Consider the following 107,055-nt stretch of genomic DNA (forward strand, 5'->3'; position numbering starts at 1 on the left):
CCGCCCACCCGCACCACCCACGCACCACCAGCACCACCGAAGGGAACCCCATGCGCATCGGCATCGACGTCGGCGGCACGAACACGGACGCGGTCCTCATGGACGGCAGCACGGTCGCCGCGGCGGTGAAGCGCTCGACGAGCGCGGACGTCACGTCCGGCATCGTCGCCGCGCTCGCCGGCCTGCAGGAGCAGCGGGCGTTCACGTCCGAGGACATCGACGGCGTGATGATCGGCACCACGCACTTCATCAACGCCCTCGTCGAGGCGCGGGGACTGGCCCCGACCGCGGCGGTCCGGCTCGGGCTGCCGGCCACCGCGTCGTTGCCGCCGTTCACGGACTGGCCCGAGCACCTGGTCGGCGCGGTCGGCGCACGACCGTTCCTGGCGCACGGCGGCCACGAGTTCGACGGTCGGACGATCTCGGAGCTCGACCCGGACGAACTCCGGCGGCACGCGGCGGCGATCGGTGCCGCCGGGATCCGGTCGGTGGCGATCTCGTCGGTGTTCTCGCCGATCAACGACGAGTTCGAGCAGCGCGCGCAGGAGATCATGGCCGCCGAGCTCGGTCCGGACGTGGCGTTCTCGCTGTCGAGCGAGATCGGCCGCATCGGACTGCTCGAGCGCGAGAACGCCACGATCATCAACGCCGCCCTGCGCGAACTCGCCGAGCGCATCGTCGACGGCCTCGCCGCGTCGGTGACCGGCAGCGGCATCGACGCCCCGCTGTTCCTCAGCCAGAACGACGGCACCCTGATGGACGTCGAGTACGCCCGTCGCTACCCGGTGGCGACCTTCGCGTCCGGCCCGACGAACTCCATGCGCGGCGCCGCGGTGCTGTCCGGGTTCGACACATGCGCGGTCGTCGACGTCGGTGGGACGACGAGCGACGTCGGGGTCCTGACCGCGGGGTTCCCGCGCGAGGCCACGGGCGAGGTCGCGGTCGCGGGGGTCCGGACGAACTTCCGCATGCCGGACGTCCTGTCCATCGGCATCGGCGGCGGGTCCCGCATCCGCGAGGACGGCGCCCTCGTCGGCCCGGACTCGGTCGGCTACCGGCTCGCCGAGGAGGCGCTCGTGTTCGGCGGGACGACCCTGACCGCGACCGACGTCGCCGTCCGTGGCGGCCGCGGCGTGATCGGTGACGCCTCGCTCGTCGCCGGGGTGTCCGACGCCGTGGCGCAGCGCGCGCTCGGGGTGATCGCCGCCCGCGTCGCCGACGTCGTCGAGCGGATGCGGACCTCCTCGGCGCCCCTGCCGGTCGTCGCGGTCGGCGGCGGCTCGGTGCTGCTGCCCGACGAGCTCGAGGGCCTCGGCGTGGTGCACCGGCCCGAGCACTTCTCGGTCGCGAACGCGATCGGCGCCGCGATCGCACAGGTGAGCGGCGAGATCGACAAGGTCTACGCCATCAGCGAGGGCAAGCGGGCGAGTGTCGTCGACGACGCCCGTCAGGAGGCCGTGGACCGGGCGATCGCGGCCGGTGCGGACCCGTCCACGGTCGACATCGTCGACTTCGACGAGGTCCCGATCCCGTACCTGCCGGGCAACGCGACACGGATCCGCGCCAAGGCCGTCGGCGACCTCGCACTCGGGGCGCTCGTCCGATGAGCGCGATCGACACCACGCCCGTCGCTCCGCTCACCGTGATCGGCGAGGACTGCTCGGCGCTCGCCCGCGGCGCCGCGATCCTCGGCACGGGCGGTGGTGGTGACCCCTACATCGGCCGCCTGCTCGCGGAGGCCGCGGTCCGGCAGCACGGGCCGGTCCCGGTGGTGCAGATCGAGGACCTGCCCGACGACGCGGTCGTGCTCGCCGTCGCGATGATCGGCGCGCCGACGGTCATGGTCGAGAAGCTGCCGTCCGCCACGCAGTTCGCCGAGGCGGTGCGCAGCCTCGCCGCCTACCGCGGCGTGACGCCCACGCACCTGGCCTGCATCGAGGTCGGCGGGGTGAACTCGACGACGCCGATCGTCGCCGCCGCGGAGCTCGGTCTCCCCCTCGTCGACGGCGACGGCATGGGTCGTGCGTTCCCCGAGGTCCAGATGGTCCTGCCGACGCTGTCGGGCATCAGCGCGACGCCGATGTCCCTGTCCGACGAGAAGGGCAACACCGCGGTGTTCGACACGATCGACAACCGCTGGGCGGAACGGCTGGCCCGCACCGCCACGGTCGAGATGGGCTGCTCGGCGATCACGTCGCAGTACGCGATGTCCGGCGCGGAGATGAAGGAGTCGTACGTCCGCGGCAGCCTGTCGCTGTGCGTCCGGCTCGGCGAGGCCCTCGTCGACGCGCGTGCCGCGAACGAGGACCCGGTCGCCGCGGTCGCCGACGTCCTCGGCGGCCAGGTCGTGTTCGCCGGCAAGGTCACCGACGTCGAGCGGAAGACCGTCACCGGGTTCGCGCGCGGTACGGCCCACATCGCCGGGATGGCGGACGACACCGGACGGGAGGCCGTGCTCCGGTTCCAGAACGAGCACCTGTTCGTCGAGGTGGACGGCCGCGCCCGCGCCACGACACCGGACCTCGTCATCACGCTCGACGCCGAGACGGGGGAGCCGATCACGACCGAGGGGCTCCGCTTCGGCGCCCGGGTCCGCATCGTCACCGCGCCGGCGGACCCGCGCTGGCACAGCCCCGCAGCGCTCGAACTCGCCGGTCCGCGGTACTTCGGGTACGACCTCGACGCGGTGCGCTTCGACGGCACGACGAGCCCGGGGGTGCGCGCGTGAGCTGGCAGCTCGGCATCGAGGACCTCCCGGACCTCGCCCGCGGCGCCGCGCTCCTCGGCACGGGCGGCGGCGGGGACCCGACCATCGGGATGCTGCTCGTCCGCGCCGCGATGCAGGAGCACGGCCCGGTCACGATCCTCGACCCGGACGAGCTCGACGACGACGCCTTCGTGATCCCCACCGCGCAGATGGGCGCCCCGACGGTCGTGCTCGAACGCATCCCGGCCGGCCCGGAACCCCTCGGCGCCCTGCGGCGACTCGAGGCGCACCTGGGACGCACCGCGACCGCCACGATGCCCATCGAGTGCGGGGGCATCAACTCGATGATCCCCCTCCTCGTCGGCGCGACCGGGGGCCTCCCGGTCGTCGACGCCGACGGCATGGGGCGCGCGTTCCCCGAGCTCCAGATGGAGACGTTCTCGGTGTACGGCGTGCCCGGATCGCCGCTCGCGATCAGTGACGAGCGCGGCCACGGTGTCGTGATCGAGACCGGGCACGACAACCGGCAGATGGAGTGGCTCGCGCGCGGCGTCACGATCCGGCTCGGCGGCGTCGCCTACATCGCCGAGTACGCCATGACCGGCCGGCAGGTGCGCGACACCGCGGTCCCGCGGACCCTGTCGCTCGCGCTCGCCGTCGGCCGGGCCGTCCGGCACGCACGGGAGGCTCATCGCGACCCCGTCACGGAACTCGCCGCCGCGTTCTCCCGCACCATCTACACGCACCTGCGCGAGCTGCACGAGGGCAAGGTCGTCGACGTCGAGCGGCGCACGGTCGAGGGGTTCGCGCGTGGACGGGCGACGATCAGTGGCGCGGCCGGCGACGTCGAGATCGTGTTCCAGAACGAGAACCTCGTCGCCCGTCGCGGTGACGAGCTCCTCGCCGTCGTCCCCGATCTCATCTGCGTGCTCGACGCCGAGACCGCGGAACCGATCACCACCGAACGGCTCCGGTACGGGCAGCGGGTCCGCGTCGTCGGCGTGTCGACGCCCGCGCTCATGCGCACGCCCGAGGCGCTGGCCGTGTTCGGGCCGGCCTGCTTCGGGCTCGACGACGCGTTCACGCCCGTCGAGGTGCTCCATCCACAGGGGGCCGTCGGGGACGTGCGTCCACCGATGTGCTCGGCGGCGGGGGCGGACGCGGCGCCCGATGGGAGCATGGAGCCATGGACGGAGGCGACGGGCACGGTCAGCGCGTGACGCGCCTCCAGGCCGGCGACGTGCCCGCGTTCGGGCGTGGTGCCGCCCTGCTCGGCTGCGGTGGCGGCGGTCGCGTCGACCACACCGTCAGCGCCATCCGGCGCGTCGGCCCCGGCTTCGGGGTCCCCGTGTTGTCGCTGGACGACCCCCGACTCGAACGGGTCGCAGCGGTGGGCCTCGTCGGCTCGACGACCGTGCTCGAGGAGAAGATGCCGAGCGGCCGCGAGCTCCCGGACGCGCTCGCCGCCGTCGAACGCTGGACGGGCGACCGTGCCGACGCGGTCCTCCCGGCCCAGATCGGCGGCGTGACCGGGCCGGCGGCCGCGCTCACCGCGCACCTGGTGGGGCGGCCGCTCGTCGACGCCGACCTCGTCGGCCGGGCGACCCCCCGCCTCGACCAGCTCACGTTGTTCGCCGCCGGAGCACTGCCGGTCACCGCGGCCGCAGCCACGAGCAGCGGCCTCCGGATCGTCGTCGACGCGCCGAGTCCCGGCGACCTCGAGACCGTCTGGCGTGAGGCCGTGTCCCACAGCGGTGGCTGGGCCGCGTTCGCGATCGGGCCGGTGCCCATCGCCGCGCTGCGTGCACGAGCCGTTGCGGGGAGCGTCACACGTGCCCTGCGGACGGGGCGGGCGCTCGCCGCTGCCGCGGACCCCGAGGCCCTGGCGCGGGCGGTCGGCGGGCGGGTCGTCGCCCTCGGCCGCGTCGTCGACGTCGACCGCGCGGGTGACGCCATGGCGTTCGTGCACAGCACCACCGCGATCGTGGACACCCGCACGGGTGCGGTCGCCCGGATCGAGGCCGGGAGCGAGTACGTGCACTGCCTCGTCGACGGCGAGCCCGTCGCGAGCACCCCGAGCCTCATCGTCGTGGTCGACGCCCGGTCGCTCGACCCGGTCGCGGCGGATCGCATCCGCACCGGGGACGAACTCGCGGTGCTCGTGCTGCCCGGCGCCGACTGGTGGTGGGCCGATCCCGTGCGACTCGGCCGCGTCGCGCCCCGGGCCTACGGGGTGGACGCCGACGTCGTGCCCGAACCGGCGGGCGTGCGGTGATCCCGCTCCGCGAACTGCTGGCGATGCTGTCGACCGCCACGTCCGAGGTCCGGCTCCTCGCGGGGCCGGACGACCCCGGTGTCGCGCGGGTGCTCGGACTCGTCGGAGCGGTGGACGTCGTCGGTCGCGAGCTCTCCGGCACGGCCGGCGGTGACGGGTGCGCCGTGGTGCTCCTGACACCGGTCGCCCGGTTCGACGCGCGGTTCGACGTCCTCCTGCGGCGCGCCGCCGGCGTCGGGGTCCGCACGCTCGTCGTCCGGCCGGACCCCGCCGCCGTCCCGGACTCCGCCCCGACGCCCGGCCCGGGGACCCGTGCGCTCGCCGACCGCCTCGGTGTGGCCGTGCTCGCCACGGACGACGCGTGGTCCACCTCCGTCCGCCTGCACGAACTCGTCGGCACGGGAGAGGCCCCGGCAGCCCGTGCCGCGGTGGCCGTCGCGCGGATCGGGCTCGAGGCCGGACCCGACCTCGACGACCTGTTCCGGCAGCTCGACCGCCAGCTCGGCGCACCCGTGCGCTTCCTCGACGCCGCCGGCCGGCCGCTCCGCGGACCCGGGGTCGGCGCCGGGGCCGTGCGGATGCTCGCCCGCGCCGCCGGCGGCAGCGACCCCATCACGGTCACGGACGGCGACGAGACCCTCGTGCTCGTCCCCGTCGGGACGGGCATCGGCGCGCGGGCGTGGCTCGGCGTCGGGCTCACCGCGCCGGTCCGAGCCGAGCGCACCACGATGGCCGTGGCGCTCCGGGTGGCCGCGGTCGCCGTCGGACACCGGCTCGTGCTCACCCGGCTCGACGACGAACGCGACGCCCGCTACCGCACCGCGATGCTCGACGAGCTCCGCGCGGCGGACGGCAGCCCGGAGCCGGGCCTCGTGCAGCGGACGCTCGCGGCGGGGTGGCAGCTCGACGCCTGGCACGTCGGCATCCGTGTGGTCACCCGGCACCCCGTCGACCAGGTCGCCCTCCGCGGCGAGGTCGAGGTCGCCATGGCGGCCGCCGGGCTCGAGGTCGACGTCGTCGAACAAGGTGATGGATGGGCGCTCTGGACGTCGGACCTCGACGAACCGGACCACCTGCGGATCGGTGCCGTCGCCACCGCCGTCCGCCGTGCGCAGGCGGCGCTCCGCCCCGGGCTCGACACCGCCGTCGGCGTCGGCAGCGTGCAAGCGGGGCTCGTCGGGCTCGTCCGGACCCTCGGCGAGGCGACCGATGCCGCCCGGCTCGCCGGTGGCCGGCCGGAGTCGGGGCACTTCGTCCACGTGGACCGACTCGGCCTCGCGCAGCTCCTGCTCGCGTGGACGGAGACCGACACGTTCCTCCCGGCCGCGGAGCAGTTGCTGGCACCGCTCGAGCGCGGCGGCGGCGCACTCCGGGTCACCCTCGCCGCCTACCTCGACGCGGAGTCGTCGCTCGCCGAGACCGCCGCCGTGCTCGGCGTGCACCGCAACACCGTCGCCGACCGCATCGCACGCGTCGAGCGGCTGCTCGCGGTCGACCTCGCCGATCCCGAGACCCGGCTGGCGCTGCACCTGGCGACCCGCGTTCGGCGGGAGTGACCGCCGGGGCTCAGGACGCGCGACGGCTGGTGCTCCTCCACGTGCAGCGGTTGATGCACGCGCTGGTGGGAGACGCCGAGGACGACGCTGATGTCGCGGATGGTCATCCCGTCGGGCGTGCCGCGTAGCGTCATCTCCATGCGCCCACTCGTCGAGACCGTCGACGTCGAAGGGTGTGTCCTCCGGCTCCGCACCCTGGCCCCCGCCGGCCGTGCTCGGGACACCCTGGCGCCGACGATCGTCCTGGTGCACGGGATCGGCATGTCGCACCGGTCGTTCAAGCGCGTGCAGCGGGTGCTCTCGCGCTCGTACCGGACGATCGCGGTCGACCTGCCCGGCTTCGCCGACTCCCCGTCTCCCGATCGCCGACTCGAGATCGAGGACCTCGCCCGACTCGTCATCACCGCGCTCCGCGCCTGCGACGTCGAGCAGTGTCTGGCGATCGGGCAGTCGATGGGCACGCAGGTCGTCGTCGGGATGGCACTCCAGGACCCGGGCTTCGTGACCTCGGTGGGGCTCATCGGCCCGGTGATCGACGACCGGCGGCGGACGCTCCTGCAGCAGGGGTTCTCGCTCGCGGTCGACGGCATCCGCGAGCGGCCGGCGATGAACGCGACGCTCCTCACCGACTACCTCCGGAGCATGCCGACGTACCTGCGGGAGCTCCGTGTGATGATGCGGTACCCGACGCTGCGGTCGGTCGCTGCGCTCGAGGTCCCCGTGCTCGTGATGCGCGGCACCGAGGACCCGGTCGCCCCCCGCGGCTGGGCCGCCCGTGTCGCCGGGGTCGCGCGAGAAGCCGCGTTCATCGAGCTGCCCGGACCGCACCACGTGCAGGACGCCCACCCCGGTGCCGTCGCGGCGATCGTCGACGAGTTCATCCGCGTCCAGACCGTGGGGCAGCTCCGGTGACGGGCGCGACCGGGTGGCGGGACCGGGAGGCGCGGAGCACGCCCGACCCGCCTCCCCGCCTGGCCGTGCACCTGCGCGACGCGCGATGGTTCCTCCTCGACTGGTGGTACGCGGCGGTGTGGCAGCTGCGGAGCCTCGGGCCGACGACGGCCGACGACTACCGGAGCGGTGACCGCCAGCCGATCGTCGTGGTGCCGGGCGTGTACGAGACGTGGCACTTCATGCGGCCCCTCATGGACGCGCTGCACGATCACGGGCACCCGGTGTTCGTCGTGACGGCGTTGCGGCACAACCGGCAGTCGGTGCGCGCCGGTGCCCGACTCGTGATGGACCAGATCCGCGCCGAGGACCTCCACGACGTGCTCCTCGTCACCCACAGCAAGGGCGGACTGATCGGCAAGTACGCGATGACCCTGCTGGACGGCGGTGGTCGCGTCGACCGGATGGTCGCCGTGTCGGCCCCGTTCGGCGGCTCGTCGTACGCACGGTTCGCGCCGAACGCGACGCTCCGGGCGTTCTCGGTGCACGACCCGACCCTGGCCGCGCTCCTCGCGGACGTGCACGCGAACGGCCGGATCACGTCGGTCTACGGCGTCTTCGACACGATGATCCCCGAGGGCAGTGCCCTCGTCGGGGCGAAGAACGAGCGCTTGCCCGTCGGCGGGCACTTCCGGATCCTCAGCGATCCGCGCACCTACCGAGCCGTGCTCGACGCCGTCGACCCGGCGGTGACCTCTGAGCCGCAGTGACCTGGCCGCAGGTGCTCCCGATGGGCGATCGGTCCTCGCGATGACGGTCCGGTGACCGGTCGATCATCCGAAGAGCGCGGGCAGTACGGAGTCTGGCCGAACAGTGCGCGTACGGAATTGCCGAACCCTGCACAGCACCGTGATGATGAGCGGACGATGGAAGGAACCGCCCGTATCACCCGGGAGCGCAGGGTCGCGACGAGCCAGGACGTCGAGCAGGCGCGGGTGTTGTTGCAGACCACGCACCACGCCGTCGGCTGGGACGTCCAGGCCGACGCCGACGGCCGGCCGTTCGGTTTCCGACACACCGTCACCGGGACCGGACTGCTGTCGCTCGCGTCCACCCGGCTGACCGGGATGGTGTCGGGCGAACTCGAGACGTCGGCCGACGAGTACGTCGTCGCGTGGCTCAAGGAGGGCAGCGGCTCCATCGCGGGCCTCGACGTGTCCGAGGGCGAACCCGTCCTCTACCCGACCGGGTCGTTCCCGTTCCGCTACGACGGCTTCGACAAGGACCTGCTCCACGTGGATCGGTCGATCGTCGAGGAGGTCGCGGCGGAACGCGGGGGCTGGGCTCCGGGACCGCTCGGGTTCGACCACGACCACATCCCCACGGGTGACGCGCGCTCGGCATGGTGGGCCATGGTGCGGCAGGTCGCGGCGACGCTCATCAGCGGTCCCGCGACCGTGACGCTCGACGCGGAGCGCGCGCTGGCGCGGACGGCTGCGGAGGGCCTCCTGGCCGCGTTCCCGCACTGGCCGGTCGTGCCGGCGACGGACCCCGACGGGGTCGGGACGGCCGCGGAAGCCCGGGTCGCTGCCGCCGAGCGCTTCATCCGCGAGCACGCCACGAGCCCGATCGGCATCACCGACGTCGCCGCCGCGGCCGGGATGAGCATGCGCGGGCTGCAGGAGGCGTTCAACCGGACGCACGGGATGACGCCCACCACGTACCTCCGTCGCGTTCGGCTCAGCATGGTGCGGGACCGGTTGCTCGCGGCCGACCACCGCACGGACACCGTCGCCGAGATCGCGGGCGCCCACGGATTCGGCCACAAGGGACGCTTCGCCGCGGCCTACGCCGCCGAGTTCGGCGAGGCCCCGAACACGACGCTGCGCCGCGACGGCTGACCCGACGCGCGCACGGCGGCGTAACACGTCGGGCGGATTCGGAGTTGACTCAGGTGCTGATCACCGCTACGGCGAACCCGCCGTGGCGTAGCGGACTAACGCAACACCAGGAGGACCTCTTGATCGGTCTCATCATCAGCTTGATCATCATCGGCCTGATCGCCGGTGCGCTCGCCCGCCTCATCATCCCCGGCCGGCAGTCGATGGGCATCATCGCGACCATCGTGCTCGGCATCATCGGCTCGTTCGTGGGTGGGTTCCTCGGGTTCCTCATCTTCCAGCACGACCCGATGGACGGCTTCTTCCAGCCTGCCGGGATCATCGGGTCGATCATCGGCGCGGTCATCGTGCTGTTCATCTACACGCGGTTCGCGGGGCGCGGGGCTGCTCGCCGCTGACCACCGGTCTCCGGGCTCCCGGTCCTCTGGAGCTCGAAATCGCAGAACATGCCGCTCACGTGTGAACGTGAGCGGCATGTTCTGCGATCTGGCCGGTGGTTTCGGCACGGTGGCCGGGGCCAGCCGGGGCCAGCCGGGGCCAGCCGGGGCCAGTCAGGCCTGGGTGACCTCGACCTCCAGGACCGCCCACGACAGCGGCGGCAGGGTGGTGCGAAGCGCGCCGTCCTGGACCGACGCCTGCAGCGGTGTGAGGCCGACGGCGTCCTGCGCCGCCTCGGTGTTCGCGGTGAAGCGGTCCCCGCCCTCGGGGATCGTCAGGACCTCGGCACGCGTGACCTGGCCGGCCGTGAAGCCGCGGAGGGCCACGGTGACGTCCGACGCCTCCTCGAGACCGCGGTTGGCGACGAACACCGCGACGCGGCCGCGGTCGGCGTCGTACGTGACGCTCGCGTCGACGACGTCGGCGTCCCCGTACTGGGACGAGGCGAACCGGTCGCTCCGGACGACGGTGCGGAGGATGTCCCCGCGGGCGAGTTCCGCGGTGCGGGCGAACGGCCAGTAGATGGTCTGACGCCACGCGGGACCGTTCTCCTCGCTGCGGATCGGCGCGATCACGTTGACCAGCTGGGCCTGGTTCGCGATCGTGACGCGGTCGCCGTGGCGGAGGAGCGAGTTGAGGAAGGTACCGACGACCACCGCGTCGGTGACGTTGTACTGGTCCTCGATGAGCCGCGGGTGCTCGCGCCACTGGGCCTTGCCGACGACGTGCGGCTGGTCCTCGGTCTCGAGCCCACGCTGGTACCAGACGTTCCACTCGTCGAACGAGACGTTGACGACCTTGGAGGACTGGCGCTTCGCCTTGACGGCGTCGGCCGTGGCCACGACGGACTCGATGAAGTAGTCCATGTCGTTCGCGCTCGCGAGGAACGACAGCGCGTCGCCGTCGTGCTCCTGGTAGTACGCGTGCATCGAGATGTAGTCGACCTCGTCGTAGGCGTGCGACAGGACCGTGTACTCCCACGACCCGAAGGTCGGCATGTGCGAGTTCGACGAGCCGACCGCGACGAGTTCGATCGTCGGGTCGACGAGCTTCATCGCCTTGCCGGCCTCCTGCGCCAGGCGGCCGTACTCGTCGGCGGTCTTGTGGCCGATCTGCCAGGGGCCGTCGAGCTCGTTGCCGAGGTTCCACACGCGGATGTCGAACGGCTCCTCGGCTCCGTTGGCGCGACGCTTGTCCGACCACTCCGTGCCGCCCGGGTGGTTCGCGTACTCGACGATGGCACGGGCCTCCTCGACGCCGCGGGTGCCGAGGTTGATGGCCTCCATGACCTCGACCCCCGCATCCTTGGCCCAGGCGGCGAACTCGTGCAGACCGAAGGCGTTCGTCTCGACCGTGTGCCAGGCGCCGTCGAGCCGGCGGGGACGCTGCTCGACGGGGCCGACCCCGTCCTCCCAGCGGTAGCCGGAGACGAAGTTGCCGCCCGGGTAGCGGACGATCGAGACGCCCATCTCGCGGGTGAGGTCGAGCACGTCACGGCGGAACCCGTGTTCATCGGCGTTCGGGTGGCCGGGCTCGTAGATCCCGGTGTAGACGCATCGGCCCATGTGCTCGACGAACGAGCCGAACAGTCGGCGCGGAACGGGACCGACGATGAACTCGCGGTCGACGGTGATGGTTGCGGTGGACATGCGCGATGTGGTCCTCACGTCGTCGTGTGGTGGTGGTCGCTCCCGTTTTACATCGTTGTAACTCGCCTCCACAAGCCGCCGTCGGCGCGTCGTGCCGACGGTGGCGAGCGTTGGGGGTCGCGCTGGGCCGCGCGTCCCGGCCGGCCGGCCCGCTCATCCGGCGGGGGTGTCAGCCCCGGCGCGGGGCGACGCTCGCACGCTCGACGATGTGGTGCGGCACGACCTGCACGATCCGCGGCGCGTCCGGGTCCTCGATCCGACGTTCGAGCGCGGTCAGGGCGGCCTCGGCGATCGCGCGCTTGTCGAACGAGACGGTGGTCAGCGACGGCACCGCGAACGAGGCCTCCTCGATGTCGTCGAACCCGACCACCGAGACGTCCTCGGGCACGCGGACGCCACGGTCGGCGAGGACGTGGAGCACACCGAGCGCCATGGAGTCCGTGAAGCAGAACACGGCGTCCGGCGACCCGTGCTGGTCGAGGAACCGGGACATCGCTGCGGCGGCGGCCGAGGTCGACCACGATCCGACGGCGATCGACAGGGTCGGGTCCTCGGGCAGGCCGGCCTCGCGGAGCGCCGCGCGGTGCCCCTCGTGTCGGGTCTCGCTCGAGGCGGTGCGGAAGGAGTCGTCCGAGGTGCCGAGCAGCGCGATCCGTCGATGCCCGGTGGCGATGAGCAGACGGCCGACGTCGCGGCCGGCCGCGAAGCTGTCCACGTGGACCTGGTCCACGTCCTGCGGTTCGACCTCGCCGATCACGACGGTCGGCGGCAGACCCCGCCCGTTCGCCACGACGCTCTCGCCGAGGGTGACCGGATTGAGCACGAGGCCGTCGACCAGGTGGGCCCGCGCCCGCGAGATGAGGTCGATCTCGCGCGCGGGGTCCGACCCGGTCTGGTCGATCTGGACCGCCCACCCGTGCCCGCGCGCCAGCTCGACGAACGCACGGGCGAGCTCGGCCGAGTACGACGTCCCGAGGTCGGGCAGTGCGAGCGCGATCGTGCCGGACCGGCCGTTGCGCAACCCCCGCGCCGACAGGTTCGGGACGTAGTCGAGCTCGGCGAGGGCCGCCTCCACCCGTTGCCGGGTGTCGGGGCGCACCGGAACGCCGCCGTTGATCACGTTGGACACCGTCTTTGGCGACACCCCGGCGAGGGCGGCCACGTCCCGCACCGTCGGACGCATCGCCGTCGAGCCTATCGCCCGCGGGGACCCGGAACGGCGCCCGCGTGAGCGGGGCTCAGACCCGGGCCGTCCGTTCTCTGAGCGGTCGACCAGCTCCCGTGACCCCGCCCGGTCCTCCACACGGGGGACGTGCCCCGCACTGGGGGTCTCGATGCAGGTGAATGGAACCAGCGGCGTCAGTACGTTGGGAGGACTCGGAACCCCGGCATCAGCCGCTGCGACCGAGCCGACCCGAACCCCCTGATCCGACAGGACCGCCGCCGTGTTCGCTGCCGCGACCGCGCGCCATCGCGCGCGCCCGAAGACCGCCCGCCGCCTCGCCGTGCTCGGCGTCGCACTCATGCTCGGCGGTGTGTCCGTCGGGCTCGCCACGACCGCGGCGCAGGCGGCGACCACGACCGCGACGACGCAGTACGCGCAGGAGGCGTTCACGGGCCCCTCGATCGCGGACTCGGGTTCCTTCATGAAGCCGACCCTGCCCGGTGGGACGAACATCGCCTGTCTCACGGCGGGGACGGACACGTCGCAGACCCCGGTCCCGGGCTGCGCCACCACGGCCGTCGACAGCAGCAACGGCGCGCTCCGCCTGACGGACGCGACGGGGACGAAGGTCGGCGGCGTGGGAGCCAAGGGCGCCGTCCCGATCGCCCAGGGCCTCGACGTGACGTTCGACTCCTACCAGTACGGCGGCAACGGCGCGGACGGCATCGCGTTCTACCTCGCTGCCACCGACCCCTACGCGCCGAAGCCGCCGACCCAGACCGGTCCGACCGGTGGATCGCTCGGCTACAGCGCGAACCACGACTACGGCTCGACGGCGAGCGGCCTGCCCTACGGGTACCTCGGGCTCGGACTCGACGCGTACGGCAACTACAAGACCACGACGTACAGCGGGACGAACTGCACCACCGGTGTCGCCTCGAACACCACGAACGGCAAGGCGAACGTCACCGTCCGCGGCCCCGGCAACGGGACGGTCGGCTACTGCTACATCGCGAGCTCCCAGCCCTCGGGTGCCCTGACCAAGGCCACGGTGTCCAGCCGGACGGACGCGGACGTGCCCGTCGAGATCGTCGTGAACACCTCGACGGCGACGGTGATGTCGAAGGGGATGACGGGTGCGAACGGCACCTCGGTCCTGCCGAGCACCGCCGTCCCCGCGGGCAACTGGGCGATCGTGTACGACTCGATCGGCGCCACCGCTGGGCCGCAGACCCTCATGGGCACCCTGCCGAACGTGACCACCTCCGGTGCCACGTTCCCCGCCAGCTGGATCGATCCGTCGACCGGGTACCCGTACAAGCTCACCTACGGGTGGGTCGGGTCCACCGGCGGCTCCTACGACGTCCACGAGGTGAACCAGTTCACCGCGACCTCGCTCACGGGCGCGGTGCCGCAGCTCGCGGCCACGGCGTCCGTGTCGGACCCCTCACCACAGCGCGGCGACAGCGACACCTACACCGTCACGCCGGCCGTCGCCTCGAGCGGCGGTGCCGAGCAGGGCCTCGTCAAGGTCACCACCCGGTTCGACGCGGGTGCGACGCCGAACGCTGCGGGTGGTTCGGACGGCACCTGGAGCTGCGCGACGGACCCGTCCGACTCCAGCGGTCAGACCGTCGCGTGCACGGACTCCTCGGCCGCCGGCACGCAGCCCGGCACCGCCCTCCCCGCGATCCACATCCCGTACACCGTGAGCGGCGCCGTCGGCACGACCGCCACGATCACCTCGACCGTCGCGTCGACCGACGCCCTCACCACCGCGTCCGCCCACGCGACCGCGACGGTCGCGCACGTCCCGACGGCCCTCCAGGTCTCGGCCTCGCCGGCCTCCATCACGGCCGGGGGCGCCACGACGGTGACGGCCGCCGTCACCACGACCGGCAGCCCGAGCAGCACGATCACTGCCGCGACCGGCACCGTGACGTTCACGCAGGGCGGCACGACCGTGTGCAGGGCGGTCCCCGTCGCGAACGGCACCGCGTCGTGCTCCGTCGTCGAGAGCGCCGCCGGTCCGCACGTCGTGACCGCGACCTACTCGGGCGACACCACACGCTCCGGGTCCACGGGCACGGCGTCCGTCGACGTCGCGCTCCGCTCCTCGGCGTTCACCGTCGGCGCCTCACCCGCTCAGACCACGCGCGTCGGCGTCGAGCCGACCTACAGCGCGACCGGGCTGCCCTCGGGTGCGACCGGGACCGTGACGTTCCTCGTCGACGGCACCGCCGCCTGCACCGCCGACGCGAGTACCACGACGCCCTCGTGCACGCAGCCCACCACGCTGGCGCTCGGCGACCACGTCGTGACCGCGCGGTACTCCGGCGACGGCGCGACCGCCGCCTCCACGGCCACGAACACCGCGACCGTGCACGTCGGCCAGGCAGCCACGAGCTCGGCCACGACCGTCGACGGTCACACCACCGCGACCACGACGTACGGTGACGTCCCCACGTTCGCCGTGACGGGCCTCCCGTCCGACGCCGCGGGCACCGTGTCGTTCCGCGACGCGTCCGCGGACACCGGGTCCGCCGACGCGCCCGCGCTGTGCCAGGTGACGCTGCCCGACACGTCCTGCACGCCGACGAGCACGCTCGACGCCGGTGCGCACCGCATCGTCGCGACCTATGCCGGCACGACCGACGGTGACTACGCCGGCGGCACGTCGTCCGTCGCGACGCTCACGGTCGACCGGGTACAGGCCGTCCCGATGACCACCACCGTGAGCGACCCGACCCCGACCTTCGGCGACGAGCTCACCCTGTCGGCGACGGGCACACCCGCTGCAGCCCGCGGCACCATCGCGTTCACCGACGAGAGCGGCGCCCCGCTGTGCACCGTGCACCTGCCCGCGACCTCGTGCACCACGACGGCGCTGGCCGCCGGGGACCACACGGTCAGCGCGAACTGGGACGGCGACACCGACCACGTGGGCGGTTCGAGCGACCCGGTCGCCGTGCACGTGGCGAAGGCCACCGCCGCCATCGGCGTGACGGCCGACGGCCACACGAGCGACGCCGACACCGTGACCTACGGGACGACCGCGCGCCTGACCGCCACGGGCCTCCCGAGCGGCGCCGCCAGCGACAGCGTCATCCGGTTCGCGACGACCGGTGGCACCGTGCTCGGCACGGCCACGGCCGGGAGGCCCAGCATCGACACCGACGCCGCCCTCACCGCCGGCAGGTACCAGGTCATCGCGCACTGGGTCGGCGACGACGACCACGAGGCCGTCGACAGCCCGGTCGTGACGCTCGTCGTCCAGCGCGCCACGACGGCGATCGGGGCGACCATCGACGGCGGCAGCACGAGTTCCGTAGACTACGGCGACACGGCCGCGCTCGCCGTGACGGACCTGCCCGCCGGTGCGTCGGGCACCGTCACGTGGGCGACGAGCGACGGGCTGGCGCTCGGCTCGGCGGACGTGCGCGACGGCGCAGCTGCCACCACGGTCACACCGTCGACCCTGCACAAGGGCAGCTACGCGATCACCGCGACGTACACGGGCGACACCGACCACGTCGGCAGCACGAGCCCGGCGGTCCAGCTCGTCGTCGCCGCGAGGTCGAGCAGCATCACCGCGAGCGTCAGCGACGACCATCCCGTCCACGGCACGCCGGTCACCCTGACCGTCGCCGGCATCGCTCCGGGTGCCACCGGGACCGTGACGTTCACCGACGACGACCACCAGGTCCTCTGCTCCGTGCAGCTCCCCGCGCTCTCGTGCACGACCTCGGCCGCGCTGGGCGCCGGGACCCACACGGTGACGACGACGTTCGTCCCGGGCGACGACGACCACGCGCCCGCCACGGCGACGCAGACCCTGACGATCACGGTCGCCAAGGCGCCCACGGCCGTCGCCGTCGTGCCGGGCAGTGGTGGCACGGGCGCCGGGACCGGGAGCGGCAGCGGGACCGGGAGCGGCAGCGGGAGCGGCCCGGGTGGCGGCGGCGCGGGCGGCGGCAGCGGCGCTGGCCTCGGCACGATCGACACCACCTACGGCACCGGCGTGGTGTTGACCCCGACCGGGCTGCCCGCCGGCGCCACGGGCACGGTCACGTTCACCGACGACGCCGGCACGACCCTCTGCACCGTGCAACTCGGGCGCGCGACGAGCTGCACCACGGTCACCGACCTGCCGACCGGCACACACCAGGTGACGCCCGTCTACTCGGGTGACGCCGATCACGACGGCTCGACCGGCACGCCCATCACCATGCACGTGGCGCGGGCCGCGACCGCGGTCACGGTGCACGCTGCAGCGTCGAGCACCACGTGGGGCGACACGGTCACCCTGACGATCGGTGGCCTGCCCGCGCACGCCACCGGTACGGTCACCCTGCGCGTCGACCACCGGGTGCTCTGCACGCTGACGCTCCCGCACACCACGTGCTCGACCGCGGGCATCGTGCCCGGCTCGGACACGGTCGCGGCGGCGTACACGGGCGACGACTCGTACGGACCCTCGTCGGCGACGACGGCGATCGTCGTGACGGCGATCCACACGGTCGAGCCGATCGTGGTCCCGTCGAAGGCGAGTGGGTCCTTCACGGCCACCTGGAAGCCGATCCCCGGTGCCACGGCCTACCGGATCGTCGTCTCCGCGAGCAGCGACCTCGCCCACGCGGTCGCGTCGCGCACCCTCGGTGCCGGTGCCACGACTGCCGTGTTCACCGGCCTCGACCCCGACACGACGTACTCGTACCGGGTCGAGGCGCTGAACCCCGACGGCGTCGTGCTCGGCATCCACGACGCGGTCGCCCGGACAGCGGTCGCCGCGGTCGTGTCCGTCGGGCAGCTCGCGTTCACCGGGTCGGACATCGCGGTCGGCATGGTCGGCCTCGGCGCGCTGCTCCTCGTGCTCGCCGGCGCCCTGCTCGTCACCGCGAACCGGCTCCGGGAGCGGCGGCCGGGCCCGATGCGGAGCGGTACGGTCTGACCCTGCGTCCCCGTCGGTCGGGTCTCCCCGTCGCCGGGGCGCGTGCCGACGACGAGTGCGCGGTCGGACGACCGCGCACTCGTCGTCCGTGCGCGCGCGTTCCCGCGTGTTCGTTCTCGGGCGTCGCTACCGGGAGGCGCGGTGCGCGTAGGTCACGTAGGGCACCGCGATCACGTCACCGGAGAGCGCGGGGTCACCGTCCAGGAGGTCCTCGATCCGACCGAGCAAGGCCTGGCGCTCCGCCGCCTCGAGCGTGCTCACGTAGCTGCGGGACGCCACCATCGCCAGGAACTCCTCCCGGCTCTGCTCGTGCACCCAGCGGACCTCGTGCCGCTCGTGCCTGGCGAACGGCGGCGCGAACGCCGGGTGCTCGACGCCCATCACGCGCTCACCCGGCTGGTGCATGAGGGCGCTCATGCGCGCGACCCACGGCACGGTCTCGTCCCGGAGGTTCCAGACGAGCCCGAGCGTGCCGTCCGGCCGGAGCACCCGGCCGATCTCCCGCGACGCCGCGACCGGGTCCATCCAGTGCCACGCCTGGGCCACGACCACGGCGTCGGCCCAGTCGTCCTCCAGCGGGATCGCCTCGCCCGTGCCCTCGAGCACCGGTACGTCCGGGAGCACCCGCGCGAGTGCAGTACGCATACCGGGATCGGGCTCGACCGCGAGGACCTCGGCGGCGAGCGTCGTCAGCACCCTCGTCGCCTTGCCGGTCCCGGCACCGAGGTCGACCACGCGCGACGCGCCAGGCGGTAGCACCCAGGCGATCGCTTCGGCGGGGTAGCCGGGGCGCCCCCGTTCGTACACGTCGGCGACGGCGCCGAAGGACAAGGCGTTCCGGTCATGGTGCTCGTCGTGCTGCATGCCGACAGCCTCGCACGTGGTGACGCGACCGGAGCGGCCGGTCGGACGCCCTGAACCACCGCCCGCTCGGTCGCCCCGGTCGTGCTCGCACGCTTCGAGGCGGACGCGTCCGCGCTCAGTCGAGGACCGGTTGACCCACCGCGATGCGCCGAGCGTCGTCACGCAGCCGACGGAACTCGGCGATCGCCTCGTCGTCGGAGATGACGGCTGCCTCGAACCGGTCGCCGACGGCCAGCAGTCGGAGGCGCTCCCGCGCCGCCTGCGCGGGATCCATGCTGGACGCGTCGTCGATCGCCTCGTTCGCCTCGAGGCGCGCGAGCAGTGTGGCGCGATTCCAGCGGTGCAGTGCGAAGGCCATCTCGGTTCCGTTCCCCGTAGCGGAGCTCGACAACGTCCGCGCACGGACGCCGCCCGACCACCGGGCGTGCTCATCACGCTAGACCGACTGGACGGCCGGACAGTCGCTCGGCGGCGAAGACTCGGTGACCGCACGGCCCGACGTAACACCCCCGAAAGACGCGGACACATGCCGGAAAAAGCGGGGGTCATGGCGGCGCTCCGACGGGGGGCACGGGTCCCCAGAACGGCCGACACGGCCGGTCGCCCGGCACGCCGATCGGGGTTCAGACCGACGCGAGCACCTTCGCGATCCGCTGCAGGCTCACCGTCTCGGCGGGCCGGAGCTCTTGGGCGAACAGGGAGATCCGGAACTCCTCGAGCATCCACCGTGCGTGCACGAGCTCGGCGGGCGCACCGGGCTGCGGCGGGAAGGTCCCCCCGGCCTCGAGGTACCGGGTCGTGGCGGTCTCGACGTCCCGCAACCAGGCACGGTCCCGGCCGGGGTTCTGCTGGAGCTTCGCCACCCGGGCCTCGACACCCTGCAGGTACACGCGGAGTCGACGCAGCCGGTCGATGCCCGTCGCCGCGACGAAGCCCGGGAACACGAGCCGTTCCATCTGCTGCCGCATGTCCGTCAGTGCCGGGAGCAGGGCCATCGACGTGGCGGCCTTCAACGCGCGCTCGGCACCACGCCACGCCGTGAGGACGGCCGCGACCTCGGACACCGCTCCGAACATGGTGTCCACCGAGGTCGCCGACACGGCGTCCCGGGTCGCCTCGAACTCCGCACGCGTGAACACCAGCCCGTCCGGGTGCCGTCGCCGCACGCCGGCGTCCACCACCGCCGCGAGGACGTCGTCGAAGAGCGCCGTCGTCGACGGGTACGGACTCGTCGCGAGGGCGAGCTTCTCCTGCGCGGTCAGGTGCGACTGGATGTAGCTCACCGGACTCGGCACGGCGAGCATGACGAGTCGACGGACCCCCGCTGGCATCTGCACCGCCCGGTCGGCTGCCGTCGCGAGCAGCCGGACCGCCACCGACTTCCCCTCGTCGACCAGTGCCGGGTACGCGCGGATCGTGCCGCCGGCCTGGCGAGTGTCCAGCACCTGGGGCAGGTCGGCCTCGGGCCAGGTGGTGAGTCCGGAACGCTCCGCGGTCCCGGGGACCGGAGCCGCGCCTCCCGATCGGGAGGGACGGCTCGCCGCCCGCGCGACGCTCGCCTGCGTCCGCTCCTTGAGCTGCTCCTGCAGCGTCCCGAGCGCCTTGCCGGACCCGACGCGGCGGCCGCGCTCGTCGACGACCGTGTACGTGGGCAGGAGGTGCGGTGGCACGCGCTCCATGTCGAAGTCGGCCTCGGTCACCGGCACGTGCACCATGCGCTGGATCGCCGCGGCGAGCGTCGAGCGGAACGACTCGGTCGGCTCGGCCGGCGCGTCGTCCGGCAGCACCGCCACGAGCTTCTCCGCCCAGTCGGCCGCGGGCACCACGTTCTTGCGGATCTGCTTCGGGAGCGCCCGGATGAGCGCCGTCACGAGTTCCTTCCGCAGCCCCGGCACCTGCCAGTCGAAGCCGTCCTCGCGCATGCGGGGGAGCAGCGGCAGGGGCACCTGCACGGACACGCCGTCGTCCTCGGCGCCCGGCTCGAACCGGTAGCGGAGCGCCAGACGCTGGTCGCCCTGTCGCCACTGCGTCGGGTACTCGGACTCGTCCTGCGCAGCCTCGGCGGCGGACTCGTCGAGCAGGTCCTCTCGGCGCATCGTCAGCAGGTCCGGGCGGTCCCGGCGCTCTCGGCGCCACCAGCCCTCGAACCCCCGGGTGGTCGCGACGTCGGCGGGTACCCGGGCGTCGTAGAAGTCGAACACGCGCTCGTCGTCGAGCAGGATGTCGCGGCGGCGGGTGCGCTCCTCGAGCTGCTCGAGTTCCTTCCGGAGCCTGCGGTTCGCCCGGTCGAACGCCTGCGGGGAGTCCCACTCGCCCTCGACCAGGGCATGCCGGATGAACAGCTCGCGTGCGTGCACCGGGTCGATGCGGGCGTACTGCACGCGCCGTCGCGCGACGATCGGCACGCCGAACAGCGTCACGCGCTCGTAGGCCACGACGGCGCCCTGTTTCTTCTCCCAGTGGGGTTCCCCGTAGGTGCGCTTGAGGAGGTCCCCGGCGAGCGGTTCCGCCCAGGCCGGGTCGATCCTCCCGACCGTGCGCGCGAAGAGGCGACTCGTCTCGACGAGTTCGGCGGCCATCACCGCATCCGGCTGCTTCTTCGCCAGCACGCTCCCGGGGAACAGGACGAAGCGGGTGTTGCGCGAACCGAGGTAGTCGCGTTTCTCGCGGTCCCGCAACCCGATCTGACTGAGCAGGCCCGACAGCAGCGCGCGGTGGACGGCGTCCGGGTCGTCCTTGCGTTCCGTCCCGACGTGCACCCCGACCTGCTTGGCGGCCCGTGACAACTGCCGGTACAGGTCCTGCCACTCGCGGATCCGCAGGTAGTTGAGGAACTCGGAGCGGACCTCGCGGCGGAACGCACTCGAGCTGAGCTCCGTCTGCCGGTCCTCGATGTGGTTCCAGAGCGTCAGGAGGGTCAGGAAGTCACTCGTCGGATCGGAGAACCGTGCATGCAGCTGGTCGGCACGGGCCCGCTGCTCGAGCGGGCGTTCCCTCGGGTCCTGGATGCTCAGGGAGGCGACGATCGCGATGACCTCGCGGCCGACGCCCTGCCGGCCCGCCTCGAGCACCATGCGTCCGAGGCGGGGGTCGATCGGCAACCGGGTCAGCTGCTGGCCCGTGCGGGTGATCGCGCCCTGCTTGTCCACGGCCTGGAGCTCGCGGAGCAGGTCGAGGCCGTCCTTGACGCCCCGCGAGTCCGGGGGTTGCAGGAACGGGAACGCGCCGATGTCGCCGAAGCCGAGCGAGATCATCTGCAGGATCACCGCGGCCAGGTTCGTGCGGAGGATCTCGGGGTCCGTGTACTCGGGGCGGCGGGCGAAGTCGTCCTCGGAGTAGAGGCGGATCGCGATGCCCGGGCTCGTGCGGCCGGACCGGCCCGACCGCTGGTTCGCGCTCGCCTGCGAGATCGCCTCGATCGGCAGCCGCTGCACCTTCGCACGTGGGGAGTACCGCGAGATGCGCGCGGTGCCGGTGTCCACGACGTATCGGATCCCGGGCACGGTCAAGCTCGTCTCGGCGACGTTCGTCGCGAGCACCACGCGCCTGCGGACGCCCGGCGTGCTGCTCCGCTGGAACACCCGATGTTGGTCCGCCGCGGACAGCCGCCCGTACAGCGGCAGGACCTCGGTGCCCGGGTACCGCTTGCCCTCGATGGCGTCCTGGGCGTCGCGGATCTCATTCTCGCCGGACAGGAACACGAGCACGTCGCCGGGTTCCTCGCGCGCCAGTTCCTCGAGCGCGTCCGTGATGCCCTGCAGGAAGTCGCGGTCGTCGGGGGAGCCGACGCGGTTACTCCGCCCGGCGTCACCGGTGCGTGCGTCGTCCTCGTCGAGATCGGCGTCCACGTCGGCGTCGGCGTCGGTGCCGTCCTCGGCGACGAGGGGCCGGTAGCGGATCTCGACCGGGAACGTCCGGCCCGAGACCTCGATGATCGGTGCCCCGTCGAAGTGCCGGGAGAACGACGCGGGGTCGATCGTCGCGCTCGTGATGATCACCTTGAGGTCGGGGCGCCGCGGCAACAGCCGCTTCAGGTACCCGAGCAGGAAGTCGATCGTCAACGACCGCTCGTGCGCCTCGTCGATGATGATCGTGTCGTAGCGCTGGAGGTCGCGGTCGTGGTGGATCTCGTTGAGCAGGATCCCGTCGGTCATGAGCTTGACCCGGGTGTTCGCCGAGACCTTGTCGGTGAACCGCACCTGGTACCCGACGAGGTCGCCGAGGTCGCTCCCGAGCTCCTCGGCCACGCGCTCCGCGATGGTCCGCGCCGCGATCCGCCGTGGCTGGGTGTGTCCGATGTGCTCGCGTCCGAGTTCGAGGCAGATCTTCGGCAGCTGCGTCGTCTTGCCGGACCCGGTCGCGCCGGCGACGATGACGACCTGGTGGTCGCGGATCGCGGCAGCGATGTCGTCGCGCCGCTGCGACACGGGCAGGTCCGGCGGGTACGAGATCGCGATCGGGGTGGTCGGCATGAGCCCTCCAGTCTACGTCGCGTGGCTCCATCCGGGGCCCGCAGGGTCGTGCTGACCTGCCGTGGCCGGGAAGCGGTCGGGTCAGGCGGACAGGCTCGCTGCGAGTGCGTCGATCGTCCGCGCCGGTAACGCGCAGACCATGTCGTGACACACGTAGGCCGCGGGGGCGAGCGCATCGCGGTCGACGAACAGCTCGAATCCCGCAGCGGCGAAGGCACGGGCCTGCTCGGGTGTCACCACCGCGACGAGCGTGCCGGGACGTCGCTCGGCCACGCCGCGCCGGGCCATCGGGTCGTCGGGGTGCTCGACCACCACGACGACCTCGCGACTCGGTCGGCCGAGCTCGAGCGCGAGCCCGAGTGCATCGGCGTGGCCGAGGGGTTGCCGCAGTCCGTCGTTCGCCCGGCCGGCGACCAGCTGAGCGGCGATCGAGCGGTACCGGGAGTCGCCGGTCAACTCCGCGAGGCGGGCAGCCGCACCCGCGAGTCCCATCGAGCCGCTCCGCAGCGCCGTCTGGGGTTGCTCGCCGGCATCGGTGCCTGCGGCCGCGAGGACCGGATCCGCACCCACCACCACCCGAGCCCGCCCCGTGTCGTCGAGCGTGACGGCATCGTCGACGATGGTCCGCGCCGCCGTCGCGTACCGGGCCTCTCCGCTGGCGAGCGCGAGCTCGGCCAGCCCCTCGGCGAACAGCCCGATGTCCTCGAGTGCGGGCCCCGCGGCGGAGGGACCCCGGGGCGTCGAGGACCGGATGACGACCGCACCGTCGCGGACGTGTGTCGCGAGGAGACGGTCAGCGGCGCTGCGAGCGTCCTCGATCATGGTGGGATCCGCGAGCGCCGCCCCGGCGATCGCGAGGGCACGGATGGCGAGTCCGTTCCAGCCGGTGAGCACGTGGTCGTCGAGCGGCGGCGGGTCGAGCCGAGCGCGACCCGCGGCGTCCTCGCGGTACCACGCACCCTCGACGCGTCGGCCGTCGATGGTGCTCTCGCTGTCCTGCGCCGCGACGAACACACCGTCCGCCGTCCGCAGCACGGCGTGCAGGAACCGGGCGATGCCGCGCGCGAGCTGCGGGGCGATGCCGTCGGGGCGATGTCGGGCGAGGGCACCAGCGGTCGCGAGCAGCCCCGCGTTGTCGTACAGCATCCGCTCGTAGTGCGGCACGCTCCAGTCACGCCGGGTGGCGTAGCGGAAGACGCCGCCGTCGAGGGGGTCGAGGAGGTCGGACCCGGCGATCGCGGTCAGGGTTCGTTCCGCCAGGTCGAGCGCCTGCGCGTCGCCGTCGGCACCGGCATCGACGAGGAACTCGAGCAACGGCGCGTTCGGGAACTTCGGGGCCGACCCGAAGCCACCGAACTCCCGGTCCTCGGCCTCCGCCAGTCGGTCCACGACCGCGTGCACCGCCGACGGATCCGGGAGGGCCGTGGCGGGGCCGCCCCGAGCCTCCGAGCCGGCGTCGTCCGCGCCGCCGCCCGCCTGTGACTGTGCGGTGATGGCGGCGGCGATGCCGTCGGCGTTCTGGTCGACCTCGTCCCGCCGGTCCGTCCAGGCCTCGCGCACCGCGCCGAGCACCTGCCGGAACGAGGGGTGCCCCTGCACGGGTTCGGGCGGGAAGTAGGTGCCCGCGTAGAACACCCGGCCCCCCGGTGTCATGAAGACGCTGAGCGGCCAGCCGAGGTTCTGGGTGAACGCGCTCGCGCCGATCATGGCGCTGGAGTCGACGTCCGGGCGCTCTTCGCGGTCGACCTTGACCGACACGAAGTCCCGACGGAGTTCGTCGGCGATCGCCGGGTCGGAGAACGACTCACGGGCCATGACGTGGCACCAGTGACAGGTGGCGTAGCCGATCGACACGAACACGGGGACGTCGCGCTCCGCGGCCTCGGCGAACGCCTCCGTGCCCCACTCCCGCCAGTCCACGGGGTTGTCGGCATGGGCTCGCAGGTAGGGACTGACGGCGGTGCCGAGACGGTTGTCGCTCATGGGCCCAGCCTTGCACCGAGGCCGCGCCCGGGGTCCCAGGCCAACGCGCGCTGTGGACCGCAACCGGTCCGACCGACGCTGTGGACGTCACGCAGGGAATCGAGGAGGGCAGCCTCCGGTAACCCCGTCCGGTCGTCGCGGAGCGGCGCGCGCCGCGATCAGATGACGCCAGCGGGACCGAACGGGACGAAGGACCGAGCAGCACGTGCCCACTCGGTGTCGAGCGTCCCGACGTCGAGCGCGGCGAGGGTGTTCATGAGCATCCCGAGGCCGACGAAGGTCTTGACGGGCACGTCGCCCAACTCCGACCGTTCGGCCACCGTGTTCCACAATCGGCCGAACACGTCCTGCATAGCCGCGCGGACCGCCGGGTCCGCGCACGCCGCGAAGCCCTGCATCTGCAACAACAGCCGGTCCCGGTCGCCGAGGAGTTCGACGTACGCGTCGCCCATCGCCGTCAGGGCCTCGGCACCGGTGCGTCCCGCTGCCGCTGCGACCATGCCCTCGGTGAGTCGGTCGCACGCGGCGACGACGACGTCGATGAACAGGGCGCGCTTGTTGCCGAAGAGCCGGAAGACGTACGCCTCGCTGATGCCGACCTCGCGCGCGATGGTGTCGATCGACACCCCGTGCAGTCCCGAGCGGGCGAACGCCACGGTCGCTGCTCGGCGGATCTGATCGCGTCGTTCGTCGGCGGTTCCGCGACCGGCCATGGCGCCCTCCTGAAGTCCGTGCTGCCACTTGTGTGAGTGGTCGCTCACACGTAAGTTGTAAGTGACCACTCACAGTACTGTGGAGGAGCAGCGATGGAACAGAACGAGCAGGCGGAACACGTCGTCCACGTGTCGGGCGGCAGCATCCGGGGGACCGCCGGACACGGCATCCGACGGTTCCTCGGCGTGCCGTACGCCGCCGCTCCGGTCGGCCGGAACCGACTCCGACCGCCGCAGCCGGTCGTCCCGTGGCAGGGCGTCCGCGACGCCACCGTGTACGGCCCGACGGCGCCGAAGGGGAGCTACCCGGCGCCCGTCGTGCCGATCCTGCCCGAGGTGACGATCCCCGGCGACGAGTGGCTCAACTGCAACGTCTGGACGCCGGTCGGCGCGGACCGCCTCCCCGTGTTCGTGTGGATCCACGGCGGGTCGTTCCTCCAGGGCTCCGGCTCGCTGCCGGAGTACGACGGCACCGCATTCGCCCGCGACGGCATCGTCTGCGTCACGATCAACTACCGGCTCGGTGCCGAGGGATCCCTCGTCACGGAGGACGGCTCGCCGAACCTCGGCATGCAGGACCAGGTCGCCGCGCTCCGATGGGTTCGGGACGAGATCGCGCGGTTCGGCGGTGATCCCGACCGGGTCACGATCGCCGGGGAGTCCGCCGGTGCAGCATCCGTCGCCACCCTGCTCACGATGCCGTCCGCACGCGGCCTCTTCGCCGCGGCCGTGATCCAGAGCGGTGCCGGCAGCCAGCTGCTCCCGGTCGAGGAGGGACGGGCATTGACCGACGCGCTCGCCGCGGACCTCGGGATCCCACCGACCACCGCGGCGCTCGCCGCAGTCCCGTCCGACACGCTGGTGGAGGCCGTGAGCGGCGTCGTCGCCCGCGCCAGCGCCGGCGGATGGGGATCGATCCCAGGTGGTGGTGTCCCGTTCGCGCCCGTCATCGACGGCGACCTGGTGCCACTCCGGCCTGTCGACGCGGTCCGTGCCGGGATCGCCGCGGACGTCCCCGTCCTGCTCGGGACGACCCGGGACGAGTACGAACTGTTCGCGCGGCCCGCGGGACTCGTCGACGCGACTGACGAGGCGGGGCTCCGTGCCGCTGCCGAGCGGTGGGGGCTGCCAGCGGAGGGCCTCGACGTGTACCGGCGGACGCGACCCGGGGCGACGTCGGGCGAGCTGCTCGTGGCGGTCGGCGGCGACCAGCGGTTCCGGATGCCGACGGTCGCCCTCGCGGAGGCGCTCGCGTCGCGTGGCGTGGAGCAGAGCGCCACGACAGCAGCGCATGGGTCGTCCGGGACCTGGATGTACCGGTTCGACGCCGTGGACGCCCGCGACAACCACGGCCTCGGCTCGTGCCACGCCGCGGACACGCCCTTCGTGTTCGAGACGGTGACGCTTCCGGAACTCGCCCCTCGGATCGGACCGCATCCGTCACAGCGGGCCGCGCGCACCGTGCACGACGCCTGGGTGACGTTCGTGCGCACCGGGCGCGCGCCGTGGCGTCCCTACGACCTCGATCGGAGGGCCACCGCCCTGCTCGCGGAGACGATCACCGAGGTCGACGACCCGGACGGCGACGAGCGACGGGCGTGGAACCCGGCGTCACTCGCGTAACGACAAGAGCGTGAGTGCCGCGTCCTCGGGGCCGTAGTCGAACAGGCGCTCGAAGAAAGGATCGGTGGCCCAGGGGACGTCCCCGTCGGCCGGTGTCGACTGGGCCACCTCGACGAGCCAGTCGACCTCGGGCAGGACGGCGTCCTCGAACCGGGGCGGTTGCCAGCCGAGGGCTCGGGCGGCCGAGGTGTCGAGCACGACCGGCGAGGGCGTCCACCACGGACTGCGGCCCGTCAGTGCGGAGCCCTCCTGGTCGAGCAGGACCTCCTCCCACCGGTGTCCGAGGTGTCCGGCGATCGTCCGGACGATGTCGAGGACTGTCGGAGCCGGCTCGTCCGCGACGTTGAGGATCCGGCGATCCGGCGCGTCGGCGACGAGGTGCACCAGGCTGGCGACACCGGCCGCGGCGGTGGTGTGGTCGATGCTCATCCCGCCGTCGGCGAGGGCGATGTGGGGCCGATCGTCGAGCACCCGCCGGACGACCCACCACTCGCGCGGCCGGCCGATCCCGACCCCGTACACCTTCGACGGACGCAGGACCGTCACCGGGGCCCCGTGGTCGAGCAGGACCTGTTCCGCGGCCACCTTGTTCGCCGCGTACCCGTCTCGGGAGGTCGGGTCGCCCTCGCCCGCGGGGACGGTCGGCTGGGCCTCGGTGATCGGCACCGGGAACACCGGACGTTCGAGTGAGTTCGCGTGGCGACCACGCTCGTCGGCGTACACGGCCTTCGTCGAGAGCAGCACGGTCGAGGCGACGTCCGGGAGGTACGGGGTGAGCTGTCGCGCGTCGGCCGCGGTCGCGCCGACGCCGTCGACGAGCAGATCGGCCCCGGCACGGAGGACGTCACGGAGCAGCACCCCGTCTCGGCGGTCACCCGGGACGAAGCGTGCGCCACGGGCGACGAGCGCGTCGGCCGCCGCACCGCCCCGTCGCGCCACCACGTCGACCTGCCAGTCGTCGGTCGCGTCAAGCAGCTGCCGGACGATCGCCGATCCGATGCCCCCGGTGCCGCCGAGCACCACTGCGCGGCGCGCGCTCATCGTGCCGCTCCCGGTGCCATGTCGTAGGTGATCCACGGTGTGGCCGTGGCGTGGGCGTCGTACAAGGACCGCGCCGTCGCGTTGTCGGCAGCGGTGATCCATCGGACCACGGACGCACCCCCGTCGGCCGCGACCGACCGAGCCCGGTCGAGGAGCATGCGGCCGAGCCCGAGTCCGCGGTGCTCCGCGGCGGTGAAGAGGTCGTCCAGATAGAGCCCGAGTGTCGCGCTGGAGGGCCGCGCGAACCAGCGCAGGTCGGCCAACGCGCCGAGGGTGCCGTCCGGCCTGGACGCCACGAGGCCGAAGAGTCCGTGGTCGCCCCGGACGATCCACTGCCAGGTCCGGTCCACCACCGCGTCGTCGTGGTCGAGGCGGTAGAACGTGCGGTACCCGCGGTAGAGCGCCCGCCACGGTGCCTCGTCCTGGGGCTCGACCGGGCGAACGGACCAGGTCGTGGTCGTCGTGCTGTGCATGGCGTCACGGTATCCCGTGCCGTCCCCACGGTCGGACCGCTGCCCGGTCCCTGTGGACCGGACCGGGCCTCCCGGCCGTCGGGAGGGGGAGCGAGCCACGGGCAGGATCAGGAGGCGACCGGCTCGGGCGCCCGCGACCAGTCCGCCAGGGAGCCGTCGTAGACCTGCACGTGGTCGTGACCGAGGACCGTCAGGGCCAACGCGTCGACGCAGGCGGCGGTACCGACACCGCAGTAGGTCACGACCTCGGGGGCGTCGAGCACGGGGGCGAAGACCGTCGACAGGGTCCGCGGGCGGAGGAAGGCGTTCGTGTCCTCGTCGATGACCCGGTCGATGGGGATCGCGGTCGTCCCGGGGATGAGCTCGGGTACGGCGGGACCGAACGCGCGCTCGTCGGCGGCGCACACCAGGGCGGCTGGTTCCGACCCGTCCACCGCGCGCTCGACGCGGTCGCGGTCCGCCCACATCGGTCGCTCCTCGGTCGCGAGGAACGTCGACGACCGCGGAGCGAGCGCCCCGAGGCGGATCGGGCGCCCCTCACGCGACCACTTGCCGAACCCGCCGTCGAGCACGGCCACGGTGTCGAAGCCGAACGAGCGGAACAGCCACCAGAGCCGCGAGGCCCACTCGCCCTGGGCGGCGTCGTAGACCACGACGGTCGATCCGTTCGAGACGCCGAGCGCCGAGACGGCGCGCTCGAACCGCGCAACGTCCGGACGGGTGAACGGGATGGACGCTCCGGGAGCGCTGAGGTCGTCGACGAGATCGGCGAACACCGCACCCGGCACGTGGCCGTCCTCGACGTACGCGTCGTGCGCGGACTCCCAGCGGGTGCCGCGGCCGATGCCCGACGTGCGCACGGTCGCGTCGATCACCACGAGGTCGTCCGACCCCAGGTGGTCGGCGAGCCACTGGGTCGACACCAGGGGCGACGTCAGGAGCGGGGACATGCCGACAACATAACCCGCACCCACTGACGCTCCACAAGCTCCGGCAACACGCCGAAACGCGGGGTCATCCGGCGTCGTGGACGCTCGGACGACCCCGCGTCGTCAGCGGCGACGAGCGCCGGGAGTGTGATCAGTGCGCGGCGGTCGGGATCGAACCCGTGATGTCCGACGACGCCGCCTGCAGCTTGGCCAGGCGCACCCGCTGCCGGTTGATGATCAGACCGCCCGCCAGTGCCACGAGGACGAGCACGCCCGACGAGATGAAGAACGCCGTGTGGTAGCCGTCGAGGGCCGCGCGGGCCTGGTCGAGCTGGCTGCCCTTCGTCCCGGTGAGCTGGTCGCGCACGACGTCGGCGAAGATCGTCGACAGCAGCGCGGTTCCGATCGACCCGCCGATCTGCTGCATCGTGTTCACCATCGCCGAGGCGACGCCGGCGTCCTGTCGCGCGACTCCCGAGGTGGCGGTGGAGAACGCCGACGAGAAGATCAGGCCCATGCCGAGACCGATGACGATGAGGCCCGGGAGCACGACGGGCGCGTACGCGCTGTCGAGCTGCGTCCGGGTGAGGAGCAGCAGACCGACCGCCGCGACCAGACCACCGATGAAGATGAGCACCTTCGGCCCGACGCGCGGGAGCAGGCGGGTCCCGAGGATCGTCGAGCTGAACATGATCGACAGCGGCATCGGCAGGAACGCCAGGCCGGTCTTGAGCGACGAGAACCCGAGCGTCTGCTCGAGGTAGTACGTCAGGAACAGGAAGATGCCGAACATGCCGATGGCGACGAGGCCCATGGCGAGCAGCGAACCGCCGCGATCACGGTCGAGCACGACGCGGAGCGGCATGAGCGGGTGTGCGACACGGGTCTCGATGAGGACGAAGAGCGCGATGAGGACCACGCCGGCGGCGAGGCAGACGTAGGTCAGGCCGTCGTTCCAGCCGTTGGTCTCGGCGTTCGAGAACCCGTAGACGATGCCGACCAGGCCGGCCGTGATCGTGACGACCCCGAGGTAGTCGATGCGGGGCCGCGGTGCGGCGACCGGACGCGGGATGAACAGCAACGCGCCGACGAACGCGAACGCCGCGATCACGAGATTGACGTAGAGGCACCAGCGCCACGAGGCGTACTCGGTGAGGACGCCGCCCAGAAGCAGACCGATCGCGGCACCCGATCCGGCGATCGCGCCGAAGATGCCGAAGGCGCGCGCACGTTCCTTCATGTCGGTGAACGTCGTGGTGAGCAGCGACAGGGCCGCGGGTGCGAGCAGTGCGCCGAAGACGCCCTGGAGCGCGCGGGCGGCCACGAGCAGCCCGAACGTGCCCGCGAGGCCGCCGAGCATCGAGGCGAGGGCGAACCCGATGAGCCCGATGATGAACGTGTTCTTCCGGCCGAAGAGGTCCGCGAGTCGCCCGCCGAGCAGGAGCAGGGAGCCGAACGCGAGCGAGTAGGCCGTGACGACCCACTGGCGCTGGTCGGTACCGAAGCCGAGGTCCTGCTGCGCGGACGGCAGGGCGATGTTCACGATGGTCGCGTCGAGCACGACCATGATCTGCGCGATGCCGATCACCGTCAGGACGATCCAGCGGTGGTCCTTCTTGTCGATGGGCGAGGGGTTGCGGACCCCGCCCTCGGTGCGGCGCGCCGCACCCGCGGTGCTCGTGGGCACCGCCCCGGTCGGCGTCGTCGCCGTCTGTTCTGACGTCATGATGGCGTCCTCCGTCACTCGGATGCAGTGGATGTGGAGGCGCGCACCGTCGGACGCCTCGCTCAGTGTAGAGCGAAACGGATGCGCCGCATCCGCTTATTCCCAGAAATCGGGATTAACGTTCCCGACATGCCCACCACGTCCCATCCGGACCGGGAGGCGCGACCACTCCGCGCGGATGCCCTGCGGAACCGAGAGCGCATCCTGGCCACCGCGCGACGGCTCTTCGCCGAACGAGGGCTCAGCGTGACGCTCAACGACGTCGCGCACGAGGCGGGCGTGGGCGTCGGCACGGTCTACCGACGGTTCCCCGACAAGCACGCCCTCGTGGACGCCCTGCTGTCGGCGAAGTTCGAGACCCTGTCCGCGCTGGTGGAGCGCGCCGCCGCCTGCCCCACCGGACGCGAGGCCATGCGCGCGTACCTGCTCGGCGCGCTCGAGTTACGCGCGAGCGACCGGGCACTGGCCGACGTGATCGTCCGGGCCCACCCCGCGTCGCCCGCGCTGCGACGGGACCGGGACCGGATCGACGCGGAGATGACCGCGCTCGTGGATCGCGCCCACCGCGAGGGCGCGCTGCGAGAGGGCTTCCAGGCGCGTGACGTGCCGATGCTCGTCGTCATGGTGGGTGCCGTGGCCGACCGGACCCGCGCCTGCGACCCGGACCTCTGGCGCCGGTACGGGCAGATGCTCATCGACGGGGTCTGCCCGCCCGCCGTCGAGTCGCCGCTGCGCGGGCGCCCCCTCGAGCGTCAGGAGCTCGAGCTCGCGCTGAACGCGGCTCCGGCCTGACTGCTCAGTGCCACCTGACCGCTCGGGGCCCCCTGACCGGTCAGGGTCCCCCGACCGCTCAGGGCCCCCGACCGCTCAGGGCCCCCGGACCGCTCAGAGCCAGGACGAGAACCAGTAGTGCGACCGGACGAAGTCCCACGAGGTCTGCATCGCCGTCCACATCGGGTACCAGTACGCGGTGGCCGCGCTCGCCACGGCGAGGTACACGATCACCCAGACGATCGCCCGGGTCCGCCTCGGCCGGGGATCGTCCCGTGACCCGAGGAGCATCGCCAGCACGGCGGCCAGTCCGATGACGAGGTAGGGCTCGAAGGCGATCGTGTAGAACTGGAACACCGTGCGCCCGGCGTACAGGAGCCACGGCAGGTACCCGGCAGCCACCCCGAGCAGCACGTACCCGGCCCGCCAGTCCCGCCGACGCACGAACAGCACGAGCAGCACCACGGCCGCGATGACCGCCGCGTACCAGATGAACGGGTTCGCGATGTCGGTGATCGCGGCTCCGCACCGCTCCGACGCGCAGCCGTCCTGCCCGAGGTCCGTGCCCTGGTAGTACATGCTCGTCGGGCGCACCATGAGCAGCCACGTGAACGGGTTCGCCGCGTAGGCGTGCGGCGTGTGCAGGGTGATGTTGAAGCCGTAGATCTCGGTCTGGTAGTGCCACCAGTTCTGCACGCTGGTGGGGACCCACGCGAGCAGACCGGTCCAGCGGTGCCCGCCGTTCTGGATCCAGGTCCGGTCGTACCCGCCCCGCGTGAGGAACCAACCGCTCCACGACGCCAGGTAGACGACGGCCGCGACCGGGACGGTCAGCAGGAACGTGACCGGTCCCTGCCGGAGGACCGCGCTGCTGCTCCAGAACTCGATTCCCGCGCGACGCCGCATCATCATGTCGGTCAGCACGCTGTACACGGCGAAGAACGCCAGGAAGTACATGCCCGACCACTTCGTCGCGGTCGCCAGGCCACAGGCGAGTCCCATGGCGAACAACCAGGGCCGGAACCACAGTGACGGCCCCCAGAGGGTGCTCCGCCCCGCGTCCTCGCGGCGCGTCAGCCATCGATCGAGCCGCTGTTCCGTCCACCGGCGGTCGAGCAGGAGCGCCCCGAACCCGAGCAGGGCGAAGAAGCCGACGATGCCGTCGAGCAGGGAGACGCGGGACATCACGATCGCCTGGCCGTCGATCGCCATGAGGAACCCGGCGAGGGTGCCGACGAGGGTCGACCGGAACAGGGACCGGGCGATGACGGCGACGAGGAACACCGTCGCGATCCCCACGGCCGCGACCGTGATGCGCCATCCGACCGCGTTCGCACCGCCGAACAGGAGCTCGCCGAGCCCGATGAGGTACTTGCCGAGCGGCGGGTGTGCGATGAACTCCGCGACGTCGGTGTAGATGCCGGTGGCGCCGCCCGCGAACCGCTGGTCCGTCGTGGGGCCGTCGTTGCCCACGTCCGCCGGCCACGAGCCCTCGTACCCGAGGTGGACGATGGACCAGGCGTCCTTGACGTAGTAGGTCTCGTCGAAGACCAGGCTGTCCGGTCGGCCGATGTCCCAGAGGCGCAGGACCGCGGCGAGCAGCGTGACAGCGAGCGGACCCGTCCATCGCCAGATCGCGACCCGCGTCGACGTGGTGAGCACGCGTGCCCACCAGTCGTCGAGTCGTGATCCGCGGGGACGATCGAGGTCGCGCGGGGAGCCGCGTTCGGCCAGGTCCGTCGTCACCCCAGCATCCTAGGGAAGCGGCATCGGGCCTCCCGGGTCCGGATCCTGTGACGGTGGACAGGAGCGGCCTGTGGAGGACGAGGCGGATGGTGAGCGGTCGGTCGCCCGCGCGGGATGATGGACCGGTGATCGTGCTCGCGGCGACTCCCATCGGCAACCTCGGCGACGCCTCCCGGCGCTTGGTCGAGGCCCTCGCCAACGCCTCGGTCGTGGCAGCCGAGGACACGAGGACCGCCGTCCACCTGATGCGCGCCCTCGGTGTCGAGAACCGGCCGCGCCTCATCGCCCTGCACGAGCACAACGAGCGGGACCGTGCCGCGGAGGTCGTGGACCTCGCCCGCGACGACGACGTGGTCGTCCTGACCGACGCCGGCATGCCGGCGATCAGCGATCCCGGGTTCCCCCTCGTCGCCGCGGCGGCGGCCGCCGGCGTGACCGTCACCGCGATCCCCGGGCCGAGCGCCGTGCTCACCGCGCTCGCCGTGTCCGGGCTACCCACCGACCGGTTCGCCTTCGAGGGCTTCCCGACCCGCAAGCAGGGTGAACGGCGTCGCGTGTTCGCCGCGCTCGCCGGGGAACCGCGCACGCTCGTCTTCTTCGAGTCACCCCACCGCGTCGCGGACACCCTCGCCGACATGGCCGACGCGTTCGGTGCCGACCGCCCCGCTGCCGTCTGCCGCGAACTCACCAAGCTGCACGAGGAGGTCCGGCGCGGGCCGCTCGGCGAGCTCGCCGCCTGGGCGGCGGACGGTGTCCGTGGCGAGATCTGCGTCGTCGTGGCCGGCGCTCCGTCCGCGGAGGGTCCGGTCGACCTGGAGGCGGGGGTGCGGTTGGTCCTCGAGCGCGTCGCCGCCGGCGTCCGCATGAAAGAGGCATCGGTGGCGGTCGCGCAGGCCACCGGACTGTCGCGCCGCGACCTCTACGAGGGCGCGCTCGCGGCCCGCTGACGGGAGGCCCGTCCTCCACGTCCGCGCCCGGTCACGCCGGTCTCCACAGGGGTCCCGGGCCACCGTCACCTGATGGGACGCGCCCGTAGGATGGTCCGCATGTCCGACGGCACCGCGTTCTCCATCACGACGCCCATCTTCTACGTCAACGACGTGCCGCACATCGGGCACGCGTACACCGAGGTCGCGGCGGACGTGCTGGCGCGGTGGCACCGGCAGCGTGGCGACGACACCTGGCTGCTGACCGGCACGGACGAGCACGGACAGAAGATCCTGCGGACGGCGTCCTCGCACGACGTCACCCCGCAGGCGTGGGCGGACCGTCTCGTGGCCGAGGCCTGGAAGCCCCTGCTCGACACCGTCGACATCCGGAACGACGACTTCATCCGCACCACGGACGACCGGCACGTGCGCGGGGTCACCACGTTCCTGCAGAAGTTGTACGACGACGGCTACATCTACGCCGGCGAGTTCGAGGGCTTCTACTGCGTGGGGTGCGAGGAGTACAAGCAGCCGAGCGACCTCGTCCCCGGCACCGGAGCCTACGAGGGCCAGCAGGTCTGCGCGATCCACTCGATCCCGGTCGAGGTGCTCGCGGAGCGGAACTACTTCTTCCGCATGTCGGACTTCGAGCAGCCGCTGCTCGACCTCTACGCGTCGAACCCCGAGTTCATCCAGCCCGAGAGCGTCCGCAACGAGATCGTGCAGTTCGTCAAGCAGGGCCTTCGTGACCTCTCGATCTCGCGGTCGAGCTTCGACTGGGGCATCACGATCCCATGGGACTCGGACCACGTGCTCTACGTCTGGTTCGACGCCCTGCTCAACTACATCACCGCGCTCGGCTACGGCAGCGACGACGACGAGGCCTTCCGTCGCCTGTGGCCGAGCGTGCACCTGGTGGGCAAGGACATCGCCCGGTTCCACGCCGTGATCTGGCCCGCGATGCTCATGGCCGCCGGGCTCGAGGTCCCGAAGCGCGTGTTCGGCCACGGGTGGCTGCTCGTCGGCGGCGAGAAGATGTCGAAGAGCAAGTTGACCGGCATCGCCCCGTCCGAGATCACGGACACGTTCGGGTCGGACGCCTTCCGGTACTACTTCCTGCGCGCGATCACCTTCGGGCAGGACGGCAACTTCAGCTGGGAGGACATCGCGGCGCGCTACCAGGCCGAGCTCGCGAACGGCTTCGGGAACCTGGCGTCGCGCATCGTCGCGATGCTGGGCCGGTACCACGACGGCGTCGTGCCCGAGCGGGCAGCGCTCACCGACGCCGACCGTGCGATCGACGAGCTCGCGGTCTCGGTGACCGAGCGAGCCGACGCCGCGATCGCCGGGTTCGCCCCGCACGAGGCGATCGCCACCGTCTGGGAGCTCGTCGACGCGCTGAACGGCTACATCACCGAGCAGGAGCCCTGGGCGTTGGCGAAGCAGCCCGACCAGCGTGAGCGTCTGGGCACGGTCCTCACGACGGCACTGCGCGGCCTCGGGACGGTCGGAGTCCTCCTCGCGCCCGTGGTTCCGAAGGCGGCCGATCGACTCTGGGCTGCGATCGGAGCGGGCGGTTCGATCAGCGATCAGCGCATCGACCGCGCGTGGGAGTGGGCGGGCGCCGAGCGCGTCGTTCCGCTCGAGGCCGGGCTGTTCCCGCGCATCGAGACCTCGGAGCAGGGCGCAGCGTGAGCTCGTCCGACGCCCACGTCCGCGCGCGGGGGAGCGACGGTGCCGGGCAGAAGCGTGACCTCAGTTATCCGCCGCTGCCCCCGGCGCTCGTCGTGCCCGTGTACGACAACCACACGCACATGGAGATCGCGGACGGGGTCGGTGACGGCGGGGACGGGCCGATCGAGTACCGCGAGCACCTCGACCGCGCCTCGAGCGTCGGGATCCGGGGGGTCGTGCAGGTCGGCACGGACCTCGAGACCTCCCGCTGGTCCGCCGAGATCGCCGCCCGAGAACCGCGCGTCCTCGCGGCGGTGGCGCTCCACCCGAACGAAGCGCCCGAACTCGAGCAGCGGGGCCTCCTCGACGAACACCTGGCGGGCATCGACGCGCTCGCTGCCCTGCCCCGCGTCCGTGCCGTCGGCGAGACCGGGCTCGACTTCTTCCGCACGGGTCCCGAGGGGCGCGACGCCCAGGTGCGTTCGTTCGAGGAACACATCGCGATCGCCAAGCGGCACGGGCTGGCCCTCCAGATCCACGACCGTGACGCTCACGACGACGTCGTCGCGACGCTCGACCGCGTCGGTGCGCCCGAGCGCACCGTATTCCACTGCTTCTCCGGTGGCCCGGACCTCGCGCGGCTCTGTGCCGAGCGGGGTTGGTACATGTCCTTCGCGGGCACCGTGACGTTCAAGAACGCCGAGGCCCTGCGCGAGGCGCTCCGCGTCGCCCCGCGCGACCGGATCCTGATCGAGACCGACGCGCCGTTCCTGACCCCGGTGCCCTACCGCGGTCGCCCGAACGCGCCGTACCTCGTGCCGCTGACGCTCCGCTCGATGGCCGAGACCATCGGGACCGACCCCTCGATGCTCGCGGCGCAGATCTCGTCGAACACCGAGATCGTGTACGGGCGGTGGGACCACGAGCCCGTCACGGTGAACGAGTGAGCGAGGCTCCCGGCCCGTCGCGTCCCGGTGCGTTGCTCGGCCCCGCCGAGATCCGCGACCTCGCGGGCCGCCTCGACGTCACACCGACCAAGAAGCTGGGCCAGAACTTCGTCCACGACGCCAACACCGTCCGCCGGATCGTGGCCGCCGGTGGTGTGCACGCCGACGCGATCGTCCTCGAGGTCGGTCCCGGGCTCGGGTCGCTGACGCTCGGCCTCACCGAGACCGGAGCCGACGTCCTCGCGGTCGAGATCGATCGGCGCCTGGCGACGCAGCTGCCCGACACGGTCCGGATGCTCCAACCCGAGGCCCGGCTCCGCGTGGTGCACCAGGACGCCCTGACGCTCCGGGCCGGGGACCTGCCGGACGGCGCGCGGCCCACGCACCTCGTGGCGAACCTCCCGTACAACGTCTCCGTTCCCGTGCTCCTGCACCTGCTGCCGACGTTCCCGACCATCGGTCGGGCGCTCGTCATGGTGCAGGCCGAGGTCGGGTACCGGCTGGCCGCGGACCCGGGGTCGAAGGTCTACGGATCGCCGAGCGTCAAGGCGGCCTGGTACGGCTCGTGGCGCATCGCCGGGCAGGTCAGTCGGCAGGTGTTCTGGCCGGTACCGAACGTCGACAGTGTGCTCGTCGGCTTCGAGCGCCATGAGGAACCGGGCGACGAGACGCTCCGGGCCCAGGTCTTCGCCCTCGTCGACGCAGCGTTCCAGCAGCGGCGGAAGATGCTCCGACAGAGCTTGTCCGCACTCCTCGGTGGGAGTGCCGGAGCATCCGACGCCCTCACCGCTGCGGGCATCGAGCCGACGCTGCGCGGCGAGCAGCTCACGGTCGACGACTTCACGCGCCTCGGTCGCACGGTGCTCGCCGCCGCGTAGGGCTCAGCCGATCCCTCCGTGGCACCACCCACGAACCGGGTCCGATCTCGACGGCGATGTGGTGCACCACCAGCCGCCGAGGAGTTCTCTGGAACCATGCCGAAGACGAAGCAGCAGGTGTCCGCCAAGCCCATCAGCCCTGAACTCCACGGCCGCATCGACTACGGGTTCACGGCCGCGAACCTGTTCCTGCCGGGCGCGCTGGGCCTCCGTCCGGGCGCTCGTCGCCTGTTCCGGTTGTTCGGGCTGGTGCAGGGCGGCCTCAACGCGGTGACCGATCAGCCGTCCGCCGCGATCCCCGCCGTCCCGTTCGCGGTGCACGGTGCGATCGAGAAGAACAGTGGGCTGCTCTACGTCCTGCTGCCGCTGATCACCGGCGTGCTCAAGGACCGTCGAGCGCGTCGCTTCTGGTTCCTCAGCGGCATCGCGCTGGTGGTCGTCTACAACCTCACCGACTGGATCTCGTCGAGCGGTGCGGTGTACCCGCCGAACACCAAGGTCACGCCGGCCAAGAAGGCGAAGGCGGCGAAGAAGCGCCGCTGACCCGACCGCTGTCGATGCGCGCATGTGACGACGGAGCGCGTGTCGAACGACATCGGGATCGTCGCCGCATGCACCCGCATCTGATGTGCGTGCATGTGGCGACGAACCCGTCGGGGAACGACAGCGGGATCGTCGAAACGAGGCGGTTCCGCTGGGCAGAGGCTCCGGCAGGGGTCAGTGGCCCGCGACCAGGGCCCGGATGAGCTCCGCCTGGTTCCCGTTCCGCTCCGCCCAGCGCAAGGGCAGGACGTTCTCGACCAGGACCTCCGCCTCGGCCCCGGCCGCGAGGAGGGCGACGACCTCGTCGAGGAACGCGTCGAGGGGCATGCCGCCGAAGTCGGCGCCGCCGAGCAGGTCCGTGGCGACGGCCGGCGGCACGAGCTCGAGCACCTCGACGCCGGAGTCGGCGAGCTGTGCCCGGAGCGACAGCGTGTACGAGTGCACGGCCGCCTTGGTCGCGCTGTAGGTCGGTGTCGCGGCGAGCGGGGTGAACGCGAGCCCGGACGACACGGTCATGAGCGTCGCGGCCGGCCGCGTGAGCAGGTGCGGCAGGACGGCGTCGACCAGGCGGATCGTGCCGAGCAGGTTGGTGGTGATCGTCGCCTCGGCAGCGGCGATGTGCGCAGGATCACGGAGGTCCTCCGGGCGCATGATCCCCGACATCGTGACGACGGCGTCGAGCGAGGGGTGCCGCTCGACGAGGGTCCGCACGGCCGCGGTGATGGAGTCGGGGTCGTCGACGTCGAGCACGACGGTGTCCAGGCGCGGATCGTCCGCCGCGATCTCCTCGAGGAGGGCCCGGCGACGACCGCCGACGACCACGGTGCTGCCCGCGTCGGCGAGGCGTCGTGCGAGCCCGAGGCCGATGCCCGAGGTCGCGCCGGGGATGAAGACGGTGCTGGTGGTGATGTCCATGCCCCGACGATCGCGGAGTCCGGGCCGGCGGGGCAGAGCGCGTCGATCGGGGGATCGGCGATCCCTGGTCGCGGGCGCGCGCGGGTGCGAGGATCACGGGGTGGAACGGGACGGCGTGGACAGGGACGGGCTCGCGGACTTCCTCCGGCGCCGGCGGGAGCGCATCCAGCCCGAGGACGTCGGCCTCGGTGCCGGTCCGCGCCGCCGGACGCCCGGCCTCCGGCGTGACGACGTTGCCGCGCTCGCCGGGATGTCGACGGACTACTACACCCGGCTCGAGCAGCAGCGCGGTCCGCAGCCGTCCGAGCAGATGCTCCAGGCGCTCGCCCGGGCCTTGCGGCTGACGGTGGCGGAGCGGGACCACCTGTTCCACCTCGCCGGGCACAACGCCCCGGTGCGCGTGCGGCGTGCCGATCACGTGGCGCCGCCGTTGCTCCGGGTGCTCGACCGCCTCGACGCGGATCCGGCGATCGTCGTGAGCGACCTCGGGGAGACGCTCGCCGAGAACCGCCGGGCCGTCGCGCTGCTCGGGGCGACGGTGGGGCTGCCGGGGCCCGAGCGGTACCAGGTGTGGCGGTGGTTCCTCGGTCGGGAGCGCGAGCGCTACGCCCCGGAGGAGCACGAGCGGCAGGCACGCATCCAGGTCGCCTCGCTCCGGGCCGCGGTGGGTGCGGCCGGCCCGGGTGACCGCCGTGCGCGGGAACTCGTCGCGGGGCTGACCGCCCGGAGCCCGGAGTTCGTGGCGGTGTGGGAGCGACACGAGGTCGCCGAGCGGTTCACGGACCACAAGACCTTCCTGCACCCGGAACTCGGGCGACTCGAGGTCGACTGTCAGGTGCTGCTCACGGAGAACCGGGCGCAGGCGCTCCTGGTGTTCACCTCGGAGCCCGGTACCGAGGCGGCAGACCGGCTGGCGCTGCTCGGCGTGCTCGGCGAGCAGCGGTTCGGCCCGACCCCGTCCGAGGGAACCGAGACCCCTGCCCGGACGGCAACGGGGCAGTCAGCCCCTCCGCGGTTGCCTTCTGTGACGACCGGCGTGGCGCGCGCAGGGGACCGTGCCTAGGCTGTTGCGGTGAGCACTCCCCGTGTGTACGTCATCCACGAGAACCCCGAGTGGTTCCCACCGCTCGCCGCTGCGTTCGAGGCCGAGGGTGTCCCGGTCGAGGAGCTCCTGCTGACGGACGGCTCCATCGACCTCGCCGCTGATCCTGCGCCGGGCGTCTACTGGTCGCGCATGTCCGCGTCGAGCCACACCCGCGGGCACGAGCACAGCAAGGAGTACACGCGCGCCGTCCTCGGCTGGCTCGAGCGTGCCGGCCGCTCGGTCGTCAACGGCAGCCACGTGCTCGAGCTCGAGGTCAGCAAGGTCGCGCAGCACGGCCTGCTCCGGAACGCCGGGTTCGACGTGCCGCGCACGACGGCGGTGTTCGGTCACCGCGACCTCGTCGCCGCCGCCGAGCGCTTCGTCGCCGAGGCGTCGACTCCCGGTGCGCCGTTCATCACGAAGCACAACCAGGGCGGCAAGGGCCTGGGCGTCCGGCGGTTCGACACGGTGGCGGAGTTCGCGTCGTACGTCGAGAGTCCGGAGTTCGAGGAGCCGGTCGACGGCATCACCCTCATCCAGGAGTACCTGGTCGCGCGTGCGCCGTTCATCACCCGCGTCGAGTTCGTCGGCGGTCGGTTCGTCTACGCCGTCCGCGTCGACACGAGCGCCGGGTCGTTCGAGCTCTGCCCGGCCGATGCGTGCGAGGTCCCGCTGCCCGGCCAGGCGGCGCAGCCGCAGAGCGGCCCCGCCCAGACGGGCACGGCGCAGACGGACACGGCGCAGACCGGCACCGAGCAGACCGGCACCGAGCAGACGTTCGCGGGAGCGGCGTGCGACGTGCCGACGGCCGGCCAGCCGAGCGCGTTCTCGATCCGCTCCGAGATCACGGCCGGGTCCGAGATCGTCCAGCGGCTCGAGGCGTTCCTGGCCGACCAGCGCATCGGCGTCGCCGGCATCGAGTTCATGGAGACCGTCGACGGTCGGACCGTCGTCTACGACATCAACACGAACACGAACTACAACCCCGCGGTCGAGGAAACGAGCCCCGTGTCGGGCCCCCGCAGCATCGCGCGCTACCTCGGCGCGCTCCTCGCGAGCGAGCAGGCCCTGCTCGCCGTCTGAGCATCGCACCGGCTCCTTCCGTTCGCACCGCCGCATCGCGGTGTTCGAACGGAAGGCACCGGTTCGGCCGCTCCGACCCGCGACCACCGCGACCACCGCGACCACCCCGGGAGGCGCGGCGCCGGCCCGACCGGCACCGCGCCTCCCGACCGTCCCACCCCAACGAACCGGAAGAACCACGTGCGATTCGGATACTGGACCCCGCTGTTCGGCGGCTGGCTCCGCAACGTCGAGGACGAGCAGATGCCCGTCACGTTCGACTACGTCAAGCGCCTCGCCCAGCGGGCCGAGCAGATCGGCTTCGACCTGACGCTCGTCCCCGAGCTCAACCTCAACGACATCAAGGGCACGGCCGCGCCGAGCCTCGAGGCGTGGGCGCTCGCGGCGGCGATCGCGGCGACGACCGACCGCCTCGAGATCATGGCGGCCATGCGCCCCGGCTACCACCTGCCCGCCGTCACGGCGAAGCAGGCCGCGACGATCGACGACATCTCGAACGGTCGGTTCACGTTCAACGTCGTGAGCGCCTGGTGGGCCGAGGAGGCCAAGCAGTACGGCGGGATCTTCTCGGAGCACGACGACCGGTACCGCCGCACCGCGGAGTTCGTCGAGATCATGAAGGGCCTGTGGACCGAGACGCCGTACTCGTTCCACGGGGAGTACTACGACATCGAGAACGCGCACCTCGAGCCGAAGCCCCGCGTGCAGCCGCGCATCTACGCCGGCGGTGAGTCCGAGGCCGGGAAGGCGAGCATCACACGCTACGCCGACGCGTACGTCACGCACGGCGGCACGGTGGATGAGCTGCGCACGAAGATCGACGAGATGAAGCAGCGTCGCGTCGACGCCGGACTGCCGCCGTTCGAGGCGTTCGGCATGGCCGCCTACGCGATCGTCCGTGACACCGAGGCGGAGGCGCAGGCCGAGCTCGCCCGCATCACCGACGTGCAGCACGGGGCCGCGTACGAGTCGTACCAGGACTTCATCTCGAAGTCGCAGCTCGAGCGTGTGCCGAGCCTGGAGGACTACTCCGTGTCGAACCGCGGCCTGCGGCCGGGGTTCGTCGGGACGCCCGAGCAGGTCGCGGAGCGGATCCGGGCGTTCCAGGACGCCGGCGTCGACACGCTCCTGCTGCAGTTCTCGCCACAGCTCGAGGAGATGGAGCGGTTCGGCGAGCAGGTCATCCCGCTCGTGGCCGGCACCACCGCGGGCTGAGGGGCACGGCCGCGCCGTGCCACCGCGGTGCCCCTCGGGGTCGCGCGGTGGCCATCGCGACCGATATAGGTTGGGTCCATGACGTCGCTCGCCGCACCGACCCGGGTGCGGACGCGCGCGCCGGGCAAGATCAACGTCTACCTGGCTGTCGGCACGCTGCTGCCGGACGGGTACCACGACGTCGCGACGGCGTACCAGGCCGTGTCGTTGTACGAGGACGTCGTCGCCGAGGCGGCCGACGACTTCACCGTGCGGTTCACCGGCCCCATCGACACGTCGGCGGTCCCGGTGGACGAGACGAACCTGGCACTGCGGGCCGCCCGGCTCGTGGCGGAGCGCGCGGGGTACCGCGGCGGGGTGCACCTGACGATCGAGAAGCAGGTGCCCGTCGCCGGGGGCATGGGCGGCGGTTCCGCGGACGCGGCGGCGACACTCCTGGCGGTCGACACCCTGTGGGGCACGTCGCTCGGTCGCGACGAACTCCTGCGGCTCGCGGCCGGGCTCGGTGCCGACGTGCCGTTCGCGTTCTCCGGCGGCACCGCGATCGGCACGGGGCGGGGCGACGAGCTCAGCCCGGCCCTGGCGTCGGGGCAGTTCCACTGGGTGCTCGTGCTCTCGGACGAGGGACTCTCGACGCCCGCGGTGTACACCGCCCTCGACGAGCATCGCGACCGCTACCGCGCCGACATCACGCCCGTCCGGGACGCCCCCGTCGTCGAGGCGAACGTGCTGCAGGCGCTCCGGGCGGGCGACGCCGAGCTGCTGGCCGACTGCCTCCACAACGACCTGCAGGCTCCGGCGATGCGGCTGCAACCCACACTCGCGCGCACGCTCGAACTCGGTGAGCGCGCCGGCGCTCTCGCGGGCATCGTGTCCGGGAGCGGCCCGACCGTCGCGTTCCTGGCCGCGGACTCCGACGCCGCGCTCGACCTGCAGGTCGAGTTGAGCGCCGCCGGGCTGACCGTGGTGCGGGCCACGGGTCCGGTGCACGGCGCGCGCGTCGTACCGCGGTAGCCCGAGCCCGAGCCCGAGCCCGCGCACGAGCACGAGCGCGAGCGCGAGCCCGCCGCGCCTCAGTTCCCGGTCACCAACTTGCCCGCGGCGTAGTGGGTCGCGACCTGCTGTGCGGTGAGCACCGTGGTGTACACCGCCGCGTACCGCATGGCACCGTTCACGTACCAGGCGGAGCCGGAACCCACCCAGCTCCCGGACAGGCTGTCGTAGCCGATCCGCCAGTACCCGCCTCCGTCATCCTCGGCTCCGGTGTACGCACTGTTGCTGGCGACGAGCGTCCCGTCGAGGTAGAGCGCCATGCCGGTGCTCGGACTCTGCGTCGCGACCACCTGGTGCCAGGCCCCGTCCGCGTAGTCGACCCCCGCTGCACTGGTCACGATCTGGTTCCTGCTGCTGTAGGTGGCGAAGGTGACCCCGCCGTCGGTGTTCACGTAGACGGCCCGGTCCTCCAGTCCGGACGTGCCGGTCCGGGCGGTGCCGAACCCGATCAACCGGCCGGCTGCCGTGGCCGTGCGGAACCAGACCTCCTCGCTGTAGGTGGCCGGTGGCGCCGTCTTCGTCGGCATCGACACGTAGCTCGTGGACCCGTCGAGCACGTACGCGCTGCCACCGTCCCTCGGGCAGGCGATGGGCGTCTCGGTGCTCGTGGTCATGCTGCCCTGGTACGTGCCGTCGTTCCCGTGTCCGGACACGTCCCGGGCGGTGGTCGAGCCGGCGTCCTCGGTCAGCGGGTACTGGAACAGCGCCGAGCCGGCGTCGACGGTGAGCGCGTCCGGACAGTGGAAGTACGGCGCCGTCCTCGCGGTGTCCGCGGGGTCCGTGATCGCCGCGGTCCACCCCGAGGTCGTCCCGGGCGCCGCGACACCGACGGCGGCCGCGGCGGCGAGCGCCACCGCGACGAGGGGCCACCGCCGTCGGGGTCGCTCGCGGTGCCGGGGGGTCATGCGTGGAGTCCTCGGGTCCGGCGGTGGCGGCGCGGGCCCGCTTCGTCGCCCGGGAGGCCCACCACGAGTGTCCAGAGCAGCGGCACCGCACACAGGCCCACCGCGACCGCCCATCCCCAGGGCGGCAGGTGCAGCGCGGTCGTCAGGTGGTAGACCGCGTGCCGAGTGGCGAGGACGTGCGTCGGCAGGGTGAGGTGCCCGACCTGCCCGGCGACGAGGTCGACGTGCGCGCCGGTGGGGGCGGCGACCCGGACGGGCAGCATCCCGGTGGACACGACGGTCGCCTCCGTGCCGCCCGACACGGTCGCGGTCTGGAGCACCGTGGTCCCGACGAAGGGGCGGAGGGCGAACGCGACGCCGGAGAGCAGGACGGACACCCCGAGGACGCGGGCAGCCGATCGGTACGTCGGCCGACGGACGCGGCTCGTCACGAGCCAGAGCGCCACGAGACCGACGATCAGCAGGGGCAGTGCACGGACGAGCCATCCGACTCCGGGCAGGATCGTCCGGACCACCCCGACCACGTCGGCGGCGCGGAGACGCCAGGGGTCGACGGCGCCGTTCGCGTCACCATGCGTCGTGATCCGTCCGTGGTCGATCGCGACGATGCGGTGCGTGTAGGTCTCGCCCGCGGCGGTCGGCGGGTGGAACGTGACGACGTCGCCGACGCGCAGGTCGGTCGCGGCGGCGGGGACGGTGAGGACGAGCGTGCCGACGGGCGCGGCCGTGCCCATGGACGGCGTCTCGACGACGAACCACCGACCGCCGGTGGCGTGGAACGCCGTCGCGGCGACGACCACGACAGCGATGATCGCGAGCAGGACGCCGGTGAGCGCTCGCCGTCCGGTCCGACGACGACGGCGAGTGACGGCCCGGAGGCCGTGGACGGCCCTGCTGCCGCGCACCGCCCGGACGCCGTCGGCCGGCCGGACGGCGCGGACGTGCGTCGCGGTCATGGCGGTCGCCTCCACGGATCGGGAGGGGCGGGTCCGGCAGCGTGACCCGCCGCGTCGGACGGGGTGGGGACTAGCTGGCGTACGACCAGGTCAGCGGGACCGTGGCCTGGAGGCCCTGGTAGCTGTTCCCGAGGGTGCTCGGCAGCGAGACGGCGAAGCTGAAGGCCGTGGACGAACCGCCCGGGACGGCGGGGAGCGAGAACGGCGTGGTCGTGCTGCCGAGGGCGGCGAGGGTGCCCGAGAACACCGTGGTGTTCGCGGTCGTGTTCTTGACGACCACCGTCATCTGCGAGCACAGGTCGTTCGCCGTGCCGTTGACGGAGCCGTTCGCGAGCTGCCCGCAGGAGCCCGGGGTGAGGGTGAACGTCCGGGCGGCGGCCGATCCGGTGTTCTTGATCGTCATCGCCGTGGTGACGGTGTCGCCGGGCACCATGGCGGCCCCGCCGAACTGGTCGATCGACGTGCAGGTCGCGGTGTTCGTCGAGACGGAGCCGCCGTCGGTCGAGGTGCACGTCGCCGCGTTCGCGCCGGTCGTGGACTCCTGCATCACGAGGGTGCCGGTGACGGCCGTGTCACCGCTGTTCGTGATCGACGCGACGAACCCCGACAGGGTCCCGGACATCGAGAACGCGAGCAGCACGGCGGCGAGCACCCCGGTGCCGATCGCGAACCACGTGAACCGGACGCGTTTCGGGCTGGTGGGCAGGACGTGGGACAACGGCGGGCTCCTCGGGTCGGATCGGGTCGCTCGCGGTGTACCCCGTCAGGATGGATCGTCGGACGCAGGATCGGGCTGCGGAACGACGCCCGGACGACGACACCGTGCGGCCCCATCAGTCTGAGCGGTTCTCGAGAACTCTGAGGCCCCCAATGCGGGGGACGCGGTTGTACCCCGAACGATACCGACCAGGCGGTTTGCCACCGGATCAGTGCCCGGTGCGCTTGTACTCGGACACGATGACGGTGCCGGTGCGCCACGTGCCGGCGACGTGGAACCCACGACGTTCGAGTGTCGCGGTGAGCGCCGGGCGGACGTCGCGGGACGGCGCCCCGAGGAACCACACCGTGTCGATGTCGCCGAGACGGCGGGGCACCGTCGTGCCGACGTCCCCGTTCGTGTCCCAGAGCCGACCGGTGGCGGGGCCGCTCGTGACCGCGGCCAGGTCGGTCATCCCGGCGAAGGCCCGCGGGTAGGCGTCGCGGATGATCTGCGTCGTCGTCGTCGGGTGGTGCCACACGCTGCCGTAGACGACACCCTCGTCCGCATCGGGAGCGAACGAGCGCTGCCGGCTCACGATCGCGGCGGCCTGCGCCCAGTGCGAGTCCTGCTTGGCGTACGGGGTCTTCACGGCCACCGCGGCGGGCACGGCCAGCGCGACGAGCAGACCGACCGCGACGAGGGCGGGGACCCGCGGGCGGATCGACGTCAGGCCGAGGGCGATGAGCACCGCGACGAACGGCAGGCTCAGCGTGGCGTACTTCGGCGAGTACAGGTGCTCCCCGAGGGCCGTCGCGCCGACGAGGAGTGCCGTCGGGACGACGACGACGGGCAGGGTGACCCGGACCGCCTGGGCACGCAGGGCCTCCCGGGCGGTCCGGGCGGTGGCGCGACGTCGCGCGCCACGCAGGCCGAGGACGACGCCGGCCGCCATCGCGACCCAGGCGGCGGTCGCGAACGGGACCGACCCGGGGAACCACGCCGTCGTCGACACCTGGCGCACGGTGCCCGGCCCGATCCCGGCGATCCAGCTGACCTGCTCCGACTGGCCCGTGGCGACGGCCACGAACGGCACGACGGTGACGGCTGCGCAACCCGCGGCGATCGCCCACGCGCCGAGGACGTGCCGCGGCACGATCGGCACGGGGGCGGAACCGCGATGCGTCATGGGTGCGGCGCGGGCGGCTCGGAGGTCGGCGAGGCGCGTCCACGCGAGCGCCACGGCGTGGGCGACGACGACGAGCGACAGGTAGACGTTGAACACCACCGCGACCGCGGCGAGGACCCCGTACGCGACCCACCACCGCCGCCCGGTGCCGTGCCGCGTGCGTCGCACCGCGGTGAGGCCGACCAGTGTCAGGCCCACCGACAGCGCGGTGATGGTCGCGTAGGGGCGGCCCTCGACGCCCGCCCAGGCGACGCGGGGGAGGAGCAGGAACACGACGCCCGCGACGACGCCGACCCGGCGAGCGGCGATCCGACGGCCGAGCGCGACGACGAGCCCGGCGGCGAGCCCGACGGCGAGCGCGCTCGGGAACCGCAGCGTGAACGGGGTGGAGCCGACGAGGCGGAACCAGACGTGCATGCAGGCGTAGTAGAGCCCGTGCACGGCGTCGACGTGGTGCAGTTCGCTCCAGAGCTGCCCCCAGGTCCGGGTCGCGCTCGTGACGGTGGCGCCCTCGTCGTACCAGAGGGACGGCACCCAGGCGAAGGCCGCGGCGAGCAGCACGCCGAGCGCCGCGATCGTGAGCTCCGGCGAGCGGGCCGAGGCGATCGACAGCGTGCCGGACAGCCCCCGGACGGACCGCCGGAGGGACGGGACCCGGGTCGGCCGCTGGATGCTGATGGCACCGGTCTGCGGAGCACTCACGGCCCGGACGATACGCAGCCGCACTGGCAGCGCGCCGGGGTGTTCGCGCCTTCGCCGCTGAGAGTTCACACTCGTGTCCCCGGGGTGGACGCAGATAATGACGGGGTGCGTCCGATCGTCGAACCGGCTCCGACCGTCTCCGCTGCCCGTCGGCGCCTCGGCTCACGGACCGCGCCGCTGCCCGGGGTCGGGGACGAGGGCATCCGCCGCCTCGCGGCCGCACGCGTGCTCGTCATCGGTGCAGGCGGCCTCGGGTCGCCCGTCGTCGCGCTGCTCGCGGGGGCCGGTCTCGCGCGGCTGACGGTCGTCGACCCGGACGTCGTCGACCCGTCGAACCTCGCCCGGCAGACGCTCTACACGGCCGCCGACGTCGGCCGCCCGAAGGCACGCGTCGCGGCGGACCGGGCGCACGCCGTCGACCCCGAGACCGAGACGGTCGCCGTCGTCGCCGAGTTCACCCCCGACATCGTCGCGGGGCACGACGTCGTGGTGGACGCCGCCGACAGCGTCGTCGTCACCCGCGCCGCCTCCGAGGCCTGCGCTGCGGCCGGCGTCCCGCTCGTGTGGGGCAGCGCTCTCGGCTCCGACGGGCAGGTGTCCGTGTTCTGGGACGCCGCTCCCGACGGTGCCGCGGTCGACTTCCACGACCTGCACCCCGACCCGTTCGACGACGACGGCTCGTGCGCGCTCGACGGCGTCGTCCCGGCGCTCTGCGCCGTGGTCGGGTCGGTCATGGCCGGACAGGTGTCCGCGCTCGTCACCGGCGTCGGGGACCCCCTGCTCGGCCGGGTCGTCACCGTCGACGCCCGCACGTGGCGCGCCGTCGAGAGCCCGCTGCGTCGTGGTCCGGCGTCGCGACGTCCGTCGAGCCTCCCGGCCGCGCAGCGTGCGTCCGCGCCGCGGATCGCGCCCGCCGCCCTGGAGGCCCGGCTCGCCCTGCGCGCGCAGGGTCGCGACGACTTCGTGCTCGTGGACGTCCGCACGGACGCCGAGCTCGACGCGACGGGCGTGGTCCCCGGGGCGGTGCGACCGGACGACGTCCCCGCGGACGCCGAGGTCGTCGTCTACTGCGCCCGTGGCCCGCGCGCGGACGCGTGGGCCACGGCGAACGGCAACGGTCGGACGGTGACCGTGCTCGACGGCGGCATGACCGCGTGGCTGGCCGAGGCGCGGACCACCGCCGAGCGCCCCGATCGGGGTGGCGCTCAGGGGTAGGGGATGAACGCGTCTACGCTCATCTGCACGTCCTTCGTCGAGGAGCAGGCGGTCCCGTCGCCGGCCGAGCCGCCACCGCGGAGGAAGATCGACGTCCTGCTGCCCGGCGGGTAGACCCGGAGGCCGTCCGGGTGCACGGGCTTGCACTCCGCCGGGTCGAACACGGCGGCGTCCGCGATGTCGATGTAGGCCTGCGCCGCGGCGCCGTGCTGCAGCGTGACCGTGGGGTGCGGGACGCCGCGGTCGAGCTTGGCGGGGGCGCCGATCTGCGTGCCGTTCCCGTCGCCCACGTACGAGACGCCGGGCCAGCCCTGCAGCGTGCAGCTCGTGGCACCCGTGTTCGTCAGGATGATCGCCACCCGCTGCTGGCTCATGCCCGAGCCCGTCCCGGGCTGTTGACCGTCGCGCTCGCCCGTCTTTGCCGACAGCTGGCTCGACGTGCACGTCGAGGCTCGGGTGCCCGGCCCGGACCTGGCCGCCGTCGTCGCCGGTGCGGGAGCGGACGGCGTCGCGGTCGCGCCGCTGGCGGCCGGTGTCGTCGTGACGGTCGGCGTGACGGTGGAGGTCACCGTGGCGGCGGTGTGGTGGTGGGGCCCGGAGGTCGTGCCGGCGGCGCATCCCGCCAGGGGGACCGCGACGAGCGTGGCCGTCGCGGCGGCGATGAGGACGCGGTGCCGTGTTCGCAGGTGTTCCATGCGTCCGACTCTGCCCGGCCGAGCGTGAGGTGGTGATGAGATGGTCACCGGCCGGTCTCACGACTTCCTCATCTCGGTCCTGCGAGGGTGTCGCTCGGAGTCGGAGGGACGTGGACGTGCGGTTGCTGCTGTTGGAGGACGATCTCGACCTGGCCGCCCGGATCCTCGACGGACTCCGGCGGGCCGGGTTCGCGACCGATCACGTGACCGACCTCGCCGCCGCCGACGAGGCCGTCGCGGTGACCGCGTACGACGGCCTCGTGCTCGACCGCACGGTCCCGGACGGTGACTCGCTCACGTTCCTCCGCGCGCTGCGGCGGGCGGGCGACACCGTCCCCGTGCTCGTGCTGACGGCCCGCGACACGATCGAGGACCGCGTCGACGGGTTCCACGAGGGCGCGGACGACTACCTCGTCAAGCCGTTCGCCTTCGCCGAGCTCGAGGTCCGACTGCGGGCCCTGACACGGCGCGGGGCGGTGCTCCGCGTCCCCGTCCTCCGCGCCGGTCCGGTCGTCATGGACGTGCCCCGGCACGAGGTCACCCACGACGGCGTGCTCCTGAGCCTGACGCCCAAGGAGTTCGGGGTCCTCGAGATGCTCCTCACCGCGGACGGCGCCGTGGTGTCCCGGAGCGCGCTCTTCGAGGGGTGCTGGGACGAGCGCAGCGATCCGATGTCGAACGTCGTGGACGTCGTGATCGCGCAACTCCGGCGGCGGCTCGGCGAACCCGACCTGATCGAGACCGTGCGCGGCGTCGGCTACCGGATCCGAGCATGAGGACGCGCGAGGTCGCGATCGCGGCCCGCCCGAGTCCGGCGGCCCGACGGCGACTCGAGCGCATCCGCTGGAGCATGACCCTGTTCTTCGCGCTGACGACCGCGGCCTGCATGGTGGCCCTCGCGGTGGTCTTCGCCGCGACGGACGCGGCGGCGCGACACCAGGTCGACGACGGCCTCCGCACCCAGGCCCGCCTGGTGTCCGAGGGCGTCACGCACGACGGCCGGTCCTTCAGCTTCGCGACGGGGACGACGCCCGCGTCGGGTGCCGGGTTCGCTGCGATCGGGACGATGCCGGCGGGATTCATCGACGCGCAGGGCATCGAGTACGCCTCACCGCGGCAGTCGTCCCTGCCGTCCTCGGCGGTGATCAGCGCGATGTACGCGGGCATGCGGCACGCTCACGCGTCGGTCTTCCGGACGGTGTCCGGGCGCAACGGCGTCGCGATGCGATGGGTGGCGCGGCCGCTCGACCCGTCGGACGTCGCCATGACGATGGTGGGCGCGCCGGCCGCGGCGCCGTTCAGCCGTCGGTCGCTCGTGCTCGGGCTGGTCCTCGCGGTCGCCGTGCTGGTCCTCCTGGCGACCGTCACCGGGCACGTGCTCTCGGGTCGCGCGATGCGTCCCGCCGTGCAGCAGGTGGAACGGCAGGAGCAGTTCCTCCGCGAGGCCGCGCACGAACTGCGGACGCCGCTCGCGACGCTCGGCCTCATCGCGGAGTCCGGCGTCCGGCATCCTGACACCGCGGACCAGGCGCTCCGGGACCTCCAGGGTCGGCTGGAGCGGATGACCGGCGTGGTGACGAGCCTGCTCGCTCGAGCGCGGTCGGAGTCCGGTGGCGAGATCGACCAGCGGCTGCTCCGACTCGACCAGCTCGTCGAGGTCACGATCGACGAACTCGGCCGTGGTGACCTCGTGTCCGTGGACGCCGTGCCGACGGTGGTGCGGGGGAACGCGGACCTCGTGGAACACGCGGTCCGGAACCTCGTCGAGAACGCCGTCCGGCACACGGACGGCCCGGTCCGCGTGACGGTGCGCGACCGGTGCTTCGCGGTCGCCGACTCGGGCAGCGGCGTTCCGGAACGCCTCGCCGGTCGTGCCGACGGCGCCGACTCCGGTGTCGCCAGCGGACCTGGCGTCGGCACCGGTACCGGGCTCTCCATCGTCCGGTGGGTCGCCGACCTGCACCACGCGACGCTGCGGTTCGAGGGGCGGCCCGGAGGCGGGCTCGTGGTCAGCCTCGAGTTCCCTTCCGGCGACACGCGCTGAGCATCGGGGCGGTACCTGCGCCTAGGATCGCAGCATCATGACGCAACTGCGGATCCGCGACGCTGCCACGTACCTCGGCGTGAGCGACGACACCGTCCGACGACTCGTCGACGGCGGGACGTTCACCCGCGCCACGGACGACGCGGGCCGTGCTGTCGTCGACGGCCGCGAACTCGCCCGGTACGCCAAGGAGCGCAGCACGGCCCTCGCCGACCCCGCGTCGGGGGTGCAGAGCTCCGCCCGCAACCGGTTCGTCGGGATCGTCACCGACGTCGTCGCCGACCGCGTGATGGCGCAGGTCGAGCTCCAGTGCGGCCCGCACCGCGTCGTCTCGCTCATGAGCGCCGAGGCGGTGCGCGACCTCGGCCTCGAGGTCGGGTCCGTCGCCGTCGCGTCCGTCAAGGCGACCATGGTCGTCGTCGAAGCCCCGATCGCGCCGGTGTCCGACGCGGACGGGCCCGCCCGGGAGGAACCCGCATGACCCGTCCGTCGTCCCGCCTCCGTCCCGTGGCGGCCGCCGCGCTCGCCCTCGTCGGCACGCTCGCCCTCGCCGCCTGTTCCTCCGGCGGAGGATCCGGATCGGCCACCCCCGCCGCCAGCGCCTCGTCCAGCGCCGGCCCCACCGGCACGCTCACCGTGTACGCGGCCGCGTCGCTGCAGCAGACCTTCACGACGCTCGGCAAGCGGTACGAGGCCGCCCACCCCGGCGCCCACGTCACGTTCTCGTTCGGTGGGTCGAGCGACCTCGTCAGCCAGATCCAGGCGGGCGCGCCCGCGGACGTGTTCGCATCCGCCGACGAGACGACCATGGGGACCTTGAAGAGCGGCGGCATGATCGCCGGGGCGAGCCACGACTTCGCGACGAACGTGCTCGAGATCGCGACCGCCCCGGGCAACCCGAAGCAGGTGTCCTCGTTCTCCGACCTGGCGAGCTCGTCCCTCCAGGTCGTCGTCTGTGCGACGCCCGTGCCGTGCGGCGCAGCGACGGCGAAGGTCGAGTCCGCGACCGGCGTCACCCTGCACCCCGTCAGCGAGGAGCAGTCCGTGACCGACGTGCTCGGCAAGGTGGAGGCCGGGCAGGCCGACGCCGGCGTCGTCTACACGACCGACGTCCGGGCGGCGGGGTCGAAGGTGCACGGCGTCCCGTTCAGCGCGAGCGCGCAGGCCGTGAACACCTACCCGATCGGCGTCGTCCAGGGCACCGCGCACAAGGCCCTCGCCGCGTCGTTCGTCAGCTACGTCCGCTCGACCGCGGGCGAGCGGGTGCTGCGGGACGCGGGGTTCGGCAAGCCGTGACCGACGGGCTGCCGCGGCGTGCCGGGACCCCTCGCGCCGCCGTCCCCTGGTGGCTCCCGGTCCCCGCCGTGGTGGGCGGCCTGTTCGTGATCGTCCCCGTCGTCGCGATGACGGGATCGGTCGACTGGTCGACGTTCGGCCACCTCGTCACGACGCCCGCGTCGCTGACCGCGCTCGGGCTGAGCCTCGGCACCGCGCTCGCCGCGACCGGCGCCGCGTTCCTGTTCGGGTTCCCGCTCGCCGTGCTGTTCGCCCGGTCCGACGCGCGATGGGTCGGGGTCCTCCGCGCGGTCGTGCTGCTGCCGCTCGTGCTCCCACCCGTCGTCGGTGGGCTCGCGCTCCTCGCGGCGTACGGCCGGATCGGCCCCGTCGGCGGGTTCCTCGCCGCACACGGCGTCCGGATCGCGTTCACCACGGTCGCGGTCGTCATCGCGCAGACGTTCGTCGCGATGCCGTTCCTCGTCACCGCGATCGAGGGAGCGCTCCGAGCGGGTGACGGACGGGCCGAGGCGGTCGCCGCGACGCTCGGGGCCGGCCCCACGCGCGTGCTCCTCACGATCACCGCGCCGCGCGCGGTCCCCGGCATCCTGTCCGGCCTCGTCCTGTGCTTCGCACGCGCGCTCGGCGAGTTCGGCGCGACCCTGACGTTCGCGGGCAGCCTGCAGGGCGTCACGCGCACGCTGCCGCTCGAGATCTACCTGCAGCGCGAGATCGACCCCGACACGGCGATCGCCCTCGCGCTCGTGCTCGTCGCCGTGGCGATCGTCGTCATCGGCGCGTCGTCCCTGCTCGGCCGACGGGGGATCGCGTGACCGCCACGGTCCTCCGGTTCGGCGTAGCCGCGCGGGACGTCGAGGTCGACCTGACCATCGCGCCAGGCGAGGTCGTCGCGCTCGTCGGCCCGAACGGCGCCGGCAAGTCCACCGTCGTCGGGGTCGCCGCGGGACTCGTCCGCCCCGACGCCGGTCAGGTCGTCATCGCCGGACAGCCCGTCGTCCGCGGTCGCCGCTCCCTCGTCCCCGTGCACCGTCGCGGCGTCGGACTCGTCGGGCAGGAGCCCGTCCTGTTCCCCCACCGGTCCGTGCTCGAGAACGTCGCCTACGGGCCCCGGGCCCGGCGCCGCGGGCGACGTGCCGCGCACGAGCAGGCACTCGCCGCGCTGACGACGGTCGGTGCCGAGCACCTCGCCAGCCGCTGGCCGTCGTCGCTCTCCGGCGGCCAGGCCCAGCGGGTCGCGGTGGCACGTGCCCTCGCCACCGCGCCCCGCGTGCTCCTGCTCGACGAACCCACCTCCGCGCTCGACGTGGAGGCGCAGCGTGAGGTCCGCCAGGCGCTCGCCGCCGCCGTCCGTGGCCGAGACGCTGCCGGGTCGGCCGCCGTGCTGCTCGTGACGCACGACCCGCTCGAGGCGATGGCGCTCGCCGACCGCGTCGTCGTCCTCGAGCGGGGCCGCGTCGTCGAGGACGGGCCCGTCGACCGGGTGCTCCGACGCCCGACCTCCGCGTTCGGCGCCGCGTTCTCCGGCCTGACATCGGTCTCCGGGCACGCCGTGGCCGGCGGTGTCCGGCTCGCGAGCGGCGAGGTCCTGCCGGCCGACACGGTCGACGCCGAGCCCGGAGCGGTGGCGCTCGCCGTCTACCACCCCACGGTGGCGCGGCTCGGGAGGCCCGGGGGTGCGCCGTCAGCGATCCTCCGCCGTGTCGACCGGATCGAGCCGCGCGACGGGCTCGTCCGCGTGGTCGCGGGGGAGTTCGTCGTGGACGCCACCGTCGCGGCCGTCACCGCGTCCTCCGTGCGGGTCGGGGCGGAGGTGGCCGTGGGCCTCCCGGCCGACGAGGTCACGGTGTTCCCGTCGTCGGCGGGATGACGGCGGACGCGGACACCGGCCGTGGGGGCCGCGCCACCCGTGTCAGCCCGCCATCGCCGCGAGCTGGGCGTAGAAGACCGCCGGGTCGCCCGCGAGCGACGCCTTGACCATCGCGCTCCAGTCGTCGACGACGACCTCGATCGAGCCCGCGACGAGCCCGTCGAGGGAGGCCCGGGGGACGTCCCGCGGATCGATCATGGGGCCGTCGTACCCGGACATGATGTCGGTGTCGGCGGCGCCGAGGTGGACGCCCTGCACCAACGTGCCCTGGTCGGCGAGTTCGAGGCGGATGCCGTTCGTCATGTTCCACTCGGCGGCCTTCGCGGCGCCGTAGGCACCGGAGGCAGGGCCGAACGCGAACCAGGACAGCGCGGACAGGACGTTCACGATCGCACCGCCCCCGTTCGCGGCCAGGACCGGGGCGAACGCACGGACGACGTCGAGGGTGCCCCAGAAGTGCGTGTCCATCTCGCGGTGGATCTCGGCGAGGTCGCCGGTCACCAGGCTCGCGCCGGTCGAGATGCCCGCGTTGTCGACGAGCAGGGTCACGTCCTGCGCGGCGGCTGCGGCGGCGACGACCGAGTCGTGGTCGGTGATGTCGAGGTGCAACGGCACGACTCGGGCGTCGTCGAACTCGAGCGTCTCGATCCGTCGCGCGGTGGCGTAGACCTTCGTCGCCCCGCGGTCGAGCAGTTCGAGGACGAACTGGCGGCCGATGCCGCGGTTCGCTCCGGTCACGAGGGCGGTCTGTCCGGTGATGTCCATGCTGGTTCCTCCATCTGGTGGCGGGCTCGATCGGCACCGCCGGAGCTACGCTAGGAGTTGACGTCGACGTCAAGGTCAAGTCACGGGGCGCCACGCTCCGGAGCAACGGGAGGTGGGCGCGATGCGCATCGGGGAGATCGCACGTCGGGCCGGTGTGAGCGCGCGGGCGCTCCGCTACTACGAGGAGCAGGGACTGCTCACGTCGGTCCGCACCGCGAGCGGCCAGCGGGTGTACGCGGAGTCCGCCGTCGAGCGGGTGCAGCTCATCCAGCAGTTCTTCGCCGCGGGGCTGTCGAGCCGCACGGTGCTGCAGCTGCTGCCCTGCGTCGACAGCGGGGCGTCCTCGCCCGAGAGCTTCGCCCTGCTCGAGTCGGAGCGCAACCGGATCACCGAGGCCATGGCGTCCCTCGGCGCGGCGCGCGACGCGCTCGACCGGATGATCGACATCGCGTACCACCCGACGCCCGAGCACTGCCCCGCGCTCCGCGAGCGGCCGGAGTCCGCGCCGTCCGAGCAGCTGGTGCCGTCCGAGCAGCCCGCGAGCGTCAGCCCCCGGCGAACGGCGGCATGACGTCGACGAGCTCGACGCCGACGAGGGGCGTCGCGGCGTCCTTCGTCGACACGCCGTCGACGAGGTAGGCGCAGCGACCCCGCAGGGCGGCCCAGCGCTCGGCGTCCTCGACCGCGACTGCGTCGAGCGCGTCGCCGAGGGTGCGGGCGTCGACGTCGAACTCGTCGCGCCCGACCGCCGCGCGTGCTGCCGCGAAGAACCGGATGCGCGTCACGCTCATCCGCCGATCGCACTCATCGAGCGGGCCGGCTGCACGAAGTCCGCGCGGTCGACGCCGTGGTCCCGCGGCTTGGCCCACATCGCCCGCTGCCAGATGGCGACGACCTCGTCGTCGTCGGCGCCCGCACGCATCGCGGTGAGGACGTCGGTCTCCTCGTCCGAGAACAGGCAGCTCCGGACCTTGCCGTCGGCCGTCAACCGCGTCCGGGTGCAGTCGGCGCAGAACGACTCCGTCACGCTGGCGATGATCCCCACCGTGCCGAGGTGGCGTCCGGTGCTGCCCGACGCGGTCCGCTCCGCGACGTCGTAGCGCTCGGCCGGGGCACCGTCACGCGGTGCGGCGTGCGGCGTCAGGACGACGTGGTCGGCGATGAGCGTCCGGACCTCGGCGGCCGTGACCATCTCGGTGCGGTCCCACGTGTGCCCAGCGTCGAGGGGCATCTGCTCGATGAACCGGAGTTCGTACCCGCGCTCCAGACACCAGGCGAGCAGGTCGGCGGCGTGGGTGTCGTTCACCCCGCGGAGGAGCACCGCGTTCACCTTCATCCGCAGCCCGGCGGCGTCCGCGGCGGCGATGCCCTCGAGCACCCGCGCGAGGAACGGCCGCCGGGTCACCGTCGTGAAGGTCTCGGAGTCGATCGTGTCGAGCGAGACGTTGATGCGGTCGAGGCCGGCGTCGGCGAGGGCCTGGGCGCGCGAGGCCAAGCCGATCGCGTTCGTCGTCAGGGACAGCTCGGGACGGTCGGGCAGCGCCGCGCATCGAGCGACCACGTCGACGAGGTCCGCCCGGAGCAGGGGCTCGCCGCCCGTGAACCGCACCTTGCGCACGCCGAGTCGTGTGGCCCCGAGGCCGACGAGCCGGGCGATCTCCGCCGCCGTCATGATCGCGTCGCTCGGCGAGACCGGGAGGCCCGCGGCCGGCATGCAGTACGTGCACCGCAGGTTGCACCGCTCGGTCAGCGACACCCGGAGGTCGATCGCACGCCGACCGAAGCGGTCGACGAGACCGGTGCGCGGCATCCCCAGCATGACCATGACGTCAGCCTACGTCGCGGTCCCGGCGGCGCTGTCCCAGCCGCGACGGCCAGGAGGCCCGGCCCTGCGCTGCGTGCGCGGGGCCGGGCCTCCTGGGCGACCGCCCGACCAGGTGGGTCGGAGCGGGTCAGCGTGTCAGCGTCCGGACGTGTGGGACTCCCAGACCGCCTTCGTGCCCTTGTAGAGCACGAGGTTGCCGTCGTCCTGCATCACCAGTCGCGTCGCACCGGACTTGCTCGACTTCGTCGACCACAGCGCGGACCCGGCGCTGTTGTAGAGCACCGTGTTCTGGTCGGCCTGCAGGGTCAGCGTCGTGCCGCCCTTCTTCGACGTCTGCGACGCCCAGGTCGCCTTGCCGCTGCTGTAGACCACGACGTTGCCGTCCGCCTGCACGATGAACTGCTTCTTGCCGTTCTGGGACAGCAGGTACTGGCCGGCGGTGAGCGTCGAGGTCGGCGTCATCGTGTCGCGGCCGTTGCGGCCCGTGTGCCAGTACAGCGTGCTGCCGTTCTCGAGCCGCAGGTCCCCGTTGTCCTCCATGGTGAGCTTGTTCGCCGGCTTGTTCGAGGTGTGGCTCTCCCAGATCGCCCTGCTGCCCAGGTACACGACGAGGTTGCCGTCCGCCTGCATCTTCAGGTAGGCCCCGGGCTTGCCGCTCGTGCCGCTCGACCACAGCGCGCGGTTCATGCCGTAGACGACGAGGTTGCCGTCGGCCTGCATGCTCAGCGTGTACTGCTTGTTCGCCGACGTGATGCCCTGCCCGCCGTTCAGCTGCGCACCCGCGCTGAGGGAGCTGCCGACCGTGGTCACGGCCGGGATCGCCGGAGCGGAGCCACCGCCACCCGACGCGAACTGCCGCAGCTGGGCGAGCGTGCCGTTGTAGACGTCCTGGTCGCCCGCGAACACGCCGGCGTCGGCGTACTGCCACATGGCGTACTTCGTCCAGCTCGCGGGGAGCGTCCCCGCCCCGGACGACAGGCTGCTCGGGTAGCGGGCGATGAACAGCGGGCTGCCGCTGAACGCCGCGCTGTTGCCCGTGCACGTCTTCCACCAGTCGGTGGTCGAGTAGATCGCCGGCAGGACGCCGGTCTTCGCCTTGATCGTGTTCGAGAAGTCCCGGATCCACGACACCATCGCCGAGGCGCTCAGGCCGTAGCAGGTGTTCGTGCCGTCGGTGCCGGTGTAGGGGTCGTACTCGATGTCGAGCAGCGGGGGCAGCGTCCGGCCGTCCGCGCTCCAACCGCCGCCGTGCGCCGCGAAGTAGGTGGCCTGCGTCGCACCGCTCGACTTGTTCGGCACGGCGAAGTGGTACGCCCCGCGGATGAGTCCGGCGTTCGTGGCGCTGGTCCACTGCGACGCGAACTGGCTGCTCGTGTAGGAGGTCGACTCGGACGCCTTGATGTACACGAACCGCGCACCCTTGTTGTAGGCGGACGACCAGTTGATGCTGCTGTTCGTCTGCCACGCGCTGATGTCGAACCCGTCGGTGCCCGAGACCGCTGACGAGTTCGCCGCGTTCGCGTGCATGAGGCCGCCGGACACGTTCGCGCCGGTGTTCGCCGCGATCGTCGAGCCCATCGTGTGGTTGCCCGCGGCGTTCATCTCGGCGAGCGACGGGTCGCCGTCGCCCGTGGCCGACCCGTCGGCGCTCGCGGGCGCCGTGGCGCTGGCGGAGGCGGTGGCGCCGGCGGTCGCGGCGGCGCTCGGCGACGCCGACGCGCTCGCGGACGGCGTCGCCGGCACGCCGGCCGTCGCCGAGGCGGACGGCGTCGCCGCCGTGCCCGCGGTGGTGGTCGTGGTGGTGGCGCTGGTGCTCGTGGTGGCCGTGCTGGTGGCTGCCGCCGCACTGGTGACGGTCAGCAGCGGGCCGCCGAGGACGACGGCCGTGCAGGCTGCCGCGGCAGCGACCACCCCTGAGAATTTGCTGGGTCGCAAGTCGGAACTCCCTGATCATGGGCGGTTCCCTCTGCCGCCCCAACGGTCCGGATGAGCCTAAACGAGCCGGTCCGGATCCGAACCCCCCGGAACGGGGGCGTGGCGTTCGGGGGACAAACGGGCGCGCCAGCGTACCCAGTCCGAACGCGGTGTCCGCACCAGCGTTCCGACGAGCACGAGCGCCACCGCCGCCGCGAGGGTCCACCGGAACGTGTCGACCGACGGGTGCAGTTGCCGGACCGTGATCGCGAGTCCGACCGCGAGCCACTCCCACCGCCCGGACAGCACGACGAACGGCACGAGGAGCAGCGCGTACCAGGGGTAGCGGGGGCTCACGGCGAGCAGGGTCACCCCGATCACGAGCACCTCGCCGCTCCACGGCCGGGCGGGATCGGCGACGCGCCAGGCGACGACCGCTGCCAGGAGCACCACCACGCCGACGACGACGATCGCCGCGTTCCCGTGGGCGACCAGCGACACGAGGGCGAACCGGGAGCCGTCGTCGTAGCCCTCCTCGGACAGGTACCCGGGCAGGTAGCCGAGCACGCGGAGGCCCGTGGTCGCCACGTACGGCACGTACAGCACCGCGAACACCGCGACCCCGACGAGCAGCGCCCACCACGAGCGGCGGCGTCCGAGGAGGGCCGGGTACGCGATCGCGGGGATGAGCTTCGTGCTCGTCGCCGCACCGAGCGCGATCCCGCCCCACACCGGACGGCCGAACGCGACGAGCACCGCGCCGACCGTGACGAGCGCGGCGCCGAGGACGTCGACGTGCGAGTTCGTCACCGCCTCGGACGCGACCAGCGGGCACCACGCCCACAGGGCCGCCCAGCGGAGGTCGGCGCGGGCGCGCCGCAGCACGAGGAGCAGGCCGACGGTGACCCCGAGCGACACGGCGAGGCCCGCGACCTGCATCGGCCAGTACGTCGCCGTCACGGGCACCAGGCTGCGGACCAGGGCGAACCAGAGCTCGGCCATGGGCGGGTAGATCGTCGGTACCGAGGGCCGGTTGATCGGCGTGCAGAGGCGCGCGTCCGTGGCGGTGTCGTGGGCGGTCTGGATGCGGTCCCCCGGGCAGTACGTGGGGCCGTCCGGGCTCTGCACCACGTGCGGGGTCGGGTGCCCGAAGAGCCAGTCCGGCCGGATGCCCGCGAGCACGTGGGACGACGGCGTGTGCGCGTAGGGCGACAGACCGTGCAGCTGCACGATGCCGTCCCACGCGTACCGCGCGCTGTCCGAGCTCGTGTCCGGCGGCCCGGCCAACGCCGCGACCCCGACGACGACCGCGCCACCGAGGACCACCGCCGTGACCGCCCGCCGTGGCACGACGCGGAGCAGCAGGACACCGAGCACGAAGACCGCCCAAGCGATGCAGGTCCACGTGACGAATGGAGTGCGATGACCCGGACGGAGGAACCCCAGATGCGTGATGCCCCAGGCGATGACGCCCGCGAGCACGAGCACGGTGACCGCGGCCGGGAGCGTGGCGAGCACGGCGCCGAGGCGGATGGGACGCTCAGTGCTCGTGCGGCGCGGGGCTCGGGGCATGGTGCGACGAGCGTAGTGGCACCCGGCGGCATCACATCCGGCGGTTCCACCGTGATCGGCCCGGAGGGGATGCCAGGATGAACGCCGTGCGTCGGCTGCTCCGTGACCTCCGCCGCGGCCTGGCGTCGCCGAACCGCAACGCCCGGTCCGCGGTCGTGCTCGGGCGCCTGCTCGGCATCGCGTTCCTCGTGTGCTTCGCGACCGGACTGTGGAGCCACTTCCTGCAGGACCCGCTGCCCTGGATGACGTTCCCCACGCAGCCGGCCCGGCTCTACCAGTTCACGCAGGGCCTCCACATCACGACCGGCATCGCGATCATCCCGCTCCTGTTCGCCAAGCTGAACACGGTCATGCCGGCGCTCGTCCAGGACCCCCCGCTCCGCGGGCCGCTGCACCTGCTGGAACGCGCCTCCATCACGGTGTTCGTGTCGGCGGCGGTCGTCCAGGTGCTCACCGGCCTCGTCAACACGTACCAGTGGTACCCGTGGCCGTTCTCGTTCCGGCAGACGCACTACGCGCTGTCGTACGTGCTCATCGGCTCGCTCGCGATCCACATCGGCGCGAAGCTCCCGCTCATCGTCCGGTACTGGCGCGCGCGGGACTCCTACGACGCCGAGGACCGGTTCGTCGTCGACCCCGCCGTGCGCAGCGAACTCGTGCCGGACCCGGTGCCCGCGGGCGACGGCGCCGCGCCGGCTCGCGCGGGCTCCGGCCGGGAGGCCCGGCAGTCGTCCGCCGCGCCGACCCGCGGGGTCACGGGCCGACTCCTCCGGTGGATCGACGCGGACCCCGGAGGTCCGCGAGGCCGCGCGGGTGACGGCGACGAGCCTCCGGCCGCATCGCAGGACGGACGCCGGCAGCGCCTGGCGCGCCGCGGGTTCTTCACCGCCGTCGGTGGCGCGGTGGCCGCGGTCGTCGTCCTCACGGTCGGGCAGTCCTCCCGCCTGGGCGAACCGTTCACCCTCTTCGCGCCGCGGCAGCGTGGGCTCGGCCCGGCCGGCCTGCCCGTGAACCGCACCGCCCACGCCGCCGGGGTGACCGAGACCGCCCGCGCGGGGGACTGGGGGCTCACGGTGTCCGCGAACGGCGTCCGCAAGCGCTTCTCGCGGGCGGACCTGCGAGCCATGGACCTCGTCACGGTCGAGCTGCCGATCGCCTGCGTCGAGGGATGGAGCCAGATGGCGACCTGGCGCGGCGTCCGCATCCGCGACCTCGTCCACGCCGTCGGTGCCCCCGCGGCGAGCACGTTGCGGGTCACGAGCCTCGAGCGACACGGCGGGTACCGCGTGATGGAGATGGGCGCGGAGTACACGGCCGATCCGACGACGCTCGTCGCGCTCGAGGTCAACGGCGCGGACCTCCCGCTCGACCACGGCTACCCGGCACGGATCATCGCGCCCGGTCGGCCCGGGGTGCTCCAGACGAAGTGGCTCTCGAGCATCGAGGTGACCTCGTGAGCACCGCACCCACCACCGCTCGGGGCGTCCGCATCGCCCGGCTCGTGCTCGTGCTCGTCGGGGTCGCGGTCCTCGCGTTCGGCTCCTGGACGCTCGGCTCGGTCGAGCGGCCGCACAAGGCGGTCGGGCTCCTGTGGTGGCTCATCGGCGCCGTGGTGCTCCATGACGGGGTGCTCTCGCCGTTCGTCGTGCTGGTCGGGGTGCTGCTGCGGAAGGCAGGGCGACGTCTGCCCGGGTGGACGCTCGTCGTCGTGCAGGTCGCCGTCGTCGTCGGAGCGGTGCTCGCCCTCGTGGTGCTGCCCGAGATCCAGGCGACGCACCACGAGAAGAACCCGACCGTGGTGCCGTTCGACTACACGCTCCGGCTCGTGCTCGCCGAGGTCGTGCTCGGGGTCGTGGCGGTCGGCGCGGTCGCGGTGGGCCTCCGCGGCGCCCGGCGCCGCCGCGTCGGCGGGGTCGGCGCCTCCGGCCCTGCCGGCGCCTCCGGCCCTTCGGGCCCGGCCGGCCCCGGCCTCCCCTGACCGCGAGATCGCAGTCGTTGCTGCTCTGGGCACCTCCAGAACGGCAACGACTGCGATCTCGCGGAAGGGGACGGAAGGGGACGGAAGGGGACGGAAGGGGACGGAAGGGGACGGAAGGGGGGCGGTGCAGTCGATCAGGGGCGGCGGAGTTCGCAGAACGACCGACCGGCGACCGTCCAGCGCTGCGACTCCCTGAGCCCGGCGACGCGGGCGTCGCGGCGGAGCGCACGCTGCCCGACCTCGGCCCAGGGGAACTCCGAGCTCGTCCGGCCGTCGGCGTCCACCACGCGGGCGTCGTAGGTGCGGTCGGCGTCCGGGTCGGCGTTCGTCTCGACGATGATCCGACCGCCGGGGCGCACGATCGCCCGGCACCGCTCGAGCAACGCCGCGGGGTCCCCGCCGATCCCGATGTTGCCGTCGATCACGAGCGCGGTGTCCCAGTGGCCCTCGTCGGGCACGGGGTCGAACACGGAACCCTGGATCGCGCGGCCGCCGGCGTGCTGGGCGATCGAGACCGCAGCCGGGGAGACGTCGACCCCGAGTGCGGGGATCCCGAACCGGCCCGCCGCGACGAGCATCCGCCCGGGGCCGCAACCGATGTCGATGAGCGGACCGTCGACGACCTCGAGCAGGGACAGGTCCACCTCGTCGGCGGGAGCGTTCCAGCGGCCGACGTCGAACGTCACGTCGTGTCCCGGGCGGTCGGGGTCGCGGAGCCGGATGTGGCCGTCGGTCGCGAGGGCCTGCGCGTACGGCTCGTCGCCGCCGGCGCCGAACGCGGCGTCGCGGTCGTCGCCTCCGTGGCTGCCGCCGGTGGTGAGCATCGTGTCGGTGGTCATCGCCGTGCCTCCTCGAGGTCGCGTCCGGCGTCCGGGTCGTCCTCGCACACCGTGGCGAGCGCCGCCGCGAACCGGGACTCGGGCGCGAGCGTGGCGACCGCGTCGGCATCGGCGATCGTGTCGACGTCGAGGAGCTCGTCGAGCAGACCGACGCGCAGCCCGGCGGCGCGGAGCCGGTCGAGCTGCACCGCGCCGGTGTCGTCGCGGGACATCGGGACGCCGCGGACCAGGTCGCCGCGCGGCTCGCGGAGCCACAGGCCCCAGAACCCGCCGTCCGCGGCCGGTCCGAACCACGCGTCGTGGTCAGCGCCCTCCTGGCCGTCGGTGCCGCGGACGAACACGGGGGCGACGTGCGCGGACGTGAGCTGCGGCGTGTCCATGCCGACGAGCAGGGTGGGACCCTCCACGGTGTCGAACATGGCCGCGAGTCGCTCGTCGAGGTCGCCCCGCACCTGGTGCAGGACGTCGAAGGGCGCCGCTGCGGCGGGGACGTGCTCGCCGTCGAACAGGAGCACCCGTCGCTCGGCGGGCATGGCGAGCACGGCGGCGATCGTGTCGTCGAGGCTCGCCGCGGCGACCCGGGCCGCCTCGACCGGCGAGAGCGCAGGCGTGAGCCGCGTCTTCACACGGCCGGGCACGCACTCCTTGCAGATGAGCACCACGGTCGTCACGCGCGCACCTCCGTCGCGTCCGCTCCCGCCGACTGGACGCCCGTCGACCGGTCGGGAGGCGCGGCAGCGGTCCGCGCAGCGGTCCCGTCGTCGAGGTGGGTCGGTCGTGCGGGGTCGAGCCGGTCCTCCCGTCGGTACCGGCGGAGGAGCCGTGACATGTCGCGGATGGCGTTGACGGTGCCGCGCAGGGTGCCCGTGACCTTGCTGTCGCCGATGCGCTGCGCGTACCCGATGTCGGACTCGTCGACGCGCCATCCGGCGCGGTGCGCGGCGAGGACCATCTCGAGCGGGTAGCCGCTCCGGCGGTCCTGGAGGTCGAGGGCGACGAGACCCTCGCGGTACATCGCCCGCATCGGGCCGAGGTCGTGCAGGCGGTACCCGGTGGCACCGCGCATGAGCCGGGCGAGGACGACGTTCGCGAACCGGGCGTGCGCGGCCCAGGCGCCGGACCCGGTCGGACGTCGGCGGCCGAGAGCCAGGTCCGTGCGGCCCTCGGTGACCCGTGCGACGAGCGGGACGAGGTCCATCGGGTCCATCGAGGCGTCGGCGTCGCAGAACGCGATGACGTCGGCGGTGGCGGCGGCGACCCCGGCAGCGCAGGCCGACCCGAACCCGCGTCGGGGCTCCGTGACGACGAGCGCCCCGTGCGCGCGGGCGACCTCGGCGGACCCGTCGGTCGAGCCGTTGTCCACCACGATCGCGCGGTATCCATCGGGCAGGCGGGTGAGGACGCTGGGCAGCGCCTCGGCCTCGTCGAGGCAGGGGAGGACGACGTCGACGGTCATGCCGGTCATTCGGTGCGGGCCGGGAGATCGATGGGAGGCTCCTCCGAGCCGCCCTGATCGTCCTCGCTCGTGCCCGCGGTGGCGTCCGTCGGAACCGCGGAGGCCTCGGTCGACACCGTGGCGGCGTCCGTCGTGCCCGGGGTGGTGTCCCTCGGAACCGCGGCCCGGAGTGGCGCCGAGGCGAACTCGCGCATCCCGGCGACGAACTCGACCTGCGCCGACCAGCCGAGCTCCCGCGCGATGCGGGCCGACGACGCCGTGACGTGCCGGACGTCGCCGAGCCGGTACTCCCCGGTGACGACCGGCTGGGGCCCGTCCGGACCGGCGATCGCGGCGGCCATGTCACCGATCGTGTGGACGTGGCCGGAGCCCACGTTGTAGGCCGCGAAGCTGTCCGGCGACGCGGTGCGCGTGGCGGCGATGGCGGCGATGTTCGCGTCCGCGACGTCGGCGACGTGCACGAAGTCGCGGCGCTGGCCGCCGTCCTCGAACACACGGGGTGCCTCGCCCCGGGCGATCGCGGACCGGAAGAGCGATGCGACGCCGGCGTACGGCGTGTTCGCGGGCATGCCCGGGCCGTACACGTTGTGGTAGCGCAGGGCGATCGCCCGGCCGCCGGTCGCACGGGCCCACGACGACGCCAGGTGCTCCTGCGCCGCCTTCGTCTGCGCGTACACGTTCCGGGGGTCGAGGGCGGCCGACTCGTCGATGAGCTCCGGCACGAGCGGGTGCCCGTCCGGCCCGATGGGCTCGAAGCGGCCGGCGTCGAGGTCCTCGCGGCGGCGTGCGGGCGGGCGCGCCGGGTCCCCCGAGGAGGTCCGGTAGGCGCCCTCGCCGTAGACGACCATCGAGCTCGCGACGACGAACCGGTCGACGCCCGCGCGGTCCATCGCGGCGAGGACGGACGCCGTCCCGACGTCGTTGCTCGACACGTAGTCCGGGGCGTCCTGGAAGTCCACGCCGAGCCCCACCTTGGCGGCCTGGTGGCACACGACGTCGATGCCCACGAGTGCGGCGTCCACCGCGTCGGCGTCGCGCACGTCCCCGCGGACGACCTCGACCCCGAGCGCGTCGAGCTCCTCGACCAGACCCGTCGGATCGCCGTGGACGTCCGGGCGGAACGAGTCGAGCACGCGCACCATGTACCCCGCGGCGACGGCGCGCCGCACGATCTCCGAGCCGATGAAGCCCGCGCCGCCGGTCACGAGCAGGTGCTCGCCGTGCGGCCGGGAGGCCGTGGTGCCGTCCGTCATGCCCGGACCGCCCGCGCCATGACCGACGCGGACGCCTCGGCCGGCACGAGTTCGCGCGGGGTGTGGTCGTCGGGCACCGCGCCGACGATCGCCTCGATCGCGTGGACGATGACCGCGTTCGCCGCGGCGAGGCGCTCCATGACGAGGTGGTGCGTCACGGCGCCGGTGTCGTCGGCCGGCGCCGCGTCGGCCCCTGCGTCGGCGGCCGGTGCTTCCTCGGCCGGCGCGAGCCCGGCGTCGGCGTCCGTCACGAACGACAGGTTCACGGTCCCGATGCCGAGCTCGGCGGCGAGCTGCACCTCGGGTGACATCGTCATGTTGATGGTGTGACCGCCCGCCTCGCGCATCCACACGGACTCGGCGCGGGTCGAGAACCGCGGGCCCTGGATGACGACACAGGTGCCGGTCGGCTGCAACGGCACACTGAGATCGGTCAGCGCCCGCACCGCGATGCGCCGCAGCACGGGGTCGAACGGGTCGGCGAACGACAGGTGCTGGACGCCGCCCTCGTCGAAGAACGTGTCCTGCCGCCCCCACGTCCGGTCGATGACCTGGTCCGTCACGACGAAGGTCCCCGGCGGGTACTCGGGGTGCAGACCGCCCACGGCCGAGCTCGACACGATCGCGCGCACGCCGAGGGACCGCAGCGCCCAGACGTTCGCCCGGTACTCGATCCGGTGCGGCGGCACCGAGTGCTCCCGCCCGTGCCGGGTGAGGAACGCGACCCGGCGCCCCGCCATGGTGCCGACGGTGATCGGACTCGAGGGGCGCCCGTAGGGGGTGTCGACCTCGATCTCGGTCGCCGTGCCCTCGGCGAACAGCGAGTACAGGCCGGACCCGCCGATCACGCCGATGGGCACGGCGTCGGTCGGTGTGCTTGCAGAGTCGGCGTGGGGATCGTCGAGCGGGGTGGAGCTGTCCACGTGGTGGCGTCCTTCCGGGGGCAGAGCGAGGTCCCGGTTACGCTATCGGCAGACGTTCGGCTGACGTTAGGCATGTCTCCAGCAGCCCGGACGATCCGGACGACGAGGAGCACGATGCGCACCATCGAGGACCACCGGCTCGCGATCGCGGACCTCGTCGCCCCCGTGCTCGCGGCACTCGCCGTGGCGCCGGGCGGCCGGGAGGACCGGCTCGTCGACGACCTCGCCGCGGAGCCCCTCGCCGGGCACGCCGCCCGCGTCCTCGCCGTCGGCATCACCGCCCCGATCGACCTGCCGCCGTTCGACAACAGTCAGATGGACGGGTTCGCGCTCCGCGCCGCCGACGCCGGCGTCCCCCTCCGCGTGGTGGCCCCGATCGCCGCCGGCGCCTCCCCGCCGCCGCTCGCGCCCGGCACGGCCGCGCCGATCATGACCGGGGCGGCCGTCCCCGCGGGTGCCGACGTCGTCGTGCCGGTCGAGGCGGTCCCGCCCGGCCGGTTCCCCGCCGCGCTCGACCTGCCGACCGTGACCATCGCCGAGGCACCCGCGGTCGGGACGTTCGTGCGGCGACGGGGGTCGGACCTCCCGGTCGGCGGGGTGCTCGCGACCGCCGGGGCGGCGTGCGCGCCCGCCCTGCTCGGTCTGCTCGCCGCCGCAGGGGTCGAGCGGGTGACGCTCGTCCGGCGACCACGCGTCCTCGTCGTGTCGACGGGCTCGGAGGTCGCACCGCCCGATGGTGCCGGCGGTGCCGGTGCCGACCGCGGCGGCGTGGCGGGCGCGACCATCGGCGACGCGAACGGTGCCGCGCTCCGCGCCGCGCTCGCCGAGGTGGGCGCGGAGACCCGCGCGGTCCGGGTGCCCGACGACGTCGACCGGTTCCGGGTCGCGGTGACCGCGGCCGTCGGCGACTGGGCCGACCTCGTCGTCACCACGGGCGGGATCAGCATGGGCGCGTTCGAGGTCGTGCGCGAGGCCCTGGAGCCCGCCGGACTCACCGTGACCGGGGTCGCCATGCAGCCCGGCGGGCCGCAGGCGTTCGGCTCCGTGCCCTTCGGCCACCGGGCGGTCCCCGTCGTCGCGTTCCCCGGCAACCCCGTGTCGGCCCTCGTGTCGTTCGAGGTGTTCCTGCGCCCCGTGTTCGCCCGCCACGCCGGCCTGCCCGACCGTCCGGCCGAGTCGTTCCCCGCCGGGGAGGCCGCCGCGTCACCGTCCGGGAAACACCAGATCCGACGGGGCAGGGTGGAGGACGGCACGATCCGCTTCGTCGGCGGACCGAGCTCCCACCTGCTCGCGCACCTCGCCGAGGCGACGCACCTCGTGCACGTCCCCGTCGACACGGACACCGTGTCGCCGGGCGACGTCCTGATCACCTGGAGGATCCGATGACCGACTCGCTCTCCCACGTCCGCCCCGACGGCTCGGCGCACATGGTCGATGTCTCCGGGAAGGACGTCACGACACGGTCCGCCACGGCCACGGCGACGCTCGTCACCCGACCGGACGTCGTCGCCCGCATCCTCGACGGCACGCTCCCGAAGGGCGAGGTCGTCGGCACCGCCCGCATCGCGGCGATCATGGCCGTCAAACGCACGAGCGACCTCATCCCGCTCTGCCACCCGCTGCCGATCAGCGGCGTCGAGGTCGAGGTCACGGGGCAGGACGACCGAGTCGTCGTCACCGTCGCCGTCCGGACCACCGCCCGCACCGGCGTCGAGATGGAGGCCCTCACCGGCGCGAGCGTCGGGGCCCTGACCGTCTACGACATGGTCAAGGCAGTCGACCGCAGCGCCGTCATCACGGACGTCCGGGTGCTCGAGAAGCACGGCGGCCGCTCGGGCGACTGGAGCGCGTCGTGAGCGGGGACGTGCCGGCGACCGGGGCGCCGACGCCGGCGAACGCCGCCGGGGCCGATTTCGGGACCGGGGCTGCGGCCGGAGCCGGGTCCGGGACGTCCTCCGCCGGTCGCGGCCGCGGTGCCGTCGTCGTCGTGTCCACCCAGGCCGCCGCGGACGAGTCCCTCGACACCACCGGCCCCGTGATCTGCGACTGGATGCGGCAGCGCGGGCTCAGTGTCGAGAGCGCTGTCATCGTGGCCGACGGCGGCCCGATCGCCGACATCGTCGCGGCCGAACTCGCCGGCGGCGCCAGGATCGTCGTGCTCACGGGTGGCACCGGTGTCACCCCGACCGACCGCACACCCGAGGCCGTCGCGCCGTTCATCGACCTCGAGATCCCCGGGATCATCGAGGAGCTCCGTCGGCGCGGGGCCCAGGCATCGACCCGCGCCCTGCTCACCCGCGGTGTGGCCGGCCTCGCCGCGGGCGGGACCTTCGTCGTCACGCTGCCCGGGTCGCGCGGGGGTGTCCGCGACGGCCTGGACGTCATCGACGGCGTGCTCGACCACCTGCTCGACCAGGTCGCCGGCGAGGGACACGCGCCCCGCGGTGCCGGAGGTGCGTCGTGAGCGACGAGCGCGGCGGGGCGCACGCGGCCCCGGGCCTCCCCGTCGATGGTGCTGACCGAGCCGGGTCCGGTGGCGGGGGCGAGCCGGGCCTCCCCGACGCCGTCGTGGGCGCCGACGTCGTCGTGCGCGCCGACGTCGTCGACCGCGCGATCAGCGTCGCCGAGCTGGAGGCCGTGGTCCCCACCGACGCCGACGGTGCGGTCGTGACCTTCGCCGGGGTCGTGCGCGACCACGACGGCGGCAAGGGCGTGCACGCGCTCGGGTACGAGGCGCACCCCACGGCCGCGGCCGTCATCGCGCGGGTTGCCGGGGCGATCGCAGGGGAGCACCCCGGTGTCCGGATCGGGGTCCTGCACCGGGTCGGGGACCTCGTCGTCGGGGACGTCGCGCTCGCGGCCGTCGTGGCGTCACCGCATCGGGCCGAGGCCTTCGCGGCGTGCTCCGCGCTCGTCGACCGGGTCAAGGACGAGGTGCCGATCTGGAAGCACCAGCGGTTCACCGACGGGACGGACGAGTGGGTGGCGGCGCTGTAGCCCCCGCCCGCCCCACCCCTTCCGCCCCGCACCCCCTTCCGCCAGTTTTCGACGAACCGATCGTCGTCCGACATCGGGTTCGTCGTTGCATGCCCCGGCAGGTGCTGCGTCCGTCCACACCGACGACCTGGTCGTCGTCCGACAGCTGATCCGTCGTTCGGGAGCACACCACGTCCTCCGTGGCGGCGCGTCCTCTCGGCTCCGGAACGGACGGGCGAGGTCAGCGGCCAGCCGCGCCCCACCCCTCGTCCGCTCGCGGCTGTCCGATGTACGACATACACGCGATGCTGGGGTGCCGCTGTTCGCGGCATAGGCTCCATCGCGATGAGGGCCAGGGGGTCTGGTCGCGGGGGAGTGACATGGAACCGGGAACGCTCGACACGGTGGTGGTCGAAGAACTGACGGCGGAGCAGGGGCGGGCGATGGTGGACGAAGCCGTGCGCGAGACGCTCGGCATTCCGCTCGAGACCTTTCGGGCACGGCTCGAAGCTGGTGCCTACGACGGCATCGACGACGATCAGATCATCCGCCTGATCCTCATGCTTCCGTTCGCTGACTGACCCGTGGCAGCACGGACACCAAGGCAGGCCGTCGAGCGGTTCATGGAGCCGCTGCGTCGAGCCGTTGCCTGCTTGCCCACCGCTGCGAAGATCACGACCGGCGTGGCGCCGAGTGACCCGGGCCGAACGAGAGCCGGGGACCTCAACGGCGGCAAGGGTGTGGACCTCGGGAGCGGCATGCGTCTGGACGCGTAGATGCACTATCTGCTCCGACAGCGCCCGCGCGGGTGGAGCGTGTCGACGTCCGCCTACCGGTACCGCTTCGTCCTGCGCGCGGAAGAGGTGTCCCTGATGCACTGGCACCCCGATGGTCGGAGTACCTACCGACTTCCGCACCTCCACCTGCAGTTGTGCGGGAGCCGCGAGGTCGTGAAGGAGCATCTGCGAACGCCGAGGATGTGCTTCGAGGACGCGACCGAGTGGGCGATCCTCCTCGGCGGAGTCCGACCAGGGCGGGACGACTGGGAACGCGTCCTCGAGACCGGGAGGCGGGACCACCATCGCGCGCGCCGGTGGTGCCTCGACCCGGAAGGCGAGCTCGAGCGCTTACGCTCCGCCGGACCTCGTGTTCCTGGCCGCGCTCGGGTCAGTCGTCGTCCGACGGGTGCCGCGAGGCCGCTCGCCGCGTTGCGATCCGGTTCAGGACAGGTGCGGCGCAGGGTGCGACGCTAGTCCGCGGCGTGGAGGGCGTCGAGCTGCTCGAAGCGTTCTCGGGCGATCTCGGGCACCGAACGGGTCTCGTCGTCCGCGATCCACTGCTCGAACGCGAGTCGGAACACCATCGTGCCGGTTTCGGCCGCGAGCGTCGCTGTGGGTTCGTCGACGTCACGGGCGCGCAGTGTGTCACGCATGGCACGGGACAGCGCCGCCATCTTGAGGAGCTCCCGCTCGTACAGGCCGGAGTTCGCCAGGATGACGCCCTGTCGGCGGCGGGAGAACGCGCGGTGATCGTCCTCGAACCAGGACCCTCCCGTGATCACCGCGAGGCGGACCGCCTCGAGCGGCGTGGTGTCCCGAGGCGCTCCGGCGGCCGCGTCGACGAACGCCGCTTGGAAGTGCTCCTGCCCGGCGAACAGGACCTCGCGCTTGTCCGCGAAGTGGCGGAAGAACGTGCGCTCGGTCACCCCGACGGCAGCGGCGATCTCGGCGACGGTCGTCTCCTCGATGCCCTGCTGAGCGAAGAGCTCGAGGGCAGCGTCGCGGAGCCGATCCCGCGTCCCGGGTGTCCATCGAACCATCCGACGATCATACTGATGACAGCGACTGACTTCGGTGGTACTGTCCATGTCAGACACTGACATCGAGGGTCGCGGCGCGTCCGCGACCGGGAGGAGGCCACGCCATGCGCGCCTTCATCACAGGAGCATCGGGCTGGATCGGGACCGCAGTCACGGACGAGCTGCTCGCGAACGGACACCAGGTCATCGGCCTGGCACGATCGGACGCCTCAGCCGCGAGCCTCGAGGGCAAGGGAGCGGAGGTCCTCCGCGGCGACCTCGACGACCTCGACGCCCTCCGCACCGGCAGCCAGCGCGCCGACGCCGTCATCCACCTGGCGAACAAGCACGACTGGTCGGACCAGGCCGGGACGAACCGGACCGAGCGTGCGGCCGTGCAGACGATCGGTGACACGCTCGTCGGCACGGGCAAGCCGTTCCTCGTCGCGGCGGGCGTCGCCGGGCTGACCCCCGGGCGTCCTGCGACCGAGGCGGACCCGAACCCGAGCCACGGGCCGGACGCACCGCGCGGCGGGACGGAGAACCTCGCGCTCGAGTTCGCGGAGCACGGCGTCGTCCCCGTGAGCCTGCGCTTCGCGCCGTCGGTGCACGGGGCCGGGGACCACGGCTTCGTCAAGATCATCGCCGACGCCGACCGTCGTGCTGGATCGGCCGCGTACATCGGCGACGGCGAGCACCGCTGGGCAGCCGTCCACGTGCGGGATGCCGCGCGGGCCGTGCGTCTCGGCCTCGAGCAGGCGACGCCGGGCCTCGTTCTGCACATCGTGGCGGAAGAGGGCGTCCCCACGAAGGCGATCGCGGAGGCCATCGGCGGTGCGGACGGCCTCCCCGTCGAATCAATCGACCCCGCGGCGGCGCAGGAGCACTTCGGCTTCATGGGGATGTTCTTCGGCATGGACCTGTCGGCGAGCAGCACCCGTACGCAGGAGGTCCTCGGCTGGACACCGACGGGTCCGACGCTCGTCGAGGACATCGCGTCGGGCGGCTACGCGGCCTGACGCACGGGAACCGCGCATGCCGACGACAAGTGCGCACGCGCCCGCATGCGCACTTGTCGTCGGGACGCGCACTCGGGGATGCGCGCTCGGGCCGCCCACTCGGGGACGTGCACGAAGGGGAGGAGCGGGGCCGCGACCGCGCGCACGGCCCCGTCCGCCTACCCTCAAGGGGTGGCACATCTGCTTGGCGCTGAGAACCTGCACCTCGAGTACCCGACGCGCGTCGTCTTCGACAGCGTGTCGCTCGGCATCGACGAGGGCGACCGGATCGGCGTGGTCGGACGCAACGGCGACGGCAAGTCGACGCTCATGAGCCTGCTCGCGCAGCGCATCGAGCCCGACGGGGGCCGGGTGACCCAGCGTCGGGGCGTGACCGTCGGGTTCCTCGACCAGCGCGACGACCTGCCCGCGGGCGAGACCGTCGGCCACGTCGTGGTGGGTGACCTGGCCGAGCACGAGTGGGCGGGCGATGCGCGGATCCGCGACGTCATCAGCGGTCTGGTGGCGGACGTCGACTGGGACGGCCTGGTCGACGACCTGTCGGGCGGGCAGCGGCGTCGGGTGGCGTTGGCGCGCCTCCTGGTCGGCGACTGGGACGTGCTGTTCCTCGACGAGCCGACGAACCACCTCGACGTCGAGGGCATCGCCTGGCTCGCGGAGCACTGCCGGAAGCGGTGGGCGGCGAACCAGGGCGGCCTCGTGGTCGTGACGCACGACCGGTGGTTCCTCGACGAGGTGTCGACGACCACGTGGGAGGTCCACGACGGCATCGTCGAGCCGTTCGAGGGCGGGTACGCCGCGTACGTGCTGCAGCGGGTCGAGCGGGACCGGATGGCCGCCGCGACCGAGTCGCGCCGACAGAACCTCATGCGGAAGGAGCTCGCGTGGCTCCGCCGTGGTGCGCCGGCCCGTACGAGCAAGCCGAAGTTCCGCATCGACGCGGCGAACGAGCTCATCGCCGACGTCCCGCCCGTGCGCGACACCGTCGCCCTGTCGCAGATGGCGACCGCGCGGCTCGGCAAGGACGTCGTCGACGTGCTCGACGCCGGCGTGCAGTGGCCCGAGACGCCCGAGCCAGTCCTCGAGCACGTCGAGTGGCGGATCGCGCCGGGGGAGCGGACCGGCATCCTCGGCCCGAACGGCGCGGGCAAGTCGACGCTGCTCGGCCTGGTCTCGGGCACGGTGCAGCCGACGAGCGGCAAGGTCAAGACCGGCAAGACCGTGCAGATCGCGATGCTCGACCAGCAGCTCGCCGACCTGCAGCAGTACGCCGACGACCGCGTGCGCGAGGTCGTCGGTCGCAAGAAGACCACGTACGTCGCCGACGGCAAGGAGATGACGCCGTCGCAGCTGCTCGAGCGCCTCGGGTTCTCGTCGGCCCAGCTGTCGACCCCCGTGAAGGACCTGTCCGGCGGGCAGAAGCGGCGCCTCCAGCTCATGCTCATCCTGCTCGACGAGCCGAACGTGCTCATCCTCGACGAGCCGACGAACGACCTCGACACCGACATGCTCGCCGCCATGGAGGACCTGCTCGACTCGTGGCCCGGCACCCTGCTCGTCGTCTCGCACGACCGGTACCTGCTCGAACGCGTCACCGACCAGCAGTACGCCGTGCTCGGGCACCGGTTCCGGCACCTGCCCGGTGGGGTCGAGGAGTACATGCGGCTCCGTGCGGCCGGGTCGGCCGCACCGCGGGACGCGTCCGCGGCGACGGCACGGGTGGCCGCGGCGGCCGATGCGGGCGCACGCGGGGGCGCCGGTTCCGCGGGTGCCGGTGGCGCTGTTGCCGGTGCGGCGGGTGCCGGTGCGGCGGGTGCCGGTTCGGCGTCGGCCGGGAGGGACGGGGCGGGCCCGGCGGCGGGCCTCCCGGCCGTCAGCGGTGCGGACCGGCGGGCCGCCGAGAAGGAGATGTCCTCGCTCGACCGGCGCATCGCCCGCGCAGGGCAGGACCGGCAGCAGGTGCTCGACGCGTTCGCGGCCCACGACCAGGCGGACTACGCCGGGCTCGGGGACCTGCAGGCGAAGCTCGCGGCGGTCGATGCGGAGCTCGAGCAGCTCGAGACGCGGTGGCTCGAGGTGGCGGAGCTGCTCGGGGCGTAGGTGCCGGGCGGGCCGGGCGGGCGCGACGGGCGGGGCCGGGCCGGCGGGGCGGGGCGCGGCGCGGCATGACTGCGCGTGCCGACGACAAGTGCGACGCGCTGACGACCGCGCAGTTGTCGTCGGGGCGCGCAGTCGGGGTCAGGCCCAGGGATCGTGCACCCAGTCCGGCAGCGGGCGGAGGTGTCCCCACGCGAACCGGCTCTCGGCGACGAAGTCCTGCACGTCGTTGGCGAAGCGCCAGGCGAAGCGGTCGTCGGGCTCGTCCTCCTGTAGGAAGATCCCGACGCTCTCGTCGGCCATCGTGACTTCGAGCAGGTGCTCGTTCTCGCCGAGCGGTGCGTCGAGCCGGAGCGGAACGCGCTCCTCGGGCGCTGCCAGCGCGTCGGGGACGAACTCCGCGCCGATGCGGATCCAGGTGCCGTCGGAGGGCTGGCGGAACGGGCTCCTGCCCGGCAGTGCGGTGACGATCCCGATTTGGACCGACTCCCGCTCCTCGGGCGTGAGCATCGCGTCGAGAACCGGCTCGACGACCCGCGGGATCGTCTCGGTCAGGAACGACTGGACCGTGCGCATGGTTCAGTCGCCCAGGCTGATGCTCAGCGAGCGGAGCAGCCCCGCCAGCTGCGTCCGGTCGGTGGGGGAGAGGTCCGCGAGGATCGCCGCCTCGGCCTCGACCAGTCCCGCGATCGCGGCGTCGACCGCCGTCCGACCCTCGGGCGTCAGCGTGACGAGGACGCCTCGGCCGTCGCTCGGGTCCGTTCGCCGCTCGACGAGCCCCCGGTCCGCCAGGCGGTCCACGCGGTTCGTCATCGTGCCGCTCGACACCAGGGTCTGCTGCAGCAGCGCCTTCGGGCTGAGCTCGTACGGCTCGCCCGCGCGGCGCAGCGCCGACAGGACGTCGAACTCCCACGACTCCATGTCCCCGGCCGCGAACGCCGTCCGCCGCGCGCGGTCGAGGTGCCGGGCGAGCCGCCCCACCCGCGACAGCACGTGCAGCGGCGCGAAGTCGAGGTCCGGTCGCTCGCGATGCCACGCCGCGACGATGCGGTCGACCTCGTCCTCCTGCGGCATCCGTCCATCATGGCAGCGGTGGCGGCGGACGGGAGGGACGGCGCGGGCTGGTGGTGGGCCTCCCGGCCGGCGGGTGGTCCGGTCGGTCGCTGGACGGGAGGGGCGGTGCGGGCTGGTGGCGGGCCTCCCGGCCGGCTGATGGTGGCGCTGGTCGGCGGACGCACGGGGCGGCGGATGCTGCATGGGATGATGTCGGGGCGCCTTCGGGCGTGGTCCGCCTTGGTGTAATGGCAGCACATCAGCCTTTGGAGCTGTGGGGTCCGGGTTCGAATCCTGGAGGCGGAGCCGGCCGGGCAGGCAGCCGTGGAGGCCTAGGATCCAGCACGTGGCAGGACGGTGCAATGTAAATCTCTCGGTGCGCGCCGCAGCGCGGATAGTGGTTCATGTCCTTCAGGCCCTGGCAGGAGTGATGACTTCCTTGGGCTCAAGGGGCGCTACCGGACCTGGGCCCGGCCTCAGCCCGGAGTTCAAGAAGCGAGACGAGTACCGTCCCTAGCCGGGCGCGTCCTGGCCGGCAGCGGTGGACGACCCTTGCCATTGGTGGAGTCCTAGGCGGCTCCTGCAGACCGTCACCGCGGTTCGAAGCACGAACGCCAGTCCCGGTGCGGCTGAGTCGGGTCCGAGGTTGGCGTGTGTGGGCGTCCCGAGAGAACAGCCCTGTTGAGTCGCGGAGGCGGCTCGGTGTGGTCGAAGCGTGGCGATGTCGGAGCGGCGAGAAGCATCGAACGCGTCGGCGGTGCCGAATGAGGTGACATGGAGGTCGCGTCTGGGGATCGAGGTCCGGCGTGAGCGGGCTCGCGCGTGCCGAGGCTGATCTGGAGCGGGCTCGTCAGCCGCGCGCAGCTTTCTCCGGGCTCGTCACCCACGTCGAGCACAAGCAGCTGATCGTCGAGAACGATTTCCACGGCTTCCCGAGGCGCTGAGCAACAGGTCAGCCACATCATCCTCGAGCACAAGCACTCCGCCGTAGTGAACTTCGATCGAAAGTGCGGAGCCGGCGCGGACCAGGAAGAGGAAGCCGACTGGCTCGCGGGCGAGTTCCTCGTGCCGTGGGATGCAGCTTTGAGGCAAGCGTGGCGGGACGCCACGGACGATGACGTCGCGCGGCGCTACCAAGTCAGCATCGCGCCATCGCGTCGACCCATGAATCAGTCCGGAGCGCGCCGCCTAGTGTTCTACTCACGGCGGAAGCAGGGCCTGGGCAGAGCTGCACTGGGCTGGACCTCCACCAACTTCGGTGCCGTGGAACGGATCCCCGAAACGCGTGGAACGCCCGGGGACACTGGGATCCGCGACCGGCGCCACCACTGGCGTCTGCGAATAGACCGAACACCTCGCCGGCGCGGGGCCGTTCAGCAGCCCCTCGGCCCGGCCGTCGTCCGCCCGCTCCTGTCCGCGGGTCCAGCGGGCCGCCCGACGATCACTTGAACCCGGCCGTCTTGATCGACTCGGTGATCTGCTTCTGGAAGAAGAAGAACAGGAGCAGTGTCGGGATCGCCGCCACGGTCGACGCCGCGACGATGTAGCTCTCGGACGAGGCGTACTGCTGGTGGAACGTCGCGATCCCGACCTGCACCACGCGCAGGTTCGGGTTCGACGTGATGGTCAGGGGCCACACGAACGAGTTCCAGTTCGCCAGGAAGAAGAACACCGCCAGCGCGGACAGGATCGGCCGGGACAGGGGGAGCACGACGCTCCAGTAGATCCGCCAGTACCCCGCGCCGTCGACGAGTGCGGCCTCCTCCAGCTCGTCGGGGAGTCCCATGTAGAACTGCCGGAGCAGGAAGATCCCGAAGGCGTTGAAGATCGACGGCACGATCAGGCCCCAGTAGCTGTCGAGCATGCCGAGGAGCCGGACGATCTCGAACTCCGGGATCAGGACGACCGGCAGGCTGACGAGCAGCGTCGAGAAGATGATGAGGAACACCGTCTCGCGACCGCGGAACCGCAGGCGGGCGAGTGCGTACGCGGCCATCGAGTGGAACCAGAGTGCCGCGACCGTCACGACCGCCGAGACGAACGCGCTGTTGAGCATGTACCGCGCGAACGGGACCTGCGTGAAGACGTAGACGAAGTTCGACAGGGTCCAGTGCGCCGGGAGCAACGAGCCGCTGAAGATCTCGGACTCGCCCTTGAACGAGCTGAGCACCATGTACACGAGCGGGAAGATCGCGAGGACACCGACGACGACGCCGACCACGAACAGGATCGTGTTCTTCCGCGTCCACCGCCGTTCGCGCGTCCGCCGCAGCTGCGGCGCGCGTGCGTCGCCCGTCTGCGCCGACACGGACACCGCTGGGTCGTCGATGCGGAGATCGCTACTCGTCATCGATCCGCCCTCCCTTCGTGATGCGGAACATGAACGCGCTCCAGGCGAGGAGGACGAGGACGAGGACGGACCCGATGGCCGCCGCGTACCCGTACTCGCCGTAGAGGAACGCCTGTTGGTAGATGTAGAAGATGAGCAGCGAGGTCGAGTCGGCCGGCCCGCCGCCGGTCAGGATGTAGATGAGGTCGAAGCCGCCCGTGATGACGGCGATCGTGACCGTGATGAGCACGAAGAGCGCCGTCGGCCGGAGCATCGGCCAGGTGATCGACCAGAACCGCTGCCACGCGGTCGCGCCGTCGATGCGGGCCGCCTCGTACAGCTCCGCGGGGATGTCCTGCAGCCCCGACAGGAAGATCACCATGTAGTAGCCCATCTGGAACCAGATGCTGATCACGACGACGGTGCCGAGCGTGTACCGCGGGTCGCCGAGCCATGAGATCCCGTGCACCCCGACGGTCGCGAGCAGCTGGTTGACGTAGCCCACCTTGTCCGAGAGCAGGAACTGCCACATGAGCCCGACGACGACGAGGCTGATCACGTAGGGCGCGAACAGGGCGCTGCGGATGGCGCCGATGAACGGGATCCGCTGCTGGACGAGCAGGGCGAGGAGCAGCGACACGACGAACACCGACGGCACGAGCACGACGAGGTACGTCACGGTGACGCCCGCGCTCTGGAGGAACGCCGGGTCGTGCACCATCCGGACGTAGTTCTGGACGCCGATGTACGTCAGGTTGCCGAAGCCGTCGAGCCGGAAGAACCCGAGCACGATCGCGATGACCATCGGGATGAAGACGAACAGCAGCAGGCCGAGGGAGTCGGGCAGCAGGAACAGCAGTGCTGCGAAGCCCTCTCGGCGGGCGCGTGCGCGTCCTGCCGTTCGCCGACGCGGCGGTGCCGCGGCGGGGCCGGTCCCGGACGTCGTCGTCCGGTCCGCGCGGATGGTGGTGGTCACAGCAGCGTCGCTCCCTGGTAGGTCTGCATGAATGCCTCGATGGCGGACTCGGCCCGCGCCGCTTGTCCTGCAGCGTCGCCGCCGGCTGCCTGCACCTGCTGGATCGCGTCGGAGATCGCCTTGTACACGACCGGTGGGTACCGCGGCTCACCGCGACCGGTCGGCAGGACGACGTCGTGGAAGAACTTGAGCTTCGCGTCGTCGTACGCGCCCTTCGCCTGCATCACCCGGTCCACGGACCGCCGTGGCGGCATGTCGGACTTGGCGACCGTGCACCAGTCGACCAACCGTTGGACGCTGTCGTCCGCCATGCTGCCGACGGTCTCGACGACGAACTTCGCGGCGGCCTCGGGGTTCCGTCCGCGCGCGTTCACACACCAGGCCCACCCGCCCAGCACGGTCCGTGGGGTCCCGCCGGGCGGCGTGGGGAGCGGGAAGATCCCGTAGTCGAACTTCGGTTGCTCGCCGCGGAACCCCGCGACCTGCCAGATGCCCGACTGCCACATGGCGGCGTAGCCCGCGGCGAAGGCGCCAGGGAGGTCCCCTGCGGCCGGATCGGTCCGCGGCGCCACCCCGGTCGACACCGACCGGCCGAAGAGCTCGAGCGCCGCGGTGACCGGCGCGCTGTCGAACGACGGCTTCTGGTGCTCGTCGACGACGTCACCGCCGCCCTGCCACATCCACGGGTACCAGGTGAAGTTCTGGAAGTAGCCGGGCACCGTCTCGAACACGAGCCCGGACTGCTTGTCGGTCGTGAGCCGGTGCGCGACGTTCAGCATCTGGTCCCAGGTCCTGGGGATGTCGCCCTCGCTCAGGTGCGCCTTCTCCCAGGCCGGCACGCTGTAGTACATCGCGAGCGGCTCGACCTCCATCGGCAGCCCGTAGACGCCCTTGCCGATCCGGCGCGTCGCGAGGATGTCGGGGTCGAAGTCGTCGATGGCCTCCTGCGTCATGTACGGCGCGAGGTCGAGCAGCGCTCCGCCGTTCGAGTAGCGGAGGAAGTCGCCCGGGCTGATCAGGAACACGTCGGGGCCGTCGCCGGACGCGAAGGCCGTGGCCAGCCGTGTGTTCGACGGGTCGGTGAAGTTCGGGATGTACACGTTCCGGACCTGTTGGCGGTGCCGGGTGTTCCAGTCGCGCACGGCCTTCTCGAACCAGTCGCTCTGCGTCTTCACCTGGCCGGTCCCGGACAGTGGCGCGTAGAACTGCCAGAACTGCAGTGGCTCGTCCGCGCTCGACGCGCGGGTCGAACATCCGGCGAGGGAGATCGTGGTGGCGGCGGCGGCGGCGGCGGCGGCCACGCCGGCGGCTCCGGTGAGGAAGCCGCGTCGGCTGAGACCGGTGCTGGAGGTGCTCGTCATGGTGCTCCTCGGGTTCGACCGATGGGTGGGGGAGGGGCGCGGGACTCAGACCGCGACGTCGCCGCACAGGTGGACCCGGACGCCGAGTCGGTCGAACGCGGTCGCTTTCGCGACGAGCGCCCGGTCGGCGGTGGCCGCGTCGGGGGCGTAGACCACCGAGAGGTGGTTCGCCCGGTGCCGCGCCATGAGCTGGTCGCGGCTGACGCCGTGCAGCACGGCGTGCATCATCGGCCACTCCGGGTTCGTCGCCGCCCACCGGCGTTCGGACTCCTCGGGCGGGAGGCGCACCGCGGTGCCGCGGCCGATGTCGATCTGGAGGTCCTGCCCGTCGAGCCACACGCGGGACCACACGATCTCGCCCGGCTTCGACACCGCGCGGATCGTCGATCCCCCGAGCGGGAAGAAGACGCGGTCCTGCCGCCATCCCTCCGCGCCGGCGTACCCACCGTCGACGTGCGACGGCGGGATCGAGCCGGAGATCTCGAACACCCAGGTGAAGTCCCCCTCGAACTCCTCACCCCAGCGGATGTCGTGGAGCGTGGTCGACGGGTCGAGGCCCATGGCCGTCCAGACGCGGTTCGTGACGAGCGCGTCGACGGCGACACCCTCGTCGGCCTCGTTGAAGTGCGGCAGGGCGAGTCCGTCGTAGAGCACGCGGCTGCCGTCACGACTCGTGACCGGCGGCCGGTCCGGGTCGTTGAGGAGGCCCTCCGCGAAGTCCGACGCCGGGCACGTGTCCTTCAACCCCTGCTGGTACTGGATGCCGACGGCGTCGAGGCCGAAGTCGTCCGCGATCCGGAGCGCTGCCACGTACATCGCGCACTGCCAGCGGACCTGCCGCTCGGTGAGTTCCGTCGCCTCGTCCGCACCGAAGCGGAAGGTGAACCCCCGCTCCTCGACGAAGCGTCGGACCGCGTCGGCCTCGCTGTCGGGGACGCGTTGCATCTCGGCCCACAGGGCGGACTGCGACAGCCGCTCCTTGTAGACCCCGAGGCGGTTGAGCACCTCGTCGTCGATGATCGCGTTGTACATCCCCATGCAGCCCTCGTCGAACACACCGATGATCGCCTTGTCGGTGCGGAGGACGTCGGCCACGGCGACACCGAGGTCGCGCGCGGCGCCCGCGGGGATGTCCGGGAGCTCATGGACGTGCGACGTGTCATGGGTGACCGAGCCGGTCTCGAGCCACGTGTGCAGGCCGTCGAGGAACCAGCGGTCGGTGAAGTCGACGCTCCAGAGCGTGGAGTAGGGGATCCGTGCCTTGGTCAGGCCGCCGTTCAGGCCGAGCAGTCCGACGAGTCCGGGCCAGTCACCGACGAAGTTCGCGACGGTCAGCACCGGGCCGGCGTGGTCGCGCAGACCGGCGAGCACGTGGTGGGAGTACTGCCACCCCGCGATCGCGACGACGAGCGGAGCGTCGGTCGGGATGCCGCGGAACACCTCCATGCCCATCCGCTGGCTCGAGATGAGGCCGTGCCCCGTCACCGGGTCGACCGGGAGCGCCCGCACCACGCGGCGGCCCATGGCCGCGACGGCGTCGGTGATCGCGGCCTCCATCCGGGCCTGCGTGGGCCAGGTGGCCGTGTTCGCGCTCTCGCGGAGGTCGCCGCTCGCGACCAGGTAGACCGTGTCCGGTTCCGCGACGGGCCGTGGGACCGCGGTCGGCAGGACGGTGGTCATCGTCGTGCCCCAGCGGCACGGTCGCCGACCGAACGGTCGAGGACGTCGACGCGCCGGACGGTGCTGAGGGGGTGTTCGAGGCTGTTGCGCATGAGGGCTCCCGCTCCTGCGTCCGGTCGACGTTGACCGGGGCGCTCCGCCATTGTGCACGAAATCGATTTCACCGTCAAGGTGTTTCCGGCGCCCATCCGGCCGGCCGGATCAGGGGGCCTGGAGGCGCGGTCCGGCCGGCCGGATCAGGGGCCCTGGAGGCGCGGTCCGGCCGGTTCCACCGTGTGCCGGAGGACGATCGTGCGGGACGGCTGGGTGTCTCCGGCGATCCGTTCGAGGACGAGCCGCGCGGCGGTCGCCCCCATGTGGCCGGCCGGCAGACGCACGATCGTGACGGCCCGGGGGGAGATCGTCGTGAACGGCAGCGCGCCGACGACGGCGACGCCGAAGCGGAGCGGCGAGAGCCCGTGCTCGTCGAGCACCTGGAGCACCCCGACCCCCATGAGGTTGTTCGCCGCCACCACCGCGTCCGGCGGTTCCGGCAACGCGAGCAGGGCCTCCATGGCCGACACACCGCCGTCCACCCGGAAGTCCGAGTGCCACAGCAGCCCGTCCTCCGGCGCGTGGCCGGTCGCTCGCGCGACGGCGTCGGACCACCCACCGGCGCGCTCGACGGCGGTCGAGACGTCCGCCGGGCCGGTGATGCAGGCGATGCGCCGGTACCCCTCACCGATGAGGTGCTCGGTGGCCTCGCGCCCGGCCTCGCGGTTGAACATGGTGACCACGTCGACGTCGTCGCGGCTCGGCCGGTCGACCGCGACGACCGGCCGTCCCCGCGCGACGACACCGCCGAGGTCCGACATCGCCGACGCGGGGGCGACGATGATGCCGGCCATGTTCTCGGACTCGGCGATGCGGAGGAACTCGGCCTCGCGTTCGACCGACTCGTCGGTGTTGCAGAGCACGACCGAGTAGCCGGCGTCGTTGACGACGTCGGCGACCCCACGCGCCATCTCGGTGAAGTACGGGTTCTCGATGTCCGGGATCACGAGTGCGATGACCTCGGAGTTCCGTCGCCGCAGCGTCCTCGCGGTCCGGTTCGGCGTGAACTGCAGGTCCTCCGCCGCGCGGCGCACTCGGCGCACCTTGTCGGGGGAGACGTTCGAGCCGTTGAACACGCGGGAGACCGTCGCCGGCGACACCCCGGCGCGCGACGCCACATCGTAGATCGTCGTCGCCACCTCGGCCCTCCCGTCGTTGACACCCCGTCCCGCGAACCATACAGTGCGGCGCACGGTCTCTGAAATCGGTTGCACCCACGGCAGTGTGCGGCGGGGCCGTGCGGGCTGCCGACCCCGACGTGGAAGGACCCCTGATGCTGCACGACATCGCCACGATCCGACGGACCGAGACCCGGTCGATCAGTCCGGAGAACCCCGACGGCGCACGAGGGGGTGGCGGCCGTGCGACGGACGGGACCGGTGCCGAGAGTGCCCGGGACCTCGGGCCGGGCTGGAAGGTGTCGCCGAGCGTCGACGTCGCCCCGGGCGCCACGTACGACCTGGCGGGGATCACCGGCCCCGGACGGATCACCCACCTCTGGATCACGACGCACACCGACCACTGGCGCACCCTCGTCCTCCGCGCGACGTGGGACGACGCCGACGAGCCGGCCATCGAGGTTCCCTACGGCGACTTCTTCTGCTCCGGCTGGGGGCGCTTCGCCCAGGTGTCGTCGCAGGTCGTCGCGGCGAACCCGAACGGCGGGTTCAACAGCTACTGGCCCATGCCGTTCCGGCGGAACGCGCACCTGACCCTCGAGAACACGTCGACGGTGCCCGCACGGGTGTACTTCCAGGTCACCTACGAGCTCGGGGACGTCGGTGACGACGCCGCCTACCTGCACGCGCAGTGGCGCCGGAGCAACCCGTTGCCGGACGGCGAGACGCACGTGCTGCTCGAGGGCGTCGAAGGACGCGGCCACTACGCGGGGACCTACCTGGCGTGGGGGGCGAACGCGCCGGGCTGGTGGGGCGAGGGTGAGATCAAGTTCTGGATCGACGACGACACCGACCACCCCACGATCTGCGGCACGGGCACCGAGGACTACTTCGGCGGCGCGTGGAACTTCGACGTGCCCGGGCAGGGGTACACCGCCTTCTCGACGCCGTACCTCGGGATGCCGCAGGTCATCCGTCCCGACGGGCTCTACGACAGCCAACAGCGGTTCGGGATGTACCGGTGGCACCTGGCCGACCCGATCACCTTCCGGACGGGACTGCCGCGGGTCGACATCCAGGCCCTGGGCTGGCGGAGTGGTGGCCGGTACCTGCCCCTCCACGACGACATCGCCTCGACCGCGTTCTTCTACCTGGACCGACCGACCGCCGCCCGTCCTCCGGCACCCACGCACGACGCCATGGAGGTCCACCTCGGCTCCGGCGCTGCTCCGCGCGCGAGCTGAGCAGCCCGGTACCGGCCGACGACCCGGCGCGGGCGCCGACCGACGGGCAGGGGTGCCGGACGGCGGGCTCGCGGCGCTGCCCGCCGGCCGGCGGGTGCCGGCCGGCGGGCAGGCCGGCACCCGCGTCAGTCGCGGAGCTCGAGTTCGACGACGTCGCCCGCCGCCAGCGTGACCGGTCCGCTGCCGAAGCGACCCGCCGCCTCCAGGTCGACCGTGACCGAGCGCGCGTCCAGCACGCCCCCACGGAGCAGCAGGCGCGCCTGCCCGTCGTCGACGACCACCTCGCCCCACCCGCGGGCCGTGGTGACGAGGCAGCGGAAGACGCCGTCGCGCACCGCGGCGGCACGTGGCGCGAGGTGCAGCGTGCCCGTCGTGGCGTCCCAGGCAGTCCCCGTCAAGGCGAGCAGGACGCCCCAGCTCGCCATCGACCGGGCGTAGTGGTTCCCGCACTCCACCTCGTTCCACGGGTTCCGCTTCCGGCCGTCGTACCGGTCGCGGACCGCGCGCACCAGCTCGAGCGCCTCGTCGACGAGTCCCTCGTACACGAGGGTGGTCGCGACCTGGTACTCGATGCCGCTCCAGACCTCGTCGCTGTACACGAACGGGATCCGTGGCCGACCCCCACGCGGCCACGAACAGAGCAGCAGGCCGCGGTCGTCGTCGAGCGCGTACGTGCGCTGCACGCTGTGGAAGTCGGCGAACCCCCTCCGGAAGTTGTGCTCGTACACGGCACGCACCGCGCTCCGGACGTGGTCCTCCGGCAGGACGTGTCCCAACCCCGCGAGGTGCGCGAGGGTCTGGCCGAACAGCTGGTCCGACAGGCACCCGGTCCCGTACTGGTAGCGGTGGGCATCGACGTCGTCGGTCCGTTGCTCGTAGTACTCGCCGTTGAACAGCAGTGCGTCCATCCGCTCCGCGCCCCGCTCGGCCGCCTCCCGGTACCGGTCGACCGCGGCCTGGTCGCCGAGGTGCTCCGCCATCGCCGCCGCTGCCCGGAGGGCCGCGAAGAACATCGAGTTCGCCAGGGAGTTCTCGCCGTGGAACTCGATGTCGTACGTGTTGTGCTGCTCGCTGTCGAGCACGCCGTCGCCGTTCGCGTCCCACGTCCGGAACGCGAACTCGAGCGCCAGCTGCGCCGCGGGCCAGAGTTCCGCGAGGAACCCGTCGTCGCCGCTGAACCGCCACTCGCGGTACAACCGCACGATCGTCCCCATCTGGCCGTCGACCGCAGGGTGGAACTCGTGCGGGTCGTTGCCGAAGACCGCGTTGGTGCGGAACCGCATGCGGCCGTCGGGCAGCGTCTCGTCGAGGAACTCGGTCCGCCGTGCGCTCCGCTCGAGTGACGGGAACAGGTTCGCCACGGTCTGCGCGTAGTTCCAGACGTGCGTGCAGGTGCCTTCGCAACTGCCGACGTGGTCGAAGCTGCCCTCCCACGCGGCGAACCGGCCCTCCTCCGAACCGTCGTCGAGCAGGAGGCACGTGGTGCTCCGCAGCGCGACGAGCGTCGACGACACCGCGTCGACGACCTCCGGCGGCAGCGTCGAGTCGAACAGGGCGTCGTGGAACGCGAGGGTGTCGCGCTCGAGCGCCTCGAGGGACCCGGTCAGGTGCTCGGCGACCGCCCAGGCGTCGGTGTGTCGGGTCGCGTAGTGGTTGCGGACGACCTGGTCCTCGTGGGTGTTCGGCAGGCCGCAGTTGCCCTGCCACGCGCGGGGCCGGTTCGGGACGTGCCAGGTGAGCAGGAACTCGAACGTGTGGGTCTCGTCCGGTGCCAGGACGTGTGCGACGGCGAGGCTGCCGACCCGCTGACGCGGGAGCCGCGTGACGTCCGTCTCGTCCTCGAGGGTGAAGGCGATCGGCGGCTCCAGGCGACCGTCCTCGGTGAAGTCGTCCCAGAACAGCTGGACGCCGTCCTGCCAGCGGTCGACGGGCCACTGCTCCGTCATGGTCGCGTCGGCGTCGGTCGTCGCCAGCATGGCGGTGCCGTACCGCGGGTGCTCGGGTGGCAGGTCCGTGCCGAAGACCAGTCCGGTGAGTCCGGGCTCGCGACGGCCCGTCACGGTCGGGATCCCCTCGACCACCGGCGCCTGGAACATGTCGTGCCCCCGATGCCCGATCGGGTTCGACATGGACCCGGCCACGCTCACCTCGACCGGCGTGTCCAGGGGGTTGTGCACCTGGTAGCGGATCACGGCGCCCGGCAGCCCGGAGGCGTCCACGTCGAGGGGCACGAGGGGCGTGAACGCGGTCATCTCGACGTCGACGGGGACCGCGTCGTCGGTGAGGTCGATCCGGAGCAGCGGGTACTCGCCCCGCATCGCGCTGCCGGCGAACCGCGGCAGTCCGGCGACCTTGCCGATGTGGTAGCCCGAATCGCCCTCATGGGGTCCCGGCAGGCGCGACTCCAGCACCCGGGTCACGGCGGCACGGCCGGGTACCGCCGCGCGCAGGGCGAAGAACGTGAACGGGAGCCAGGTCCCCTTGTCCGGGTGGTTCGCGATCTCCCAGTCCCGGAACTCGCCGCGCGCGCCGACGGACACGTTGCCCGTCCCGATGCCACCGAGCGGGAAGGCCGCGACCGTGTCGGTGGCGGGATGGACCCGGAGGCCCGACCAGGGTCGGGCCCGGACCCCCTGCTCGTCCGGGGCGACCGTTTCCGCCGCTCCCGGTGTCTCGGCCGTCGGGGCCGCGGCGAGCGCCGGTCCCGGGTGTGCAGACGTCGTGGTCATCGTGCTCCTTTGCTCGAATGGGCCGAGCATCGCAGAAACCGATTTCACGCACAAGAGGCTGATCCGGCATCCGTCATCCCGCTCCTGGCGGGGATTTGCGAGCATCGCGTGGGACTCGCTGTTGACATCCGGGCGCAGCGGCGGTTCACTGCGTGTAATCGATTTCGGTCGAGATGCCAGATGCAACGACGCATTGAAGGGATCCACCGTGTACGCACCCGGACCACGGCAGACCGGCGGGACACCCGCCGGCGCCGGTCACCTCCTCAGCCGCCGGACCCTGCTCCAGGGTCTCGGTGTCGCAGCGGCCGTCCCGGCCCTGTCGGCCGTCCTCTCCGCCTGCTCGACGGGCGGTGGTTCCGGCGGCGGCAAGCTCACCTTCGTGTACATGGGGAACGCGACGCAGCAGAAGGCGACGAAGCAGGCGTACCAAGCGTTCATCAAGAGCCACCCCCGGATCGACTTCGAACCCCAGGGGATCGCGAGCAACAACTGGGCGTCGTTCGCCAACACGCTGTCGACCCGGATCGCGGGCGGACAGACGCCGGACGTCATCGACATCGCGACGGAGGGCCTCGGGATCTTCCGGTCCAAGCAGCTCGTCGCGCCCCTCGACCCCTACATCGCGAAGCACCGGGCGGCGATCGACGACTACTACGCCGACCTGCCGCCTCGGTACAAGGCGGTGAACGACCAGTTCGGCAACCCCGGCAAGACCACCTACTACATGCCCGGCGGGTTCAACACCGTCGCCCTCTACTGCAACGAGGAGGTCTTCGCCAAGGCCGGTGTCGACCTGCCCGGTGACGAGGACTGGACCTGGGACGACTTCGAACGCGCCGCGGCCAAGATCAAGCAGAAGACCGGCGCGTACATCCTGAACTTCACGAGCGACCAGTTCGCCTACATCATGCCGTGGCTGCTCACCAACGGCGCCAGCACGTTCAACGCCGACTGGACCAAGCCCACCATCGACTCGGACGCCGCGATCGAGGCAGCCGAGTACTGCCGCATGATGGTCGCCAAGGGGTACGCGCCGAAGCCCGGCGGCACGTTCGACGCGCCCACTGCGCTGTCCCAGGGCAAGCTCGCGTCGCTCGCCGGTGGTCGCTGGCCGAACATCGACATGCAGCGTCTGGACCTCGTCGACAAGGTGCGCATCGTCAAGTCGCCCATGAAGACGGTCTCGGCCAGCCCGATCGGCTGGGACGCGTTCCCGATCCTCAAGGCATCGCAGGACAAGGACGACGCCTGGACCTTCATCGAGTACCTCACGACCAAGGAGTCGGCGATCACGGCCGCCAAGGCCGGTGGCTCGAACGTCCCGGCCCGCAAGTCGGTCGCGCTCAGCTCGGCGTTCCTCGACGGCGCACCGAAGGGCACCGAACTGCTCTACCAGATCGCCCAGGACGCGACACCCGTGCCCTCGATCAACCGGGGCGCCGAGAGCGAGCAGGCGATCGAGGCGGCGTGGCTCAAGATCCTGCTCGGGAACGGCGACCCGGCCGCCACGCTGAAGCAGGTGAACGAACAGTTGGAGGCGCTGCTGTGACCGCCGCGGTGACCAGCACCGTCGCGCGGGCGGGTGCCAGGCGTCCCGCTCCGGCCGGCTACCGGCAGCCGAACTGGCTCGGGTACGCCTTCCTCAGCCCCGCGCTGCTCCTGTTCATCGTGTTCATCGCGGTGCCGTTCGTCGCGACCATCGTCCTCGCGTTCTTCTCGTGGGACCTCCTGACGCCGGCGCGCCCCGTGGGCCTGGCGAACTTCGGGCGGCTGTTCATCGACGGCACCCTCGGGCACGCACTGCTCAACACGTTCGTCTTCGCGTTCGCGTCGGTGGTGACGCACGTCCTGGGCGCGATGCTCCTCGCGGTCGCGGTGAACCGGGCGATGAACCGGGTGCTGTCGTACTTCGTGCGGGCGGCCGTGTTCTTCCCGTTCCTGATCTCGTGGGCCGCGGTCGCGCTGCTCTGGAAGTACGTGCTCGACCCGTCGTTCGGGTACGTGCAGTACTACCTGCACCTGGTCGGGGTCGCGGCGCCGCAGTGGTTCACGGACCCGCACTGGGCGCTGGCGTCGTTGATCGGCGTCGACTTCTGGCACACCATCGGGTACACCTTCGTGATCATGCTCGCGGGTCTGCAGACCGTCCCGTCCGAGCTCCAGGAGGCCGCGCGCACCGACGGCGCGAGCGAACGACAGGTGTTCCTGCACATCACGCTGCCGCTGATGTCGCCGACGATCTTCTTCGCGACGATCATCACGTTCATCGGGGCGTTCCAGATCTTCGACCCCATGCAGATCATCACGAGCGGCGGACCGGACAACGCCACGATCTCGGTCGTGATGTACCTGTACCGGACCGGGTTCCAGGCCTTCCAGATCGGTTACGCGTCGGTGATCGCGCTCGTCGTGTTCGTCGTGATCATGGCGGTCACCGCCCTGCAGTTCTGGGCCTCGCGGAAGTGGGTGTACGAGCAGTGACCGCCTCGATCCTCGAGACCGCAACATCGCCGCGGACCGTCACCGAGCCTCCCGTGCGGCGGCGGCACCGCCGGTTCCGGACCGGGTCCCGCGTGCTCGACCTCGTCCTCCTGCTCCTGGGCCTCCTCATGGTGTCGCCGCTCGTGTGGCTCATCTCGACGAGCCTCACGGCGGCGGGGTCCGCGTTCGCGCTACCGCCGACGTGGATCCCGACGCCGTTCACCGTGCAGAACTTCGCGGGGGTGTCCCAGCTCATCCCCTTCGGCGAGATGTTCCTGAACAGCCTCGTCGTCGCGTCGCTCAGCACCCTCGGTGCGCTGACGACGAGCACCCTGGCGGCGTACGCGTTCTCGCGCCTGCGGTTCCGCGGCAGCGGCGTGCTGTTCGTCGGGATCCTCAGCGCGCTGATGGTGCCGGTCCAGCTGACGGTGATCCCGGTGTTCATCATGATGCGCACCCTGCACCTCATCGACACCCTGGCGGCGCTCGTCCTGCCGCTGCTGGTGAACGTCTTCGACATCTTCTTCCTGCGGCAGTACTTCAACTCGATCCCGCTGGAGCTCGACGAAGCCGCGCGCATCGACGGGGCGGGGCACCTGTGGATCCTGTTCCGGATGCTCGTGCCGCTGTCCGGGCCGGCGATCGCGGCGCTGGTGATCCTGAACTTCCAGGCCGCGTGGAACGACTACTTCGGGCCGCTCATCTTCCTGAACAGTCCGCAGCACATGACGCTGCCGATCGGGCTCGTCACGCTGCAGGCCGGCCAGGGCGGAGGACCGGCGGTGGTCGTGTTCGCCGCGATCACGCTCGTCGTCCTCCCGGTGCTCGTGCTGTTCCTCGTCTTCCAGCGCAGCTTCGTCTCGAGCATCGCGCAGAGCGGGATCCGCGGATGAGCGCCGCGGAGCCCGCCGCCACGACACAGGCCCGTACCGTCGCCCGACGTGTGTGGGACCAGCTCCCGGCGCTGGTCGTGGCCAGCAGCGTCGTGTGCGCCGCGATCGTCGTCGCGGTCCTCGTCGCTCCGGGGGTGACGCCGACGGCGGTGGTGCTCTGGGCGCTCCTCGTCGCACCGGTGTTCGCGGGCCTGGTCGGCGTGACGACCGACGTCCTGAACGGCGCGGAGGTCCGGGTGTTCGGCTTCCACCGCTACGTGCGCCACACCGTCCGGCTCGCGCTCGCGTCCGCTGCCGTGCCGGCCGTCGCGGCGGTGTGTTCGCTCGTGTCACTGGAGGTCCTGCACCAGACCCACGCGACGATCACGCTCGTGCCGCTGGCGGTGAGCGGGGCGGTCACGGTCCTCGGATCGCTCGCGGGCCTGCTCGCGCTCCCGGTCGCGGTCCGCGTGCCATCGCTGCGTGGTCCGTCGCTCGCCCTGTTCTGCCTCCGGGCCGTGGCGAGACGGCCGATCCCGGTCGTCGGCGTCCTCGCGGTGGGCGTCCTCGGCCTGTGGGCGGCCGTCACCTGGAGCGCCTCGGTCGTCGTGCTCGTCCCGGGTCCGTTCGCGCTCGTGCTCGTCCTGGCCGCGTCCGCGACGGTGTCGGGAGACCCCATCTGGCGCCTGCTGGACGAGGAGGGCAGCACCGCCCCGGCGCGGTGACCGCCGCGGTCGACGCGGTCCTCCATGGGCTCCCGCACGATCGGGTGCTCGCGGACGGTGATCTGCTCACCCTCGACCTCGCCGTGATCCCCGACGGGTACGCCGCCGACTCGGCCATCAGTTCCGGCTCGTCACCGATCCTGACGGGTGGACCCTGCGGAGCGCGACCGGCTGCCGGACGGCGCACAGTGAGCACACGATCGCCATCACCGCGGACGGCGCCGAAGTGCTCACCCTGCCGACGCGCACGCGCTGACGCAGTCGCGGCCCGTCAGCCCGCCGTCGTCAGCGCCCCCTTGTCCGTCCCGAGCGCGAACACGTGCAGCAGCCCCTGGTCGGCGCGGGTCGGGAGCGTCACCGACGCGAGCGTCTTGCCGGCCTCCAGTGCGATCTTCGTCGTGGAGAGGTGCGTCCCGAGCCCCTGCGACGAACCGCCGGTGCTGTTGCGGTACTGCGTGGAGGCGGCGGTGCCGTTGCCGAATGACGGGCTGCTGGCGGTCCAGTCGCTGAACCCGAGTGTGGCCTGCTGCGTGGTGCCGTCGGTGTAGGTGAGGGTCAACGGACCGGTCGAGGGACCGTTCGTCGCCGAGCCGATGATGCCGAGCTCGGTGGCTCCCGCGATGGCCGGGACCGCGAGGACCTGGCCGGCGGCGACGACGTTGTCCGGCTGCCCGGGGGTGCCCGCCCAGTCGTACTGGATGCCGTCACTCGTGACGGTCGCACCAGGCGTGAGTCCGCTGGCTGCCAGTGCCTGCGCCGAGTAGCTGAACCCGTACCCGTCGAGGTCGGCGGTCGACTGCGCGCTGTCGTCGGAGATGCCGGTGTTGTCGTAGTACGGAGCCAGGTCGCCGGGTCGGGCCACGAGCACGGAGGTGGTCACCGACGGGACCGCACCGGCCGTGCTGGAGAAGGCGAACGTGACCTGCTGGTTGCCGTCGGTGGTGCCTCCGGTGATCGAGACGGGCGTGCTCGCGGTGCCGCCCGCGCGGACGACGAGGGTGCCGGATGCCGGGCGGACGGTCAGTCCGGCCGGGGCCTTCGCCGTCCAGTGCACGATCTGAGCGCGGCCTTCGACCGACTGGACACTGAGCGTGGTCGTGCCCGACGTGCCGGGTTGCACGGCCACGGAGGACGGGTTGGTCGAACCGGTCGCGGCGTAGACGGGTGCGCTCTTCGCGAGCAGGGCGTAGATCTCCACCATCGGCGCCGTCTGGTTCACGGGCGACTCCCCGCCCGAGGCGTCGGGGTCGTTGAACAGTCCGTTCGACTGGCGGTCCTCCACCCATGCGGTGTCGGCGTAGGCGGCCGCCATCCGCGCGTAGCTCGGGTCGTGGTTGATCGCGGCCAGCCCGAACAGGTTCCGGAAGAAGATCGCGTTGAACACGTCGGGCTGGTGGTACAGGTTCCGGTTCGTGCCGTAGTAGCTGACCGAGGCGGCGGCGGTCTGTTCGGCCTGCTGCAGGTAGGTGCGGTTCCCGGTGCTCTCGTAGAGCAGCGTGCCCGCTCCGATCATCGTCCCTTGGTTGTAGCTCCAGAGGGTCTGGTCGATGCTCCCGTCCGGGCTGATGTGGTCGTAGTACATCCCGTTCGCGTTCATCATGCAGCCGCGGGCCCAGTTGTACATGCGGGTCGCCCACGTCAGGTAGTAGGGGTCACGGGTGGCCTGGTAGATCTCGAGGCCCACCTCGGCGTTCGGGGCGTTGGAGATCGTGTTGCGCGGGGAGTCCGCGGTGTCCTCCCACATGACCCCACCCGGGCACGCGCCGGTCGAGTCGGTGTCCCACCCGCTGACCGCGAACTTGAAGACGCCCTCGGCCTGCGCCAGGTTCCGCTTCTGGTGGTCGATGGCGTACTGCTGCAGGAAGTCCAGGCCGACCCAGGCGTTGTCGTCGTAGTAGGTGGGCTGGTCGGGGCCGAGCGGGGGCAGCACGCCGGACGCGTAGGCCGGCGGCTGGGCGGCACCGGTGGGGCTGGTCTCGTGCGTGTCGTGGTAGGCCTGGATCCCCTGGTCTCGGGCCTGCAGGTCCCGGGCGTAGCGGGCTCCCACGCCGGGCAGCGATGCCACCGCATCGGTCGCGGCGAAGCCGTTGACGTCGTCCCAGAGGTAGCCGTACGGCTCGCGGGCGTCGCTGCTCACGTACAGCTTGTGCCCCGGGTCGTAGAGGTTCGCTTGCAACGCCTGGTAGGTCTCGACGGCGCGCTGCGTGTCCACGGGGTTCTGCTTGCTGGCGACCCCCGGCGGGAAGTGGTCCGGGGCCGGAGCGGCGAATGCCGCCGGAGCTCCTCCCAGAACGGCGAGGACGGCGGCGGTGGCGGTACCCGCCACGATCGCCCCTGCTCGGTTGCGTGCGCTTCGCTTCACGGTGGCTCCCTCGCTCCGGTCATCGTCGACGCGGAGATCGTTCCAGACGCTAACCGTCCACGCGCGAGCGCGTCAAGGAGGCCCGTCACCAGCGCATCACACCTGCCGCGACTCAGAACGGGCCGCCGAGGAGGAACGGCACCATCGGCGCCACCGCGATCACGAAGAGGATCACCGTGACGACAGCTGCGGCGACGATCGCGATCCCGCCGACCAGCACCGCCGAGAGCTCAGCGAGGGCTGCGAGACGAGCGGGGGTGCTCGTCTCGTGCACGTCCTGGATCCCTCGTCCGAAGAGGTCGAGCATCGGATCCCCGGGGGCCGTGTCGATCGGCGTGGTCGTGTCCATGCTCGGAGTGTCAGGGGCGACGCCGTGTCCGAGCGTCGGTCGGGCGAGTGATGTCCGTGTGTCCCGGTCCTCCTGACGGCCGATCCCCGGCTCGACACCCTCCTTCGCGCGGGTTGCGGGCGCTCGGAGCGGGGAGCGCCGGTCGCCACGCGCGCTCCGCCCGCTCACTCGGACGCGAGGAACGCCGCGACCGCCGCCGCGACCTGCTCCGGTGCGCCGTGGTTCCACGGGCCGTCGTGGCCGAGCCCGTCGAGCTCGACGTGCTGTGCGTCCGGGAGGACCGTGGCGAGTCTGCGGGCCGCCGCGCGCAAGAACGCGGGGCTGGCGGTCCCGGAGACCACCAGCACGGGCTTCCGGACCGTCACGTACTCGTCGAGGCGTCCGTCCACCTGCGCGACGTCGTGGAAGTCGTACCGGACGCCGGGCAGCAGCGACCGGAACGTCGGACCGCCTCGCCGGACGACGGCGTCGATCGCGATGACGAGCCGCGCCACGACGCGGGCGACGACGCGGGGCATCCGGCGGATGACGGCCGGCGCGGTCTCGGCGACGAGGAGGGAGTCGATGAGTGCGCTGGCCAGGTCGCCGCGCTCGATCTCCCCGGCGAGCCGGCGGACCCCGGCGCGGTCGATCCCGTCCTGGTAGAAGGGCGGCTCGTAGACCGCCGCCGCACGGACCCTGGGCAGGGTGCGGGCCGCTTCGAGGGTGATCACGGCTCCGGAACTCAGACCGAAGACGGCTGTCGCGCCGGTCGCGGCGAGGACCGCGTCGACGTCCTCGACGTCGCGGGCGATGTCGTGGTCGGCGCTGTAGGGGCGAGGGCTCAGGCCGCGCCCGCGCCGGTCGACCGAGTGGACCGTGTGCGCCGTCGACAGCGCTGCCGCGAAGCGTCGGTAGGCCTGCACGTCGGCCATCGCACCCTGGACGAGCACGATCCCGGGGCCACTGCCCTGCGAGAGGAACCCGATCGCCGTGCCGTCGGTGGACGGGACCGAGCGCGTCACGACGTCGGTCCGGGTCCGGGAAGCCCGCGCGCCGGTGCTACCCCGCGCACGCATCACCAGGTACGTCATCCGCCCGCACTCCTCGCCACGATCCGCACCCGCACCCGCACCCGCTCCCGCACCGTCATCGGGCAGATGCTGTCACCCCCGCACGAGCGGGAGCCAGATGTCGTCGACGATCTCCACGATCCGGCGGTCCGGCAGTGGCTTGAGCGACATCACGAGGTCGTGTCGGACCAGGTCGGACGGCAGCGAGGCGACCCCGTCCGGCCAGTCCCGCGCCGGGATCTCCCCGCGGGCGGCGGCCCGCTCGAGCATCACCCGACCGATGCTCGAGCGCCCGCCCAGCAGTCGTTCGCGGAGGTCCGCCGGCGACAGTCCGGTCTCGGCGTTGATGCTCGCCATGTAGACGCTGATCGCGGCCATGAACCCCGAGCGGTAGGCGTTGAAGTCGCGGAGTGCGTGCAGGACGTCGCCCCGGAGCGAACCCGTGTCCACGAGCTCACGCCGCGAGAACAGACCGCCGTGCTGCAGTGCCGCGAGCACGAGGTCCACCTTCGCGGGCCAGCGCCGGTAGAGCACCGGTTTCGACGTGCCTGCGCGTGCTGCGACGCCCTCGAAGGTGAGCGCGGGGTACCCGACCGCCTGCAGCTCCTCCCACGCGGCGTCGAGCAGGGCCTCCTCGAGCTCGGGTCCGCGGCGACGCGTCTTCACAAGATCCACTTGCGTATCTTACCGCGGACGGATACGGTCGTGCTCGTTAAGAAACGTGCGCGTATCCAAGGAGCATCGTGGACCGGAACCTCTCCAGACTCGCCATCGCACTCGTCGTCGGGGCGATGGCACCGCTGTTCGACTCGACGATCGTCAGCGTCGCCCTGCACACCCTGAGTCACGACCTGCGCGTCAGCGTCGACACGATCCAGTGGGTGAGCACGGGCTACCTCCTCGCGATGGGCGTCACCGTCCCGATCGTCGGTTGGCTGCAGAACCGTGTCGGCGGGCGCCGCCTCTGGATGGCGTCGCTCGCCGTGTTCCTCGTCGGCAGCGTCCTCTGCTCGCTGGCGTGGGACGTCAGCAGCCTCATCGGGTTCCGGATCGTCCAGGGCGTCGGCGCCGGCGCCATGATGCCCCTGCTGACGACCCTGCTGATGCAGGCGGCGGGCGGCCGGAGCGTCGGGAAGCTCATGTCGATCGTGTCGCTCCCCACCGCCCTCGGCCCGATCCTCGGTCCGGTCATCGGCGGACTCATCCTCGGTGCCGGCAGCTGGCCGTGGCTGTTCTGGGTCAACGTGCCGTTCGCCGTCGTCGGTCTGGTCCTCGCCTGGCGGTTCATCCCCGCGGACGGCCCCACCGGCAAGGCCAGGCTCGACGTCGTGGGGCTGGTGCTCCTCTCGCCCGCCGTCGTCGGCATCCTGTTCGGGCTGAGCAACGCGAGCCGGACCGACGGGTTCGCCCGCTTCGACGTCTGGGCGCCACTCGGTGCCGGCCTCCTGCTCCTGGTCGCGTTCTGTCTCCGGGCAGCGCGCCGCCGCGACGCCGCCCTCGTCGACCTCGCCTTGCTCCGACACCGACCCCTCGCCGCCGCCGCGACCCTGATGTTCCTGATGGGCGCTGCGCTCTACGGCGGCATGCTGCTGCTCCCGCTGTCGTTCCAGGATCTGCGCGGCGCGGACGCGCTCGATGCTGGGCTCCTGCTCATCCCGCAGGGCGTCGGGTCGCTGCTCAGCCGTTCCCTCGCCGGGCGGCTCACCGACCGGATCGGTGCTCGCACCGTCGCGATCGTGGGCTTCGCGATCGTGCTCCTGGCGACGATCCCGTTCGCCTTCGCCGACGGATCGACCAGCTCATGGTGGATCGGACTCGTCCTCGTGGTCCGCGGCCTGGGGCTCGGCGCGGTGATGATCCCGATCATGGCCGTCGGCTTCGTCGGACTGGCCCGCCCGGAGATGCCGCACGCCAGCACGATCACCCGCCTGTCACAGCAGCTCGGTGGCGCATTCGGCACGGCGGTCCTCGCGGTCGTGCTCGCCGGTGCCGCAGCCGGGAACGACGCGGCTGCGGCATTCCAGGAGGCGTTCTGGTGGGCGATCGGGGTCACCGCGTTCGCCACGGTGATGGCGGCGCTCCTGCCGGGACGCCGACCCGTGCCGCCGGCGCCCGGCACGCTGGCCCCGCAGCCGGCCGGAGCGTCGGTCGAGTGACACGAACAGGAGGGCACGAACGCACCCGGTGCGTTCGTGCCCTCCTGTTCCCGGCGCGGCTCAACCCCAAGCAGCGGGCGTGGGCGCGTCGACAGGGGCGTTCAGCTGGGCCATGAGGCCGGCGAAGTCCTCGAGGTGCCAGGTGGCGACGATCCTCCCGTCGCGGACCTGGTGCATGTCCATGGTGCGCATCTCGATGCGCTTGCCGGTGGGCTCGTGACCCATGAACGCACCCTGATGCGTCCCCGAGACGGTGTTGCGGACAGCGACCCTGTCGCCCTGGACGATGACGTCCTGGTGCTCGACGCTGTAGTCGGGCATCGCGTGACGGAACAGCGCGATCTGTGCGGCCATGCCGGCCGGGCCCTGCTCCTGGCCCGGGGCGAGGGGGAGGTCGATCCAGTCCTCCGCCAGGACCTCGTCGTACACGGAGGTGTCACCAGTGCGGAAGGGCTCCTAGAAAGCCAGGACGATCTCGGTGGTGGTGTCGTGCTCGTTCGTGGTGCTCATGGGGTTCGGACCTTTCGTGACGGTGGTGTGGGTGGTGGGAGAGATCAGGCGGCGGAGTGGGTCGACCGGCCGCCGGGCCGCGTCGGACGATGCGGCGCCGAGGTCACGCGAGTGCCAGGACGAGGCCGGCGATGACGAGCAGCAGCGCCGTGGCGCCGTGGACGCTGAGGGCCTGGCGGAGGGTGCCGCCGTTGGTGACGACGATGATCGCGTCACCGATCGGGGTGATCGCCGCAGCGAGGAGCGCCCAACCGAAGACGTGCGGTCCGGCGACGGCGAGGACGACCAGGGGCACGATGCCCGAGGTGATGTCGCGGACCCCCTTGATGCTCGTGAACGCGCGCCGACGGTCCTCGGCAACGCCGAACCCCGCTGTGGCGATCGCCGGCGCGATGAGGAAGCGGCCGCCGATGAAGAGGATGAAGAGGCATCCGGCGATGGCGACGGAGAAGGCTGCGATGAACACGAGTGATTCCTTTCGGTGTTAGATAACGTTGATCTGCAATGACCGTAGCGCTTCTCGCCCACGATGTCTACCGGTGTTATCTAACTTCGCTCTGCTACTCTCGGAGCATGTCCCCACGACCAGCACCAGATCTCGACCACCGGCGCGACGAGATCGTCAGCGCCGCCCGCCGCGTCGCGGAAGCCGAAGGGTGGGAGGCGGTGACGATGCGCCGTCTCGCTGCCGAACTCGGTGTCACGCAGCCCGTCATCTACTCCGCGTTCGCCGGAGGCCGGCAGGCGCTCATCGACGCCGTGGCCCTCGACGGCTTCGGCGAACTCGCGGCAGCACTCGAAGCCGCTCCTGCCGAGCCGTTGCCGCGGATGCAGGCGTACCTCGACTTCGCCGTCGGCCGACCCCGTCTCTACGAGGCGATGTTCTCGATGCCGTCCGGGCTCGAGTTCGGCTCGGGGTCCGTTCCCGATGCGCTCCGACGTGGGTTCGCCGCGATCAAGGCGGCGTTCCCCGCTCCGGACGACACGGCGGCCGAGGTCGCGTGGGCCACGGTCCACGGGCTGGCGACGCTCGAGATCGGCGGGCGCCTCCCAGCGGTGCGATCGCGTGCCCGGCTCGACCACGCCCATCGAGTACTCACCGGGAGCTCGGGCCTGTGACGAACGACGCGAGGCGCGCCTCCGCGCTCTGCGCCGTCGCCGTGGCCATCAATGCTGCGGCCCGGCCCCGCTCCGGAGACCTCGACTCAGGGACCAACTGACGGTCGAGATCCAGCGGCTGACAACGGGAACGGACCACCCACTCGACGGTCGTTCGTACCGGAGATCGGATCGGCGAGGAGCCCCCGAGCCTTCTCGATCAGCGCAGCGAGGGCGGGAGGTGCCGACGCTCTTCGCCACGCCATCAGCACTTCGATCGGGGGAGCGTCGCGAACGAGCCGGAACGTGACCCCGGTTCGAGCGTGCAGTGCGGCAGTGGCCTCCGAGGTCATCCCGGTCACCTGACCGGCGGCCACCAGCGTCAGCCAGTCGTCCACGTGCCGGGTGTCACGGAACGCCGCCGGGGCCGAGATGCCTGCCCAGAGGTCGGCTGTTGTGGTCCCGGTGCGCAGATCGATGCCGACGGTGCGGCCAGCGAAGTCGGCCAGGGTGACGCTCCGGCGTCGCGACAGGGGATCGTCGGAGGCGAGGGCCGCGAAGCGTCGCTCTGTGCCGATCGGAGCCGAGTCGAAGCGAGGATCATCGACAGGACGACGCAGGATCGCGACGTCGACGCCGCCCTCGGCAAGCCCCGCGGTCGGGGTGTTGCTCTGCACGAACGAGAGTGCCGGCTCGAGGTGCTCTGCCGCCCATTCGCGCTGGAACCTCGTCGTGTGTCGGCCGAGGGCCGACCATGCATACCCGATGCGGACCTCGGTGCTCGCGCGCGGAGTGAGGTCGCGCAGCGATTCGACCTCGTCGAGGATGCGGCGGGCGTGATCGACCACTCGTCGTCCCTGCGGCGTCAGCTCGAGCGAGCGCGTCGTCCGGCGCACGAGCGAGAAGCCGAGCGCCGCCTCGAGGGCTTGCACCGCTCGTGAGACAGAGGCCTGCGAGACGTGGAGATCGATGGCCGCGTCGGTGAAGGTCCCGGTCGACACCAGCGCCACCAGTGCGCGCAGCTGAACCAGAGTCACGTCCATGCGTCCAGCGTATAGATCGTCGTGGTCTGCATTTCCCGATCGCGCAGCCGCGAAGCACTGTGTTCACCATGACGGGAGAAGTGGTGACATCGAGCGGTTCGGTCAAGGTGCCGGGAGGGGCGGTCCTCGCCCTGCTCGGCAGTGCCGTGAGCAACCAGGTCGGAGCGGCACTGGGGGATCTCGCCTTCGCTCGTGTCGGCCCGCCGGGCGTCGTGGCCGTGCGGCAGCTCATCGCCGCGATCTCGCTCACCGCCCTCGCGCGACCGAACCTCGCCCGGATGTCGTGGGGGCAGTGGTGGCCTGCGCTGTCGCTCGGTGGGGTGTTCGCCGTGATGAACCTCAGCCTGTACACCGCCGTCGGGCGGATCGGACTCGGCCTCGCCATCACGCTCGAGTTCCTCGGACCGGTCACCGTGGCCCTGGTCGGTGCACGGTCGTGGCGGGTGGCCGGCTGCGCGGTGGGTGCGGGCGCGGGTGTGGTCCTGTTGGTGTCTCCCGGTCCGTCGACCGACTGGATCGGCGTCGCGCTCGCCTGCACCGCGGCCTTGTGCTGGGCCGCGTACATCGTGCTGAACCGGGTCGTGGGGAGCCGGCTTCCGGGCCTCCAGGGACCCGCCGTGGCGAGTTGCGCGTCTGCGCTGGCCTCCCTGCCGATCCTGCTGTCGCTGCTCCTGACCGGGCGGTTCGACGTCTCCACCAGCGTGCTCTGCACGGCAGTCGGCGTCCTCTCGTCTGTGGTCCCCTACGCCACCGACGTGGTGGTGCTCCGTCGGATCCCTCAGTCGTTGTTCGGGATCGTCATGAGCCTCAACCCGGTCGCCGCTGCTGCCGTGGGGCTGATCGTGTTGGGGCAGCAACTCGCTCCGTGGCAGTGGGGCGGGATCGTGTTCATCGTCGCCTCTGACGCGGTGGCCGTGGCCGGGTCCGGACCTCGTTCCCGTCCTCGCAGCCGCTGAAGCCCCTCCTGTGCGGCGACATCGCCACGAGCGATCGGTGGGGGTGGCGAGCAGCAGGTGCTTCGCTCGAGCCCGTTCGACGAGCACGTCCCTCTCCCGGCTCGTGGCCCGGAGAGGGACGTGGAGCAACGCGCTCAGGCCGTCTGCGTCAGTTCGGTCACGAGCGCGCGGGCCTCGCCGCTGGAGCCCAGGGGCACGGCACGGCTGGGGACATCGGCGGTCCGGGAGAGCGCGATGGCCACGTCGCCGACCTCGCCGGCGGACACCTGCTCCGGCTCGCCGTCGACGAATCGGGTGCGGACGGGGCCGAGGACCAGGGCGTGGATCCTGCGGTCCGGCGTCTCGGCGGCCAGGACGCGTTGCATCATCAGCAGCGCGGCCTGCTCCATGCTCACCAGCCCGCTCCCCGGGACGGGGAACATGGCGGACTGGCCGACGACCACGGTGTACGCGCCGAGTCCGCTCAGCCGCGGCACGATCGCCCGTGCCAGCGCCATGTGCGCGGTGGCGAGGCCGGTGAACGCGGCCCCCCAGTCGTCCTCGCGGATGCCGGTCAGGGGGCCGCCCTGCCACCATCCGCCGACCGGCACGACGACGTCGTCGATCCCGCCGAGCCGCTCGGTCATCTGTCGGCCGAGCTCGTCCGCTCCGATGAAGGAGGTGTAGTCGTGCGTCGGGAGGTGCAGCAACGGCGAGACCCCGAGATGGCCGAGTGCAGCGCGCAGCTCCGTGCCCCGCTCGTCCGAGCGAGTGGGAACGACGACATCGGCGCCGGCATCGAGGAACGCGCGGACGACACCTTCGCCGACGCCGCCGGTTCCGCCGGGGACCAGGACGCGCCGACCGGCGAGTGAAGCGGGGGATGGGGTGAATGGCATGAGAACTCCTTGGTCCGACCAATGTTGGTGACACCAACGCTAGCACCGATTCGTTGGCCGTACCAACTGATAGTCTCGGTGCATGTCGGTTGATCCTCGACCTCCTCACGCGCTCCGCACCCTCGTCAGCTGGCAGGCCGCACGGGTGGCGACGATCGGCACCCGCCTGACCGCTGCGCGCATGCCGCTCGAGGCGCGTTCGGACTTCGCGGTGCTGTCCGCGCTGCAGGAGTACGGCCCGCTGAGCCAGGCGGACATCGGCAGGGTGCTGGGTCTGGACCGCAACAACGTCAACGGCATCGTCGTCCGGCTCGACGCCGACGAGTCCGTGCTCCGGACCCCTGACCCGGCGGATCGACGGCGGAACATCGTCACGATCACGGCGAACGGCGGGGAACGACTCGCCGATCTCCGAACGCAGGCCGACGCCGTGCAGGACGAGCTCCTCGCAGCACTGTCCCCCGCCGATCGCGACGCTCTCGTCCGCCTCCTCGGCGATGTGCTGGCAGCCCATCCGGCGCAACCAGCGTGACGTCGTCCTGACGGTCCCGCGGGGGAGGCGCGGAGAGCGCCCTCGAGCCGGTCGCGCGCTCGTCGAATCCGGCACCACGACCGCCGAGCCACCGATGGCCGGGAGCGTGTGCTCCCGGCCATCGGCGTTCGATGGTGCCCTGGACCTTACTGAGCGGTCCCGTTGGTGTAGGTGGTGACGGTCTGCGGCTGCCCCGTGTTCGCGCTCGTGGCGGCGGGCCCCTGGCCGTCGATCACGTGGTCGATCGTCCCGGCGTTGCTGTTGAGCGCGACGGTCGTGAGGTCGTGCATGACGACCCCGGGCGTGTTCGGCACCTCGAACGACTGCGTCGCGTGGAGCGTCGGGTCGACGTTGGTGTAGATGTAGCTGCCGAGGCCCCACGCTTCGTGCGTCCGGACGTCGTCCGCCACCTTGTACGCGGCGTACCCGTTCACCCCGTCGTGCTGCCACGCGGCCTGGTTCGGGGCGTCGTACGGGAGCTCGTTCTGGAAGAACACCGTCCGACCGCGCTCACCGTTCCAGATGACGTTGTCCTTCTGGTAGTGCTCGACGAACAGGCCGGTCGCGGTGACGTCATCCCCGTTCACGACGACGCCGGTGTCGGCCGTGTTCACGGTCCACCCGACGGAGCCCGCCACGCCGTGGTCAGCACGCCAGGCCCAGATGTCGTCGAGGATCGTGTCGTCGCTGTTCACCTCGAGGCTCGTCGTGGCCTTGCCGACGTGGGGACCGCCGACGCGGAAGAAGACGTCCTGCAGCGCGGTGGGGTCCGTGGCGCTCACCACGTGCTTGCCGCCCTTGTCGTGGCCCGTGCCGACGCGGAGCAGCGCTGGGGAGTTCACGGCACCGGCATCGAAGGTCAGGCCGGCGATGTCGACGCCCTGCACGTCGGCGACGGTCATCGGGACGGCGCCGTTCTGGGCGGTCAGCGTGGCCATGCCGAGCCCGAGGACGACCGTGTCCGCTCGCTTGACGGCGATGCTCTGTGCGACGTCGTAGACGCCGGGGGTGACGAGCAGGTCCTTGCCCTGTGCGAGTGCGGAGTTGATCTTCGCGATGGAGTCCGACGGGTGGGCGACGAAGAAGCTGCTCAGCGGCAGCGACTGCCCGGGCGTGTGCCCGGTGGCCCACGTCGTCCCCGCCGAGTTCGTTCGCACGCTGGGCACGAACACCCGGTAGGCGCCGTTCGCGTCGACGTAGAGGTACGGCTTCTCGCGCGATGCCGGTGTCGTCGCCAGCGTCGTGTAGGGCTGCTGGGGGAACGACTGCGCCGGCGCGTTGACGTCGCCGGAGAACACCTGGTTCCACACGCCGTTCGACCAGCCGGCGCCGAGGTCCGAGTTGCGGACGTAGAACTGCTGCTGCGATCCGTTGAGCGCCCCGCCCTGCAGTTCGGAGTCGGCGACGAACCCACCGCTCGCGTAGTTCGGGTTCTCGCAGTACGGCATGAACGTCGTGTAGTCCTCGACGTGGACACGGCGCATCGGCGCCGCCTGGGACACCGCCCACATCTCGCTGCCCGTGTGGCACGCGTCCGCGGTCGGGACGACGTGGATCGTCAGGTTGGAGACCGATCGCCAGAACGTGTCGAGCGCGCCGCTGCCGTCGGTACCGGTCGCGGTCACGCCCCCGTTGATGGTGACCCCGGACGGGTCCTGCCCGAGACCGTCGACCTCGGTGTAGTAGCCCACGCGGATGTCGAGCGGGTTCGTGCTCGATCCGTACGTTCCGGGCTCGAACAGCAGCGCGTACCGCTGCGTGCCCATCTCGTTGGCGGACTGTTGCGCGAAGATCGCGTCGACCTTCGCCTGGATGTCGGCCTGCGGCATGTCGGGGGAGAACACGACGACGTTGGACCCGAACACGGAGGAGGGCGGGTTCGGTGCAGCGACCGCGGTCTGGGTGGTCGCGAGGACGCCGAGTGTGGCGGCGCCGACGGCGATGGCGGCACCGAACAGGCGACGGCGTGACCGCCTCGTCCGGAGCGTGTGTGTCGGTGAGGAGGGCATCGTTGACCAGCTTCCGTTGCAGCGGCGGCATCGCCGTCCGCCCGCGGACAGCAGTGTCCTCGGGGCGGGCGCCATCGGCCGCCGGGGTGAAGAGTGTGAGCACTGTATCAACGCCCTGGTCGGGACGGACACCGGTCGGCTCCGAGGACCAGCGCCGGAGTGGGGAGCGGCAGACGCAGCAGCCCGCCTGAGTGCCGTCCCCGGAGCCGGAGAACGATGGAGGCCCTGACCACGAAGGAGAACACGTATGAGCAAGGTCTGGTTCATCACCGGCGCGTCCCGGGGCTTCGGACGCGAGTGGGCGGAGGCCGCCCTGGAACGCGGCGACAGCGTCGCCGGGACCGCCCGCAACCCGGACGACGTCGTGGCACTCGCCGAGCAGTACCCGGACACGTTCCTCCCGATCCGTCTCGACGTCACCGACCGTGACGCCGACTTCGCGGCGGTGCAGCAGGCGGCCGAGCACTTCGGGCGCCTCGACGTGGTGGTCAACAACGCCGGCTACGGGCAGTTCGGGATGATCGAGGAGCTCAGCGAGCAGGAGGCGCGCGCCCAGCTCGAGACGAACCTGTTCGGGGCCCTCTGGGTCACCCAGGCGGCGCTCCCGATCATGCGCGAGCAGCGGTCGGGACGCATCATCCAGGTTTCGAGCATCGGTGGCATCAGCGCGTTCCCGATCACCGGGATCTACCACGCGTCGAAGTGGGCGCTCGAGGGGTTCAGCCAGTCGCTGTCCCAGGAGGTCGCCGGCTTCGGCATCAACGTCACCCTGATCGAGCCGGGCGGGTTCTCCACGGACTGGTCCGGCCCGTCGTCCTCGACGAGCGCCGAGATCGACGCCTACGCCGACGTCCGGGAGGCCCGCAACGCGAGCCGTGCCGCGGCGAGCGCTGGTGATCCGGCGGCCACCCGTGGGCCGATCCTCCGCATCGTCGACGCCGAGGAGCCGCCGCTGCGCGTCTTCTTCGGGTCGGCGCCGCTCGGGATCGCCGAGAAGGACTACGCGAGCCGGCTCGAGACGTGGCGCGCGTGGCAGCCGGTCGCCGAGGAGGCGCACGGCAGCTGAGCGCCGTCGCCCCGCTCAGCCGCTCCCGCCCCGTGCCGCCTACGATCGTCGGGGTCATGCCCGCACCCGCCCGTCCCGTCGTCCGCCGCCGGGCACGCCCGTTCCTCGCCGCCGCGACCACGCTCGTGGTCGCGTCGGTCCTCAGCGCGTGCGTCGGTCCGTCCACGCCGGGAGGCCCGTCGCCGCGATCCTCCCGGCGTGGAC

General features: G+C 72.3%; 96 protein-coding genes, 1 tRNA gene and 2 pseudogenes. 53 read left to right on the top strand and 46 right to left on the bottom strand.

All coding sequences use genetic code 11. The features are described from left to right. Nucleotides 1-50: 50 nt before the first annotated feature. The 9 genes from DEI82_RS12230 (at nt 51) to DEI82_RS12270 (ending at nt 9,728) form a co-directional block, all read left to right on the top strand. Nucleotides 51-1,607, top strand: a complete 1,557-nt coding sequence (locus tag DEI82_RS12230; RefSeq protein ID WP_111011153.1) for a hydantoinase/oxoprolinase N-terminal domain-containing protein — start codon at nt 51-53, stop codon at nt 1,605-1,607. Further along, nucleotides 1,604-2,728 carry a DUF917 domain-containing protein gene (locus tag DEI82_RS12235; protein WP_111011154.1) on the top strand — a complete coding sequence of 375 codons (1,125 nt, stop codon included), beginning with the start codon at nt 1,604-1,606 and terminating at the stop codon, nt 2,726-2,728. The genes DEI82_RS12230 and DEI82_RS12235 overlap by 4 nt, the downstream gene beginning before the upstream one ends. Then, nucleotides 2,725-3,927 (top strand): DUF917 domain-containing protein, encoded by a 1,203-nt coding sequence (locus DEI82_RS12240; RefSeq protein WP_111036977.1) that lies wholly within the window; start codon nt 2,725-2,727, stop codon nt 3,925-3,927. The genes DEI82_RS12235 and DEI82_RS12240 overlap by 4 nt, the downstream gene beginning before the upstream one ends. Continuing rightward, nucleotides 3,894-4,982, top strand: a complete 1,089-nt coding sequence (locus tag DEI82_RS12245) for a DUF917 domain-containing protein (RefSeq protein ID WP_111026326.1) — start codon at nt 3,894-3,896, stop codon at nt 4,980-4,982. Before DEI82_RS12240 ends, DEI82_RS12245 begins: the two co-directional genes overlap by 34 nt. Then, nucleotides 4,979-6,538 (top strand): CdaR family transcriptional regulator, encoded by a 1,560-nt coding sequence (locus DEI82_RS12250; RefSeq protein ID WP_258372052.1) that lies wholly within the window; start codon nt 4,979-4,981, stop codon nt 6,536-6,538. The genes DEI82_RS12245 and DEI82_RS12250 overlap by 4 nt, the downstream gene beginning before the upstream one ends. Before the next feature lie 138 nt (nt 6,539-6,676). Next, entirely contained in the window at nt 6,677-7,450 is a 774-nt protein-coding gene (locus tag DEI82_RS12255) for an alpha/beta fold hydrolase (protein ID WP_181434934.1), read from the top strand. Then, nucleotides 7,447-8,199 carry a triacylglycerol lipase gene (locus tag DEI82_RS12260; RefSeq protein WP_258372053.1) on the top strand — a complete coding sequence of 251 codons (753 nt, stop codon included), beginning with the start codon at nt 7,447-7,449 and terminating at the stop codon, nt 8,197-8,199. Before DEI82_RS12255 ends, DEI82_RS12260 begins: the two co-directional genes overlap by 4 nt. A gap of 156 nt (nt 8,200-8,355) precedes the next feature. Then, nucleotides 8,356-9,330, top strand: a complete 975-nt coding sequence (locus tag DEI82_RS12265) for an AraC family transcriptional regulator (RefSeq protein ID WP_111036981.1) — start codon at nt 8,356-8,358, stop codon at nt 9,328-9,330. Between the two features lie 119 nt (nt 9,331-9,449). Then, on the top strand, nt 9,450-9,728 hold the full coding sequence (locus tag DEI82_RS12270) for a GlsB/YeaQ/YmgE family stress response membrane protein (protein WP_111011159.1): 279 nt from the start codon (nt 9,450-9,452) through the stop codon (nt 9,726-9,728). Between the two features lie 153 nt (nt 9,729-9,881). Here DEI82_RS12270 and DEI82_RS12275 read toward each other — a convergent pair whose 3' ends face one another. Together DEI82_RS12275 and DEI82_RS12280 are read right to left on the bottom strand one after the other, a co-directional pair. After that, nucleotides 9,882-11,417, bottom strand: coding sequence for an alpha-N-arabinofuranosidase (locus DEI82_RS12275; RefSeq protein ID WP_111036983.1), 1,536 nt, complete (start codon nt 11,415-11,417; stop codon nt 9,882-9,884). A 169-nt stretch (nt 11,418-11,586) separates the two neighbouring features. Continuing rightward, entirely contained in the window at nt 11,587-12,600 is a 1,014-nt protein-coding gene (locus DEI82_RS12280) for a LacI family DNA-binding transcriptional regulator (protein WP_111036985.1), read from the bottom strand. 262 nt (nt 12,601-12,862) lie between these two features. Here DEI82_RS12280 and DEI82_RS12285 point away from each other — a divergent pair, with 262 nt between their 5' ends. After that, entirely contained in the window at nt 12,863-17,533 is a 4,671-nt protein-coding gene (locus tag DEI82_RS12285) for an Ig-like domain repeat protein (RefSeq protein ID WP_111036987.1), read from the top strand. 126 nt (nt 17,534-17,659) lie between these two features. Here the strand turns inward: DEI82_RS12285 and DEI82_RS12290 are convergent, their stop codons facing one another. The 5 genes from DEI82_RS12290 to DEI82_RS12310 all read right to left on the bottom strand — a co-directional run bounded on the left by DEI82_RS12290 (nt 17,660) and on the right by DEI82_RS12310 (nt 25,565). Next, nucleotides 17,660-18,397: a class I SAM-dependent methyltransferase gene (locus DEI82_RS12290; protein ID WP_111037143.1), complete on the bottom strand. Its 738-nt coding sequence runs from the start codon at nt 18,395-18,397 to the stop codon at nt 17,660-17,662. Between the two features lie 115 nt (nt 18,398-18,512). Beyond that, nucleotides 18,513-18,755: a hypothetical protein gene (locus DEI82_RS12295; RefSeq protein ID WP_111011163.1), complete on the bottom strand. Its 243-nt coding sequence runs from the start codon at nt 18,753-18,755 to the stop codon at nt 18,513-18,515. A 265-nt stretch (nt 18,756-19,020) separates the two neighbouring features. Beyond that, nucleotides 19,021-22,869: an ATP-dependent RNA helicase HrpA gene (gene hrpA / locus DEI82_RS12300; protein WP_111036989.1), complete on the bottom strand. Its 3,849-nt coding sequence runs from the start codon at nt 22,867-22,869 to the stop codon at nt 19,021-19,023. 81 nt (nt 22,870-22,950) lie between these two features. Next, on the bottom strand, nt 22,951-24,852 hold the full coding sequence (locus tag DEI82_RS12305) for a thioredoxin domain-containing protein (protein WP_111036991.1): 1,902 nt from the start codon (nt 24,850-24,852) through the stop codon (nt 22,951-22,953). A gap of 158 nt (nt 24,853-25,010) precedes the next feature. Next, nucleotides 25,011-25,565, bottom strand: a complete 555-nt coding sequence (locus tag DEI82_RS12310) for a TetR/AcrR family transcriptional regulator (RefSeq protein WP_111036993.1) — start codon at nt 25,563-25,565, stop codon at nt 25,011-25,013. A gap of 93 nt (nt 25,566-25,658) precedes the next feature. Between DEI82_RS12310 and DEI82_RS12315 the strand changes: the two genes are divergently transcribed. Next, complete coding sequence (locus DEI82_RS12315) at nt 25,659-27,188, top strand: carboxylesterase/lipase family protein (protein ID WP_111036995.1); 1,530 nt, start codon at nt 25,659-25,661, stop codon at nt 27,186-27,188. Here the strand turns inward: DEI82_RS12315 and DEI82_RS12320 are convergent. From DEI82_RS12320 to DEI82_RS12335, 4 genes are all read right to left on the bottom strand, one after another. Next, nucleotides 27,177-28,229, bottom strand: coding sequence for an NAD(P)-dependent oxidoreductase (locus DEI82_RS12320; RefSeq protein WP_181435200.1), 1,053 nt, complete (start codon nt 28,227-28,229; stop codon nt 27,177-27,179). The two genes, DEI82_RS12315 and DEI82_RS12320, sit on opposite strands and share 12 nt — an antisense overlap. Then, on the bottom strand, nt 28,226-28,702 hold the full coding sequence (locus DEI82_RS12325) for a GNAT family N-acetyltransferase (protein WP_111011170.1): 477 nt from the start codon (nt 28,700-28,702) through the stop codon (nt 28,226-28,228). Before DEI82_RS12325 ends, DEI82_RS12320 begins: the two co-directional genes overlap by 4 nt. 107 nt (nt 28,703-28,809) lie before the next feature. Beyond that, on the bottom strand, nt 28,810-29,652 hold the full coding sequence (locus tag DEI82_RS12330) for a sulfurtransferase (RefSeq protein ID WP_111036999.1): 843 nt from the start codon (nt 29,650-29,652) through the stop codon (nt 28,810-28,812). A gap of 130 nt (nt 29,653-29,782) precedes the next feature. Further along, nucleotides 29,783-31,357, bottom strand: coding sequence for an MFS transporter (locus tag DEI82_RS12335; protein WP_111011172.1), 1,575 nt, complete (start codon nt 31,355-31,357; stop codon nt 29,783-29,785). A gap of 129 nt (nt 31,358-31,486) precedes the next feature. Between DEI82_RS12335 and DEI82_RS12340 the strand changes: the two genes are divergently transcribed. After that, the gene (locus tag DEI82_RS12340; RefSeq protein WP_181434938.1) at nt 31,487-32,149 is read left to right on the top strand and encodes a TetR/AcrR family transcriptional regulator; all 663 of its coding nucleotides are present in this window, start codon (nt 31,487-31,489) and stop codon (nt 32,147-32,149) included. Nucleotides 32,150-32,242: 93 nt separating this feature from the next. Here the strand turns inward: DEI82_RS12340 and DEI82_RS12345 are convergent, their stop codons facing one another. After that, entirely contained in the window at nt 32,243-33,874 is a 1,632-nt protein-coding gene (locus tag DEI82_RS12345; protein ID WP_111013960.1) for a dolichyl-phosphate-mannose--protein mannosyltransferase, read from the bottom strand. Nucleotides 33,875-33,999: 125 nt separating this feature from the next. Between DEI82_RS12345 and rsmI the strand changes: the two genes are divergently transcribed. The 5 genes from rsmI (at nt 34,000) to DEI82_RS12370 (ending at nt 38,845) form a co-directional block, all read left to right on the top strand. Beyond that, the gene (rsmI, locus tag DEI82_RS12350) at nt 34,000-34,821 is read left to right on the top strand and encodes a 16S rRNA (cytidine(1402)-2'-O)-methyltransferase (protein WP_111013991.1); all 822 of its coding nucleotides are present in this window, start codon (nt 34,000-34,002) and stop codon (nt 34,819-34,821) included. A gap of 99 nt (nt 34,822-34,920) precedes the next feature. Beyond that, nucleotides 34,921-36,498, top strand: a complete 1,578-nt coding sequence (gene metG / locus DEI82_RS12355) for a methionine--tRNA ligase (protein ID WP_111011175.1) — start codon at nt 34,921-34,923, stop codon at nt 36,496-36,498. Then, nucleotides 36,495-37,424: a TatD family hydrolase gene (locus DEI82_RS12360; RefSeq protein WP_111037000.1), complete on the top strand. Its 930-nt coding sequence runs from the start codon at nt 36,495-36,497 to the stop codon at nt 37,422-37,424. The genes metG and DEI82_RS12360 overlap by 4 nt, the downstream gene beginning before the upstream one ends. Further along, on the top strand, nt 37,421-38,302 hold the full coding sequence (rsmA, locus tag DEI82_RS12365; RefSeq protein WP_181435201.1) for a 16S rRNA (adenine(1518)-N(6)/adenine(1519)-N(6))-dimethyltransferase RsmA: 882 nt from the start codon (nt 37,421-37,423) through the stop codon (nt 38,300-38,302). The genes DEI82_RS12360 and rsmA overlap by 4 nt, the downstream gene beginning before the upstream one ends. 96 nt (nt 38,303-38,398) lie before the next feature. After that, nucleotides 38,399-38,845 (top strand): hypothetical protein, encoded by a 447-nt coding sequence (locus tag DEI82_RS12370; protein WP_111037002.1) that lies wholly within the window; start codon nt 38,399-38,401, stop codon nt 38,843-38,845. 174 nt (nt 38,846-39,019) lie between these two features. Here DEI82_RS12370 and DEI82_RS12375 read toward each other — a convergent pair whose 3' ends face one another. Continuing rightward, nucleotides 39,020-39,760, bottom strand: a complete 741-nt coding sequence (locus DEI82_RS12375; RefSeq protein WP_111037004.1) for an SDR family oxidoreductase — start codon at nt 39,758-39,760, stop codon at nt 39,020-39,022. 115 nt (nt 39,761-39,875) lie between these two features. On the opposite strand from DEI82_RS12375, the gene DEI82_RS12380 reads away from it, so the two are divergent. From DEI82_RS12380 to DEI82_RS12395, 4 genes are all read left to right on the top strand, one after another. Further along, nucleotides 39,876-40,823, top strand: a complete 948-nt coding sequence (locus DEI82_RS12380) for a helix-turn-helix transcriptional regulator (protein WP_111013992.1) — start codon at nt 39,876-39,878, stop codon at nt 40,821-40,823. A 9-nt stretch (nt 40,824-40,832) separates the two neighbouring features. Further along, nucleotides 40,833-41,927: a RimK family alpha-L-glutamate ligase gene (locus DEI82_RS12385; RefSeq protein WP_111013963.1), complete on the top strand. Its 1,095-nt coding sequence runs from the start codon at nt 40,833-40,835 to the stop codon at nt 41,925-41,927. Between the two features lie 180 nt (nt 41,928-42,107). Next, nucleotides 42,108-43,142: an LLM class flavin-dependent oxidoreductase gene (locus DEI82_RS12390; protein WP_111037006.1), complete on the top strand. Its 1,035-nt coding sequence runs from the start codon at nt 42,108-42,110 to the stop codon at nt 43,140-43,142. A gap of 78 nt (nt 43,143-43,220) precedes the next feature. Continuing rightward, nucleotides 43,221-44,156: a 4-(cytidine 5'-diphospho)-2-C-methyl-D-erythritol kinase gene (locus DEI82_RS12395; RefSeq protein ID WP_111011181.1), complete on the top strand. Its 936-nt coding sequence runs from the start codon at nt 43,221-43,223 to the stop codon at nt 44,154-44,156. A gap of 59 nt (nt 44,157-44,215) precedes the next feature. Here the strand turns inward: DEI82_RS12395 and DEI82_RS12400 are convergent, their stop codons facing one another. The 4 genes from DEI82_RS12400 to DEI82_RS12420 form a co-directional block, all read right to left on the bottom strand. Then, a complete protein-coding gene (locus DEI82_RS12400) occupies nt 44,216-45,100 on the bottom strand; it encodes a LamG domain-containing protein (protein ID WP_111011182.1) in 885 nt (294 codons plus the stop codon). Then, nucleotides 45,097-46,056 carry a S26 family signal peptidase gene (locus tag DEI82_RS16010; protein ID WP_146242909.1) on the bottom strand — a complete coding sequence of 320 codons (960 nt, stop codon included), beginning with the start codon at nt 46,054-46,056 and terminating at the stop codon, nt 45,097-45,099. The genes DEI82_RS12400 and DEI82_RS16010 overlap by 4 nt, the downstream gene beginning before the upstream one ends. A gap of 70 nt (nt 46,057-46,126) precedes the next feature. Next, on the bottom strand, nt 46,127-46,774 hold the full coding sequence (locus tag DEI82_RS12415) for a hypothetical protein (protein ID WP_111037012.1): 648 nt from the start codon (nt 46,772-46,774) through the stop codon (nt 46,127-46,129). A gap of 208 nt (nt 46,775-46,982) precedes the next feature. Further along, entirely contained in the window at nt 46,983-48,644 is a 1,662-nt protein-coding gene (locus DEI82_RS12420; protein WP_181435202.1) for a glycosyltransferase family 39 protein, read from the bottom strand. 105 nt (nt 48,645-48,749) lie between these two features. Between DEI82_RS12420 and DEI82_RS12425 the strand changes: the two genes are divergently transcribed. Beyond that, complete coding sequence (locus DEI82_RS12425) at nt 48,750-49,859, top strand: ThiF family adenylyltransferase (RefSeq protein ID WP_181435203.1); 1,110 nt, start codon at nt 48,750-48,752, stop codon at nt 49,857-49,859. Here DEI82_RS12425 and DEI82_RS12430 read toward each other — a convergent pair. Beyond that, nucleotides 49,850-50,554: a DUF4232 domain-containing protein gene (locus DEI82_RS12430; protein WP_111037018.1), complete on the bottom strand. Its 705-nt coding sequence runs from the start codon at nt 50,552-50,554 to the stop codon at nt 49,850-49,852. The genes DEI82_RS12425 and DEI82_RS12430 overlap by 10 nt on opposite strands. Nucleotides 50,555-50,664: 110 nt before the next feature. On the opposite strand from DEI82_RS12430, the gene DEI82_RS12435 reads away from it, so the two are divergent. The 6 genes from DEI82_RS12435 to DEI82_RS12460 are packed head-to-tail and all read left to right on the top strand — an operon-like array spanning nt 50,665 to nt 55,761. Continuing rightward, nucleotides 50,665-51,330, top strand: a complete 666-nt coding sequence (locus DEI82_RS12435) for a response regulator transcription factor (RefSeq protein ID WP_258372054.1) — start codon at nt 50,665-50,667, stop codon at nt 51,328-51,330. Beyond that, nucleotides 51,327-52,598, top strand: a complete 1,272-nt coding sequence (locus DEI82_RS12440) for a HAMP domain-containing sensor histidine kinase (RefSeq protein ID WP_111037020.1) — start codon at nt 51,327-51,329, stop codon at nt 52,596-52,598. The genes DEI82_RS12435 and DEI82_RS12440 overlap by 4 nt, the downstream gene beginning before the upstream one ends. A gap of 37 nt (nt 52,599-52,635) precedes the next feature. Continuing rightward, nucleotides 52,636-53,079, top strand: coding sequence for a molybdopterin-binding protein (locus DEI82_RS12445; protein WP_111011189.1), 444 nt, complete (start codon nt 52,636-52,638; stop codon nt 53,077-53,079). Then, nucleotides 53,076-53,894, top strand: coding sequence for a molybdate ABC transporter substrate-binding protein (gene modA / locus DEI82_RS12450; RefSeq protein ID WP_111037022.1), 819 nt, complete (start codon nt 53,076-53,078; stop codon nt 53,892-53,894). Before DEI82_RS12445 ends, modA begins: the two co-directional genes overlap by 4 nt. Beyond that, on the top strand, nt 53,891-54,706 hold the full coding sequence (locus DEI82_RS12455) for an ABC transporter permease (protein WP_258372055.1): 816 nt from the start codon (nt 53,891-53,893) through the stop codon (nt 54,704-54,706). The genes modA and DEI82_RS12455 overlap by 4 nt, the downstream gene beginning before the upstream one ends. Further along, nucleotides 54,703-55,761, top strand: a complete 1,059-nt coding sequence (locus tag DEI82_RS12460) for an ABC transporter ATP-binding protein (RefSeq protein ID WP_111037024.1) — start codon at nt 54,703-54,705, stop codon at nt 55,759-55,761. Before DEI82_RS12455 ends, DEI82_RS12460 begins: the two co-directional genes overlap by 4 nt. A 42-nt stretch (nt 55,762-55,803) precedes the next feature. Here DEI82_RS12460 and DEI82_RS12465 read toward each other — a convergent pair whose 3' ends face one another. Then, nucleotides 55,804-56,526 carry an SDR family oxidoreductase gene (locus DEI82_RS12465; RefSeq protein ID WP_111037026.1) on the bottom strand — a complete coding sequence of 241 codons (723 nt, stop codon included), beginning with the start codon at nt 56,524-56,526 and terminating at the stop codon, nt 55,804-55,806. A 121-nt stretch (nt 56,527-56,647) separates the two neighbouring features. Between DEI82_RS12465 and DEI82_RS12470 the strand changes: the two genes are divergently transcribed. Continuing rightward, entirely contained in the window at nt 56,648-57,097 is a 450-nt protein-coding gene (locus tag DEI82_RS12470) for a MerR family transcriptional regulator (protein WP_111037075.1), read from the top strand. On the opposite strand, the gene DEI82_RS12475 is transcribed toward DEI82_RS12470, so the two are convergent. From DEI82_RS12475 to DEI82_RS12485, 3 genes are all read right to left on the bottom strand, one after another. Then, on the bottom strand, nt 57,072-57,317 hold the full coding sequence (locus DEI82_RS12475) for a MoaD/ThiS family protein (protein WP_111037077.1): 246 nt from the start codon (nt 57,315-57,317) through the stop codon (nt 57,072-57,074). The genes DEI82_RS12470 and DEI82_RS12475 overlap by 26 nt on opposite strands. Beyond that, nucleotides 57,314-58,351 carry a GTP 3',8-cyclase MoaA gene (moaA, locus tag DEI82_RS12480; RefSeq protein ID WP_111037079.1) on the bottom strand — a complete coding sequence of 346 codons (1,038 nt, stop codon included), beginning with the start codon at nt 58,349-58,351 and terminating at the stop codon, nt 57,314-57,316. Before moaA ends, DEI82_RS12475 begins: the two co-directional genes overlap by 4 nt. A 135-nt stretch (nt 58,352-58,486) precedes the next feature. Next, a complete protein-coding gene (locus tag DEI82_RS12485) occupies nt 58,487-59,929 on the bottom strand; it encodes a GH25 family lysozyme (RefSeq protein WP_220037273.1) in 1,443 nt (480 codons plus the stop codon). On the opposite strand from DEI82_RS12485, the gene DEI82_RS16395 reads away from it, so the two are divergent. Further along, the gene (locus DEI82_RS16395; RefSeq protein WP_220037274.1) at nt 59,904-60,341 is read left to right on the top strand and encodes a hypothetical protein; all 438 of its coding nucleotides are present in this window, start codon (nt 59,904-59,906) and stop codon (nt 60,339-60,341) included. The two genes, DEI82_RS12485 and DEI82_RS16395, sit on opposite strands and share 26 nt — an antisense overlap. Nucleotides 60,342-60,343: 2 nt before the next feature. Here DEI82_RS16395 and DEI82_RS12490 read toward each other — a convergent pair whose 3' ends face one another. After that, the gene (locus DEI82_RS12490) at nt 60,344-61,837 is read right to left on the bottom strand and encodes a glycosyltransferase family 87 protein (RefSeq protein ID WP_111037083.1); all 1,494 of its coding nucleotides are present in this window, start codon (nt 61,835-61,837) and stop codon (nt 60,344-60,346) included. A 77-nt stretch (nt 61,838-61,914) separates the two neighbouring features. Here DEI82_RS12490 and DEI82_RS12495 point away from each other — a divergent pair, with 77 nt between their 5' ends. Both DEI82_RS12495 and DEI82_RS12500 read left to right on the top strand, forming a co-directional pair. Next, nucleotides 61,915-63,294, top strand: coding sequence for a molybdopterin-dependent oxidoreductase (locus DEI82_RS12495; protein WP_258372056.1), 1,380 nt, complete (start codon nt 61,915-61,917; stop codon nt 63,292-63,294). Then, on the top strand, nt 63,291-63,815 hold the full coding sequence (locus DEI82_RS12500; RefSeq protein ID WP_111037085.1) for a hypothetical protein: 525 nt from the start codon (nt 63,291-63,293) through the stop codon (nt 63,813-63,815). Before DEI82_RS12495 ends, DEI82_RS12500 begins: the two co-directional genes overlap by 4 nt. 134 nt (nt 63,816-63,949) lie before the next feature. Here DEI82_RS12500 and DEI82_RS12505 read toward each other — a convergent pair whose 3' ends face one another. From DEI82_RS12505 to DEI82_RS12525, 5 genes are read right to left on the bottom strand one after another with little or no spacing between them, the layout of a single operon-like run. Beyond that, nucleotides 63,950-64,654, bottom strand: a complete 705-nt coding sequence (locus DEI82_RS12505; RefSeq protein WP_258372057.1) for a bifunctional 2-polyprenyl-6-hydroxyphenol methylase/3-demethylubiquinol 3-O-methyltransferase UbiG — start codon at nt 64,652-64,654, stop codon at nt 63,950-63,952. Next, nucleotides 64,651-65,325: a DUF2064 domain-containing protein gene (locus DEI82_RS12510; protein ID WP_111037087.1), complete on the bottom strand. Its 675-nt coding sequence runs from the start codon at nt 65,323-65,325 to the stop codon at nt 64,651-64,653. Before DEI82_RS12510 ends, DEI82_RS12505 begins: the two co-directional genes overlap by 4 nt. Next, the gene (locus DEI82_RS12515; protein ID WP_309146649.1) at nt 65,322-66,110 is read right to left on the bottom strand and encodes a glycosyltransferase family 2 protein; all 789 of its coding nucleotides are present in this window, start codon (nt 66,108-66,110) and stop codon (nt 65,322-65,324) included. The genes DEI82_RS12510 and DEI82_RS12515 overlap by 4 nt, the downstream gene beginning before the upstream one ends. A gap of 5 nt (nt 66,111-66,115) precedes the next feature. Then, nucleotides 66,116-67,363 (bottom strand): NAD(P)-dependent oxidoreductase, encoded by a 1,248-nt coding sequence (locus tag DEI82_RS12520; RefSeq protein ID WP_111037091.1) that lies wholly within the window; start codon nt 67,361-67,363, stop codon nt 66,116-66,118. Beyond that, a complete protein-coding gene (locus DEI82_RS12525) occupies nt 67,360-68,286 on the bottom strand; it encodes an MTAP family purine nucleoside phosphorylase (protein ID WP_111037093.1) in 927 nt (308 codons plus the stop codon). The genes DEI82_RS12520 and DEI82_RS12525 overlap by 4 nt, the downstream gene beginning before the upstream one ends. Before the next feature lie 114 nt (nt 68,287-68,400). Here DEI82_RS12525 and glp point away from each other — a divergent pair, with 114 nt between their 5' ends. The 5 genes from glp (at nt 68,401) to DEI82_RS12545 (ending at nt 71,843) form a co-directional block, all read left to right on the top strand. Then, nucleotides 68,401-69,672, top strand: coding sequence for a gephyrin-like molybdotransferase Glp (gene glp, locus DEI82_RS12530; RefSeq protein ID WP_111037095.1), 1,272 nt, complete (start codon nt 68,401-68,403; stop codon nt 69,670-69,672). Further along, nucleotides 69,669-70,142 carry a cyclic pyranopterin monophosphate synthase MoaC gene (gene moaC, locus DEI82_RS12535; RefSeq protein WP_111037097.1) on the top strand — a complete coding sequence of 158 codons (474 nt, stop codon included), beginning with the start codon at nt 69,669-69,671 and terminating at the stop codon, nt 70,140-70,142. The genes glp and moaC overlap by 4 nt, the downstream gene beginning before the upstream one ends. After that, nucleotides 70,139-70,750 (top strand): molybdenum cofactor biosynthesis protein B, encoded by a 612-nt coding sequence (locus DEI82_RS16400; RefSeq protein ID WP_258372058.1) that lies wholly within the window; start codon nt 70,139-70,141, stop codon nt 70,748-70,750. The genes moaC and DEI82_RS16400 overlap by 4 nt, the downstream gene beginning before the upstream one ends. Next, entirely contained in the window at nt 70,747-71,283 is a 537-nt protein-coding gene (locus tag DEI82_RS16405) for a molybdenum cofactor biosynthesis protein MoaE (RefSeq protein WP_309146650.1), read from the top strand. The genes DEI82_RS16400 and DEI82_RS16405 overlap by 4 nt, the downstream gene beginning before the upstream one ends. A gap of 359 nt (nt 71,284-71,642) precedes the next feature. Then, the gene (locus DEI82_RS12545) at nt 71,643-71,843 is read left to right on the top strand and encodes a hypothetical protein (RefSeq protein ID WP_146242912.1); all 201 of its coding nucleotides are present in this window, start codon (nt 71,643-71,645) and stop codon (nt 71,841-71,843) included. A 668-nt stretch (nt 71,844-72,511) separates the two neighbouring features. Here the strand turns inward: DEI82_RS12545 and DEI82_RS12550 are convergent. After that, nucleotides 72,512-73,081, bottom strand: a complete 570-nt coding sequence (locus DEI82_RS12550) for a TetR/AcrR family transcriptional regulator (RefSeq protein ID WP_111037099.1) — start codon at nt 73,079-73,081, stop codon at nt 72,512-72,514. 104 nt (nt 73,082-73,185) lie between these two features. Between DEI82_RS12550 and DEI82_RS12555 the strand changes: the two genes are divergently transcribed. Then, nucleotides 73,186-74,079, top strand: coding sequence for an SDR family oxidoreductase (locus DEI82_RS12555; protein ID WP_111037100.1), 894 nt, complete (start codon nt 73,186-73,188; stop codon nt 74,077-74,079). Nucleotides 74,080-74,250: 171 nt separating this feature from the next. Continuing rightward, on the top strand, nt 74,251-76,179 hold the full coding sequence (locus DEI82_RS12560; RefSeq protein WP_111037102.1) for an ABC-F family ATP-binding cassette domain-containing protein: 1,929 nt from the start codon (nt 74,251-74,253) through the stop codon (nt 76,177-76,179). Nucleotides 76,180-76,317: 138 nt separating this feature from the next. On the opposite strand, the gene DEI82_RS12565 is transcribed toward DEI82_RS12560, so the two are convergent. Together DEI82_RS12565 and DEI82_RS12570 are read right to left on the bottom strand one after the other, a co-directional pair. Beyond that, on the bottom strand, nt 76,318-76,752 hold the full coding sequence (locus DEI82_RS12565; protein WP_111037104.1) for a hypothetical protein: 435 nt from the start codon (nt 76,750-76,752) through the stop codon (nt 76,318-76,320). 3 nt (nt 76,753-76,755) lie between these two features. Beyond that, nucleotides 76,756-77,250, bottom strand: a complete 495-nt coding sequence (locus DEI82_RS12570) for a MarR family winged helix-turn-helix transcriptional regulator (RefSeq protein WP_111037106.1) — start codon at nt 77,248-77,250, stop codon at nt 76,756-76,758. A gap of 213 nt (nt 77,251-77,463) precedes the next feature. Here DEI82_RS12570 and DEI82_RS12575 point away from each other — a divergent pair. From DEI82_RS12575 to DEI82_RS16680, 3 genes are all read left to right on the top strand, one after another. Next, nucleotides 77,464-77,535 (top strand) — tRNA-Gln (locus DEI82_RS12575). 500 nt (nt 77,536-78,035) lie between these two features. Beyond that, entirely contained in the window at nt 78,036-78,173 is a 138-nt protein-coding gene (locus DEI82_RS16260; RefSeq protein WP_181435204.1) for a hypothetical protein, read from the top strand. Between the two features lie 19 nt (nt 78,174-78,192). Then, nucleotides 78,193-78,678, top strand: a complete 486-nt coding sequence (locus tag DEI82_RS16680) for an ImmA/IrrE family metallo-endopeptidase (protein ID WP_375334630.1) — start codon at nt 78,193-78,195, stop codon at nt 78,676-78,678. Here the strand turns inward: DEI82_RS16680 and DEI82_RS12585 are convergent. The 5 genes from DEI82_RS12585 to DEI82_RS12605 form a co-directional block, all read right to left on the bottom strand. Next, the gene (locus DEI82_RS12585; RefSeq protein WP_111037110.1) at nt 78,671-79,579 is read right to left on the bottom strand and encodes a carbohydrate ABC transporter permease; all 909 of its coding nucleotides are present in this window, start codon (nt 79,577-79,579) and stop codon (nt 78,671-78,673) included. The genes DEI82_RS16680 and DEI82_RS12585 overlap by 8 nt on opposite strands. Further along, nucleotides 79,569-80,534 (bottom strand): carbohydrate ABC transporter permease, encoded by a 966-nt coding sequence (locus DEI82_RS12590; protein ID WP_258372059.1) that lies wholly within the window; start codon nt 80,532-80,534, stop codon nt 79,569-79,571. Before DEI82_RS12590 ends, DEI82_RS12585 begins: the two co-directional genes overlap by 11 nt. Continuing rightward, nucleotides 80,531-81,895: an ABC transporter substrate-binding protein gene (locus DEI82_RS12595; RefSeq protein ID WP_111037112.1), complete on the bottom strand. Its 1,365-nt coding sequence runs from the start codon at nt 81,893-81,895 to the stop codon at nt 80,531-80,533. The genes DEI82_RS12590 and DEI82_RS12595 overlap by 4 nt, the downstream gene beginning before the upstream one ends. A gap of 45 nt (nt 81,896-81,940) precedes the next feature. Beyond that, entirely contained in the window at nt 81,941-83,575 is a 1,635-nt protein-coding gene (locus tag DEI82_RS12600) for a fucose isomerase (protein WP_111014057.1), read from the bottom strand. 236 nt (nt 83,576-83,811) lie between these two features. After that, nucleotides 83,812-84,807 carry a LacI family DNA-binding transcriptional regulator gene (locus DEI82_RS12605; protein WP_111037114.1) on the bottom strand — a complete coding sequence of 332 codons (996 nt, stop codon included), beginning with the start codon at nt 84,805-84,807 and terminating at the stop codon, nt 83,812-83,814. A gap of 134 nt (nt 84,808-84,941) precedes the next feature. Between DEI82_RS12605 and DEI82_RS12610 the strand changes: the two genes are divergently transcribed. Then, entirely contained in the window at nt 84,942-86,030 is a 1,089-nt protein-coding gene (locus DEI82_RS12610) for a glycoside hydrolase family 172 protein (RefSeq protein WP_111037116.1), read from the top strand. A 125-nt stretch (nt 86,031-86,155) separates the two neighbouring features. On the opposite strand, the gene DEI82_RS12615 is transcribed toward DEI82_RS12610, so the two are convergent. After that, entirely contained in the window at nt 86,156-88,759 is a 2,604-nt protein-coding gene (locus DEI82_RS12615; RefSeq protein WP_181435206.1) for a GH116 family glycosyl-hydrolase, read from the bottom strand. 208 nt (nt 88,760-88,967) lie between these two features. Here DEI82_RS12615 and DEI82_RS12620 point away from each other — a divergent pair, with 208 nt between their 5' ends. The 5 genes and pseudogenes from DEI82_RS12620 to DEI82_RS16560 all read left to right on the top strand — a co-directional run. After that, the gene (locus tag DEI82_RS12620) at nt 88,968-90,311 is read left to right on the top strand and encodes a sugar ABC transporter substrate-binding protein (protein ID WP_220037275.1); all 1,344 of its coding nucleotides are present in this window, start codon (nt 88,968-88,970) and stop codon (nt 90,309-90,311) included. After that, nucleotides 90,308-91,243: a carbohydrate ABC transporter permease gene (locus tag DEI82_RS12625; protein ID WP_220037276.1), complete on the top strand. Its 936-nt coding sequence runs from the start codon at nt 90,308-90,310 to the stop codon at nt 91,241-91,243. The genes DEI82_RS12620 and DEI82_RS12625 overlap by 4 nt, the downstream gene beginning before the upstream one ends. Continuing rightward, a complete protein-coding gene (locus DEI82_RS12630) occupies nt 91,240-92,136 on the top strand; it encodes a carbohydrate ABC transporter permease (RefSeq protein ID WP_220037277.1) in 897 nt (298 codons plus the stop codon). Before DEI82_RS12625 ends, DEI82_RS12630 begins: the two co-directional genes overlap by 4 nt. Then, nucleotides 92,133-92,840, top strand: a complete 708-nt coding sequence (locus DEI82_RS12635; protein ID WP_111037121.1) for a hypothetical protein — start codon at nt 92,133-92,135, stop codon at nt 92,838-92,840. Before DEI82_RS12630 ends, DEI82_RS12635 begins: the two co-directional genes overlap by 4 nt. Continuing rightward, nucleotides 92,840-93,096: pseudogene (locus tag DEI82_RS16560) on the top strand (M24 family metallopeptidase); the annotation flags it as partial. The gene DEI82_RS12635 and the pseudogene DEI82_RS16560, both read left to right, overlap by 1 nt. Before the next feature lie 15 nt (nt 93,097-93,111). Here DEI82_RS16560 and DEI82_RS12645 read toward each other — a convergent pair. From DEI82_RS12645 to DEI82_RS12660, 4 genes are all read right to left on the bottom strand, one after another. After that, a complete protein-coding gene (locus tag DEI82_RS12645; RefSeq protein ID WP_146242913.1) occupies nt 93,112-95,202 on the bottom strand; it encodes a glycoside hydrolase family 76 protein in 2,091 nt (696 codons plus the stop codon). 112 nt (nt 95,203-95,314) lie between these two features. After that, nucleotides 95,315-95,551, bottom strand: coding sequence for a hypothetical protein (locus DEI82_RS12650; RefSeq protein WP_111037125.1), 237 nt, complete (start codon nt 95,549-95,551; stop codon nt 95,315-95,317). A 164-nt stretch (nt 95,552-95,715) separates the two neighbouring features. Then, nucleotides 95,716-96,624, bottom strand: coding sequence for an alpha/beta fold hydrolase (locus DEI82_RS12655; RefSeq protein WP_111037127.1), 909 nt, complete (start codon nt 96,622-96,624; stop codon nt 95,716-95,718). 72 nt (nt 96,625-96,696) lie between these two features. Next, on the bottom strand, nt 96,697-97,278 hold the full coding sequence (locus DEI82_RS12660; protein WP_220037278.1) for a TetR/AcrR family transcriptional regulator: 582 nt from the start codon (nt 97,276-97,278) through the stop codon (nt 96,697-96,699). Nucleotides 97,279-97,346: 68 nt separating this feature from the next. Between DEI82_RS12660 and DEI82_RS12665 the strand changes: the two genes are divergently transcribed. Next, the gene (locus DEI82_RS12665; protein WP_258372060.1) at nt 97,347-98,759 is read left to right on the top strand and encodes an MDR family MFS transporter; all 1,413 of its coding nucleotides are present in this window, start codon (nt 97,347-97,349) and stop codon (nt 98,757-98,759) included. A gap of 60 nt (nt 98,760-98,819) precedes the next feature. Here the strand turns inward: DEI82_RS12665 and DEI82_RS12670 are convergent. Together DEI82_RS12670 and DEI82_RS12675 are read right to left on the bottom strand one after the other, a co-directional pair. Beyond that, nucleotides 98,820-99,197: pseudogene (locus DEI82_RS12670) on the bottom strand (ester cyclase); the annotation flags it as partial. A gap of 175 nt (nt 99,198-99,372) precedes the next feature. Next, nucleotides 99,373-99,735 (bottom strand): DUF4267 domain-containing protein, encoded by a 363-nt coding sequence (locus tag DEI82_RS12675; protein WP_111037131.1) that lies wholly within the window; start codon nt 99,733-99,735, stop codon nt 99,373-99,375. A 107-nt stretch (nt 99,736-99,842) separates the two neighbouring features. Here DEI82_RS12675 and DEI82_RS12680 point away from each other — a divergent pair, with 107 nt between their 5' ends. After that, nucleotides 99,843-100,388, top strand: coding sequence for a TetR/AcrR family transcriptional regulator (locus DEI82_RS12680; RefSeq protein WP_111010938.1), 546 nt, complete (start codon nt 99,843-99,845; stop codon nt 100,386-100,388). An 86-nt stretch (nt 100,389-100,474) separates the two neighbouring features. Here DEI82_RS12680 and DEI82_RS12685 read toward each other — a convergent pair whose 3' ends face one another. After that, entirely contained in the window at nt 100,475-101,410 is a 936-nt protein-coding gene (locus tag DEI82_RS12685) for a LysR family transcriptional regulator (RefSeq protein ID WP_111010939.1), read from the bottom strand. Nucleotides 101,411-101,478: 68 nt separating this feature from the next. On the opposite strand from DEI82_RS12685, the gene DEI82_RS12690 reads away from it, so the two are divergent. Next, a complete protein-coding gene (locus DEI82_RS12690) occupies nt 101,479-102,366 on the top strand; it encodes a DMT family transporter (protein ID WP_111037161.1) in 888 nt (295 codons plus the stop codon). A 134-nt stretch (nt 102,367-102,500) separates the two neighbouring features. On the opposite strand, the gene DEI82_RS12695 is transcribed toward DEI82_RS12690, so the two are convergent. Further along, entirely contained in the window at nt 102,501-103,244 is a 744-nt protein-coding gene (locus DEI82_RS12695) for an SDR family NAD(P)-dependent oxidoreductase (RefSeq protein ID WP_111037133.1), read from the bottom strand. A gap of 82 nt (nt 103,245-103,326) precedes the next feature. Here DEI82_RS12695 and DEI82_RS12700 point away from each other — a divergent pair, with 82 nt between their 5' ends. Next, on the top strand, nt 103,327-103,776 hold the full coding sequence (locus DEI82_RS12700; RefSeq protein ID WP_111014044.1) for a MarR family winged helix-turn-helix transcriptional regulator: 450 nt from the start codon (nt 103,327-103,329) through the stop codon (nt 103,774-103,776). Between the two features lie 146 nt (nt 103,777-103,922). Here the strand turns inward: DEI82_RS12700 and DEI82_RS12705 are convergent, their stop codons facing one another. Beyond that, a complete protein-coding gene (locus DEI82_RS12705; protein ID WP_111037135.1) occupies nt 103,923-105,785 on the bottom strand; it encodes an adenylyl cyclase in 1,863 nt (620 codons plus the stop codon). 247 nt (nt 105,786-106,032) lie between these two features. On the opposite strand from DEI82_RS12705, the gene DEI82_RS12710 reads away from it, so the two are divergent. Continuing rightward, a complete protein-coding gene (locus DEI82_RS12710) occupies nt 106,033-106,851 on the top strand; it encodes an SDR family oxidoreductase (RefSeq protein WP_111037137.1) in 819 nt (272 codons plus the stop codon). Nucleotides 106,852-107,055 lie beyond the last annotated feature (204 nt).

This window comes from Curtobacterium sp. MCBD17_019 (assembly GCF_003234555.1).
Classification (GTDB): Bacteria; Actinomycetota; Actinomycetes; order Actinomycetales; family Microbacteriaceae; genus Curtobacterium.

What these genes read in the sequence shown, in the direction of transcription:
- DEI82_RS12230 (WP_111011153.1), top strand. Translation starts at nt 51, where the DNA reads ATGCGCATCGGCATCGACGTCGGCGGCACGAACACGGACGCGGTCCTC.
- DEI82_RS12235 (WP_111011154.1), top strand. Translation starts at nt 1,604, where the DNA reads ATGAGCGCGATCGACACCACGCCCGTCGCTCCGCTCACCGTGATCGGC.
- DEI82_RS12245 (WP_111026326.1), top strand. Translation starts at nt 3,894, where the DNA reads ATGGACGGAGGCGACGGGCACGGTCAGCGCGTGACGCGCCTCCAGGCC.
- DEI82_RS12255 (WP_181434934.1), top strand. Translation starts at nt 6,677, where the DNA reads ATGCGCCCACTCGTCGAGACCGTCGACGTCGAAGGGTGTGTCCTCCGG.
- DEI82_RS12265 (WP_111036981.1), top strand. Translation starts at nt 8,356, where the DNA reads ATGGAAGGAACCGCCCGTATCACCCGGGAGCGCAGGGTCGCGACGAGC.
- DEI82_RS12275 (WP_111036983.1), bottom strand. Translation starts at nt 11,417, where the DNA reads ATGTCCACCGCAACCATCACCGTCGACCGCGAGTTCATCGTCGGTCCC.
- DEI82_RS12280 (WP_111036985.1), bottom strand. Translation starts at nt 12,600, where the DNA reads ATGCGTCCGACGGTGCGGGACGTGGCCGCCCTCGCCGGGGTGTCGCCA.
- DEI82_RS12290 (WP_111037143.1), bottom strand. Translation starts at nt 18,397, where the DNA reads ATGCAGCACGACGAGCACCATGACCGGAACGCCTTGTCCTTCGGCGCC.
- DEI82_RS12295 (WP_111011163.1), bottom strand. Translation starts at nt 18,755, where the DNA reads ATGGCCTTCGCACTGCACCGCTGGAATCGCGCCACACTGCTCGCGCGC.
- hrpA (WP_111036989.1), bottom strand. Translation starts at nt 22,869, where the DNA reads ATGCCGACCACCCCGATCGCGATCTCGTACCCGCCGGACCTGCCCGTG.
- DEI82_RS12305 (WP_111036991.1), bottom strand. Translation starts at nt 24,852, where the DNA reads ATGAGCGACAACCGTCTCGGCACCGCCGTCAGTCCCTACCTGCGAGCC.
- DEI82_RS12310 (WP_111036993.1), bottom strand. Translation starts at nt 25,565, where the DNA reads ATGGCCGGTCGCGGAACCGCCGACGAACGACGCGATCAGATCCGCCGA.
- DEI82_RS12315 (WP_111036995.1), top strand. Translation starts at nt 25,659, where the DNA reads ATGGAACAGAACGAGCAGGCGGAACACGTCGTCCACGTGTCGGGCGGC.
- DEI82_RS12320 (WP_181435200.1), bottom strand. Translation starts at nt 28,229, where the DNA reads ATGAGCGCGCGCCGCGCAGTGGTGCTCGGCGGCACCGGGGGCATCGGA.
- DEI82_RS12325 (WP_111011170.1), bottom strand. Translation starts at nt 28,702, where the DNA reads ATGCACAGCACGACGACCACGACCTGGTCCGTTCGCCCGGTCGAGCCC.
- DEI82_RS12330 (WP_111036999.1), bottom strand. Translation starts at nt 29,652, where the DNA reads ATGTCCCCGCTCCTGACGTCGCCCCTGGTGTCGACCCAGTGGCTCGCC.
- DEI82_RS12335 (WP_111011172.1), bottom strand. Translation starts at nt 31,357, where the DNA reads ATGACGTCAGAACAGACGGCGACGACGCCGACCGGGGCGGTGCCCACG.
- DEI82_RS12340 (WP_181434938.1), top strand. Translation starts at nt 31,487, where the DNA reads ATGCCCACCACGTCCCATCCGGACCGGGAGGCGCGACCACTCCGCGCG.
- metG (WP_111011175.1), top strand. Translation starts at nt 34,921, where the DNA reads ATGTCCGACGGCACCGCGTTCTCCATCACGACGCCCATCTTCTACGTC.
- DEI82_RS12370 (WP_111037002.1), top strand. Translation starts at nt 38,399, where the DNA reads ATGCCGAAGACGAAGCAGCAGGTGTCCGCCAAGCCCATCAGCCCTGAA.
- DEI82_RS12375 (WP_111037004.1), bottom strand. Translation starts at nt 39,760, where the DNA reads ATGGACATCACCACCAGCACCGTCTTCATCCCCGGCGCGACCTCGGGC.
- DEI82_RS12395 (WP_111011181.1), top strand. Translation starts at nt 43,221, where the DNA reads ATGACGTCGCTCGCCGCACCGACCCGGGTGCGGACGCGCGCGCCGGGC.
- DEI82_RS12400 (WP_111011182.1), bottom strand. Translation starts at nt 45,100, where the DNA reads ATGACCCCCCGGCACCGCGAGCGACCCCGACGGCGGTGGCCCCTCGTC.
- DEI82_RS16010 (WP_146242909.1), bottom strand. Translation starts at nt 46,056, where the DNA reads ATGACCGCGACGCACGTCCGCGCCGTCCGGCCGGCCGACGGCGTCCGG.
- DEI82_RS12430 (WP_111037018.1), bottom strand. Translation starts at nt 50,554, where the DNA reads ATGGAACACCTGCGAACACGGCACCGCGTCCTCATCGCCGCCGCGACG.
- DEI82_RS12440 (WP_111037020.1), top strand. Translation starts at nt 51,327, where the DNA reads ATGAGGACGCGCGAGGTCGCGATCGCGGCCCGCCCGAGTCCGGCGGCC.
- DEI82_RS12445 (WP_111011189.1), top strand. Translation starts at nt 52,636, where the DNA reads ATGACGCAACTGCGGATCCGCGACGCTGCCACGTACCTCGGCGTGAGC.
- modA (WP_111037022.1), top strand. Translation starts at nt 53,076, where the DNA reads ATGACCCGTCCGTCGTCCCGCCTCCGTCCCGTGGCGGCCGCCGCGCTC.
- DEI82_RS12465 (WP_111037026.1), bottom strand. Translation starts at nt 56,526, where the DNA reads ATGGACATCACCGGACAGACCGCCCTCGTGACCGGAGCGAACCGCGGC.
- DEI82_RS12470 (WP_111037075.1), top strand. Translation starts at nt 56,648, where the DNA reads ATGCGCATCGGGGAGATCGCACGTCGGGCCGGTGTGAGCGCGCGGGCG.
- DEI82_RS12475 (WP_111037077.1), bottom strand. Translation starts at nt 57,317, where the DNA reads ATGAGCGTGACGCGCATCCGGTTCTTCGCGGCAGCACGCGCGGCGGTC.
- moaA (WP_111037079.1), bottom strand. Translation starts at nt 58,351, where the DNA reads ATGGTCATGCTGGGGATGCCGCGCACCGGTCTCGTCGACCGCTTCGGT.
- DEI82_RS12485 (WP_220037273.1), bottom strand. Translation starts at nt 59,929, where the DNA reads ATGGGCTCGACGATCGCGGCGAACACCGGCGCGAACGTGTCCGGCGGC.
- DEI82_RS12490 (WP_111037083.1), bottom strand. Translation starts at nt 61,837, where the DNA reads ATGCCCCGAGCCCCGCGCCGCACGAGCACTGAGCGTCCCATCCGCCTC.
- DEI82_RS12495 (WP_258372056.1), top strand. Translation starts at nt 61,915, where the DNA reads ATGAACGCCGTGCGTCGGCTGCTCCGTGACCTCCGCCGCGGCCTGGCG.
- DEI82_RS12505 (WP_258372057.1), bottom strand. Translation starts at nt 64,654, where the DNA reads ATGACCACCGACACGATGCTCACCACCGGCGGCAGCCACGGAGGCGAC.
- DEI82_RS12515 (WP_309146649.1), bottom strand. Translation starts at nt 66,110, where the DNA reads ATGACCGTCGACGTCGTCCTCCCCTGCCTCGACGAGGCCGAGGCGCTG.
- DEI82_RS12520 (WP_111037091.1), bottom strand. Translation starts at nt 67,363, where the DNA reads ATGACGGACGGCACCACGGCCTCCCGGCCGCACGGCGAGCACCTGCTC.
- glp (WP_111037095.1), top strand. Translation starts at nt 68,401, where the DNA reads ATGCGCACCATCGAGGACCACCGGCTCGCGATCGCGGACCTCGTCGCC.
- moaC (WP_111037097.1), top strand. Translation starts at nt 69,669, where the DNA reads ATGACCGACTCGCTCTCCCACGTCCGCCCCGACGGCTCGGCGCACATG.
- DEI82_RS12545 (WP_146242912.1), top strand. Translation starts at nt 71,643, where the DNA reads ATGGAACCGGGAACGCTCGACACGGTGGTGGTCGAAGAACTGACGGCG.
- DEI82_RS12550 (WP_111037099.1), bottom strand. Translation starts at nt 73,081, where the DNA reads ATGGTTCGATGGACACCCGGGACGCGGGATCGGCTCCGCGACGCTGCC.
- DEI82_RS12555 (WP_111037100.1), top strand. Translation starts at nt 73,186, where the DNA reads ATGCGCGCCTTCATCACAGGAGCATCGGGCTGGATCGGGACCGCAGTC.
- DEI82_RS12565 (WP_111037104.1), bottom strand. Translation starts at nt 76,752, where the DNA reads ATGCGCACGGTCCAGTCGTTCCTGACCGAGACGATCCCGCGGGTCGTC.
- DEI82_RS12570 (WP_111037106.1), bottom strand. Translation starts at nt 77,250, where the DNA reads ATGCCGCAGGAGGACGAGGTCGACCGCATCGTCGCGGCGTGGCATCGC.
- DEI82_RS12585 (WP_111037110.1), bottom strand. Translation starts at nt 79,579, where the DNA reads ATGACGAGTAGCGATCTCCGCATCGACGACCCAGCGGTGTCCGTGTCG.
- DEI82_RS12595 (WP_111037112.1), bottom strand. Translation starts at nt 81,895, where the DNA reads ATGACGAGCACCTCCAGCACCGGTCTCAGCCGACGCGGCTTCCTCACC.
- DEI82_RS12600 (WP_111014057.1), bottom strand. Translation starts at nt 83,575, where the DNA reads ATGACCACCGTCCTGCCGACCGCGGTCCCACGGCCCGTCGCGGAACCG.
- DEI82_RS12610 (WP_111037116.1), top strand. Translation starts at nt 84,942, where the DNA reads ATGCTGCACGACATCGCCACGATCCGACGGACCGAGACCCGGTCGATC.
- DEI82_RS12615 (WP_181435206.1), bottom strand. Translation starts at nt 88,759, where the DNA reads ATGACCACGACGTCTGCACACCCGGGACCGGCGCTCGCCGCGGCCCCG.
- DEI82_RS12635 (WP_111037121.1), top strand. Translation starts at nt 92,133, where the DNA reads ATGAGCGCCGCGGAGCCCGCCGCCACGACACAGGCCCGTACCGTCGCC.
- DEI82_RS12650 (WP_111037125.1), bottom strand. Translation starts at nt 95,551, where the DNA reads ATGGACACGACCACGCCGATCGACACGGCCCCCGGGGATCCGATGCTC.
- DEI82_RS12655 (WP_111037127.1), bottom strand. Translation starts at nt 96,624, where the DNA reads ATGACGTACCTGGTGATGCGTGCGCGGGGTAGCACCGGCGCGCGGGCT.
- DEI82_RS12680 (WP_111010938.1), top strand. Translation starts at nt 99,843, where the DNA reads ATGTCCCCACGACCAGCACCAGATCTCGACCACCGGCGCGACGAGATC.
- DEI82_RS12685 (WP_111010939.1), bottom strand. Translation starts at nt 101,410, where the DNA reads ATGGACGTGACTCTGGTTCAGCTGCGCGCACTGGTGGCGCTGGTGTCG.
- DEI82_RS12690 (WP_111037161.1), top strand. Translation starts at nt 101,479, where the DNA reads ATGACGGGAGAAGTGGTGACATCGAGCGGTTCGGTCAAGGTGCCGGGA.
- DEI82_RS12695 (WP_111037133.1), bottom strand. Translation starts at nt 103,244, where the DNA reads ATGCCATTCACCCCATCCCCCGCTTCACTCGCCGGTCGGCGCGTCCTG.
- DEI82_RS12700 (WP_111014044.1), top strand. Translation starts at nt 103,327, where the DNA reads ATGTCGGTTGATCCTCGACCTCCTCACGCGCTCCGCACCCTCGTCAGC.
- DEI82_RS12705 (WP_111037135.1), bottom strand. Translation starts at nt 105,785, where the DNA reads ATGCCCTCCTCACCGACACACACGCTCCGGACGAGGCGGTCACGCCGT.
- DEI82_RS12710 (WP_111037137.1), top strand. Translation starts at nt 106,033, where the DNA reads ATGAGCAAGGTCTGGTTCATCACCGGCGCGTCCCGGGGCTTCGGACGC.